Annotated in this window: 106 protein-coding genes, 1 tRNA gene and 1 other RNA gene (1 of these 108 only partly in view); 46 read left to right on the top strand and 62 right to left on the bottom strand. The window is 71.7% G+C overall.

Annotated features, from left to right (window positions below):
* The 7 genes from ACE3UN_RS07265 to queE form a co-directional block, all read left to right on the top strand.
* Positions 1-222 carry the final stretch of a carbamoyltransferase gene (locus tag ACE3UN_RS07265; protein ID WP_374674253.1) on the top strand. Its footprint begins 1578 nt before the window's first position, so the window shows 222 of its 1800 coding nt (coding positions 1579-1800); its start codon lies beyond the left edge, outside the window; it ends in the stop codon at positions 220-222.
* Positions 223-254: 32 nt separating this feature from the next.
* The gene (locus ACE3UN_RS07260) at positions 255-440 is read left to right on the top strand and encodes a hypothetical protein (protein WP_374674252.1); all 186 of its coding nucleotides are present in this window, start codon (positions 255-257) and stop codon (positions 438-440) included.
* Positions 441-460: 20 nt separating this feature from the next.
* Positions 461-1207, top strand: a complete 747-nt coding sequence (locus tag ACE3UN_RS07255) for a hypothetical protein (protein ID WP_374674251.1) — start codon at positions 461-463, stop codon at positions 1205-1207.
* 117 nt (positions 1208-1324) lie between these two features.
* Entirely contained in the window at positions 1325-1768 is a 444-nt protein-coding gene (locus ACE3UN_RS07250; protein WP_374674250.1) for a hypothetical protein, read from the top strand.
* Between the two features lie 59 nt (positions 1769-1827).
* Complete coding sequence (locus ACE3UN_RS07245) at positions 1828-3126, top strand: radical SAM protein (RefSeq protein WP_374674249.1); 1299 nt, start codon at positions 1828-1830, stop codon at positions 3124-3126.
* Between the two features lie 89 nt (positions 3127-3215).
* The gene (locus tag ACE3UN_RS07240; protein WP_374674248.1) at positions 3216-4304 is read left to right on the top strand and encodes a 6-pyruvoyl tetrahydropterin synthase family protein; all 1089 of its coding nucleotides are present in this window, start codon (positions 3216-3218) and stop codon (positions 4302-4304) included.
* A gap of 2 nt (positions 4305-4306) precedes the next feature.
* On the top strand, positions 4307-4948 hold the full coding sequence (gene queE, locus ACE3UN_RS07235) for a 7-carboxy-7-deazaguanine synthase (RefSeq protein ID WP_374674247.1): 642 nt from the start codon (positions 4307-4309) through the stop codon (positions 4946-4948).
* Between the two features lie 44 nt (positions 4949-4992).
* On the opposite strand, the gene ACE3UN_RS07230 is transcribed toward queE, so the two are convergent.
* Together ACE3UN_RS07230 and ACE3UN_RS07225 are read right to left on the bottom strand one after the other, a co-directional pair.
* Positions 4993-5328, bottom strand: coding sequence for an H-NS histone family protein (locus ACE3UN_RS07230; protein WP_374674246.1), 336 nt, complete (start codon positions 5326-5328; stop codon positions 4993-4995).
* 68 nt (positions 5329-5396) lie between these two features.
* Complete coding sequence (locus tag ACE3UN_RS07225) at positions 5397-5690, bottom strand: hypothetical protein (RefSeq protein ID WP_374674348.1); 294 nt, start codon at positions 5688-5690, stop codon at positions 5397-5399.
* Positions 5691-5976: 286 nt separating this feature from the next.
* Between ACE3UN_RS07225 and ACE3UN_RS07220 the strand changes: the two genes are divergently transcribed.
* The 4 genes from ACE3UN_RS07220 to ACE3UN_RS07205 are packed head-to-tail and all read left to right on the top strand — an operon-like array spanning position 5977 to position 10233.
* A complete protein-coding gene (locus ACE3UN_RS07220; RefSeq protein WP_374674245.1) occupies positions 5977-7029 on the top strand; it encodes a glycosyltransferase family 9 protein in 1053 nt (350 codons plus the stop codon).
* The gene (locus tag ACE3UN_RS07215) at positions 7026-8123 is read left to right on the top strand and encodes a glycosyltransferase (RefSeq protein ID WP_374674244.1); all 1098 of its coding nucleotides are present in this window, start codon (positions 7026-7028) and stop codon (positions 8121-8123) included. Before ACE3UN_RS07220 ends, ACE3UN_RS07215 begins: the two co-directional genes overlap by 4 nt.
* Positions 8120-9178, top strand: a complete 1059-nt coding sequence (locus ACE3UN_RS07210) for a polysialyltransferase family glycosyltransferase (RefSeq protein WP_374674243.1) — start codon at positions 8120-8122, stop codon at positions 9176-9178. The genes ACE3UN_RS07215 and ACE3UN_RS07210 overlap by 4 nt, the downstream gene beginning before the upstream one ends.
* The gene (locus tag ACE3UN_RS07205; protein ID WP_374674242.1) at positions 9175-10233 is read left to right on the top strand and encodes a glycosyltransferase family 9 protein; all 1059 of its coding nucleotides are present in this window, start codon (positions 9175-9177) and stop codon (positions 10231-10233) included. The genes ACE3UN_RS07210 and ACE3UN_RS07205 overlap by 4 nt, the downstream gene beginning before the upstream one ends.
* A 15-nt stretch (positions 10234-10248) precedes the next feature.
* Here ACE3UN_RS07205 and ACE3UN_RS07200 read toward each other — a convergent pair whose 3' ends face one another.
* Entirely contained in the window at positions 10249-11316 is a 1068-nt protein-coding gene (locus tag ACE3UN_RS07200; protein WP_374674241.1) for a polysaccharide pyruvyl transferase family protein, read from the bottom strand.
* 100 nt (positions 11317-11416) lie between these two features.
* Here ACE3UN_RS07200 and pseG point away from each other — a divergent pair, with 100 nt between their 5' ends.
* Entirely contained in the window at positions 11417-12550 is a 1134-nt protein-coding gene (gene pseG, locus ACE3UN_RS07195; RefSeq protein ID WP_374674240.1) for a UDP-2,4-diacetamido-2,4,6-trideoxy-beta-L-altropyranose hydrolase, read from the top strand.
* Here pseG and gmhB read toward each other — a convergent pair.
* The 13 genes from gmhB to gyrA form a co-directional block, all read right to left on the bottom strand.
* Entirely contained in the window at positions 12547-13128 is a 582-nt protein-coding gene (gene gmhB, locus ACE3UN_RS07190; RefSeq protein WP_374674239.1) for a D-glycero-beta-D-manno-heptose 1,7-bisphosphate 7-phosphatase, read from the bottom strand. The genes pseG and gmhB overlap by 4 nt on opposite strands.
* Positions 13125-14093, bottom strand: a complete 969-nt coding sequence (rfaE1, locus tag ACE3UN_RS07185) for a D-glycero-beta-D-manno-heptose-7-phosphate kinase (RefSeq protein WP_374674238.1) — start codon at positions 14091-14093, stop codon at positions 13125-13127. The genes gmhB and rfaE1 overlap by 4 nt, the downstream gene beginning before the upstream one ends.
* The gene (gene gmhA, locus ACE3UN_RS07180; RefSeq protein ID WP_374674237.1) at positions 14090-14662 is read right to left on the bottom strand and encodes a D-sedoheptulose 7-phosphate isomerase; all 573 of its coding nucleotides are present in this window, start codon (positions 14660-14662) and stop codon (positions 14090-14092) included. The genes rfaE1 and gmhA overlap by 4 nt, the downstream gene beginning before the upstream one ends.
* Positions 14659-15810 (bottom strand): lipopolysaccharide assembly protein LapB, encoded by a 1152-nt coding sequence (lapB, locus tag ACE3UN_RS07175; protein WP_374674236.1) that lies wholly within the window; start codon positions 15808-15810, stop codon positions 14659-14661. The genes gmhA and lapB overlap by 4 nt, the downstream gene beginning before the upstream one ends.
* A complete protein-coding gene (locus tag ACE3UN_RS07170) occupies positions 15800-16108 on the bottom strand; it encodes a lipopolysaccharide assembly protein LapA domain-containing protein (protein ID WP_374674235.1) in 309 nt (102 codons plus the stop codon). Before ACE3UN_RS07170 ends, lapB begins: the two co-directional genes overlap by 11 nt.
* Before the next feature lie 124 nt (positions 16109-16232).
* Positions 16233-16553: an integration host factor subunit beta gene (locus tag ACE3UN_RS07165; protein WP_374674234.1), complete on the bottom strand. Its 321-nt coding sequence runs from the start codon at positions 16551-16553 to the stop codon at positions 16233-16235.
* Between the two features lie 50 nt (positions 16554-16603).
* The gene (rpsA, locus tag ACE3UN_RS07160; RefSeq protein WP_374674233.1) at positions 16604-18322 is read right to left on the bottom strand and encodes a 30S ribosomal protein S1; all 1719 of its coding nucleotides are present in this window, start codon (positions 18320-18322) and stop codon (positions 16604-16606) included.
* Between the two features lie 197 nt (positions 18323-18519).
* Entirely contained in the window at positions 18520-20535 is a 2016-nt protein-coding gene (locus ACE3UN_RS07155; RefSeq protein ID WP_374674232.1) for a bifunctional 3-phosphoshikimate 1-carboxyvinyltransferase/cytidylate kinase, read from the bottom strand.
* Between the two features lie 24 nt (positions 20536-20559).
* Positions 20560-21441: a prephenate dehydrogenase gene (locus tag ACE3UN_RS07150; RefSeq protein ID WP_374674231.1), complete on the bottom strand. Its 882-nt coding sequence runs from the start codon at positions 21439-21441 to the stop codon at positions 20560-20562.
* Positions 21442-21451: 10 nt separating this feature from the next.
* Positions 21452-22600: a prephenate dehydratase gene (pheA, locus tag ACE3UN_RS07145; protein WP_374674230.1), complete on the bottom strand. Its 1149-nt coding sequence runs from the start codon at positions 22598-22600 to the stop codon at positions 21452-21454.
* On the bottom strand, positions 22593-23699 hold the full coding sequence (gene serC, locus ACE3UN_RS07140) for a 3-phosphoserine/phosphohydroxythreonine transaminase (RefSeq protein WP_374674229.1): 1107 nt from the start codon (positions 23697-23699) through the stop codon (positions 22593-22595). Before serC ends, pheA begins: the two co-directional genes overlap by 8 nt.
* A gap of 51 nt (positions 23700-23750) precedes the next feature.
* On the bottom strand, positions 23751-24326 hold the full coding sequence (locus tag ACE3UN_RS07135) for a hypothetical protein (protein ID WP_374674228.1): 576 nt from the start codon (positions 24324-24326) through the stop codon (positions 23751-23753).
* Positions 24323-26977, bottom strand: coding sequence for a DNA gyrase subunit A (gene gyrA, locus ACE3UN_RS07130; protein WP_374674227.1), 2655 nt, complete (start codon positions 26975-26977; stop codon positions 24323-24325). Before gyrA ends, ACE3UN_RS07135 begins: the two co-directional genes overlap by 4 nt.
* A 244-nt stretch (positions 26978-27221) precedes the next feature.
* Here gyrA and ompA point away from each other — a divergent pair, with 244 nt between their 5' ends.
* From ompA to ssrA, 4 genes are all read left to right on the top strand, one after another.
* Positions 27222-27881, top strand: a complete 660-nt coding sequence (ompA, locus tag ACE3UN_RS07125) for an outer membrane protein OmpA (RefSeq protein WP_374674226.1) — start codon at positions 27222-27224, stop codon at positions 27879-27881.
* A gap of 124 nt (positions 27882-28005) precedes the next feature.
* A complete protein-coding gene (gene ubiG / locus ACE3UN_RS07120) occupies positions 28006-28719 on the top strand; it encodes a bifunctional 2-polyprenyl-6-hydroxyphenol methylase/3-demethylubiquinol 3-O-methyltransferase UbiG (protein ID WP_374674225.1) in 714 nt (237 codons plus the stop codon).
* Positions 28716-29393: a phosphoglycolate phosphatase gene (gene gph / locus ACE3UN_RS07115; RefSeq protein WP_374674224.1), complete on the top strand. Its 678-nt coding sequence runs from the start codon at positions 28716-28718 to the stop codon at positions 29391-29393. The genes ubiG and gph overlap by 4 nt, the downstream gene beginning before the upstream one ends.
* An 18-nt stretch (positions 29394-29411) precedes the next feature.
* Positions 29412-29782: a transfer-messenger RNA gene (gene ssrA / locus ACE3UN_RS07110) on the top strand.
* Positions 29783-29864: 82 nt separating this feature from the next.
* Here ssrA and ACE3UN_RS07105 read toward each other — a convergent pair.
* Entirely contained in the window at positions 29865-30629 is a 765-nt protein-coding gene (locus tag ACE3UN_RS07105; protein ID WP_374674223.1) for an SDR family NAD(P)-dependent oxidoreductase, read from the bottom strand.
* An 82-nt stretch (positions 30630-30711) separates the two neighbouring features.
* Here ACE3UN_RS07105 and ACE3UN_RS07100 point away from each other — a divergent pair, with 82 nt between their 5' ends.
* A complete protein-coding gene (locus ACE3UN_RS07100) occupies positions 30712-31524 on the top strand; it encodes a hypothetical protein (RefSeq protein WP_374674222.1) in 813 nt (270 codons plus the stop codon).
* Between the two features lie 20 nt (positions 31525-31544).
* Here the strand turns inward: ACE3UN_RS07100 and ACE3UN_RS07095 are convergent, their stop codons facing one another.
* The 7 genes from ACE3UN_RS07095 to ACE3UN_RS07065 form a co-directional block, all read right to left on the bottom strand.
* Positions 31545-32111, bottom strand: a complete 567-nt coding sequence (locus ACE3UN_RS07095) for a flavin reductase family protein (RefSeq protein ID WP_374674221.1) — start codon at positions 32109-32111, stop codon at positions 31545-31547.
* A 13-nt stretch (positions 32112-32124) separates the two neighbouring features.
* Positions 32125-32751, bottom strand: coding sequence for a pseudouridine synthase (locus ACE3UN_RS07090; protein ID WP_374674220.1), 627 nt, complete (start codon positions 32749-32751; stop codon positions 32125-32127).
* A 103-nt stretch (positions 32752-32854) separates the two neighbouring features.
* Entirely contained in the window at positions 32855-34066 is a 1212-nt protein-coding gene (locus ACE3UN_RS07085; protein ID WP_374674219.1) for an ABC transporter permease, read from the bottom strand.
* A complete protein-coding gene (locus tag ACE3UN_RS07080; protein ID WP_374674218.1) occupies positions 34066-34818 on the bottom strand; it encodes an ABC transporter ATP-binding protein in 753 nt (250 codons plus the stop codon). The genes ACE3UN_RS07085 and ACE3UN_RS07080 overlap by 1 nt, the downstream gene beginning before the upstream one ends.
* Entirely contained in the window at positions 34815-36179 is a 1365-nt protein-coding gene (locus tag ACE3UN_RS07075; protein WP_374674217.1) for an efflux RND transporter periplasmic adaptor subunit, read from the bottom strand. Before ACE3UN_RS07075 ends, ACE3UN_RS07080 begins: the two co-directional genes overlap by 4 nt.
* A gap of 2 nt (positions 36180-36181) precedes the next feature.
* Positions 36182-37732, bottom strand: coding sequence for an efflux transporter outer membrane subunit (locus tag ACE3UN_RS07070; RefSeq protein ID WP_374674216.1), 1551 nt, complete (start codon positions 37730-37732; stop codon positions 36182-36184).
* Positions 37733-37850: 118 nt separating this feature from the next.
* Positions 37851-38624, bottom strand: a complete 774-nt coding sequence (locus ACE3UN_RS07065; protein ID WP_374674215.1) for a ferredoxin--NADP reductase — start codon at positions 38622-38624, stop codon at positions 37851-37853.
* A gap of 129 nt (positions 38625-38753) precedes the next feature.
* On the opposite strand from ACE3UN_RS07065, the gene ACE3UN_RS07060 reads away from it, so the two are divergent.
* Positions 38754-40070 carry a M20/M25/M40 family metallo-hydrolase gene (locus ACE3UN_RS07060; protein WP_374674214.1) on the top strand — a complete coding sequence of 439 codons (1317 nt, stop codon included), beginning with the start codon at positions 38754-38756 and terminating at the stop codon, positions 40068-40070.
* A 10-nt stretch (positions 40071-40080) separates the two neighbouring features.
* On the opposite strand, the gene ACE3UN_RS07055 is transcribed toward ACE3UN_RS07060, so the two are convergent.
* The 3 genes from ACE3UN_RS07055 to ACE3UN_RS07045 form a co-directional block, all read right to left on the bottom strand.
* Positions 40081-41622 (bottom strand): sulfatase, encoded by a 1542-nt coding sequence (locus ACE3UN_RS07055; RefSeq protein WP_374674213.1) that lies wholly within the window; start codon positions 41620-41622, stop codon positions 40081-40083.
* 97 nt (positions 41623-41719) lie between these two features.
* Complete coding sequence (locus tag ACE3UN_RS07050) at positions 41720-42943, bottom strand: CaiB/BaiF CoA transferase family protein (RefSeq protein WP_374674212.1); 1224 nt, start codon at positions 42941-42943, stop codon at positions 41720-41722.
* A gap of 121 nt (positions 42944-43064) precedes the next feature.
* Positions 43065-44240 (bottom strand): acyl-CoA dehydrogenase, encoded by a 1176-nt coding sequence (locus tag ACE3UN_RS07045; RefSeq protein WP_374674211.1) that lies wholly within the window; start codon positions 44238-44240, stop codon positions 43065-43067.
* A gap of 108 nt (positions 44241-44348) precedes the next feature.
* Here ACE3UN_RS07045 and ACE3UN_RS07040 point away from each other — a divergent pair, with 108 nt between their 5' ends.
* Positions 44349-45284, top strand: coding sequence for a LysR family transcriptional regulator (locus tag ACE3UN_RS07040; protein ID WP_374674210.1), 936 nt, complete (start codon positions 44349-44351; stop codon positions 45282-45284).
* On the opposite strand, the gene ACE3UN_RS07035 is transcribed toward ACE3UN_RS07040, so the two are convergent.
* Positions 45239-46276: a CDP-6-deoxy-delta-3,4-glucoseen reductase gene (locus ACE3UN_RS07035; protein WP_374674209.1), complete on the bottom strand. Its 1038-nt coding sequence runs from the start codon at positions 46274-46276 to the stop codon at positions 45239-45241. The two genes, ACE3UN_RS07040 and ACE3UN_RS07035, sit on opposite strands and share 46 nt — an antisense overlap.
* 120 nt (positions 46277-46396) lie before the next feature.
* Between ACE3UN_RS07035 and ACE3UN_RS07030 the strand changes: the two genes are divergently transcribed.
* Complete coding sequence (locus ACE3UN_RS07030) at positions 46397-47326, top strand: SDR family oxidoreductase (RefSeq protein WP_374674208.1); 930 nt, start codon at positions 46397-46399, stop codon at positions 47324-47326.
* On the opposite strand, the gene ACE3UN_RS07025 is transcribed toward ACE3UN_RS07030, so the two are convergent.
* The 3 genes from ACE3UN_RS07025 to ACE3UN_RS07015 all read right to left on the bottom strand — a co-directional run bounded on the left by ACE3UN_RS07025 (position 47293) and on the right by ACE3UN_RS07015 (position 49153).
* Positions 47293-48324, bottom strand: a complete 1032-nt coding sequence (locus tag ACE3UN_RS07025; protein WP_374674207.1) for a S1C family serine protease — start codon at positions 48322-48324, stop codon at positions 47293-47295. The genes ACE3UN_RS07030 and ACE3UN_RS07025 overlap by 34 nt on opposite strands.
* A 100-nt stretch (positions 48325-48424) precedes the next feature.
* The gene (locus tag ACE3UN_RS07020) at positions 48425-49030 is read right to left on the bottom strand and encodes a rhomboid family intramembrane serine protease (protein WP_374674206.1); all 606 of its coding nucleotides are present in this window, start codon (positions 49028-49030) and stop codon (positions 48425-48427) included.
* 38 nt (positions 49031-49068) lie between these two features.
* Positions 49069-49153 (bottom strand) — tRNA-Leu (locus tag ACE3UN_RS07015).
* Positions 49154-49289: 136 nt separating this feature from the next.
* On the opposite strand from ACE3UN_RS07015, the gene cysM reads away from it, so the two are divergent.
* Genes cysM through ACE3UN_RS07000 form a run of 3 tightly spaced genes read left to right on the top strand, consistent with a single transcriptional unit; the run spans position 49290 to position 51043 of the window.
* Positions 49290-50195 (top strand): cysteine synthase CysM, encoded by a 906-nt coding sequence (cysM, locus tag ACE3UN_RS07010; RefSeq protein WP_374674205.1) that lies wholly within the window; start codon positions 49290-49292, stop codon positions 50193-50195.
* A 5-nt stretch (positions 50196-50200) separates the two neighbouring features.
* Positions 50201-50764: an NUDIX domain-containing protein gene (locus ACE3UN_RS07005; RefSeq protein ID WP_374674204.1), complete on the top strand. Its 564-nt coding sequence runs from the start codon at positions 50201-50203 to the stop codon at positions 50762-50764.
* Positions 50765-50815: 51 nt separating this feature from the next.
* Positions 50816-51043, top strand: coding sequence for a sulfurtransferase TusA family protein (locus ACE3UN_RS07000; RefSeq protein ID WP_374674203.1), 228 nt, complete (start codon positions 50816-50818; stop codon positions 51041-51043).
* 18 nt (positions 51044-51061) lie between these two features.
* Here the strand turns inward: ACE3UN_RS07000 and galU are convergent, their stop codons facing one another.
* Both galU and ACE3UN_RS06990 read right to left on the bottom strand, forming a co-directional pair.
* Positions 51062-51928, bottom strand: a complete 867-nt coding sequence (galU, locus tag ACE3UN_RS06995; protein ID WP_374674202.1) for a UTP--glucose-1-phosphate uridylyltransferase GalU — start codon at positions 51926-51928, stop codon at positions 51062-51064.
* 87 nt (positions 51929-52015) lie between these two features.
* Positions 52016-54847, bottom strand: a complete 2832-nt coding sequence (locus ACE3UN_RS06990) for a valine--tRNA ligase (RefSeq protein WP_374674201.1) — start codon at positions 54845-54847, stop codon at positions 52016-52018.
* A 130-nt stretch (positions 54848-54977) separates the two neighbouring features.
* On the opposite strand from ACE3UN_RS06990, the gene ACE3UN_RS06985 reads away from it, so the two are divergent.
* Positions 54978-56435 (top strand): S41 family peptidase, encoded by a 1458-nt coding sequence (locus ACE3UN_RS06985; RefSeq protein ID WP_374674200.1) that lies wholly within the window; start codon positions 54978-54980, stop codon positions 56433-56435.
* A gap of 58 nt (positions 56436-56493) precedes the next feature.
* Here ACE3UN_RS06985 and ACE3UN_RS06980 read toward each other — a convergent pair whose 3' ends face one another.
* On the bottom strand, positions 56494-57471 hold the full coding sequence (locus ACE3UN_RS06980; RefSeq protein WP_374674199.1) for a GMP reductase: 978 nt from the start codon (positions 57469-57471) through the stop codon (positions 56494-56496).
* Positions 57472-57674: 203 nt separating this feature from the next.
* Between ACE3UN_RS06980 and ACE3UN_RS06975 the strand changes: the two genes are divergently transcribed.
* From ACE3UN_RS06975 to ACE3UN_RS06965, 3 genes are read left to right on the top strand one after another with little or no spacing between them, the layout of a single operon-like run.
* Entirely contained in the window at positions 57675-60110 is a 2436-nt protein-coding gene (locus tag ACE3UN_RS06975; protein ID WP_374674198.1) for a UvrD-helicase domain-containing protein, read from the top strand.
* Position 60111: 1 nt separating this feature from the next.
* Complete coding sequence (locus ACE3UN_RS06970; protein ID WP_374674197.1) at positions 60112-62175, top strand: diguanylate cyclase; 2064 nt, start codon at positions 60112-60114, stop codon at positions 62173-62175.
* Positions 62172-64388, top strand: a complete 2217-nt coding sequence (locus ACE3UN_RS06965) for a diguanylate cyclase (protein ID WP_374674196.1) — start codon at positions 62172-62174, stop codon at positions 64386-64388. The genes ACE3UN_RS06970 and ACE3UN_RS06965 overlap by 4 nt, the downstream gene beginning before the upstream one ends.
* Here ACE3UN_RS06965 and ACE3UN_RS06960 read toward each other — a convergent pair whose 3' ends face one another.
* Genes ACE3UN_RS06960 through ACE3UN_RS06950 form a run of 3 tightly spaced genes read right to left on the bottom strand, consistent with a single transcriptional unit; the run spans position 64389 to position 66568 of the window.
* Positions 64389-65186 carry a BPSS1780 family membrane protein gene (locus tag ACE3UN_RS06960; RefSeq protein WP_374674195.1) on the bottom strand — a complete coding sequence of 266 codons (798 nt, stop codon included), beginning with the start codon at positions 65184-65186 and terminating at the stop codon, positions 64389-64391.
* Positions 65187-65218: 32 nt separating this feature from the next.
* Positions 65219-66208, bottom strand: coding sequence for a homoserine kinase (locus ACE3UN_RS06955; protein ID WP_374674194.1), 990 nt, complete (start codon positions 66206-66208; stop codon positions 65219-65221).
* 45 nt (positions 66209-66253) lie between these two features.
* Positions 66254-66568 carry a hypothetical protein gene (locus tag ACE3UN_RS06950; protein ID WP_374674193.1) on the bottom strand — a complete coding sequence of 105 codons (315 nt, stop codon included), beginning with the start codon at positions 66566-66568 and terminating at the stop codon, positions 66254-66256.
* Between the two features lie 231 nt (positions 66569-66799).
* On the opposite strand from ACE3UN_RS06950, the gene ACE3UN_RS06945 reads away from it, so the two are divergent.
* The 3 genes from ACE3UN_RS06945 to ACE3UN_RS06935 all read left to right on the top strand — a co-directional run bounded on the left by ACE3UN_RS06945 (position 66800) and on the right by ACE3UN_RS06935 (position 72333).
* A complete protein-coding gene (locus tag ACE3UN_RS06945; protein ID WP_374674192.1) occupies positions 66800-68539 on the top strand; it encodes a CocE/NonD family hydrolase in 1740 nt (579 codons plus the stop codon).
* Positions 68540-68619: 80 nt separating this feature from the next.
* Positions 68620-71382 (top strand): DNA polymerase I, encoded by a 2763-nt coding sequence (gene polA / locus ACE3UN_RS06940; RefSeq protein WP_374674191.1) that lies wholly within the window; start codon positions 68620-68622, stop codon positions 71380-71382.
* Positions 71383-71439: 57 nt separating this feature from the next.
* Positions 71440-72333 carry a diguanylate cyclase domain-containing protein gene (locus ACE3UN_RS06935; protein ID WP_374674190.1) on the top strand — a complete coding sequence of 298 codons (894 nt, stop codon included), beginning with the start codon at positions 71440-71442 and terminating at the stop codon, positions 72331-72333.
* Between the two features lie 28 nt (positions 72334-72361).
* Here the strand turns inward: ACE3UN_RS06935 and ACE3UN_RS06930 are convergent, their stop codons facing one another.
* Together ACE3UN_RS06930 and gabT are read right to left on the bottom strand one after the other, a co-directional pair.
* On the bottom strand, positions 72362-73840 hold the full coding sequence (locus tag ACE3UN_RS06930; protein ID WP_374674189.1) for an NAD-dependent succinate-semialdehyde dehydrogenase: 1479 nt from the start codon (positions 73838-73840) through the stop codon (positions 72362-72364).
* Between the two features lie 33 nt (positions 73841-73873).
* On the bottom strand, positions 73874-75184 hold the full coding sequence (gene gabT / locus ACE3UN_RS06925) for a 4-aminobutyrate--2-oxoglutarate transaminase (protein WP_374674188.1): 1311 nt from the start codon (positions 75182-75184) through the stop codon (positions 73874-73876).
* A 151-nt stretch (positions 75185-75335) separates the two neighbouring features.
* Here gabT and ACE3UN_RS06920 point away from each other — a divergent pair, with 151 nt between their 5' ends.
* From ACE3UN_RS06920 to dut, 9 genes are all read left to right on the top strand, one after another.
* Entirely contained in the window at positions 75336-76739 is a 1404-nt protein-coding gene (locus ACE3UN_RS06920) for a PLP-dependent aminotransferase family protein (protein WP_374674187.1), read from the top strand.
* A 101-nt stretch (positions 76740-76840) separates the two neighbouring features.
* Positions 76841-79468, top strand: a complete 2628-nt coding sequence (alaS, locus tag ACE3UN_RS06915; RefSeq protein WP_374674186.1) for an alanine--tRNA ligase — start codon at positions 76841-76843, stop codon at positions 79466-79468.
* Complete coding sequence (locus ACE3UN_RS06910) at positions 79468-79929, top strand: GNAT family acetyltransferase (protein WP_374674185.1); 462 nt, start codon at positions 79468-79470, stop codon at positions 79927-79929. Before alaS ends, ACE3UN_RS06910 begins: the two co-directional genes overlap by 1 nt.
* 79 nt (positions 79930-80008) lie before the next feature.
* The gene (locus ACE3UN_RS06905; RefSeq protein WP_374674184.1) at positions 80009-81406 is read left to right on the top strand and encodes a TldD/PmbA family protein; all 1398 of its coding nucleotides are present in this window, start codon (positions 80009-80011) and stop codon (positions 81404-81406) included.
* A gap of 10 nt (positions 81407-81416) precedes the next feature.
* Positions 81417-82730, top strand: a complete 1314-nt coding sequence (locus ACE3UN_RS06900; protein ID WP_374674183.1) for a metallopeptidase TldD-related protein — start codon at positions 81417-81419, stop codon at positions 82728-82730.
* A gap of 10 nt (positions 82731-82740) precedes the next feature.
* Positions 82741-83298, top strand: coding sequence for a GNAT family N-acetyltransferase (locus tag ACE3UN_RS06895; RefSeq protein ID WP_374674182.1), 558 nt, complete (start codon positions 82741-82743; stop codon positions 83296-83298).
* A gap of 168 nt (positions 83299-83466) precedes the next feature.
* Entirely contained in the window at positions 83467-84240 is a 774-nt protein-coding gene (locus ACE3UN_RS06890) for a UPF0149 family protein (protein ID WP_374674181.1), read from the top strand.
* An 11-nt stretch (positions 84241-84251) separates the two neighbouring features.
* Entirely contained in the window at positions 84252-85457 is a 1206-nt protein-coding gene (gene coaBC, locus ACE3UN_RS06885; RefSeq protein ID WP_374674180.1) for a bifunctional phosphopantothenoylcysteine decarboxylase/phosphopantothenate--cysteine ligase CoaBC, read from the top strand.
* A complete protein-coding gene (gene dut / locus ACE3UN_RS06880) occupies positions 85454-85903 on the top strand; it encodes a dUTP diphosphatase (protein WP_374674179.1) in 450 nt (149 codons plus the stop codon). The genes coaBC and dut overlap by 4 nt, the downstream gene beginning before the upstream one ends.
* 190 nt (positions 85904-86093) lie before the next feature.
* Here dut and ACE3UN_RS06875 read toward each other — a convergent pair whose 3' ends face one another.
* Positions 86094-86618: a peptidylprolyl isomerase gene (locus ACE3UN_RS06875; RefSeq protein WP_374674178.1), complete on the bottom strand. Its 525-nt coding sequence runs from the start codon at positions 86616-86618 to the stop codon at positions 86094-86096.
* Between the two features lie 38 nt (positions 86619-86656).
* Between ACE3UN_RS06875 and ACE3UN_RS06870 the strand changes: the two genes are divergently transcribed.
* The 3 genes from ACE3UN_RS06870 to ACE3UN_RS06860 all read left to right on the top strand — a co-directional run bounded on the left by ACE3UN_RS06870 (position 86657) and on the right by ACE3UN_RS06860 (position 88739).
* Positions 86657-87817 (top strand): JmjC domain-containing protein, encoded by a 1161-nt coding sequence (locus tag ACE3UN_RS06870; RefSeq protein ID WP_374674177.1) that lies wholly within the window; start codon positions 86657-86659, stop codon positions 87815-87817.
* A 1-nt stretch (position 87818) separates the two neighbouring features.
* The gene (locus ACE3UN_RS06865; RefSeq protein WP_374674176.1) at positions 87819-88373 is read left to right on the top strand and encodes a hypothetical protein; all 555 of its coding nucleotides are present in this window, start codon (positions 87819-87821) and stop codon (positions 88371-88373) included.
* A gap of 162 nt (positions 88374-88535) precedes the next feature.
* A complete protein-coding gene (locus ACE3UN_RS06860; RefSeq protein WP_374674175.1) occupies positions 88536-88739 on the top strand; it encodes a hypothetical protein in 204 nt (67 codons plus the stop codon).
* A gap of 106 nt (positions 88740-88845) precedes the next feature.
* Here ACE3UN_RS06860 and bamC read toward each other — a convergent pair whose 3' ends face one another.
* From bamC to ACE3UN_RS06830, 6 genes are all read right to left on the bottom strand, one after another.
* Positions 88846-90045: an outer membrane protein assembly factor BamC gene (bamC, locus tag ACE3UN_RS06855; RefSeq protein WP_374674174.1), complete on the bottom strand. Its 1200-nt coding sequence runs from the start codon at positions 90043-90045 to the stop codon at positions 88846-88848.
* An 84-nt stretch (positions 90046-90129) separates the two neighbouring features.
* On the bottom strand, positions 90130-91011 hold the full coding sequence (gene dapA / locus ACE3UN_RS06850) for a 4-hydroxy-tetrahydrodipicolinate synthase (protein WP_374674173.1): 882 nt from the start codon (positions 91009-91011) through the stop codon (positions 90130-90132).
* Positions 91012-91081: 70 nt separating this feature from the next.
* Positions 91082-91636 (bottom strand): class I SAM-dependent methyltransferase, encoded by a 555-nt coding sequence (locus ACE3UN_RS06845; RefSeq protein ID WP_374674172.1) that lies wholly within the window; start codon positions 91634-91636, stop codon positions 91082-91084.
* 13 nt (positions 91637-91649) lie between these two features.
* On the bottom strand, positions 91650-91790 hold the full coding sequence (locus tag ACE3UN_RS06840; protein ID WP_374674171.1) for a hypothetical protein: 141 nt from the start codon (positions 91788-91790) through the stop codon (positions 91650-91652).
* Positions 91791-91795: 5 nt separating this feature from the next.
* Complete coding sequence (locus tag ACE3UN_RS06835; RefSeq protein WP_374674170.1) at positions 91796-93019, bottom strand: MFS transporter; 1224 nt, start codon at positions 93017-93019, stop codon at positions 91796-91798.
* A gap of 47 nt (positions 93020-93066) precedes the next feature.
* A complete protein-coding gene (locus ACE3UN_RS06830; protein ID WP_374674169.1) occupies positions 93067-94134 on the bottom strand; it encodes a hypothetical protein in 1068 nt (355 codons plus the stop codon).
* A gap of 96 nt (positions 94135-94230) precedes the next feature.
* Between ACE3UN_RS06830 and ACE3UN_RS06825 the strand changes: the two genes are divergently transcribed.
* The 4 genes from ACE3UN_RS06825 to parC are packed head-to-tail and all read left to right on the top strand — an operon-like array spanning position 94231 to position 99864.
* Positions 94231-96201: a DNA topoisomerase IV subunit B gene (locus ACE3UN_RS06825; protein ID WP_374674168.1), complete on the top strand. Its 1971-nt coding sequence runs from the start codon at positions 94231-94233 to the stop codon at positions 96199-96201.
* Positions 96202-96233: 32 nt separating this feature from the next.
* The gene (locus ACE3UN_RS06820) at positions 96234-96767 is read left to right on the top strand and encodes a GNAT family N-acetyltransferase (protein ID WP_374674167.1); all 534 of its coding nucleotides are present in this window, start codon (positions 96234-96236) and stop codon (positions 96765-96767) included.
* Positions 96767-97528, top strand: a complete 762-nt coding sequence (locus ACE3UN_RS06815; RefSeq protein ID WP_374674166.1) for a lytic transglycosylase domain-containing protein — start codon at positions 96767-96769, stop codon at positions 97526-97528. Before ACE3UN_RS06820 ends, ACE3UN_RS06815 begins: the two co-directional genes overlap by 1 nt.
* A gap of 2 nt (positions 97529-97530) precedes the next feature.
* Positions 97531-99864 (top strand): DNA topoisomerase IV subunit A, encoded by a 2334-nt coding sequence (gene parC, locus ACE3UN_RS06810; RefSeq protein ID WP_374674165.1) that lies wholly within the window; start codon positions 97531-97533, stop codon positions 99862-99864.
* Between the two features lie 40 nt (positions 99865-99904).
* On the opposite strand, the gene ACE3UN_RS06805 is transcribed toward parC, so the two are convergent.
* The 16 genes from ACE3UN_RS06805 to ACE3UN_RS06730 form a co-directional block, all read right to left on the bottom strand.
* Positions 99905-100420: a DUF1697 domain-containing protein gene (locus ACE3UN_RS06805; RefSeq protein WP_374674164.1), complete on the bottom strand. Its 516-nt coding sequence runs from the start codon at positions 100418-100420 to the stop codon at positions 99905-99907.
* The gene (arfB, locus tag ACE3UN_RS06800; protein ID WP_374674163.1) at positions 100417-100815 is read right to left on the bottom strand and encodes an alternative ribosome rescue aminoacyl-tRNA hydrolase ArfB; all 399 of its coding nucleotides are present in this window, start codon (positions 100813-100815) and stop codon (positions 100417-100419) included. The genes ACE3UN_RS06805 and arfB overlap by 4 nt, the downstream gene beginning before the upstream one ends.
* 52 nt (positions 100816-100867) lie before the next feature.
* The gene (locus tag ACE3UN_RS06795; protein ID WP_374674162.1) at positions 100868-101296 is read right to left on the bottom strand and encodes a VOC family protein; all 429 of its coding nucleotides are present in this window, start codon (positions 101294-101296) and stop codon (positions 100868-100870) included.
* Positions 101297-101501: 205 nt separating this feature from the next.
* Positions 101502-101897 (bottom strand): GFA family protein, encoded by a 396-nt coding sequence (locus ACE3UN_RS06790; protein WP_374674161.1) that lies wholly within the window; start codon positions 101895-101897, stop codon positions 101502-101504.
* An 83-nt stretch (positions 101898-101980) separates the two neighbouring features.
* Positions 101981-102364 (bottom strand): OsmC family protein, encoded by a 384-nt coding sequence (locus tag ACE3UN_RS06785; RefSeq protein ID WP_374674160.1) that lies wholly within the window; start codon positions 102362-102364, stop codon positions 101981-101983.
* Between the two features lie 237 nt (positions 102365-102601).
* Positions 102602-103042, bottom strand: coding sequence for a nuclear transport factor 2 family protein (locus ACE3UN_RS06780; protein ID WP_374674159.1), 441 nt, complete (start codon positions 103040-103042; stop codon positions 102602-102604).
* A 210-nt stretch (positions 103043-103252) separates the two neighbouring features.
* Entirely contained in the window at positions 103253-103939 is a 687-nt protein-coding gene (locus ACE3UN_RS06775; RefSeq protein ID WP_374674158.1) for a hypothetical protein, read from the bottom strand.
* 301 nt (positions 103940-104240) lie between these two features.
* Positions 104241-104615, bottom strand: a complete 375-nt coding sequence (locus tag ACE3UN_RS06770; RefSeq protein ID WP_374674347.1) for a Sir2 family NAD-dependent protein deacetylase — start codon at positions 104613-104615, stop codon at positions 104241-104243.
* Between the two features lie 210 nt (positions 104616-104825).
* A complete protein-coding gene (locus tag ACE3UN_RS06765) occupies positions 104826-105332 on the bottom strand; it encodes a YegJ family protein (protein WP_374674157.1) in 507 nt (168 codons plus the stop codon).
* A 586-nt stretch (positions 105333-105918) separates the two neighbouring features.
* Positions 105919-106467, bottom strand: coding sequence for a hypothetical protein (locus tag ACE3UN_RS06760; protein ID WP_374674156.1), 549 nt, complete (start codon positions 106465-106467; stop codon positions 105919-105921).
* 36 nt (positions 106468-106503) lie between these two features.
* Positions 106504-106794 carry a TonB family protein gene (locus tag ACE3UN_RS06755; RefSeq protein ID WP_374674346.1) on the bottom strand — a complete coding sequence of 97 codons (291 nt, stop codon included), beginning with the start codon at positions 106792-106794 and terminating at the stop codon, positions 106504-106506.
* 196 nt (positions 106795-106990) lie between these two features.
* Positions 106991-107428, bottom strand: a complete 438-nt coding sequence (locus ACE3UN_RS06750) for a hypothetical protein (RefSeq protein ID WP_374674155.1) — start codon at positions 107426-107428, stop codon at positions 106991-106993.
* Positions 107429-107524: 96 nt separating this feature from the next.
* A complete protein-coding gene (locus tag ACE3UN_RS06745; protein WP_374674154.1) occupies positions 107525-108070 on the bottom strand; it encodes a hypothetical protein in 546 nt (181 codons plus the stop codon).
* Positions 108071-108116: 46 nt separating this feature from the next.
* Complete coding sequence (locus tag ACE3UN_RS06740; RefSeq protein ID WP_374674153.1) at positions 108117-108638, bottom strand: peptidylprolyl isomerase; 522 nt, start codon at positions 108636-108638, stop codon at positions 108117-108119.
* A 38-nt stretch (positions 108639-108676) separates the two neighbouring features.
* On the bottom strand, positions 108677-108862 hold the full coding sequence (locus ACE3UN_RS06735; protein ID WP_374674152.1) for a hypothetical protein: 186 nt from the start codon (positions 108860-108862) through the stop codon (positions 108677-108679).
* Between the two features lie 382 nt (positions 108863-109244).
* Complete coding sequence (locus tag ACE3UN_RS06730; RefSeq protein ID WP_374674151.1) at positions 109245-109901, bottom strand: DUF6064 family protein; 657 nt, start codon at positions 109899-109901, stop codon at positions 109245-109247.
* Positions 109902-110124: the final 223 nt, after the last annotated feature.

Raw genomic sequence — 110124 nt, 5'->3', positions numbered from 1 at the left:
CGGCCCCAACTCGTGTGGCGCGACGACAACCCGCGCTACTGGATGCTGCTGCAGGCCTTCGAGCGGCAGTCTGGCCTGCCCGTGTTGCTGAACACCTCCTTCAACGAGCGGTCCATGCCCATGGCCGGCGGCGCACCCGTCGCCCTGACGACGTTTCTGCGCACCGGCATGGATGCGGTGGTCATCGGCGACACCGTGCTGCGCAAGACATGGAAGCGATAGGCCCACTCCGTCCCCCCTGCTGAGGAGATCCCATGTTTCACCTGCTCGACCGCGCTGCCAGTGCCTTGAAGACCCTGGCCGACCTGTTCCTCGTGCTGCGCCAGCGGCGCCACCGCCGATTCCTGCTGCTGTTCCCAGTGCTGGCGCTGATCGCCATGGTGATGGCCGCCATTTCTTCGTCCGGCGCGCTGGCGCCCTTCGTCTATCCGCTGTTCTAGCCCTGCAGGAGGCCTTCGCCATGCTGACATCCATTCGCAACTGCACCATCCGGTGGCTGCTTCCCCTGGCCTGGAGGCACCATCCCGGCCGCGCCGCGCTGGCGCTCAGGCGGTTCGGGGACACCGAGGCCGACAGTGGTTGGCAGTACCTGTGTGCACTGGGCCATGCCCAGGACCCGGCCTTGCAGCGCATGCTGTTCTCCAATGTGCTCGAGGAGTTGCGGCACGCCGACTACTTCCTCGCAGCGGCGCACCAACTGGCCACCCGTCGCCTTCACCTGCCCGCGGCTGCTCGGCAGCGCCTTGTCCGGTCCCCGGCCGACCTGCCGTATTTCCTCGCCTACGCGCACGAGTGCGAGCGCAGCATCCATGGCCAGTTCGACGCTTTCGCCGCCGCCTGCCACATGCCCGAGGTGGCGGAGGTCTTCCGGCGCATCAGCGAGGACGAACAGACGCACGAGTCCGAGGCGCTCGGCTTCCTGCACCGCAGCATGGGCGAGGAAGTCGCGGTCGTGCGTCGGTGGGTGCGTCGGGCGAAATGGGCCCGCCTGTACGAGGCCTGGATGCGCGGTTCCCAGCGCATGGGCGACGCCATGTTCGGGCTCGTCCTCTCAGCCGTGTTCTTTGCCTTCGGCCCCTGCGTGGCGTGGCCACTGGCCGGGACCTCACCGAATGCGACCCCGCAGCCCGCTCCCGGCGGCGGCGCCCGACGATGGCGGCCCCAGCGGCGCGACGCGGACGCGGTGGCGACGAGAGAGGAGGGCTGATGCGTACCCCATGACCTGACCGCCACCCCCCCGCCTTGCCGGCGCAGGGCGCACCCTCTCTCGCGGGAGGTCGCCCCACGTCGAGGTTCACCTGCCATCCTTTCAACAGGCTTCCCGATGAACACCTTGCGTCCTTGTTCCTCCTGTCACCGCCACGCGGCGGCGGACGACCGCCATTGCCCGTTCTGCGGCACCGCGCTGCGCCTCGGTGCCCATTCGCCGGCGGCACCGATCATTCCGCCGCGCCTGAAGCGGGCCGCCACCTTTGCCTTCTCCAGTGCCCTGGCGGCGAGCGCCGGTGCGTCATGGCCCCCCGTGGAAGCGGCGTCGCCGGACCGCGCCGCCTTGCTGGAACTCACGGCGCTCGGTTCACCTGGGGTGATCTATGGCGCCGACCCGCAGGGCCGGCGGGTGGGTCAGCCGCGCTCGGCCACCGAAGGCCCGCCGCACGAGCTGCCGCCGCGGCCAGCGCTGCAGGCTCCACGGGCCGCACCCGCTGAACAGTCGCCTGCCAGCGGGCCGCGCGCGGCGCCCCTGGGGGACCCCGGTTCACCCGCCTGACCAGACCCGCCATGGCACCCCGAGCACCAACGACCCGGCGGGTGTTCCCGCTTCGACCCATGGCGGCGCCGGCCGCCCCCGTCACGCTCGACGACACGACGCGGGAGATCGACCGGCATTGTCGGCCCGTGCTGGCGGTGTGGGAGCTCACCTTGCGCTGTGACCAGGCCTGCCGTCATTGCGGATCGCGCGCCGGGCGCGCCCGACCCGACGAGCTCAGCACGGCGCAGGCCTTGCAGCTGGTCGAACAGCTCGCTCAACTCGGCACCCAGGAGGTCACCTTGATCGGAGGGGAGGCGTACCTTCGCGACGATTGGCTGGACATCGCGCGGGCCATTCGCTTAGCCGGCATGGACTTGACGATGGTCACGGGTGGGCGCGGCCTGTCGGCCCAGCGGGCCGAGGCGCTGCGTGAACTGGACATCACCAACGTGTCCGTCTCCGTCGACGGCCACGAGCCCGTGCATGACGCGTTGCGCGGGGTACGCGGCAGCTGGCGGGCCGCACTGGACGCAATCGCCCACCTGCGCGCGGTGGGCATCGCCCCGTCCGCCAACACCCAGATCTGCCGCCCCAACCTGACCGGCCTGGAGGGCATGCTCGTCACCCTCCTGGATGCCGGCATCCAGTCGTGGCAGGTCATGCTGACGGTCCCCATGGGCCGCGCGGCGGACGATCCCACGCTGATCCTCGAGCCGTTCCAGATGATCGAGGTCATGCCCATGGTCGTTCGGGCCCAACGTGTGCTGCAGGCACGCGGAGGTCGGCTCTGGCCGGGAAACAACCTCGGCTACTTCGGTCCCCACGAGCACCTGCTGCGCGGCAGCATGCCGCGCGGCCACATGGCTCCGTGTGGCGCCGGCCGGACGGCCCTGGGCATCGAAGCCGACGGCACGGTCAAAGGCTGTCCGTCCTTGCCGACGCAGGCCTATGCCGGCGGCAACGTCAAGACGCACACCCTGCAGGACATCTGGGAACGGGCTCCCGCACTGCGCATCACGCGGGGCCACACCCGCCCGGACCTGTGGGGTTATTGCGCAGGCTGCTACTACGCCGACCACTGCCGCGCAGGCTGTACCTGGACCTCGCACGTGGTGCTGGGCCGGGCGGGGAACAACCCGTTCTGCCACCACCGCTCGCTGGAGTATCTCCAGCAGGGGGTGCGGGAGCGCCTGCGGCACGTCACGCCCGCCAGCGGCGTGCCCTTCGACCATGGGCGCTTCGAGAGCTTTCTGGAGCCTTGGCCGCCAGACGAACTGCAGCGGGCGCGTGAGCTGGTCGCCACAGGGGAGGGATGGCTGCTGCACACCCAGCGCGCCCACGATAGGGCGCCTGTGCCGGGCCCGTCCCAGCAATGACGGGGCTGCGTTGGTAAACTTCGGGTCTTCCCCTCCCGCCGCACGGGTTGGCCACGTCCCCATGGCCAACCCGTTTGTCTTTGCACGTGATGTCACGCGTTTCCACCACCGCCGAAGCCCGTTTCGAGTCGGCGCGCCAGCTGCCGGGCCTGCCGGCCAGCCACCCCGCCTCGCGTCTGCACGGGCATGGTTTCGTGGCGGGCGTCTGGGCCGGGCAGCGTCCGGGCGACACGGCATTTGCCGGCGACGAGGTGTCCGCCCTGCAACGCCGGCTGGGCCTTTCGGTGGCCGAGCTGGACCACCGCCTCCTCAACGAGCTGGTGTCCGAGCCGGGCGACGAGCAGCTGGCGCGCTGGCTGTCGGAGCGACTGTCCCTGTCGGGCTGGCAGCGCGTGGCCGTGGCCAGCCTGCCCTCGCGCGGCGTCGAGATCGGGGACGACGGGCAGGCGCGCGTCTGGCGGCGCTACCGCTTCGAGTCCGCGCACCGGCTGACCCACGTGCCGCTGGGCCACAAGTGCGGCCGGCTGCACGGCCACGGCTTCGAGGCGGTGGTGCTGGCGGCCGTGCAGCCCGGCGAGCCGTCGCACCTGGCCGCGGACCGGCTGGACGGGGCCTGGGCACCGCTGCATGGACAGCTCCACCACGCCTGCCTGAACGAGCTGCCCGGGCTCGAGAACCCGACCAGCGAGATGCTCAGTGTCTGGTTGTGGCAGCGCCTGGCCGCCACGCTGGACGGCCTGGCGGCCGTGCGCGTGTACGAGACGGCGTCCTGCGGTGCCCACTACGACGGTGCCGAGCACCGCATCTGGAAGGACTTCCACCTCGACAGCGCGGTGCGCCTGCGCCATGCGCCTGCCGGGCACCCGGCCGCCGCGGTGCATGGCCACACCTTCCTGCTGCGCCTGCACCTGCGTGCGCCGCTCGACACGGTGCGTGGCTGGGCGGTGGACTTCGGCGATGTGAAGGAACTGTTCAAGCCCGTGTTCAAGGCGCTCGACCACCATCCGTGGCACGAGAACCCCGCCCTGGCCGACGCGGACCTGGCCAGCGTGGCGACCTGGGCACTGGCGCAGGCCCGCGAGCGCCTGCCGCAGGTGGACCGCGTGGACCTGTTCCAGACGCCGGGATGCGGCGTCGCGGTGTGCCAGGGCGAGGCCCGTCCCGCCCTGGGGGCCTGAGCATGACCTACACCGTCAAGGAGATCTTCTACACGCTGCAGGGCGAAGGCGCCCAGGCGGGCCGGGCCGCGGTGTTCTGCCGCTTCGCTGGCTGCAACCTGTGGAGCGGCCGCGAGGCCGACCGCGCCACCTCGGTGTGCCGCTTCTGCGACACCGATTTCGTGGGCACCGACGGACCGGGTGGCGGGAAGTTTCCCCAGGCCGCCGACCTGGCCGAGGCGGTGGCGCGTTGCTGGGCCCAGGGCGCCGGCGCAGGCGGACGCCCGATGGTGGTGTGCACGGGTGGCGAGCCGTTGCTGCAGCTGGATGCGCCGCTGATCGAGGCGCTGCACGCGCGCGGCTTCGACGTCGCGGTGGAGACCAACGGCACCCAGCCCGCGCCCCCGGGGCTGGACTGGGTGTGCGTGAGCCCGAAATCCACCGCGCCGCTGGTGCTGACCGCCGGCGACGAACTGAAGCTGGTCTATCCGCAGGCCGACGCGCCGCCGGAGCGCTTTGCCGGCCTGGCGTTCCGCCACTTCGTGCTGCAGCCCATGGACGGCCCGGACCGGGTGGCCCACACGCAGGCGGCCGTGGCGTACTGCATGCAGCATCCGCAATGGCGGCTGGGCCTGCAGACGCACAAGGTGCTGGGCATCGCCTGATCGCCTGTTCGGCGGACCGTGCCGCGCCACGCGGCACGTGGGGGTCAGGCGGTGGCGTCCGGCTTCAGTTCATCCACCCGCAGGCCTTCCTTCAGCAGCGCGCGGCGCAGCCAGTCGGGGTGGGGCCCCTGGCCGTCCCAGGTCTCGCCGGTGACGGGATGGCGGTACTTCACCGGCAAGGGTGCCAGCGATGCGGTGGGCTCGGGGGCCGCGGTCGCGGGGGCGAGCAGGTCGTCCACCGTGATGCCCCAGTACTCCATCAGGGCCTCGATGCGCGCCAACACGGCAGCACGCTCACGGCGCGACAAGGGCACGGTGCCTGGCGAGGCGGGCTCGACGGGCTCGGCAGGCAGCGCGAAGGAGTCGTCGGGATCCGGCATGGGCCGCGGGGAAAAGTGGGCTCGAAAAGCGCAGCGGCCGCCCAGGAGGGCGGCCGCTGCGCAGGCCGTCAGGTGGCCGAGGGGGTGGAGTCGGCCGGTGGCGTGGCCGGCTTGGTCCCGGGTGGCGTACCGGCGGCCAGGGCGGCCTCCAGTTCCTTGCACGAGGGCGCACACACGGCCTGGGCCTTGCCCAGCAGCTTGCGCGACTTCAGCTGGGCCCGCGGGCGGTGCTTGCCGCAGAGAAAGCACGACATCGTGGCCGCGCCGAAGGCACCGGTTGCGGAGAACGGGGAACCCGCCACTTTCGAGCGGTAACGCAAACCTCCGGCGTCGATGGAGGTCTTGGGATCGTCCTTGGCCAGGATAAGCTCCTTTGACAGACTGAACGCGACAAGGGCAGAGCGCCGGACGCGGGACAAGGCAGTGCCTGGCCCCAGCGGGCAGCGTTGGCTCCGCCAACGCGACATTATCGCCCATCCAACAAGACCGCGCATTGCGTGGGCGCAGCCGCCGGGGCTGGCGCCCGGGCGGGTGGCGGCGCGCACGCGGCGGATAATCCCGGGCCGCACCGCTTGATCCACCGCGACCGCTGTCCATGACCTCCTGCTGCCTGTCTACCGCGTGCTGCCTCCGGGCGTGGGCCAAGGCGTGACCCCCCGCCTGCTCATCGTCCGCCTCAGCGCCATCGGCGACGTGGTCATGGCTTCGGGCCTCATCCCCGCCCTGCGTGCGCGCTGGCCCCAGGCGCAGATCAGCTGGCTCACCGAGGCGGCGACCGCACCGCTGCTGCGCCACCACCCGGACCTGGCCGAGGTCATCGTCTGGCCGCGTGCCGACTGGCAGGCCCTGTGGCGCCAGCGACGCTGGCGCGCGCTGTGGCAGGCGGTGCGCAGCTTCCGGCGCGGCCTGCGCGACCGGCACTTCGACATCGTCATCGATGCCCAGGGGCTGCTCAAGAGCGGCCTGCTGGCGCGCCTGAGTGGCGCGCCACGGCGCGTAGGCCTGCTCTCGCGCGAGGGCAGCCAGTGGCTGATGACCGAGCGCGTGGGCGCGCCGCCGGGCGACGACCCCCGCATGAGCCACGAGTACCGGGACCTGGCCGATCACCTGGGCGCCCCGGCCGGCAGCTTTCGCCTGTCGCTGGCCGTGGGCGACGCGCCCCGCGCCACGGCACGCCAGGCGCTGGCCGATGCCGGCGTGCGCGGCCGCGTCGCGGTGCTGGCGCCTTTCACCACCCGGCCGCAGAAGCACTGGTTCGAGGACCGCTGGTCCGCCCTGGCCGGCGCCCTGGCCGCCGAGGGCCTGGTGCCGGTGCTGCTGGGCGGGCCGGGCGACCGGGACGCGGCCGCGCGCATCGCCGCAGATGCGCCGACGCTGGTCGATCTCACCGGCCGCCTCCGGCTCGACGAGACGGTGGCGGCCATCGCCGAGGCGGCCGTGCTGGTGGGCGTGGACACCGGCCTGACCCACATGGGCACGGCCCTGCGCGTGCCCACCGTGGGGCTGTTCGGCTCCACCCGGCCCTACCTCGACGCCGGCACCCCCCGCACGGCCATCCTGTACGAGCCGCTCGACTGCTCTCCGTGCCGCCGGCACCCCACCTGCGGCGGGGCGTTCCACTGCATGCGCCAGTGGAGCGTGGACCGCGTGCTGCGCCAGGTGCGGCGACAGCTCGCCGTGGCCGAGGAGACGGCGGCATGAAGGTGCTGCATGTCGAGGCCGGCAAGCACCTGTACGGCGGCGCGCTGCAGGTGGTGTTCCTGATGCGTGGCCTGGCCGCCCGCGGCGTTCCCGTGGCGCTGGCCTGTCCCGCCGGCAGCGCCATCGCGGCGGCGGTGCGTGAACTCGGCCTGCCGGTGCACGAGATGCCCATGCACGGCGACGCCGACATCGGCCTGGTGGGCCGCCTCGGGCGGCTCATCCGCCAGGAGCGGCCCGACCTGCTGCACCTGCACAGCCGGCGTGGCTGCGACACCTGGGGCGCCGTGGCCGGGCGCCTGCAGCGCGTCCCGGTGGTGCTGAGCCGGCGGGTGGACAACCCCGAGTCGCGCGCCTGGGCGGCGCTCAAGTACCGCCTGCCCGACCATGTGGTGACCATCTCGCAGGGGATCCGGCAGGTGCTGCTGGCCGAGGGCCTGCCTGCCGCGCGCATCACCTGCGTGCCCAGTGCCGTGGACACGCAGCAGTACCGGCCCGACCGCGCGGCCCTGGCCGACTTCCGTGCCGAGTACGGCCTGGCGCCGGACGAGCCGGTCATTGGCATGGCCGCGCAGTTCATCGAGCGCAAGGGCCACGCCACGCTGCTGGATGCGATGCCGGCGGTGCTGGCACGGCACCCCCGCACCCGCGTGCTGCTGTTCGGCCAGGGCCCGCTGGTCGAGCCGGTGCGCGCGCGCATCGAGTCGGACGAGCGCCTGCGCGGCCGCGTGCAGCTGGCCGGCTTCCGACGGGACCTGGACCGCCTGCTGCCCTGCCTGGACCTGCTGGCCCACCCGGCGCACATGGAAGGGCTGGGCGTGGCGCTGCTGCAGGCCGCGGCCTGCGGGGTGCCCATCGTGGGGGGACGTGCGGGCGGCATCCCGGAGATCGTGCGCCCGGGCCTCAACGGCGAGCTTGTCGAGCCGGGGGACGCGCCGGGCCTGGCCGCGGCCCTCACTGGCCTGCTGGACGACCCGGCGCGGCGCGCCCGCTACGGCACCGCCGGCCGCGCCTGGGTGGAACGGCATTTCTCCATCGACGCCATGGTGGAGGGCAACCTGGCCGTCTACCGGCGCCTGCTGGAGGCCCGTCGATGAGCGCCGCCCGCGCCAGCCGCGTGGCCGTGTACTTCGTGGCTTCTCCGCTGCAGTACCTCGCTGCGCGCCAGATCGCGCAGACGCACGAGCGTGGCGCGCGCCAGGTGCTGGTCTGGTACCAGCCCGGGGTGGAGCCTGTGGTGCAGCGCGGCGAGTGGGACGCTGCCGCCTACATGCCCTGGCCCCGCCACCGGCCGTTGCCCGGGCCCTTCGGTCGGCATCGCCGGCTGCGCGCGAACGTGCGCGAGGTGGCCGCGCTGGTCGGCCCGGCCGAGGTGCTGCACCTGCACAGCGCGGTGTTCGACACCGAGGCCATCAACTACTTCCTGCACGCGCTGCCGCGGGGGTGCGGCGCGCGCGAGATGCACGCGCGCATCCTGCCCGACGGCATCATCGGCGTGCGGCGCTATCCGCTGTCCACGGCCAAGCGAGTGGCGCAGCAGCTGCGCCGCCTGCGGGCGCTGGCGGCGCCGGAGTTGCGCTACACGCCGTTCGCCGGCGACCGCATCGGCTCCGACGCGCCGTTCTGCGACCGCATCTACGTCCTGCCCGGCCTGCCGCACGAGTACCCTGCCCACAAGGTGGTCACGCTGGCCCCGCTGGTGCAGGCGGCTGCCGCCCCATCCGCGGCAGCGGGGCCTCGGCGCGCGCTGGTCATCGGGCAGCCGCTGGTGGGCGCGGGCCTCGCGGACGAGGCCGGGGCGCGCGCCGTCGCCGGGCGGCTGCGCGCCTGGCTGGCGGCGCGCGGCATCCAGCACGTGCTCTACAAGGGCCACCCGAAGGACCCGCACCAGGAGCTCAGCGCGCCGGGCGACGAGATCGTGCGCATCGACCAGCCCCTGGAGCTGTGGATGGCCACCCAGGCCTTCGACGCGGTGGTGGGCGCGCGCTCCAGCGCGCTGCTCTTCGCCCGCCAGGTGCACGGCCCCGGCACCGAGGTGGCGGCCTTCGGCTGGGACCACCTGCGCTTCAAGTCGCCGGCCGAGCGCGAGAGCATGCGACGCGCCTTCGAGGCGGCCGGCGTGCGCATCGACCCCCCCGCTGACGCGCCATGACGGGCATGACGAACGACCTCTTCGACGACCTCACCCACCACCCCAGCCGCCACCCGGACCGGCGGCCCACCACGGCGGTGCTCATCACCTACTCCGGCATCGGGGACCTGGTCTGGCACCTGCCGTACTTCGAGGCGGTGGCCGCCACCAGCCACGGCGGCCGCGTGACGCTGGTGACCGCCCCGTCCACGCTGGCCACCGCCTTGCTCGCCGACACACCCTGGCTGGAGCGGGTGGTGGAGATCGACCATCGTCCGCGCGCCGCCGAGGGCCGGCGCGGCCGCCATCAGGGGCCGCTGGGCCTGTGGCGCATGGCGCGCGAGCTGCGCGCGCTGCGCCTGGACCGCATGGTGCTGTTCTCGGGCCGCGCGAGCCGGGCCCTGCTGGCCTGGGGCGCCGGCGTGCCGCTGCGCGCGGGGTATGGCTTCGATGCGTGGGGCCGCCTGTTCCTCAACCAGCCGCCGTTCATCCGGCCCTACCGAGGCCCGGCCGTCGCCATCTACGAGCACGCCACCGCCTTCGCCATGGCGCATGGCTGGTGCAGCGGGCCGCTGGCGCCGCGTCTGGCCGTGTCGCCCCAGCGGGTGCAGGCCATGGCCGAGCGCCTGGCGGGCCTGCCGCAGCCGCGGGTGGCCTTCGGCATCGGCACGTCGGAGCCGCGCAAGCAATGGGGCGCGGCCGGTTTCGCCGCGGTGGCACAGGCGCTGGTGGCCCAGGGCCGCGGCGTGCTGCTGCTGGGCGGGCCGGGGGAGCAGGTGCTGGCCGACGACATTGTGGCCCGGCTGCCGGAGGCCCAGCGCCCGGCTGTGCGGGCGCTGTGCCGCGAGCGCATCCTGGACACCGCGGCGGCGCTGTGCCTGGCCGAGGCCGCGCTCAGCAACGACACCGGCGTGGCGCAGCTGGCGGCGGCCTGCGCGCGCCCCAGCCATGTGCTGCTGGGAGACCGTCCGCCGTTCACGCACGACCCGCTCATGCGCATGATCCGGGCCGACTCGCTGGCCGCCATCACGCCGGCGATGGCCTGCCAGGCGCTGGGGGTGCCGGCCCCGGCCTGAGCCGCGGCCGGCGCGTCAGCCGAGGGCCAGCGCCTCGCGGAGGGCAGCCACGTAGGTGGCCTCCACCTCGCGCTTGTGCACCATCAGCCGCTGGCCGCGCTCGGCCACCTCGGCGACCACGCGGTCGAAGGCCTGCAGTGCGGCGTCCACGCCGGCTTCCGGCGTCACCATCTCGGCCAGGAAGCCGCGCGCGGTCTCGCCGCGCTTGTCGTGCGCCACGCAGACGCCCGGAATGCCTTGCGAGGCCGACATGCCGACGCCGTGGATGCGGTGGCCCACCACCGCGTCGTAGCGGCCGTACAGGCCACGGTAGGCGATGGCGTCGTAGTGGTAGCGCACCGGCAGCCGCCCCGCCCAGTCCTGCTGCGCCAGCGGCAGCTCGTCGATGTAGTGGGCCACCAGCTCGAACTCGATCTGGCCGCCGTGCCGGGCGAGCAACTGCTCGTACAGCGCCTGCAGGTAGCGGGCCGTGGCGGGGGCAACCCGGTTGTGCGCCGAGGCACGGTCGGTGCCGTAGATGAGGCCCACCCGGCGCACCGCCCGGCGCGGCGCCTCGGCGTCCTCGTCGCAGCACAGCAGGGCGGGGCAGGTGACGTGGCGGGCGCCCACCGGGGCGAGCGCCGCGGTCGTGGTGGTGTCGCGGCAGGTCACCAGCCGGGCGGCACGCAGCACCGCCATCTCCGTCTCGCTGAAGTGCGCCGAGGAGAAATCGAACGGCCGGTTGGTGCCCAGGCCGAGGAACAGGGTGGGGGTGCCGTGCTCGGCGATGCGGCGGTACAGCGGCTCCAGGCGCCGGCCGCGCCACTCCGGCGAGCCCGCGAACACGACCATGTCGACGCAGCGGAAGTCCGTGTCGTCCTTCAGGGAGTTGTCCAGGAAGGGCGCCAGCCGCCCGCCCGCCAGGCCACGGTCCAGCGCCTGCAGCCAGCGGTTGATGCGCCGGGTGCGGCGCACCTGCGGGTTGCGGTTGAAGATGACGGGGTTGAAGTCCAGCCCGGCCAGGCGCAGCGCGCGCATGCAGCCCAGCAGGATGAACTCATCGCCGGGGTTCCATTGGCGCGTGGTGGAGAAGACGATATTCACCCCCGCATTGTCGCCGCGCCGGCGGCCCTTGGCCCGGCCGGGGCAGGGGGCTTGCAGTCAAGGGGTGGGGCGCCGGGCGCGCTGGTTCAACAATGGGCCGATGAAGCCTTCACGACCGACGCCCCGCGTGGCCTTCCGGGTCGATGCCGACGAGCGCCTCGGGGCGGGCTCGCTGGTGCGCTGCGTGGCCCTGGCCGAGGCGCTGCGTCGCCGCGGCGCCCAGCCGCATTTCATCGCCCGCCGGCTGCCCGATGCCTGGGCGCAGTGGCTGCACGCGCGCCAACTGGCCTACACCGACCTGGGGACGCCGCTGGCCACCTTCGAGCCGGCGGAGGGCGACGCACCCCACGCGCCCTGGCTGGGCACCAGCTGGGCGGAGGACGCGCGGCAGACGCGTGCTGCCCTGGGTGAGACAGGGTGGGACTGGCTGGTGGTGGACCACTGCGCGCTCGACGCGCGCTGGGAGCAGGCCATGCGTCCTGCCGCTGCCCGGCTCATGGCCATCGACGACCTGGGCGACCGGTTGCACGAGGCCGATGTGCTCCTGGAGCCGGGCCTGCGCGTGGCCACGCGGGTGCCGGGCCATGCGCGCCGCTGGGTGGGGCCGCGCCAGGCCCTGCTGCGCGAGCAGTTCGCCGTGGCGCACCGCCAGGCGCGCCTGCGCCAGGGGCCGGTGCAGCGGGTGCTGGTGTTCTTCGGCGGCGCGGACACCGGCAAGGCCACGGGCAAGGTGCTGCGTGCACTCGACGGCATGCGCCGCGACGGCCTCGGCGCCTTCATGGTGGACGCGGTGGTCTCGGCGCTGCACCCCGAGCGCGAGGCGCTGGTGGACTTCTGCGCCCGGCGGCCCGGCTGGGCCTGCCATGTGCAGACCGACCGCATGGCCGACCTGATGGCCGCCGCCGACCTGGCGGTCGGTGCGGGCGGCGGCACGCTGTGGGAACGCTGCGCCGTGGGGCTGCCGGCGGTGGTGGTGCCGAAGAACCCCGCGCAAGGCGTGCAGGTGGCCGCCGCCGCCGAAGCCGGCCTGGTGTGTGCGCCACGGGTGCATGGCGACGGGCCGGAGGGCTGGCGCGCCCACATCGAGGCGCTGTGGCTCGATGACGTGCGGCGCCGCCAGATGTCGGCCATGGCCCTGGCCAGCGTGGACGGGCGGGGCGCCGAGCGCGTGGCGCGCGCCATGCTGCAGGCGCCGCTGGGCCTGCGGCCGCAGGCGGAGCGCCCGACGGCCTAGCCGTGGCGCGGGACGGCCAGCACCGCGTCCACGCACGCGGCCAGGTCGTCGAACACGGCGTCGGCGGCCTCCGCCGCACCGGGCTCCAGGGCCTGTCCACAGCGCACCAGGTAGGCGTGGCCCGCGCCGGCTGCGCGTGCGGCCTGCACGTCGGCGAGCTTGTCGCCCACCATGAACGAATCGGCGAGCGACAGCCCGTGCTCGGCGGCCGCGCGCCTGAGCATGCCGGGTTGTGGCTTGCGGCAGTCGCACTCCCGGGCCAGCGCCTCCACCTGGCCGCGCGGGTGGTGAGGGCAGTGGTACACGGCCAGCGGCGGCGCGCCGGCGTCGGCCATGGCCTGCCGCATGTGCCCGGTGAGCGCCTGGTAGTCGGCCTCGGTGTAATAGCCGCGTGCGATGCCGGACTGGTTCGTCACCACCACCAGGGCCCAGCCGGCCGCCTGCAGTCGCTGCAACGCCGGCAGCACGCCGGGCAGGAACTCGAAATCCTCCCAGCGGTGCAGGTAGCCGGTGTCGCGGTTGATGACGCCGTCGCGGTCGAGGAAGGCTGCCCGTCGCGGCGCCGCGCCCGGGCTCATGCCGCCCACTCGTCGTAGCCCACGCTGGCGGTGCCGAACTTGGCCACCACCAGGCTGGCGGCGTGGTTGGCCCAGGGCACGGCCTGGGCCAGGGGCACACCGGCGGCCACCAGGGCGGCCAGGGCCGCGATCACGGTGTCGCCTGCGCCGGTGACGTCGAAGACCTCGCGTGCCTCGGCGGCCACGTGGTGGCTGCCGTCGGCGTCGAACAGCGTCATGCCCTCCTCCGAACGGGTGAGCAGCAGCGCGTCCAGGCCGAGCTCGCGGCGCATCGCCTGCGCCAGCGTGGCCAGCTGGGCCTCGCCCTTCCAGGGGCCCGTGATGAGCGCCAGCTCTCCGCGGTTGGGGGTGAGCGCGGTGGCGCCGGCATAACGCGCGTAGTCGGTGCCCTTGGGGTCGATGAGCACGGGCTTGCCGGCGGCACGGGCCAGCTCGATCATGCGCGGGATATGGGCCAGGCCACCCTTGCCGTAGTCGGAGAAGACCACCGCGTCGTGTGCCGGCAGCGCCGCCGCGAAGTCATTGACCATCTGCGCCAGCACCTCGTGGTCCGGCGTGTTCTCGAAGTCGATGCGGATCAGCTGCTGGGAGCGGCCGATCACACGCAGCTTGACGATGGTCTTGAGCTGCGGGTCCCGGCCCAGGGCGGTGGCCACCTGGCGCTCGGCCAGCAGCTGCTCCAGGCGACGGGCTGCCTCGTCCTCGCCCACCACCGTCAGCAGCGTGGCCTGGGCGCCGAGCGATTGCACGTTGACCGCCACGTTGGCGGCCCCGCCCAGCCGGTCTTCCTCGCGCGTGACACGCACCACGGGCACGGGCGCCTCGGGCGAGATGCGGTCCACCGCCCCGAACCAGTAGCGGTCGAGCATCACGTCGCCCACCACGAGCACGCGCGCACGGGCCAGGCGCTCGCGCGCGGGCAGGGGCAGGCGGGCGGCGGCGGTCGCGCGGGCAGGGGCCGTCATGCCAGCCCCAGGCGCTGCTCGACCAGCCCGCACAGCGTGTGGATGACGAGGATGTGCGCCTCCTGGATGCGCGCCGTCGTGGGGCTGGGCACCACGATGGCCACGTCGCACAACGGCGCGATCGCCCCGCCGTCGCGGCCCAGCAGGCCGACCACCTTGATCCCGGTGTCCCGGGCGGCCTGCACCGCGCGCAGCACGTTGGCGGACTGCCCCGAGGTGGAGATGGCCAGCAGGACGTCGCCCGGCCGGCCCAGGGCGCGCAGCGGGCGGGCGAAGACCTCGTCGAAGCTGTAGTCGTTGCCGATGCAGGTGAGCGCGGAGCTGTCGGTGGACAGGGCGATCGCGGCCAGCGGTGGCCGGTCCTTCAGGAAGCGGCCGGTGAGCTCGGAGGCCACGTGCTGCGCATCGGCGGCCGAGCCGCCGTTGCCGCAGGACAGCAGCTTGCCGCCGGCGGCCAGCGCCTCGGCGATCAGGCGGCCGGCGTCCTGCACGTCCGTGTCGAGCGCGCCGAGCTGCTGGAACAGGCGCAGGTGATCCGCCAGGTTGTCGGCGAACAGGGTGGTCGTCATAGTTCCTCCACGCGGCGTGGCGGGAAGCTGTCCCAGCTCAGGCAGCCAGGGCATTGCCAGAAATAGCGCTGCGCCTCGAAGCCGCAGGCCGCACAGCGGTAGCGCTGCTGCGGCCGGGCGGCGCGTGCCACCGCCTCGCCGACCGCCTGCGCCGTGCCGGTGGGCCAGTCGGCGAGCGGCCGCGCGAGCATGGCCTGCGCGGCGCTCAGCGTGGGCTGCTGGCGCAGGTGCGGCAGCAGCCGCGGTTCGGCCGACAGCTCATGGCCGTCCAGACGCGCCAGCGCGCGCAGCAGGTCCAGTCCCGGGGCCTGTTCGTAGGCCGCCTGCAGGCGCGCATGCGCCTCGGGCTGCTGGGCGCAGGCCACGGCGCTGTCGGCGTAGCCGGTGGCCACCAGTGCGAACGCGGCCGGGTGGTGCAGCCGCAGTTCGTCCCACGCCGCCAGCGCCTCGGCGTGCTGGCCGGCCGCCGCCAGGCGCTGGCCGGCCAGCAGCAGCGGGCGCGGCGCATGCGGCGCGGCGCGGCGCGCCTTGGCCAGGGCCTCCTGCGCCAGCGCCGCCTGGCCCTTGCCGTCGGCCTCCTGGGCGAGCTCGCACCAGTGGTGCGCAATGCGTGTGCCGAAGGACCCGGTGCCACTGCGCTCGAGCGCCGTGGCCGTCTCCGCGGCGGCGGACCAGTCGCGGGCCCGCTCGTACAGGTTGAGCAGGGCCAGGCGGGCCTCGGTGTCGAAGGCCGTGCCTTGCAGGGCACGGTAGGCCTGCTCGGCGCGGTCGAACAGCCCCGCCTTCATGAAATCCTGGGCCAGGGCGTGCTGTGCGCGGTCACGCTCGCTGGCGGCCAGGTCGGCCCGGCCGAGCAGGTGCTGGTGCACGCGCACCGCGCGTTCGAACTCGCCGCGCCGCCGGAACAGGTTGCCGAGCGCGAAGTGCAGCTCGGTGGTGTCCGGGTCGTGCTGCACGGCCTCGATGAAGGCGTCGATGGCCTTGTCCTGCTGCTCGTTGAGCAGCAGGTTCAGGCCCTTGAAGTAGGCCTTGGGCGACTCGCGGTTCTCGCGCTTGAGCTGGCGCAGGTCCAGGCGCGAGGCCAGCCAGCCCAGCGCGAACGCCGCAGGCAGCGCCAGCAGCCACCAGGTGGGCAGCTCAAACTCCATCGGGGATGACCGGTGGCGGCGGTTCGGGGGTGTCGGCGGGCGCGGCGGCCGGCTTGGCCGGGGGCGTCTCGGGGGCCAGCTGGCGGGCGAGACGGCGCTGCTTCCACCAGCTGGGGGCCATGGCGAGCACGCCGAAGGCCGTGCCCGCCGCAAAGGCCGCTAGCACCATGAACACCATGGGCGCGTTCCAGGCATAGCCGAAGGCCCAGTTCAGCGTCGCCGGGTGCTGGTTGTGCAGCGAGAACGCGAACAGCGAGAAGAAGATGAAGGCCCGGAAGAGCCAGACGAAAAAGCGCATCGCCGGCGATTCTACGGACGGGGCACGGCCCGCGCCCTGCATGCCCGGTCGCCGGACGGGCCGGACAAGAAAAAAGGGGCCCCGCGAGGGGCCCCTGTCGGGCAAGCCGGCGCGGTGCGCCACATCAGGACGTGCCAGGCTCCGCCGCGGGAGGATCCACCGGCAGGCTGGCATCCACGCCTTCGCGCAGCGCCTTGCCCGGCTTGAAGTGCGGCACCAGCTTCTCGGGAATCGTCACCTGCTCGCCGCTGCGGGGATTGCGCCCCACGCGCGGCGGCCGGCGGTTGATGGAGAAGCTGCCGAAGCCTCGGATCTCGATGCGGTGCCCGCGCGCCAGGGCGTCGGACATCGCGTCGAGGATCGTCTTGACGGCAAACTCGGTGTCACGTTGCGTGAGTTGAGCGAAGCGGTCCGCCAGCTTCGCCACGAGATCCGAGCGTGTCATGGGGCAGTGATGGTGTCAGCGCAAGCTTGCAGCAATCCAACGGCGATCGATCAGCCGTTGTTCTGGTTGTCCAGCTTGGCACGCAGCAGGGCGCCCAGGCTGGTGGTGCCGGCGGTCTCGCGCTCGTTGGCCTGCGACAGACGCTGCATGGCTTCCTGCTGGTCGGCCTGGTCCTTGGCCTTGATCGACAGCTGGATGTTGCGGGTCTTGCGGTCCACGTTGACGATCATCACCGAGACCTCGTCGCCTTCCTTCAGCACGTTGCGCGCGTCTTCCACGCGGTCCCGGCTGATTTCGGAGGCGCGCAGGTAGCCCATGACGTCGTCGGCCAGCTGCACTTCGGCGCCGCGCGGATCCACCGTCTTGACGGTGCCGGAGACGATCATGCCGCGGTCGTTCACCGAGGTGAACGTGGCGAAGGGGTCGCCATCGAGCTGCTTGATGCCCAGGGAGATGCGCTCGCGCTCGACGTCGATGCCCAGCACCACGGCCTCGACTTCCTGGCCCTTCTTGTAGTTGCGCACGGCGGTCTCGCCCGGCTCTTGCCAGGACAGGTCGGACAGGTGCACCAGGCCGTCGATGCCGGCAGCCAGGCCCACGAAGACGCCGAAATCGGTGATGGACTTGATCGGGCCCTTGACCTTGTCGCCGCGCTTGACCGTGGCGGAGAACTCCTCCCACGGGTTGGCCTTGCACTGCTTCATGCCCAGGCTGATGCGGCGCTTGTCCTCGTCGATCTCCAGGACCATGACCTCGACTTCCTCGCCGAGCGTGACCACCTTGGAGGGGGCGACGTTCTTGTTGGTCCAGTCCATCTCGGACACGTGCACCAGGCCCTCGATGCCCGGCTCGATCTCGACGAACGCGCCGTAGTCGGCGATGTTCGTGACCTTGCCGAACAGGCGGGTGCCAGCGGGGTAGCGGCGCGACACGCCCAGCCAGGGATCGTCGCCCAGCTGCTTCAGGCCCAGCGAGACGCGGTTCTTCTCGGCGTCGAACTTCAGGACCTTGGCGGTCAGCTCCTGGCCGACCTGCACCACCTCGCTCGGGTGGCGGACACGGCGCCAGGCCATGTCGGTGATGTGCAGCAGGCCGTCGATGCCGCCCAGGTCCACGAACGCACCGTACTCGGTGATGTTCTTGACCACGCCGTTGACGATGGCACCTTCGTGCAGCGTCTCGAGCAGCTTGGCGCGCTCTTCGCCCATGGAGGCCTCGACCACCGCACGGCGCGACAGCACGACGTTGTTGCGCTTGCGATCGAGCTTGATGACCTTGAATTCCATGGTCTTGCCCTCGAACGGCGACATGTCCTTGACAGGACGCGTGTCGAGCAGCGAGCCGGGCAGGAAGGCGCGGATGCCGTTGACCAGGACCGTCAGGCCGCCCTTGACCTTGCCGGACACGGTGCCGGTGACGAAGTCGCCGGACTCCAGCGCGTTCTCCAGGGCCAGCCAGGACGCCAGGCGCTTGGCCTTGTCACGCGACAGGATGGTGTCGCCGTAGCCGTTCTCGACGGCGTCGATGGCCACCGAGACGAAGTCGCCGACCTGGACCTCGATCTCGCCCTGGTCGTTCTTGAATTCGTCGATGGGCACATACGCTTCGCTCTTCAGGCCGGCGTTCACGACCACGAAGCTGTGCTCGATGCGCACCACCTCGGCGGTGATGACCTCGCCCGAGCGCATCTCGGCGCGTTGCAGGCTTTCCTCGAACAGGGCGGCGAAGGATTCACCACCGAAATCGGCGGCGACTTGGGTGTCGGACATGTGGTTTCCTAGGGCGGCCGGCTGCGCAACGGGAGGAGCCGGCCAACTTTGCGGCGGGGGGACGCCGCAGGGTTGGAGGTTGACGAGTTCACCGCCCTCGATCGGGCCCATTGCAGGCCTGGGAGGGTAGGGCGGTGGGCCCATGCCCGAAAGGCGCCCGCGAAGACGCCTTTCGTCTGTGCCCCTGCCGGTTGCGCTCAGAAGGGGCGGCGCTGCTGCCACCAGCCCAGCACCTGGTCGACCGAAGCTTCGACCGACAGATGCGAGTTGTCCAGCAGCATCGCGTCCTCGGCGGGCTGCAAGGGCGCAACGGAGCGGGTTCGATCCCGTTCGTCACGCTGCCGCAAGTCCGCGCGAAGGTCGTCCATGCTAGCCGGAATTCCCTTGGAAATCAACTGCTTATGCCGTCGCGCCGCGCGCGCGTCGGCGCTGGCGGTGAGGAAGACCTTGAGCGTGGCACCCGGGAACACCACCGTGCCCATGTCCCGCCCGTCGGCCACCAGGCCGGGGGCACGGCGGAAGCTCAGCTGCAGGGTGTGCAGGGCCTGGCGCACTTCGGGGTGCACCGACACGCGCGAGGCCATGCCGCCGGTGGATTCGAGGCGCAGCGGGTGGCTGATGTCGCGCCCCGCCAGCAGCACCTCGTCGCCGGTGAAGCGCAGGTCCAGGCCCGCGGCCAGGCGGGCCAGGGTGGGGCCGTCCTCCAGCGACACGCCGGCGTCCTGCGCGGCCAGCGCCGTGGCCCGGTACAGCGCGCCGGAGTCCAGCAGGTGGTAGCCCAGGCGCGCAGCCAGTTCGGCCGCCAGCGTGCCCTTGCCGGAGGCCGTGGGGCCGTCCACCGCCAGCACCGGCACGGCGTCGGGCGCCGGCGTGGCCACCGAGAACAGCGCCTCGAAGTAGTCGGGGAAGGTCTTGGCCACGCAGCGCGGGTCGAGGATGCGCACCGGCACCCCCGCCCCGGCGGCCGCCGACAGTGCATTGAAGGCGGCCAGCGAGCCGCACATGGCCATGCGGTGGTCGTCGTAGGTATGCAGCGCCGCGGGCTGCCAGCGCACGGGCGGGTGCACCTCGATGCTGTCGGCGGTGTCCACCACGCGCGCGCCCAGCTTGCGCAGCTCGGTGGCCATGGCGGCGATGCGGTCGGTTTCCTTCACCCGCCAGCTGGCGATGCCGGTGAGCCGGCTGGGCCCGTCAGCGTACAGCGCCATCACCGCCAGCGTCATGGCGGCGTCGGGGATGTGGTTGCAATCCAGCGTGATCGCCTTGAGCGGCCAGGCGCCCCGCCGCACGGCCAGCCAGCCCGGGCCGCCCTCGACGACCGCGCCCATGGCCCGCGCGGCGTCGACGAAGCGGATGTCGCCCTGGATGGCATCCAGGCCGACGCCCTCGATGTGCACCGGTGCGTCCGTGCCGGCGATGGCGCCGGCGGCGATGAAGTAGGACGCCGACGAGGCGTCGCCTTCGACATGGATGCTGTCCGGCGAGCGGTAGGCCGAGCCGGCCGGAATGACGAAGCGCGCGTAGCCTTCCCGCTCGACGGCGACGCCGAAACGCGCCAGCAGGCCGAGCGTGATGTCGATGTAGGGCTTGGAGATGAGCTCGCCCTGCACCTCGATGGTGACGGGCTGCTGCGCGGCCAGCAGCGGCAGCGCGAGCAGCAGTGCCGTCAGGAACTGGCTCGAGACGTCACCCCGCACCCGGATGGGCTGCGCGGTGTCCAGCCCGTGCGGGCTGCCGTCGCCCACCCGCAGCGGCGGGTAGCCGGCGCGCCCCAGCTCGGCCACGGGGCAGCCCAGCTGGCGCAGGGCGTCCACCAGGTCGCCGATGGGCCGCTCGTGCATGCGGGCCACGCCGGAGAGCTCGAAGGCCCCGCCCTGCGTCGCGGCCAGCACGGCCAGCGCCGCGGTGAGCGGCCGCATCGCCGTGCCGGCGTTGCCCAGGAACAGGGTGGACTCGCGGGTGGCCAGGCGCCCGCCCAGGCCGGTGACATGGCACACGGCCCCTTCGCGGCGCAGTCCGCAGCCCAGCGCCGCCAGCGCGTCGAGCATGACCCGGGTGTCGTCGGAGTCGAGCAGGTCGTGCACGGCCGTCGTGCCGGCGGCCAGGCCGGCCAGCAGCAGCACGCGGTTGGAGATGCTCTTGGAGCCGGGCAGGCGCACGCTGCCGGCGGCGCCCACCAGGGGCGGCAGATCGAGGAAGGCGGTGGAGTACATGGCGGTGGCGCGCGGACGGCGCCCTTACTTGCGGCCGTGGCGGCTGTGGCCCATGCGCCAGTGGCTGCGGGCGTGCGAGACCCCGGTGATCAGGGCTTCCAGGGCTTCGCCCTGGCAATCGCGCAGCACCTGCTCCAGCACGCCCAGGGCGCCGCGGAAGCGCTCGCTCTGGCGCAGGATCTCCTCGCGGTTGGCGATGAGGATGTCGCGCCAGATGGCCGGGTCGCTCGCCGCGATGCGGGTGAAGTCGCGGAAGCCCGGTCCGGCCAGCGAGAGGAACTGGTCGCTCTCCTTCTGCTGCAGGATGCCGGTGAAGTAGGCGAACGCCAGCAGGTGCGGCAGGTGACTCACGGCCGCGAACGCCGCGTCGTGCTCCTCGGGCGTCATCACCTGCACATGGCAGCCCAGCGCCGTCCACACGGCGCGCGCCTTGTCCACCAGCGCGGGCGCCGTCTGGGCAATCGGCGTCAGGATGACCTGCCGGTCCTTGTAGAGCTGCGCATCGGCGTGCTGCACGCCGGCCTGCTCCTTGCCGGCGATGGGGTGGGCCGGCACGAAGGCGGCCGCCCGCTCCTTGAGCACCCGGCGCGCCGCATCCACCACGTCACGCTTGGTGCTGCCCACGTCCATGAACAGCACCTCGGGGCTCACCAGGTGGCGGATGGCGCGGAAGGTGATGTCGGTGGCGGCCACGGGCACGGCCAGCAGCACGATGTCGGAGCCGGACACCGCCAGCAGGGCGGATTCGGCCGCCTGGTCGATGACGCCCATCTGCCGGGCGCGCTCGGTGGTGGAGGGCGACTTGCTGTAGCCGATCACCCGGTCCACCAGCCCGGCCTGCTTCATGGCCAGGGCAAAGGAGCCACCCATCAGCCCGCAGCCGATCAGGCCGAGTTGCTTGAACATGGCCATGGGCTCAGTGGACGTCCAGGGGGTAGGTGCCCAGCACCTTGAAGAAGGCGCAGGCTTCGCGCAGTTCCCTCAGCGCCGTGGCCACGTGCGGCTCGTCGGGGTGGCCCTGCAGGTCGATGTAGAAGTAGTACTCCCACTGGCCCGAGCGTGCGGGCCGCGACTCGAACCGCGTCATGGACACGCCGTGGCGCTTCAGCGGCACCAGCATGTCGTGCACGGCGCCCGGGCGGTTCATCACCGACACGATGAGGCTGGTGCAGTCATGCCCCGATGCCTTGGGCTGGGGGTGGCGGTGCGGGTCGGTGACGATGACGAAGCGGGTTCGGTTGTGCGGGTCGTCCTGGATGGCCGGGGCCACGACGTGCAGGCCGTACTCGCCACCGGCCCGCAGGCTGGCGATGGCCGCCAGGCGGGGATCGGAGGCGGCCTGGCGCGCGCCTTCGGCATTGCTGGCAACCGGCCGGCGCTCCGCCTGGGGCAGGTGGTTGGACAACCAGCCGTGGCACTGCGCCAGGGCCTGCGGATGCGCGCAGACCGCCTGGATGCCGTCCAGCGAGTTCTCCTTGCGCAGCAGGTTCTGCCGCACGTAGAGGCTGGTCTCGCCGATGATGAACAGCGGCGTGGTGAGCAGGATGTCCAGCGAACGGGCCACCATGCCCTCGGTGGAGTTCTCCACCGGCACCACGCCGAAGTCGGCGGCGCCGGAGGCGGTCATCGCGAAAACCTCGTCGATGCTGGCGCACAGCACGCGCACGATGGAAGCGCCGAAGTAGCCGAGTGCGGCCTCCTCGCTGAAGGTGCCGGCCGGGCCCAGGTAGGCCACCCGCGTGGGCGTTTCGAGCGCCCGGCAGGCCGACATGATCTCGCGCCAGATCGGCGCCACGCTGTCGGTGCGCAGCGGCCCGGGGTTGGCGGCCTTCAGGCCGTCGATCACCTGCGCCTCGCGCTCGGGGCGGAAGACCACCGAGCCTTCCTTCTTCTTCAGCTCCCCCACCGCCAGCGCCAGGCCGGCGCGGCGGTTGAGCAGCGCGAGCAGGTCGCGGTCGAGCGCGTCGATCTGGGTGCGCAGCGCCAGCAGCGCCGGCGGGGTGTCGCCAGCAGGCGGCGGTGCGGGGTCGGACGGGGGCACGGGCCCCGGGGGGGTGTCAGCCATGGCGGCGGGCGAAGTCGGCCATGTAGCTGACCAGGGCTTGCACCCCGGCCAGCGGCATGGCGTTGTAGAGGGAGGCCCGCATGCCGCCCACGGACTTGTGGCCCTTGAGCTGCAACAGGCCGGCTTCGCGTGCGCCGGCCAGGAAGGCGTCGTTGAGGGATTCGTCGGCGAGGAAGAACGGCACGTTCATGCGTGACCGGGCCTCCCGCGCGACGCGGTTGGCATAGAAGCCGCCCGATTCGTCCAGGCAGCGGTAGAGCAGGGCGGACTTCTCGGCGGCGCGGCGGTCCATCTCGGCCACGCCGCCTTCGCGCAGGATCCACTGGAACACCAGCCCGGCGATGTAGATCGCATAGGTGGGCGGCGTGTTGAACATCGACTGGTTGGCCGCCACCAGGGTGTAGTCGAAGGCGGACGGGCAGATGGGCAGGGCGCGGCCCAGCAGGTCGTCGCGCACGAACACCAGCGTCAGCCCGGCCGGACCGATGTTCTTCTGCGCGCCGGCGAACACCAGGCCCACGCGCGACCAGTCGATGGGACGCGAGAGGATGTGCGACGACGCATCGGCCACCAGCGGGGCGCGGCAGCCCAGCGCCCCCAGGTCGGGCAGCGTGTGCATCTCCACGCCGTGGATGGTCTCGTTGGAGCACACATGCACGTAGGCGGCGCCATCGCGCAGCGCCCAGGTGGCGGGGGCGGGCAGCGTGGTGTGGCCGCCGGCCTCGTTGCTCGCAGCCACGCGTGCGTCGGCATAGCGACTGGCTTCCTTCAGCGACTTCTGGCTCCAGGCCCCGGTGACCACCACGTCCACCGCGCCGCCCTGCGACAGGTTCATCGGCACGATGGCGTTCTCGCCCAGGCCGCCGCCCTGCATGAACAGGATGCGGAACGACGACGGCACGCCGAGCAGCACACGCAGGGTGGCCTCGGCCTCCTCGTAGATGCTGATGAACTCCTTACCGCGGTGGCTCATCTCCATCACGCCCATGCCGCTGCCGTGCCAGTCCAGCATCTCCTCGGCCGCCTGGCGCAGCACCGGTTCGGGCAGCACGGCCGGGCCGGCAGAGAAGTTGTAGGGGCGGTGGCGAAGGGTTGTCATGCCGGCGGACGTGCGGGGCGGGGGGAGGTAGGGCGCGTCAGGAACGACGCGTCACTTCTTCGGGGCAGGCTTCGCGGGGGCGGACGCGCCGGACGCCGGGGCGGCCGCGGCGAAACGCTTCTGCAGCGTCTGCTCCAGCGCCTTGAGCTTGGGCTCCATGGTCGCGCGGGTGTCCTCGGTGATCTTGCGCGCGATGGCCTGCTGCATGTCGATGCCGAGTTCCTGGTACTTGCGTGCCGCGGAGGATTCCAGCCAGGTGATGACCTGACGCAGTTCGTCCTCGGTGAGGCGCTCCTCCAGCATGGGGCCGAGGATGGCGGGTGATTGCCTGGCGGCGCTGTCCTTCAGGCGGGCGAGCATCTCGTCGTAGAAGGCCTTCACGTCGGCCTGCACCTGCTTGGCCAGCGGCTCCCGCTTGTCGGCCGGCACACGGGCCAGGGCGGGGCCGGCCGCGGACATCAGTCGCCCGGCAGTGTCGGCCGCCATGTCGCGGGCCAGGGATTCCACCGCCGGCTGCTGCAGCTGCACCACCTTGGCGGCCAGTTCCTTCTTGGTCTGGGCCAGGGCGGGCGACAGCGTGGCCGCGATGAGGACGGCGGCCGTGGCCGTGTTCCGGAGAAAGGTCATGCGGGGTCGCTTTCATGGTCGCCGGATGCCGGCGTGGCGGGGTGGTCGATGTCGCCCTCGACCTCGGCCTGCGCGTCGTTCTCCACGATGCGTTGCAGGCCGGACAGCTTGGCGCCATCGTCGAGCGCGATGAGGGTGACGCCTTGCGTGGCGCGGCCAAGCTCGCGGATCTCGGCGACGCGGGTGCGCACCAGCACGCCGCGGTCGGTGATGAGCATGATCTCGTCGTTCGCGCGCACCAGCGTGGCGGCCACCACCTTGCCGTTGCGCTCGCTCTGCTGGATGGCGATCATGCCCTTGGTGCCTCGGCCGTGGCGGGTGTACTCGACGATGGAGGTGCGCTTGCCGAAGCCGTTCTCGGTGGCGGTGAGCACGCTCTGCGTCTCGTCCTCGGCCACCAGCATGGCGATCACGTTCTGGCCGGGCTCCAGCGCCATGCCGCGCACGCCGCGGGCATTGCGGCCCATGGGGCGCACGTCGTCCTCGTCGAAGCGCACGGCCTTGCCGCCGTCGCTGAACAGCATGACGTCGTGCTTGCCGTCGGTGAGGGCGGCACCGATGAGGTAGTCGCCCTCGTCCAGGTCCACGGCGATGATGCCGGCCTTGCGCGGGTTGCTGAACTCGTCGAGCGCGGTCTTCTTCACCGTGCCGAGCGCGGTGCACATGAACACGTAGTGGTCGGCCGGGAAGCTGCGGAACTCGCCGGTGAGCGGCAGCACCACGGTGATCTTCTCGCCCGGCTGCAGCGGGAACATGTTGACGATGGGCTTGCCGCGGCTGGCCCGGCCGCCCTGCGGCACCTCCCACACCTTCAGCCAGTACACGCGGCCGCGGTCGCTGAAGCACAGGATCCAGTCGTGCGTGTTGGCGATGAAGAGCTGGTCGATCCAGTCGTCTTCCTTGGTCTGCGCGGCCTGCTTGCCGCGGCCGCCACGGCGCTGGGCGCGGTATTCGGCCAGCGGCTGGCTCTTGATGTAGCCGGTGTGGCTGAGCGTCACCACCATGTCGGTGGGCGTGATCAGGTCCTCGGTGCCGAGTTCCTGCACGTTGTGCTCGACGACCGACCGGCGCGCGCCCACCTTGGTCTGGCCGAACTCCTGCTTGAGCGCAGTGAGCTCCTCGCTGATGATGAAGGTGACGCGCTCGGGCTTGGCCAGGATGTCCAGCAGGTCGGCGATCTGGGCCATCACGTCCTTGTACTCGCCGACGATCTTGTCCTGCTCCAGGCCGGTCAGACGCTGCAGGCGCATCTGCAGGATCTCTCCCGCCTGGTCGTCGGACAGCCGGTACAGGCCGTCGGCCTGCATGCCGTAGTGCGACGGCAGGCCCTCGGGGCGGTAGGCCGCGGCGCCGCCGGGGTTCTCACCCTCGGCGCGCGCGAGCATCTCGCGCACCAGCGACGAATCCCAGCTCTGCGCCATGAGGGCCTGCTTGGCCATGGGCGGCGTGGGCGATTCCTTGATGATGCGGATGAACTCGTCGATGTTGGCCAGCGCCACCGCCAGGCCTTCCAGCACGTGGCCGCGTTCCCGCGCCTTGCGCAGCTCGAACACGGTGCGGCGCGTGACCACCTCGCGCCGGTGCTCGAGGAAGATCTCCAGCAGCTGCTTGAGATTGCACAGCTTGGGCTGGCCGTCGACCAGCGCCACCATGTTGATGCCGAAGGTGTCCTGCAGCTGGGTCTGCTTGTAGAGGTTGTTCAGCACGACCTCGGGGACCTCGCCGCGCTTGAGCTCGATTACCACCCGCATGCCCGACTTGTCGGACTCGTCCTGGATGTGGCTGATGCCCTCGAGCTTCTTCTCGTGCACCAGCTCGGCGATGCGCTCGAGGAGCGTCTTCTTGTTGACCTGGTAGGGGATCTCGTCGACGATGATCGCCTGCCGGGATCCCCGGTCGATGTCCTCGAAGTGCACCTTGGCGCGCATCACCACGCGCCCGCGGCCGGTGCGGTAGCCCTCGCGCACGCCGTTCAGGCCGTAGATGATCCCGGCGGTCGGGAAGTCCGGCGCGGGGATGATTTCCATCAGCTCGTCGAGCGTGGCTGCCGGGGCCTTCAACAGGTGCAAACACGCATCGACAACCTCGTTCAGGTTGTGAGGCGGGATGTTGGTGGCCATGCCCACGGCAATGCCCGCGGCGCCGTTGACCAGCAGGTTGGGCAGGCGGGTCGGCAGGACCAGCGGCTCCTTCTCGGAGCCGTCGTAGTTGGGCCCGAAGTCCACCGTCTCCTTGTCGATGTCGGCCAGCATCTCGTGGGCGATCTTCGACAGGCGGATCTCGGTGTACCGCATGGCGGCGGCGTTGTCGCCGTCCACCGACCCGAAGTTGCCCTGGCCGTCCACCAGCATGTGGCGCAGGGAGAAGTCCTGCGCCATGCGGACGATGGTGTCGTACACCGCCGTGTCGCCGTGGGGGTGGTACTTACCGATGACGTCACCGACGATGCGCGCGGACTTCTTGTACGGGCGGTTCCAGTCGTTGTTCAGCTCGTGCATCGCGAACAGCACCCGCCGGTGCACCGGCTTCAGGCCGTCACGTGCGTCAGGCAGGGCACGCCCGACGATGACGCTCATCGCGTAGTCGAGGTACGAACGCCGCATCTCCTCCTCGAGGCTGATGGGCAGGGTTTCCTTGGCAAATGAAGTCATCGAAGCGGGGGCTGTCGTCGCGGAACCGCGAAAGGACGGATTCTACGAGGCGCGCCTTGTGGTAGCGCCGCAACATGCGCGGGGGCGTCCTCGGGCGGGCGCACCAAAATGCGGTCCACCGGGGGCCCTATGGCACAATGAGCCGTCGGTGTAAGCACCCTCCAGGAGTGGTGTTTGCCCTGAAGTTGCGCTTCCGATTTGGACGTATCGCAGGCTATCTGCGGCTTTCCTTGAGAGGAGAATCATGAAGAAACTGAACAAGGTGGCGATGCTCTTCGCGTCGGCCGCGCTTGCCGCGCCGATGTCGAGCGCGTTTGCCCAGAAGTCTGTCGACAACTGGCGCGCCACCGACGGCACCGTCTGGAAGAACGGCACCAACGAACTCTGCTGGCGCGATGCCAGCTGGACGCCTGCCACGGCCGCCGAGAACTGCGACGGCGCCCTGAAGGCTGCCGCTCCGGCTCCCGCCCCGGCCCCGGCCCCGGCGCCCGCCCCGGCCCCGGTCGCTCCCCCGGCCCCGCCCGCCCCGCCGGCGGCCCCGACGAGCGAGAAGGTCACGTACGCCGCTGACGCCTTCTTCGACTTCGACAAGGCTGTGCTCAAGCCCGAAGCCAAGGCGAAGCTGGACGACCTGATCAGCAAGACCAAGGGTGTGAACCTGGAAGTCATCATCGCCGTCGGTCACACCGACGCCGTGGGCTCCGACACCTACAACCAGAAGCTGTCGGTCAAGCGCTCGGAAGCCGTCAAGGAGTACATCGTCTCCAAGGGCGTCGAGAAGAACCGCGTCTACACCGAAGGCAAGGGCGAGAAGCAGCCCGTCGCCGACAACAAGACGAAGGAAGGCCGCGCCAAGAACCGCCGCGTCGAAATCGAAGTGGTCGGTACCCGCGCCAAGCAGTAATCGCACGCAGCCGTCGCGTCTGCACGGCCTGCACAACCCCGCCTCGGCGGGGTTTTTCTTTTTTGGGCGGCCGGGATTCCCTGCGCCGGCGCCTGCCCGGGCCCGGCTTCATTACCATTGCGCCATGGCTGAAACCACTGTCAATGCCGACCCCCAGGAACTGGCGAAGTTCGGCGACCTGGCCCACCGCTGGTGGGACCCGGAGGGCGAGTTCCGCCCGCTGCACCAGATCAACCCCCTGCGCCTGGACTGGATCGCGGCCCAGGCCGAGCTGCCGGGCCACGATGTGCTCGACGTCGGTTGCGGCGGCGGCATCCTGGCCGAGTCCATGGCGCGGCGCGGCGCCCGTGTGCTGGGCATCGACCTGTCCACCAAGCCGCTGCGGGTGGCGCGCCTGCACGCGCTCGAGGCCGGCGTGGCCCAGCTGGACTACCGCGAGGTGGCCGTCGAGCAGCTGGCTGCCGAGCGGCCGGCCAGCTTCGACGTGGTCACCTGCATGGAAATGCTGGAGCACGTGCCCGAGCCGGCGTCCGTGGTGCGCGCCTGCGCCACGCTGGTCAAGCCGGGCGGCCGGGTGTTCTTCTCCACGCTCAACCGCAACCCCAAGTCCTTCCTCTTTGCCATCGTGGGCGCGGAACATGTGCTGCGTCTGTTGCCCAAGGGCACGCACGAATACGCCCGCTTCATCCGCCCGAGCGAACTGGCCCGGTTCGCGCGCGACGCCGGCCTGGAGCCCGACGGCCTCAAGGGCATGAGCTACAACCCGCTCACCCGGCGCTACTGGCTGGGCGAGGACACCGACGTGAACTACCTGATGGCATGCCGCCGGCCGGCATGAGCGCGCCGCTTGTCGGGCGCTGGTCGGCGGTGTTGTTCGATCTCGATGGCACGCTGATCGACAGCGCCCCCGATCTCGCCGGCGCGGCCAACGCGCTGCGTGCCGAGCACGGCCTGCCGCCGCTGCCCTACGAGGAACTGCGCCCGATGGTGGGCGCCGGTGCGCGCGGCATGGTGGGCAAGGCCTTCGGGGTGGCGCCGGGGGATGACCGATTCGAGTCGCTGCGCGACGGTTTCCTGTCGCTCTACGAGCGCATGCTGCTGGAGCGCACCCTGCCGTTTCCGGGCGTGCCGACGGTGCTCGACGCGCTGGAGGCCGCCGGCATCCCCTGGGGCATCGTGACCAACAAGGCCACGCGCTTCACGCTGCCTGTGGCCACTGGCCTGGGCATGGCCGCGCGCACGCCGGCCCTGGTCTGCGGGGACACGACGCCGCACGCCAAACCGCACCCGGAGCCGCTGTGGGAGGCCGCGCGCCGCCTGGCCGTCCCGCCCGAGGCCTGCATCTACGTGGGGGACGACCTGCGGGATGTGCAGGCGGGCCGCGCCGCTGGCATGGCCACCCTGGTGGCCGCCTGGGGCTACCTGGGTGAAGGCGAGCCGGTGCACGCCTGGGGCGCCGACGCGATCATCGAACAACCCCACGGGCTCTTGAAATGGCTCGGGTTGGCCTAAAATACAAGTTCTCTTCCTGGGGCCGACCTGGTTTCGACGTGGGTGCGGAGTTGGGATAGGGCATGCCGAGCACCAGTTCGCTCGTAAAACCACTGGAAACAAAGTAACTGCGAACGACGAACGTTTCGCCCTCGCCGCTTAACACCGGTGAGCCTCTCAACGGTTGGCCCATGGGCCGGGCGTGAGCCGCAAGGCAAGCGCTGAGAGGTCATTCACATGGGCTGGTTCCCCGGTTGGCCACGGGCCGGGGAACAAGATCAAGTGGCTGGCGAGTCCGGTAGCGTGCTGCTGCGCGACCGGGCGCGTGAGAACCAAATCAGTCAGCTAAGCATGTAGATCTACCTGGCAATGGCTTGCGGACGGGGGTTCAATTCCCCCCGGCTCCACCAAACACGCACACGCAAGGCCCCGGCTGCACCCGCAACCGGGGCCTTGCTTCTTTCACGGCCGTTCTCGGTCCACGCGCCGCCCTCAGGCGTCGCGCACGTCCGCCACCGGCGCCTGGCCGAAGTCCGGGCGGTCCAGGTAGGCCAGCACCTTGCGTGCGGCCTGGGCGGGGGAGTCGAGCTGGCCCAGGCGCTGCAGTTGCACGAAGCGCTCTCTTTCGGGGAAGCGCTGCGCGTCGGCGCTGCGCAGCTGGGTCTGCATGTCGGTGTCGATGACGCCGGGCGCCAGCGACACGAGCTTCGCCCCGTTCGGGCGGGCGGCCTGTTCGAGCGCGACGGCCCGGGTGAAGTGGTCCATGCCCGCCTTGGCGGCGCAGTACACCGCGCTGCCGGCCATCGCCCGCCGCCCCAGGCCCGACGAGATGTTGAGCACCTTGCGCGGCAGGGCCCAGGTGTCGGTGGCGTGCAGGAAGGCGGCGGTCAGCAGCATCGCGGCCTCCAGCCCCACGCGCAGCGCCGTGGACGCATCGCCCAGGGGTGTGGCGTCCAGCGGGCCGGGGGGCGTGACGACACCGGCGTTGTTGACCAGCGTGGCGCTGGCCCAGGCCGACCCGTCCTGTGCCACCAGCCGGCTGGCCAGCGCTTGTGCCGCGGCCACAGCGTCCGCCAGGTCGATACCCCATTGGTCCAGCGACGCGCCGCGTGCGGCGGCCAGCGCGGCGAGCTCGGGTGACGCGTGGCGCGCGATGCCGATGACGTGGTGGCCTTCGTGCAGGCGCTGCACGGCGAGCGCCGCGCCGAGGCCGCGCGACGCGCCGGTGATGATGGTGAGGTGGGACGGGGGGGGCATTGGGGGTAGCTTCGGGCTCGGTCCTGCGGCCGGCAGGCGCATGCGGGCGAGCATAACCGTGCGCCGGACCGACAATGCCGCCATGGATTCTCCTGACCCGACCCCCTCGACCGCCTCGACGCCCTCTTCTGCGGCCTCCGGACGCCACCGGCGCTGGTGGCAGCGGCCGTCCGTCATGTCGCTGGGCGCCACCGTGCTGCTGCTGGCACTGGCCGCCGGCTGGAGCGCCTGGGAACTGCGCGACGCGCCCGGTCGGGCAGGCGGCCCCGCGGCTGCCCAGGGGCCGGCCGGCATGCCGTGGCAGGTGCAGGCCCTGGGCGACGGCACGAGCGAGGTGTTCGGGCTGCGGCTGGGCCGCACGACGCTGGCCGAGGTGGGCCCGCGCTTCGAACGCGACCTGCGCGTGGCGCTGGTGGCGCCGCTCGGCCAGCCCGACGCGGTGCCGGCGCTCGAGGCCTACGTCGAGACCTTCCAGGCCGGGGCCATCCAGGGTCGGCTGGTGATGGCCTTCGACGCCGAACCGGGCTGGCTGCGCGCCGCCCTGGCGCGCTCGCCGCGTGACACGGTGGCCGGCAGTGGTGGCGCCCGCCAGCATGCCCTGTCGGAGGACGACCGCCTGCAGGCGCAGTCGCTGGTGCTGTCGGCCCTGGCCTTCGTGCCGGCCGCCCGGCTGGACGAGGCGACCGTGCAGGCGCGCTTCGGTGCGCCGGCCGAGCGCGTCACCGGGCCCGAGGGCGAATCGCAGTGGCTGTACCCGGATCGTGGCCTGGCCGTCGTGCTGCCCCCCGCCGAGGGTGACCTGGCGCGCGCCAAGGCGGTGCTGCAGTACGTGGCGCCGCGCGACTTCGACACCCGGCTGCGCGACCCGCTGCGCCGCGCGGCTTCCGGCGGCTGAGCCCGCCGCGGGGGCCGGGCTCAGTCGCCGCCCCCCTCCACGGCGTCCCCGATGGCGAGGAAGTGGCCGCCCGCCACGTGGTGCACGGTGCGCAGGCTGTCGGGTGCCTCGTCGAAGTGCCAGCGGCCGGCGCTGAACACGCGGGTGTCCGCCCAGGCCGCGCTCACCTGGCCCAGGAAGAGATCGAAGCGCCCCTCCTGCTCGGGCTGGGCCACACGTTCGCAGTCCAGCCAGGCCACGCAGCCGGCCACCAGCGGCGAGCGCGCGGCCGGCTCGGCCAGGGCCTGCACGCCGCCGGACGCGAACTTGTCCGTCTCGTGGCCGCTGTGGGTGCCCAGCCAATGCACCAACCGGGCTTGCGCGACGCAGGGCACGCTGAGCGCGAACCGCCCCGAGGCCTCGACCAGCGTACGCGTCCACGTGCTCTTGTCGAGCACCACCGCCACCTTGGGCGGGTCGAAGTCCAGCGGCATGGCCCATGCCGCCGCCATCACGTTGCGGCGGTTGCCGTCTGCCGCGCTCACGAGCACGGTGGGGCCGTGGTTCAGCAGGCGATAGGCCTTGTTCAGGTCGACGGCGTGGCGCATGGAGTCGAGCGAGTCAGAAGGAAGAGGGGCAGGGGGCTTGCAGCGTGAGCCATCGCCCGTCGGCCGGATGCCGCAGGCGCAGGCGGTGCGCGTGCAGCAGCAGGCGAGGCGCCAGCGCCTGCACGTCCGGCGGCGCATAGAGCTCGTCGCCGAGGATGGGGTGGCCGATCTCCTGCAGGTGCACTCGCAGCTGGTGGGACCGGCCCGTGAGCGGGCGCAGCGCCAGCCGGGCCGTGGGCACCGGGCCGGGCAGTGCCTGCAGCCGACGCCAGCCGGTGACCGACGGCTTGCCGTGCAGCGTGTCCACCTGCTGGCGCGGCCGGTTGGGCCAATCGCAGGACAAGGGCAGCGTGATGCGGCCGGAAGCGGCGGCGGGATGGCCGGCCACCCGCGCCAGGTACAGCTTGTGGACCTGGCGGCTGGCGAAGGCGACGCTCAGTGCGCGCTGCACCGCGGCGCCGCGGCCGAACACCAGCACGCCCGAGGTGCCCATGTCCAGGCGGTGCACCACCAGCGCATCCGGGTAGCGCGCCTGCACCCAGGCCGCGGCGCAGTGGGCCTTGTCCGGCCCGCGGCCGGGCACCGACAGCAGGCCCGACGGCTTGTCGATCGCCACCAGCCACGCGTCCGCGTGCAGCACGGCGGGCGCCGTGTCCGCACCCGCGGCGCAGAGGGCAAGGGAAGCACGGGGGGCAGGGCAGTGGCTCATGACGCCCGCGCACTCTATCCGGTAGGCGCGCGCCTCACTCGTGGCGCAGCGCGTCGATCGGGTCCAGGCGCGCCGCGCGGCGGGCAGGGAAGTAGCCGAACACCACGCCGATCGCGGCCGAGAAGGCGAAGGCCAGCAGGTTGATGCCCGGATCGACGGCGAAGGGCACCTGCATCAGCGACGCCAGGCCCAGCGACGCACCGAAGGCCAGCACCACACCCGCCAGCCCGCCGAGCGACGACAGCACCACCGCCTCGATGAGGAACTGCAGCAGCACCTCGCGCTCCAGTGCGCCGATGGCCAGGCGCACACCGATCTCGCGGGTGCGCTCGGTGACGCTGACGAGCATGATGTTCATGATGCCGATGCCGCCCACCAGCAGGCTCACCGCGGCCACGGCGCCCAGCAGCGAGGTCATGAGCCGCGTGGTGCCCGACAGCGTCTGCGCGATCTGGGCGGTGTCCAGCACGTTGAAGTTGTCGTCGGCGTCGGCGGCCAGCTTGCGCCGCTCGCGCAGCAAGCCCTTGAGGGCCGCCACCACGCGAGCGGTGTCCGTGCCGTCGCGCACCGACACCAGGATGGTGCCGACCCGGCTGGAGCCGGTGACGCGCCGCTGTGCGGTCTTCAAGGGCACGATGAGCGTGTCGTCCTGGTCCATGCCCATGGCCGACTGGCCCTTGGAGGCGAGCACGCCGATCACCTCGCACGAGAAGGACTTCACCCGCACCTGCTCACCCAGCGGCAGGCGGTCGGCGCCGAACAGCTCGCGCCGGACGGTGGCGCCGATCACGCACACGGCCGCGCCGCTGTCCTCTTCGTCGGCGGTGAAGCCGCGGCCGCTGGCGATCGTCCAGTTGGCCACGGTGAAGTAGTCGACGGTGCTGCCGGTGACGGTCGTGGACCAGTTGCGCCCGTTGGCCACCGCGGTGACCGACGCACGCACCTCCGGCGCCACGGCCCGCACGCCGCCGATCTGCGAGCGGATGGCGTCGAGGTCCGCCTGCTTGAAGGGCGGCGCCCCGGCGCTGCCGGTGCCTGGCCCCATGCGCTGGCCGGGGCGCACCATCAGCAGGTTGCTGCCCAGGGCGCTGATCTGGTCGCGCACGGCCTGCGTGGCCCCGTTGCCCAGCGTCACCATGGTGATGACCGCGGCCACGCCGATGACGATGCCCAGCACGGTCAGGAACGAGCGCAGCAGGTTGCGGCGGATCGCCCGCAGCGCCAGCACGAAGGTGTTCCCCCACATCAGGCGGCTCCTTCCGCGGCGGGCTCGGCCACCGGTTCCGGCGCCAGCCGCTCGTCGCGCGCGATGCGCCCGTCCACGAAATGCACGATGCGGCGCGCGAAGGCCGCCATGTCGGGCTCGTGGGTCACCATCAGCACGGTGATGCCCCGGTCGCGGTTCAGCCCGGCGATGAGCGCCATGATCTCGCGGCTGCGCTCGGAATCGAGGTTGCCGGTGGGTTCGTCGGCCAGCAGCACCGTGGGCTGGGTGACGATGGCCCGCGCGATGGCCACGCGCTGCTGCTGGCCGCCCGAGAGTTCACCTGGCGTGTGCGATTCCCAGCCTGCCAGCCCCACCTGCGCCAGCGCGTCGCGCGCAGCAGCCCGGCGCCGGGCCGCGGGCTCGCCGCGGTAGAGCAGCGGCAGCTCCACGTTCTCCAACGCGCTGGTGCGCGTGAGCAGGTTGAAGCCCTGGAACACGAAGCCGAAGTGCCGCCGGCGCAGCCGAGCGCGCGCGTCGCGGTCCAGGCCGTGCACGGGGATGCCCTCGAACTCGAACTCGCCCGAGGTCGGCGTGTCCAGGCAACCGAGCACGTTCATGGCGGTGGACTTGCCCGAGCCGCTGGGGCCCATGATGGCGACGAACTCGCCGCGCTGGACGTCGAGGTCGACGCCCTTGAGCGCCTGGAAGGCCACGGCCCCTTCGCCATAGACCTTGGTCACGCCACGCAGGCGGATGAGCGGCGCGGACGCCTCCGTCCGGGATGGGGTCACCGCCCGCCTCCTGCCTGCTGGTCCACGATCACCTGCTGGCCCTCGGCCACCTCGGGGCCGCTCACCTCCGTGAGCCGGCCGTTCGACAGGCCGGCCGTGACCTGGATGACGCGCGCTTGACCGCCATCGAGCACCCAGAGGCGGCGGGTGGCGCCGGCCGCGTCCTTGTTGGCCTCGGCGGGGCGCGCGCGTTTGACCGCCTGGCCGCCGGGCGGGCGGGGCATGAGCGACGACACGATGCCGCCGCCCGAGCCGCCGCCCGCCGGTGCGGCGGCAGCCGTGGGGTCGAAGCTGAACGCGGTGTTGGGCACCCGCAGCACGCCGCGCCGCTCGGTGGCGGCGATGGTGGCGGTGGCCGTCATGCCGGGGCGCAGGCTGAGATCGGGGTTGTCCACCCGCAACTGCGTGGGGTAGGTGACCACGTTGTCGGTCGTCGTGGAGCCGAAGTTCACGCGCGTCACCTGCGAGGGGTAGCGCCGGCCCGGCCAGGCACTGACGGCGAAGGTGGCGGCCTGGCCGGCTTGCAGCTGACCGACGTCGGCCTCGTCCACGTTGACCACGAGTTCCAGCTGCCGCAGGTCCTGCGCCATGGTGAACAGCGTCACCGCCTGCAGCGAGGCGGCCACGGCGTTGCCCGGCTCCACCGCGCGCGTGAGGATCACGCCGTCGAATGGCGCCCGGATCGAGGCCTTGGCGAGGTTTGTCTCGTCGGTGCGCAGGGTGGCCTTGGCCTGGCTGACGGCAGCGCGTGCGTTGGCCTCGGCCGCCTCCGCCTTGGCCACGGCGGCGCTCGCGGTGTCCAGCTCGGTGGCCGCGGGCAGGCGCCCGCCGGACAGCCGTTGCACTTCCTTCAGCCGGGCGAGCGCCACCCGCGTTTCCAGCGTGCTGGCCGATGCCTGGTCGGCCGCGGCCTCGGCGCTGCGCACGGCGGCGCGCGATTTCTCCACCTGGCCGGCGAACTTGGTGGTGTCCAGGCGCACCAGCACCTGGCCCTTGGCCACCCGGTCGTTCACGTCCACCAGCACCTCGGCCACGGTACCCGAAAGCTCGCTGCCGATGTTGGCCGAGCGGGTGGGCTTGAGCGTGCCGTCGGCGCTCACCGTCACCGCGATGTCGCCGCGTGTGACCGGCTCGGTGACGTACCGCGGCGCCGCATCGCGGCGTGCGGCCTGCTGCCAGGCCCAGGCGCCGGCCAGCACCGCCACCACCGCCGCCAGCATCAGCCAGGTGGCCGGGCGCTTCCAGCGGGGGCGGGTGTCGCCGAGCAGCCAGTCGGGCAGGGTGCGTGAGGCGGCGGAGGTGCCCGAGGCCGGCGTGGGGGCGGGGGATGGGGCGGGCGACGGGGTAGGGGAGGGGGCCATGGTCAGGCAGTGGGGCGGTCGGCGGCTGGGGCGGTGGGGTCGGTGGCGTCGTCGGTGGCGTCGTCGGTGGTGTCGTCGGTGGTGTCGCCGGCGGGGGCGGGCGCCGGCCAACCGCCGCCCAGCGCCTTGAACAGGCGGACGAGGTGCAGCGAGGTCTCGGTGCGCGTGGCCTGCAGCGCAAGCCGGGCCGCCAGCTCGTCGCGCTGGGCATTCAGCCAGGTGGCGGTGTCCACCACGCCCGCCTGGTGCCGGATGCGCTGGGCCAGCAGCGCCGCGGCGGCCGCCTGTTCGGCCCGCGCCAGGGCGTCGGCACGGTCGCGGCTGCCGCGCAGCGCCACCAGGCTGTCTTCCACGTCCTGCAGCGCGACGAGCACGCCGGCCTCGTAGGCGGCGCGCGATTGCGCCAGGGCGGCGCTGCGCCCGGCCACCTGGGCCTCGCGGGCACCGGCGTCGAACACCGTCCAGTCCACGCCCGCGGCGAGCGAGGCGATGGCCGCGCCGGGGCCGCCCAGCGCGCCCAGTGTGGCGGCCTGCCAGCCCAGGCTGCCCGTGAGGCTGAGGTTCGGCCAGGCGGCGCGGCGGCCTTGCGCCTCACGGGCCCAGGCGGCCTGCACGCGCGCCTCGGCGGCACGCAGGTCGGGCCGGCGCCGCAGCAGGTCGGCCGGCACCCCCACGGCCAGGCTACGCAGGGCGGCCGGCGCCTGCGGTACCGTGGGCCGGGTGTTGTCGGCGCCATCGCGGGTGGGCCGCCCTTGCGCGGGCGCGAGGCCCCGCAGCACGGCGATCTGGTGCTCGTACTGGGCGATCTCGGTGGCGAGCGCCGGCAGGCTGGCGCGGGTCTGCTCGGTGGCCAGCAGGGCCTGCTCCAGATCGAGCGCACTGGCCAGGCCGGCGCGGGTGCGCCACTCGGTGAGTTGCAGCGTGTCGTCGAGCGCGGCCAGGCTGGCGCGGGTGAGCTGCTCGCGCGCCAGGGCGCCGCGCCACTGCACGTAGGCCAGCGCCACTTCGGCGGCCAGCGCGATGCGTGTGCTGGCCACGTCGGCCCGCGCCGCCTCTTCGTCGGCTCGGGCGGCGGCCACGGCGGCGCTCAGGCTGCCGTTGAGGTCGGGCTCCCAGCTGGCGCTGAAGGCCAGGCGATGGGTGCTCACGCCCGCCGTGTCGGTGGCGCTGCGGCTGCTGGAGGCGCCCAGCCCCAGCGCGGGCCAGCGGGCCGCCTCCGCCAGCGCGCGTGCGGCGCGCGCCTGGGCCAGGGCGGCCTGGGCACTGCGCAGGTCGGGGTGGGCGGCGAGCGCATCGGCCACCATCTGGCCGAGCGTGGGGTCGTCGAACTGCCGCCACCACTGCGCCATCAGGGCGTCGTCCACGGCGGTGGTGGTGGCCAGGCCGTCGGCACGGGCCCAGGCGCTGCCCGCCACGGCAGCACCGGTGACGGAGGGGGCGGGGTCGGCCGGCGCGACGGCGGCGCAGCCCACCAGCTGGCTCGCCAGCAGGAGGCACGCGAGTGCGGCCCACAGGGGCCGGCGCGCGGGGGGCTCTGGAAGGGCAGGGGGCATACGGGTCCTCGCCGAATGACGGCGCCGGAGCATGTTGCCCACCGTGCCCGGACGCCGTGCGTCCGGTTTGTAAAGTTAACCGACGCCGACCGGCATGACCGGCGTCAGCCGCGCGGCGTCACTGGTCGACGAAGGCCCGCTCGATGACGAAGTCGCCGGGCGTGGTCGTGTTGCCTTCCTTCAGGCCGCGCGTTTCCATCATGGCCTTCAGGTCGCGCAGCATGGCCGGGCTGCCGCAGATCATCACGCGGTCTTCGGCAGCGTTCAGCGCCGGCAGGCCCAGGTCGCGCGCGAGCTGGCCGTTCTCGAGCACGGTGGTGACGCGCCCCTGGTGCTTGTACGGCTCGCGCGTGACGGTGGGGTAGTACAGCAGCTGGCGGCTGACCATCTCGCCGAGGAACTCGTGCTGCGGCAGCTCCTGCGTGATGTAGTCGTGGTAGGCCAGCTCCTTGACCTCGCGCACGCCGTGCACCAGCACGACCTGCTCGAACTTCTCGTAGGTCTCCGGGTCGCGGATGATGCTCATGAAGGGCGCCATGCCGGTGCCGGTGGACAGCAGGTACAGCCGCTTGCCGGGCGTGAGGTAGTCGATCAGCAGGGTGCCGGTGGGCTTGCGGCCGACGATGATGGTGTCACCCGGCTGGATGTGCTGCAGGCGCGAGGTGAGCGGCCCATCCTGCACCTTGATGCTCAGGAACTCCAGGTGTTCCTCGTAGTTGGCACTGACGATGGAATAGGCACGCAGCAGCGGCTTGCCGTCGACCCGCAGGCCGATCATCGTGAAGTGGCCGTTCGAGAAGCGCAGCGACGTGTCGCGGGTGGTGGTGAAACTGAACAGGCGGTCCGTCCAGTGGTGCACGCTCAACACGCGCTCTTCATTGAAGGCACTCATGCTCTTGGGGGCGAATAGTTGGGGATGGGCGGGGTCGGCGAACCGGCTATTGTCGCCGAGGCGGTGCTTACCCTGATGCGCTGCCGCAAAGTGGTCGTGCAAGCCCACAAGGCACACAAGGAGAACGGCATGGTGAGAGTCCCCTTTTCCCGTCCCCTCGCCCTTCGTCCCGCGGCGCGCGCCGCGGCCCTGGCCGCCGGCCTGCTGGCCAGCGCCGCCGCCTCGGCGGCACCGGCCGTGTGGGTGTCCGTGGGCAGCGACGCCTATCGCCTGCTGCGCATGGCCGGTGCGGGCCTCGAGCAGGTCGAGATGCACCGCGTGCCGGTGCAGGTGCCGGCCGAGGCCGGTGGCCTGAAGACGCAGCACGAGACGCTGTACCTGATGCGGGTGGACGAGGCCGCACTGCCGAGGCTGTCCAGCGAAGTGCACGAGCGGCTGAAGCGCTGCGGCGGCTACGTGGTGCACGCCTCGCGCGAGGACGGCCGCCAGGCGCTGGCGCGCTTCCGCCAGGCGCCCGTGCAGCCCGAGGCCGTGAGCTACAAGGTCGACGACGAGGCCGAGGTGAACGCACTGCTGCCGCAGCTACAGGAAAGCCAGATTCGCTCGACCATCCTGAACCTGTCCACCGCCTACAAGAACCGCTACTACACGACCACGGGTGGCGTGGGCGCCAGCGACGACCTGGTGCAAGCGTGGAAGGCCCTGGCCGCCGGCCGTGACGACGTCACCGTGAAGCGCTTCGACCACCCTGGCTGGCCGCAGAATTCGGTGGTCATGACCATCCGCGGCACCACCAAGCCCAAGGAGATCGTGGTGATCGGCGGCCACCTCGATTCCACCATCGGCTTCACCAACGAGAACAGCATCGCCCCGGGGGCCGACGACGACGCCTCGGGCGTGGCCAGCCTGCAGGAGGTGGCGCGTGTGCTGCTGCACAGCGGCTACCAGCCGCGCCGCACCATCCAGTTCATGGCGTATGCGGCGGAAGAGGTGGGCCTGCGCGGCTCGGCCGAGATCGCCGCCGACTACCAGGCGCGCGGCAAGAAGGTGGTGGGCGTGCTGCAGCTGGACATGACCAACTACCAGGGCAGCAGCAGCGACATCACGCTGATCACCGACTACACCCACGCGGCGCAGAACGACTTCCTGCAGAAGCTGGCGCGCCGCTACCTGCCGGAGCTCACCGTGAACCTCAGCGCCTGCGGCTACGCCTGCTCCGACCACGCCAGCTGGACCAACCGCGGTTTCGTGGCGTCGTTCCCCTTCGAGGCGCCCATGGGGCTGCACAACCCCTTCATCCACACCGCGCAGGACACGCTGGCGCAGTCGGGCGACACGGCCACCCACGCGCTGAAGTTCAGCCGCCTGGCGCTGGCCTACGCGGTGGAGCTGGGCAGCGACGGCCCCGAGCCGGCACCCGCGCCGGCCCGCCTGGCCCGGCGCTGAGCCGCCCGGCTCAGGGCGCGCGGGCTTCGGCCTGGCGCAGCGCCTCTCCGGAGGCGTTGCGCAGCGCGGCCAGCCAGGCGGCCAGCTGCGCGCGCTGGTCCGCCGGGGTGCGCGCCCAGGCGTTGTCCAGCTGCGCCGGGTCCACCGCGCGGTCGTAGAACTCCCGCTCGCCGGTGTCGTACTCGATGTAGGTGATGCCCGCGGCGGTGCGCAGGCCCGAGAACGAGGTGATGTCCATGCCGTCGCCTCCGGCGGCGACCCGGTCCATCGGGTCCGGTGGCTCGCGGCCGGAGGTGGCCACGAACTGGTTGACCCGCCGCGCCGCCTCGTCGTTCCTGTCCGGCTTGTGCTCCAGCAGCAGCACCTGCCGCCATTCGGCCGGTGCCTCGCCGTGCCACAGCGGCAGCAGCGAGCGGCCGTCCACGAACGACGGCGCCGCGATGCCGGCCAGCGCCGCCAGCGTGGGCGCATGGTCCACGTTGGCCGTGACGCGGGTGGCCCGGCTGCCCGGGGCGATGCCCGGGCCGCGCACCACGAAGGGCACGCGCAGGTCCTCCTCGTAGGCCGTCATCTTGCCGGAGTCCATGCGGTGCTGGCCCTGGTGGTAGCCGTTGTCCGAGGTGAACACGATGTAGGTGTGCGCCAGCTGGCCGGTGGCCTGCAGCGTGTTCACCAGGCGCTCCACCAGCTCGTCCACCGCCTGCAGCGCCTGCAGTTTGTGGCGGTAGAGCTTGTCCATCTCGGCGATCTGGTCGGCGGTGAGCGGCGGCAGGGCGCGCACCCACGCGGGCTTGTCGCCCACGTCCGCCTCGTTGAAGCTGGCCGTGCGCGGCGCCTGGGCGTCGGGGAACAGATCGGCATGCCGCGGTGCCGGGGTGGCGGGTGCATGCGGCGCGAAGGGCGCCACGTAGGCCAGGAAGGGCCGGTCGGGGTCGGCGGCCACGGTGCGGCGGATGAAGTCCTCGGCCTGGCGGGCGATGACGTCGGTGAGGTAGTCCTCGTCGGCGCTGCCGTAGTGCACGGTGGTGCCGTTCTCGTTCATGTCGTAGTCGAAGCCACGGTAGGGCGTGCCGGTGGTGCCGGCGTACCACTCGTCCCAGCCGGGTGGGAAGTAGCCGGCGGGGGCGCCCTCGGGGTAGCCGTTGAGGTACTTGCCGAAGAAGGCGGTGCGGTATCCCGCGCCCTGCAGCCAGGTGGCCAGGGTGGAGTGCTCCAGGCCCTTGGTGTAGGTGCCCTCGAAGCCGCCTTCGGGCGCGTTGTTGCCGTACACGCCGGTGTTGTGGGCGTACTGGCCCCGCAGGGTGGTCACGCGCGAGGGGCAGCACAGCGACAGGCTGACAAAGTGCTCGTCCAGCCGCATGCCCTGCTGCACCAGCAGCGCCTGCACCTTGGGCATGAAGGCCAGGCTGGGCAGGTCCTGGTCGTCGGTCAGCACGAACACGACGTTCGGCGGCCGGTCCACCGGCGGCGGGGGCGTGCCTTCGCTGCTGCCCCCGCAGGCGACATGAAGCGACAAGGTGACGACGGCAAGCACGGCGAGCCAGCGGCGCATGACAGACCTCCCGGAGATGACCGGGCGCGGCAAGCCCGGTGCCGGGTGCGATGCTGGCCCAAGGGGGCGGCGTCGCCTACCCCCTGGGCCGGTGACGTCAGTAACCGGTCTTGTCCGCGGCACCCGGCGGGGTGCCCAGCCAGTCGCGCAGCACCTCGGCCGTGTGCTCGCCCACGGTGGGCGGCGCATGGCGGTACTGCACCGGCGAGGCGGACAGCCGGATCGGGCTGCCCACCAGCGGCACGGGGCCGAACAGCGGGTGCGGCATCTCCACCCGCATGCCGCGCGCCTGCACCTGCGGGTCGGTGAACACCTGGTCCAGCCGGTTGATGGGCCCGCAGGGCACGGCCTGGGCCTCCAGCGCGGCGATCCATTCCGCCGTGGTGCGCATGACGGTGGCCTGGCGCAGCAGCGGAATGAGCACGCCGCGGTGCGCCACGCGCGCCGGGTTGGTGGCGAAGCGCTCGTCGGTGGCCCACTCGGGGTGCCCGGCGATCGTGCAGAAGCGGGCGAACTGGCCGTCGTTGCCGATGGCCAGGATCATGTCGCCGTCGGCCGTGGGAAAGTCCTGGTACGGCACGATGTTGGGGTGCGCGTTGCCCAGGCGGCGCGGTGCCACCCCGCTGGTCAGGTAGTTGGCGGCCTGGTTGGCCAGCGTGGCCACCTGCACGTCCAGCAGCGCCAGGTCGATGTGCTGGCCCTGGCCCGTGGCGTCGCGGTGGCGCAGGGCGGCCAGCACGGCGATGGTGGCGTACAGGCCGGTCATGATGTCCACCAGCGCCACGCCCACCTTCTGGGGGCCCGCGCCGTCTTCGCCGTCTGCCCGGCCGGTCAGGCTCATGAGGCCGCCCATGCCCTGGATGAGAAAGTCGTAGCCGGCGCGGGGCGCGTAGGGGCCGATCTGGCCGAAGCCGGTGATCGAGCAGTACACCAGCCGGGGGTTCACGGCGGCGAGGCTGTCGTAATCCAGCCCGTAGCCCTTCAGCCCGCCGACCTTGAAGTTCTCCAGCACCACGTCGGCCCGCTCGGCCAGGGCCCGCACCTGCGCCTGGCCCTCGGGCGTGGCCAGGTCGATGGCCACCGAGCGCTTGTTGCGGTTGGTGCACTGGAAGTAGGCGGCCTGGCGCGGCGCGTCCGTGCCCTCGGGCGCGGCCACCCACGGCGGGCCCCAGGCGCGGGTGTCGTCGCCCGCGCCAGGGCGCTCCACCTTCACCACATCCGCGCCCAGGTCGCCCAGGATCTGGCTGGCCCAGGGGCCGGCCAGCACCCGCGACAGGTCCAGCACCTTCAGGCCAGTCAACGCACCAGTGCTCATGCTCATGTGGAAGGGGTTGGAGGTGTCGATGGCAGTGCGGCCCCATCAAGCCGCATGCGCGGATCCGGCTCTGCCGGTCCGCTGCATGAGCCCCTTCGGGGGCAGCGACCGGACGGGAGCGTGGGGGTCAAAACGCCGCGATGCCCGTCATCGCGCGGCCGAGGATCAGCGCGTGGATGTCGTGCGTGCCCTCGTAGGTGTTCACCACCTCAAGGTTCACCAGATGGCGGGCGATGCCGAATTCGTCCGAGATGCCGTTGCCGCCCAGCATGTCGCGCGCGGTGCGGGCGATGTCCAGTGCCTTGCCGCAGGAATTGCGCTTCATGATGGAGGTGATCTCCACCGCGGCCGTGCCCTCGTCCTTCATGCGGCCCAGGCGCAGGCAGCCCTGCAGCCCCAGCGTGATCTCGGTCTGCATGTCGGCCAGCTTCTTCTGCACCAGCTGGTTGGCGGCCAGGGGCTTGCCGAACTGCTGGCGGTCCAGCGTGTACTGGCGGGCGGTGTGCCAGCAGAACTCGGCGGCACCCAGCGCGCCCCAGGCGATGCCGTAGCGCGCGCTGTTCAAGCAGGTGAAGGGGCCCTTCAGGCCGCGCACCTCGGGAAAGGCGTTCTCCTCGGGGCAGAAGACCTCGTCCATCACGATCTCGCCGGTGATCGACGCGCGCAGGCCCACCTTGCCGTGGATGGCCGGGGCGCTGAGGCCCTTCCAGCCCTTTTCCAGGACGAAGCCGCGGATCTGCCCGCCGTCGTCCTTGGCCCACACCACGAACACGTCGGCGATGGGGCTGTTGGTGATCCACATCTTGGCGCCGGTGAGCCGGTAGCCGCCGTCCACCTTCTTCGCGCGGGTGACCATGCTGCCCGGGTCGGAGCCGTGGTTGGGCTCGGTCAGGCCGAAGCAGCCGATCCATTCGCCGGTGGCCAGCTTGGGCAGGTACTTCTGCTTCTGCGCCTCGGTGCCGAACTCGTTGATGGGCACCATGACCAGCGAGCTCTGCACGCTCATCATCGAGCGGTAGCCGGAGTCCACCCGCTCCACCTCGCGCGCCACCAGGCCGTAGCAGACGTAGTTCAGGCCGGCACCGCCGTAGGCCTCGGGGATGGTGGGGCCCAGCAGGCCCAGCTCGCCCATCTCGCGGAAGATGGTGGCGTCGGTCTGCTCGTGGCGGAAGGCCTCCAGCACACGCGGCATCAGCCGGTCCTGGCAGTAGGCCCGCGCGGCATCACGCACCTGGCGCTCGTCGTCGGTGAGCTGCTGGTCCAGCAGCAGCGGGTCGTCCCATTGGAAGGTGGCGCGGGCCATGTGCAGTCTCCTTGCGGTGCCAGTTGTTCCAGGGTGGAATCATAGAATCGGGAGAGCTCGCGATCAAACGCCTTCTTTGCACTCCCGTGTGCGTTCTGGGAACTCCGAATGCGACGCAAGTTGCCCTCCACCGCCGCCCTGGCCGCCTTCGAGGCGGCCGCCCGTCACCAGAGCTTCACCCGCGCGGCCAGCGAACTGGCCGTCACGCAGAGTGCGGTGTGCCGGCAGATCGCCGGGCTGGAGGGTTTTCTAGGCGTGGCGCTGTTCCGCCGCGGCCAGCGCGGCGTGGTGCTCACCGAGGCGGGCGAGCGTTACGCGCGCAGCGTGGCCACCCGGCTCGACGAGGTGGAACGCGACACGCTGGACCTGATGGCGCAGGCCGGCCGACAAGGTGGCGGTTCGCTGGAGCTGGCGGTGGTGCCCACCTTCGCCACCCACTGGCTGCTGCCGCGCCTGGCGCGCTTCCACGCCGCGCACCCGGGCATCACCGTGCACCTCAGTGCCCGCAGCCGCCCCTTCCTCTTCGACGACACGGCGCTGGACGCGGCCATCCATGCGGGTGAAGGGCTGTGGCCCGGCACCGAGGGCCTGCGCCTGCTGGACGAGACGCTGGTCACGGTGGCCAGCCCCGGGCTGGCGGCCACGCGCGCGAGCTGGTCGCCGGCCGACCTGGCGGGCGTGACGCTGCTGCAGGCCAGCACCCGGCCGTACGCCTGGCGGCACTGGCTGGAATCGCAGGGCCTGCGCCTGGACCACGACATGTCCGGGCCACGCATGGAGCTGTTTTCGCTGCTGCTGGAGGCCGCCGCCCAGGGCCTGGGCGTGGCCCTGGTGCCGCGCCTGCTGGCGGCCGAGGCCCTCTCGGCCGGCCGCCTGGTGCAGCTGCTGCCGCACGAGGCGCCCAGCGACCGCGCCTACCACCTGCTGTGGCCCGAAGCCAAGGCCGGCTTGCCGGCGCTGCAGGCCTTCGCCGGCTGGCTGCAGGCCGAGGCGCGGGCTCAGGCGCCGTGCTTGTCGGCCTCGGACGTGAAGCTGTCGGCGTAGAACTCGTCGGCGGGCAGGTCGCAGGCGGCCACGAAGTCGCGCTGGGCGGATTCGACCATCACGGGCGCGCCGCACGCGTACACCTGGTGGCCGGACAGATCGGGCAGGTCGGCCATCACGGCCTGGTGGACGAAGCCGCCGCGGCCCGTCCAGGCGTCGTCCGCGGTGGCGTCGGACAGCACCGGCACATAACGCAGCCAAGGCAGGCGGGCGGCGGCCGCCTCCGCCCAGCCGTTCAGGTACAGGTCGCCCCGGCGTCGCGCGCCCCAGTACAGCACCGCCGATCGCGTGCTGCCCAGGTGCTCCAGCCGCTCCACCAGCGCCTTGATGGGTGCGAAGCCGGTGCCGGAGGCCAGCAGCACCATCGGCTTGTCGGACGACTCGCGCAGGAAGAAGCTGCCGAAGGGCCCCTCCATGCGGACGATGTCCTTTTCCTTCATGGCCCCGAAGACATGGTCGGTGAACTTGCCGCCGGGCATGTGGCGAATGTGCAGCTCGATGGCCGGCGGGGTGCCCAGCGCGTGCGGCGCGTTGGCCATGGAGTAGCTGCGCCGGGCGCCGTCGCGCAGGATGAACTCGATGTACTGGCCGGCGTGGAACTGGAAGTTCTGGTTGGCCGGCAGCTGCACCCGCACGATGGCCACGTCCGCGGCCGGGCGCTCGATGGACAGCACCCGGCCCGGCATCTTGAGGATCGGGAATTCGCCGGCGCCGGGCACCGTGCGGGCTTCCACCACGCAATCGCTCTGCGGCGTGGCGCAGCAGGTGAGGATGAGGCCGCCGGCCTCTTCGGCCTCCGACAGCGCCTTGGCCTGGTGCGTGCCGTGGGTGACCCGGCCTTCCAGCAGACGGCTCTTGCACGAGCCGCAGGCGCCGTCCTTGCAGCCATAGGGCAGGCCGATGCCCTCGCGGATGGCGGCGCTGAGGATCGGTTCGTCGGGCGCGACCTCGAAGGTGCGCAGGGAGGGCTGGAGGGTGACGGTGAAGGGCATGGTGGGTCGGGCGCGGGGCGCCGGCGCCTACACTGCCGGCGCCGCCTTGCCATTGTGCCCGGCGCCTTGGGGGGCGCCCGCCGTGGCGCCGCCTTCGCACCACCCGCCTTGCTGGAATCCATGCTGCCTTCCGCCCGCCGCCGCCGCCCCGTCCTGCTCATCGTCGGTTGCGGCGACGTGGGCCTGCGGGTGCTGCGGCTGCTGAGCGGGCGGTGGCGGGTGCTGGCGCTCGTGCGTGGGGCCGAGCGCGTGGCCGACCTGCGTGCCGCGGGCGCCGTGCCGCTCGTGGGCGACCTGGACGCCCCGGCCACCCTGCAGCGCCTGGCCGGGCTGGCCGACCGCGTGCTGCACCTGGCGCCGCCGCCGGGCGAGGGCGGCACCGACCCGCGCACGCGGGCGCTGCTGCAGGCGCTGGCCCGGCGCCCGGGCGGCCTGCGCCGGCTGGTCTATGCCAGCACCACCGGTGTGTACGGCGACTGCGGCGGTGCCTGGATCGACGAGACCCGCGCCCTGGCGCCTGCCACGGCGCGCGGCCGCCGCCGTGCGGACGCCGAGGCGCGCGTGCGCTGGGCGGGGCGGGCCTTCGGCTGGCGCTGCAGCCTGCTGCGCATCCCGGGCATCTATGCGCTGGACCGGGCCGGTGGCGACCCGCGCGAGCGCGTGCGGCGCGGTGCCCCCGTGCTCGCGGCGGCCGACGACGTGTTCACCAACCACATCCACGCCGACGACCTGGCCCGGGCCTGCGTGGCGGCACTCATGCGAGGCGCGCCGCAGCGGGCGTACCACGTGAACGACGACAGCCAGCTGAGCATGGGCGACCATTTCGACGCCGTGGCCGACGCCTGCGGGCTGCCGCGCCCGCCACGGCTCACACGGGCCGAGGCGCTGGCCACCTTGTCCCCGATGCAAATGAGCTTCCTGTCCGAGTCCCGGCGGCTGCACAACGGCCGGCTCACGCGCGAACTGCGCGTGCGGCTGCGCTATCCCAGCGTGGTGCAGGCGCTGCGCGGCGCGGATCAGGTGCCCTCGGGCTGCTTCAGCACGCTCTGACGGTCGACCGAACGCAGGGGAACGCGCAGCGGCCGGCCGTCGCGCTCGATGTCCAGCACCACGTCGCGCTCCACGGCCCCGCCCGACCAGAGCCGCCGCCACAGCGTGTCCAGGCGGTCCACCGCCTGGTCGTCGATGCGCACCACGCGGTCGCCCGGCAGCAGCCCGGCCGCCTCGGCCGGGCTGGCGCTGCTGGTGCGCAGCACGCGCAGCTCGCCGCCGATCTCCGCGCAGTGCAGGCCCAGCCAGGCGCGGCGGCTGCTGGCGGAGCGGCCGTGCGCGAGCAGCTCGGGCAGGATGGGCTTGAGCAGGTCCACCGGCACGAACATGTTGCCGTGCAGCGGCGGCTGGCCCGGGCCCAGCGCGTCGCCGACGAACAGGGCCCCCACGCCCACCAACTCGCCCTTCAGGTTGAACAGGGCGGCGCCACCGTGGTCCATGCGCGCAGGCGCCGTGAAGACGGCCTGGTCGAGGTGGTATTCCCAGTAGCCGGAGAAGGCACGCTGCGACACGCGTTGCGCCACGCTGATGCCGGCGTCCTCGCCCCCGGTGATCACGAGCAGCGGCTCATCGTCGGCCAGTGCCTTGGCGTCTCCCAGGGGCGCGGCGGGGATCTTCAACGGCACCAGCGACTGCAGCAGGCCGAAGCCGGTGGCGGCGTCATACGCCACCACCCGGGCGGGCACGCGGCGGCCATCGTCCGGCAGCAGCAGGACCTGGTCGGCCTCCAGCACCAGGTAGCCGATGGTGAGCACCAGGCCGTCCTCGCCGATCACGGTGCCCGAGCCGTGCCGCACGGCGCCCAGCAGGTCGCTGGAGGAGGCGTTCTTCACCGCGATGGTGGCCACGCCGACCACCGCGTCGCTGGCGCGCACCAGCTCGGCCGGAGCGGCTTCCCGGGCGGCGGCGGCCTGCCCGTGGGCGGCACCGGCTGCCAGCAGGCAGCCGAACAGGGCCCAGCGGCAGGCAGCGAGGAGGGACTGAAGCGGCTGACCCATGGCGCACCTCCGGACGGGTCGCCGGCACGGCAGCGTGCCGGTCTGGCCGGCACCAGCATGCGACGTGCCCGTGGCCGGGCAGGCGCCCGGGCGTGTCGCGTCAGCGCCGGCGGCGCGAGGGGAAGGGGGCCTGGCCGCGCCAGAAGCGGATCATCAGCCAGCCGCCCAGCATGCCACCGAGGTGGGCGAAGTGGGCGATGCCGCGGCCGCCAGTCAGCCCCATGAGCAGTTCCAGCACGCCGAACACTGCCACGAAGGTACGCGCCTTCATGGGGATCGGCGGAAACAGCGGCATGATCGTGCGGTTGGGAAAGAGCATGCCGTAGGCCAGCAGCAGGCCGTACAGCGCCCCGGAGGCACCGAGCGTGGGCGAGTAGGTGCGCGTGACGGCGGTGAACACCATCTGCGTGGCGGCGGCGGCCAGCACGCTGGCCAGCAGGAAGCCCAGCATGCGCCTGTGGCCCCACAGGCGCTCCAGCTCCGAGCCGAACATCCACAGGCCCAGCATGTTGAAGAACAGGTGCAGCATGTCCCCATGCAGGAACGCATAGGTGACGACCTGCCAGGGCATGAAGCGGCCGCTGTCCAGCGGCCACAGGGCGAACCACGCCGGCAGCGGAATGAACGAGCCGGCCAGCAGCTGGACACAGAAGACCGCCGTGCAGATGAGCATCAGCGCCTTGGTCACGGGGGGCATCGGCGGCATCGTCGTCGCTCAGGCAGTCTGCAGGGGAAGAGGAGGACTGGTGCCCGGGGCCGGACTCGAACCGGCACACCTTGCGGCGGGGGATTTTGAATCCCCTGCGTCTACCGATTTCGCCACCCGGGCCAGTGTGTGCGCATGCGTGCCTTGCAGGCCGCCGAGGCGGCACGACGGGGCGCATGTCGGGCGCGGATTATGGCACGCGCGCCGACGTGCTCCGGGCGGCTCGCCCATAATGGCCGGCCCTGCTGCCCCGCCTGCCATGCCCGACTACAAGACGCTCGAAGACGCGATCGGATCCACCCCCCTGGTGCGCCTGCAGCGCCTTCCCGGCGCCGACATCCAGGCCCGCGGCAACGTCATCCTGGGCAAGCTGGAAGGCAACAACCCGGCCGGTTCGGTGAAGGACCGGCCGGCCATCCACATGATCCGGCGGGCCGAGGCGCGCGGCGAGATCCGCCCGGGCGACACGCTGATCGAGGCCACCTCCGGGAACACCGGCATCGCGCTGGCCATGGCCGCCGCGATCAAGGGCTACCGCATGGTGCTGATCATGCCGGAGGATCTGTCCGTCGAGCGCGCCCAGACCATGAAGGCGTTCGGCGCCGAGCTCATCCTCACGCCCAAGTCCGGCGGCATGGAGCTGGCACGCGACCTGGCCGAGCAGATGCAGAAGGACGGCAAGGGCCGCGTGCTGGACCAGTTCGCCAACCCCGACAACCCCCGGGTGCACTACGAGACCACCGGCCCCGAGATCTGGGCCGACACGGGCGGGCGCATCACGCACTTCGTCAGCGCCATGGGCACCACCGGCACCATCACCGGCGTGTCGCGCTACCTGAAGGAGCGCAACCCGGCGGTGCGCATCGTCGGCGCCCAGCCCGCCGAGGGCTCGCGCATCCCGGGCATCCGCAAGTGGCCCGAGGCCTACCTGCCGCGCATCTACGACCCCGCCGCGGTGGACGAACTGGTGCTGGTGAGCCAGTCGGATGCCGAGGACATGGCCCGGCGCCTGGCGGCGGAGGAGGGCCTGTTCGGTGGCATCTCGGCAGCCGGCGCGTGCTGGGTGGCCCTGCAGATCGCCCGCACGGTGGAGAACGCCACCATCGTGTTCGTGGTCTGCGACCGCGGCGACCGCTACCTGTCCACCGGCGTCTTCCCCGCCTGACGGCCATGTCTGCCTCCGCGCCGGGCTACAGGTTCTGTCCGCAGTGTGCCCAGGCACTGGCCTGGATCGAGGCCGAGGAGGACGGCGGGCCGAAGAGCCGCCTGCGCTGCGCGGCCTGCGGTTTCACGCACTGGAACAACCCCACCCCCGTGCTGGCCGCGGTGGTGGAGTGCACCGACCGTGACGGCCGCTTGCTGCTGGCCCGCAACGCCGCCTGGAGCGGCCGCATGTTCGCGCTGATCACCGGCTTCATGGAGGCGGGCGAGACGCCCGAGGCGGGCATCGCGCGCGAAGTGCAGGAAGAAACCGCGCTGGTGGCCGACGCGGTGTCGCTGATCGGCGTGTACGACTTCCAGCGCATGAACCAGGTGATCATCGCCTACCACGTGCAGGCGCGCGGCGACATCCGCCTGTCGCCCGAACTCGCCGAGTACCGCCTGTTCGCCCCGGGCGACGTGCTGTGCTGGCCGGCCGGCACCGGCCATGCGCTGGCCGACTGGCTGCGCGGCCGCGGCGTGGTGCCGCGCTACATCGAATGGCCCCCTCGCGGCGAGGCCGCCGCGTCCTGAGGCCATCCCTTCTTAGAATCCCCCGATTCCCGCACTCTGGAACCCATGCCCATGCACGCCCACCAGGAACTGGACACCCGCGGCCTGAACTGCCCGCTGCCCATCCTCAAGGCGAAGAAGGCGCTGTCGGCCATGGCCAGCGGCGAGATCCTCAAGGTGGTGGCCACCGACCCTGGCTCGGTGCGCGACTTCCAGGCGTTCGCCCGGCAGACCGGCAACGAGCTGGTCGACCAGCAGAGCGCGGACGCCGAGTTCGTGCACTGGCTGCGCCGCCGCTGACAGCGGGCCCGCCAGGACTCAGAGCGTCAGGCCCTTCAGGTAGTCGCGGAAGCCCGCGCCCAGCTGGGGGTGCGCCAGCGCCAGCTCGACGTTGGCCTGCAGGAAGCCTTCCTTGCTGCCGCAGTCGTAGCGCTTGCCTTCGTAGCGGTAGGCGAACACCTTCTCGCGCCGCATCAGCGTGGCGATGCCGTCGGTGAGCTGGATTTCGCCGCCCACGCCGCGCGGCAGCTGGGTGATCTCGCGGAACACGCCGGGCGTGAGGATGTAGCGGCCGGCCACGCCCAGGTGGGACGGCGCCGCCTCGGGGGCCGGCTTCTCGACGATCTGGGTGAGGTCCAGCATGCGGTCGCTGACCGGCGTGCCCGCCACGATGCCGTAGCGGCGCGTGTGCTCGGGCGGCACCTCCTGCACGGCGATGATGGACGCGTGCCACTCCTCGAACTGCTGCACCATCTGCTTGAGGATGGGGGGCTCGCCGACCATCAGGTCGTCGGCGAGCAGCACGGCGAAGGGTTCGTTCACCACCACGCATTGCGCGCACAGCACGGCGTGGCCCAGGCCCAGGGCCTTGGGCTGGCGGATGTAGATGCACTCCATGTCGTCCGGCTTGATGCTGTGGACGAGATCGAGCAGCTCCTGCTTGCCTGCCGCCTCGAGCTCGTGCTCCAGCTCGTACGCGGTGTCGAAGTGATCGGGAATGGCGCGCTTGTTGCGGCCGTTCACGAAGATCATCTGGCGGATGCCGGCGGCGTACGCCTCCTCGACCGCGTACTGGATGAGCGGCTTGTCCACCACTGGCAGCATCTCCTTCGGCTGCGCCTTCGTGGCGGGCAGGAAGCGGGTGCCCAGCCCGGCGACCGGGAAGATGGCCTTGTTCACTTGCATGCGGTGCATTCCTCTGTGCGGCATGGGGGTTATGGTGGCAATCATCGTACCCCCTTGCCGCGACGAGGCGTCCGCGGGTCGTCGCCCTCAGGCGGCCGGAAGCCGCCCCAGCTGGTCGCGCAGGCTGGCCAGCGTGCGGCCGAAGTCCGCCAGGCGCTGGCGCTCCTGCGCCACCACCGCCTCGGGCGCGCGCGCCACGAAGCTGTCGTTGCCGAGCTTCGCCTCCGCCTTGGTGACCTCCGCCTCGATGCGCTTGATCTCCTTGCCCAGGCGTTCGCGCTCGGCGGCCACGTCGATCTCGACCTTGAGTCCCAGTCGGGCTGCGCCCGCCATGGCCACCGGCGCCATGGCCGTGGCCGCGGCGAACGCGGACTCGTCGCCCAGCACCTGCACCTCGCTCAGCTTGGCCAGGGCCTGCAGCGCCGGCGCGGCGACGCTGTAGAAGGCGGCGTCGCCCAGCACCACCAGCGGCACGCGCTGGGCGGGCGACAGCCCCATCTCGCCGCGCAGCCCGCGGCAGGCGCCCACGGCCTCCTTCAGGCGCGCCATCCACGCGTCGGCCGCGGCGTCGATCTTCTCCGGCTGGGCGGCCGGGTAGGGCGCCGTGGCGACCGTCGTCCCGTCGTCCGCGCGGCGGCGGCCGGCGGTCACCGCCACCGTGTCCCACAGCTCGGCGGTGATGAACGGCGTGATCGGGTGCAGCAGCCGCAGCACCGTCTCCAGCACGCGGATGAGCGTGCGGCGGGTGGCGCGCTGGTGGGCGGCGTCACCCTGCTGGATCTGCACCTTCGCGATCTCGATGTACCAGTCGCAGTACTCGTCCCACACGAACGAGTAGATCGCGTTGGCCACGGTGTCCAGGCGGTAGTCCGCGAAGCCCTGGGCCACCGCCTGCTCGACCCGCTGGAGCTCGCCCACGATCCAGCGGTCAGCCGGGGAGAACTCCAGGTAGCCGCCCGGCACGCACGCATCCGCCCCGTGCTCGGCCAGGCCGCAGTCCTGGCCTTCGCAGTTCATGAGCACGAACTTGGTGGCGTTCCAGAGCTTGTTGCAGAAGTTGCGGTACCCCTCGCAGCGCTTGCTGTCGAAGTTGACCGTGCGGCCCAGGCTGGCCATGGCGGCGAAGGTGAAGCGCAGCGCGTCGGCGCCGTAGGCCGGAATGCCCTCCGGGAACTCCTTCTCCGTGGCCTTGCGCACCTTGGGGGCGGTTTCCGGCTTGCGCAGCCCGGTGGTGCGCTTGACCAGCAGCTCGGGCAGGGCGATGCCGTCGATCAGGTCCACCGGGTCGAGCACGTTGCCCTCCGACTTGCTCATCTTCTTGCCGTGGGCATCGAGCACCAGGCCGTGGATGTACACGTCGCGGAAGGGCACGCGGCCGGTGAAGTGCTTGGTCATCATGATCATCCGGGCGACCCAGAAGAAGATGATGTCGTGGCCGGTGACCAGCACCGACGAGGGCAGGAACAGGTCGTACTCGGGCGTGCGCTCGGGCCAGCCGAGCGTGGAGAAGGGCACCAGGGCCGAGGAGTACCAGGTGTCCAGCACGTCCGGGTCGCGCGTGAGCTCGCCGGTGTAGCCGGCCGCCTGGGCCTTGGTGCGCGCCTCGGCTTCGCTGCGGGCCACGAACAGCTCGCCGCCGGTGCCGTACCAGGCCGGGATCTGGTGTCCCCACCAGAGCTGGCGCGAGATGCACCAGTCCTGGATGTTCTTCATCCACTGGTTGTAGGTGTTCACCCAGTTCTCGGGCACGAAGCGCACCTCGCCCGAGGCCACGGCGTCGATCGCCTTCTGGGCGATGCTGCTGCCGTCGGCGCCCGGCTGGGTCATCGCCACGTACCACTGGTCGGTGAGCATGGGCTCGATCACCTGGCCCGAACGCGCGCAGCGCGGCACGGTGAGCCGGTGCTTGCGCGTCTCCACCAGCAGGCCCTCGGCATCGAGCTGCTCGACGATCTGCTTGCGCGCGACGTAGCGGTCCAGGCCGCGGTAGGCCTCGGGCGCCGCGTCGTTCACCTTGGCCTCGAGCGTGAAGATGGTCAGCATCTCCAGGCCATGGCGCAGGCCGACCTGGTAGTCGTTGGGGTCGTGCGCGGGCGTGACCTTGACGACGCCCGTGCCGAACTCGCGGTCCACGTAGGCATCGGCGATCACCGGCACCAGCCGGCCGGTGATGGGCAGGCGCACCTGCTTGCCCACGAGGTGGGCGTAGCGTTCGTCCTCGGGGTGGACCATGACGGCGGTGTCGCCGAGCATGGTTTCGGGCCGCGTGGTGGCCACCACCAGCGACTCGTCCGTGCCCTCCACCGGGTAGCGGATGAGCCAGAGGAAGCCGTCCTCCTCCTCGCTTTCCACCTCCAGGTCGGACACGGCGGACATCAGGCCCGGGTCCCAGCTCACCAGGCGCTTGCCACGGTAGATGAGGCCCTCTTCGTACAGGCGGACGAAGGTCTCGGTCACCGTGGCCGAGAGCTTCTCGTCCATGGTGAAGTACTCGTGCGCCCAGCTCACCGAGTCGCCCATGCGGCACATCTGGCGGGTGATGGTGGCGCCGCTGTGCGCCTTCCACTCCCACACCTTGCCCACGAAGGCCGTGCGGCCCAGGTCGTGGCGGCTCATGCCCTGCTCCTGCAGCTGCCGCTCCACCACGATCTGCGTGGCGATGCCGGCATGATCCGTGCCAGGAACCCACAGCGTGTTGTGTCCCTGCATGCGGTGGTAGCGCGTCAACGAGTCCATGATGGTCTGGTTGAAGGCATGCCCCATGTGCAAGGTGCCGGTCACGTTGGGCGGCGGCAGCTGGATGCAGAAGGACGGGCGCGCCGGGTCGAGCGAGGGCTCGTAGATGCCGCTGGCTTCCCACCGGGGGGCCCAGCGGGCTTCGATGGCGGCGGGCTCGAACGATTTGGCGAGTTCGGTCATGATGGAAGGCGTTCAGGCCAACGCCGCAACACGTTGACACGCAAAACCTGTCAACCGATGCGACGCAAAGGGGGTTGCAGCCATTGTAGGTCGCCGCCCCTGTGCGGCCCGCCAAGCGAAGGAGACTCACATGAGCCAGGATCTTCAGGGCCGCCCGGCGGCCATCCCCCCGGGCCGCACGGCCCGCCGGTCGCGCTGGCGCATGGCGCTCGCGGCGGCGGCGGGCGCCGCCATGCTGGCCGCATGCGGCGGTGGCGGCGGCTACGACTACAACGACGGCCCGTATTCGTGCTCCACCCAGGACCGCCAGGTCTGGCTGCGCGACTACATGAACGACTGGTACTTCTGGTACGACATCAGCCCCAGCCCGTCGCCCGCGGGCTACACGTCAGTCGACACCTACTTCCAGGCCCTGCTCTACGAGGGCACCGACCCCGACTTCCCCGCAGACCGCTGGAGCTACCTCGCCGACCAGGACGACTACGACCGCTTCTACGGCGACGGCGAAACCCTGGGCTATGGGGTGATGGTGGCCGGCCTCGAGGTGCAGGGCCGCCCGGACCAGCCGCTGCTGGTGCGCTACGTGGAGCCCGGCTCGCCGGCGGCGACGGCCGGCGTCCAGCGCGGCGAGGAGATCCTCAGCATCAACGGCCGGCCTGCGTCGGAGTACATCGCGGACGACGACTACACGGTGCTGTCCGCGACGGCCACCAACCAGGTGCTCACGCTGCGCCTGGCCAATGACGACGGCGAGCGCACGGTGACCCTCACCTCGGCCATCTACGACCTCGCGCCGGTGCCCACCAGCACCGTGATCACCACGCCGTCCAACCGCAAGATGGGCTACATCATGGTCAAGGACATGATCGACCAGGCCGTGGTGCGGGTCGACCAGGCCTTCGGCCAGTTCAAGAGCCAGGGCGTGCAGGACGTCATCATCGACCTGCGCTACAACGGCGGCGGCCTGGTGTCGGTGGCCGACAAGATCGCGTCCTTCCCCAATGGCGACGACACCGCCGGCCAGGTGTTCACGAGCCTGCTGTACAACGACAAGAAGGACGACCGGCACAACGATAGCTTCCGGTTCTACAACTACGCCAACGCCACGGGCCTGAACCGGGTGTACGTGATCACCGGCGCCCGCACCTGCTCGGCGTCCGAGCTGGTGATCAACGGCCTGCGGCCCTTCGTGACGGTGGTCACCGTGGGCGATACCACCTGCGGCAAGCCGGTCGGCTTCCTGCCCCAGGCGGACGGCTGCGGCACGGTCGTCAACGCGGTGAACTTCGAGTCGGTCAACGCCAGCAACGAGGGGCGCTACTTCGATGGCTTCGACGCCACCTGCCCGGTCGCCGAGGACTTCAGCCAGCCCATCGGTGGCGTGAACGACCCGCTGCGCATCGCGGCCGAGGACCACGCCGATGGCTTCTCCTGCACGACCGTGGCGGGCGCCCGGGCGCGTCCGGAGCGCCTGGCGCAGGCGGCGCAATCCACCGGCCGCTCGCGTGTGCTGGGGCTGGTGCAGCCCGCGCAGCGCCAGGTGCGGCTGGTCGAGCCGGGCGACCGCGGGGGCATGCTGGCCAAGTGACGCCCGGCCACCGGGCCCTGCCAGGACGGCCGCCTCCGGGCGGCCGTTCTTTCTGTCGTCACATGAACAGGTGCTCGCCGGCGTTCTCGCCGCCCAGGATCACGTAGTTCACCTTCTTCAGGTCGGCCAGCTGCCGGCCGCCCGCATAGCTGATGGAGCTCTGCAGGTCCTCCTGCATCTCGCGCAGGGTGTCGGCCAGCTTGCCCTTGATGGGCTCCAGGATGCGCTTGCCCTCGACGTGCTTGTACTCGCCCTTGTTGAAATCGCTGGCCGAGCCGAAGTACTCCTTGTAGAGCTTGCCGTCCACCTCCACCGTCTGGCCCGGGGACTCCTCATGGCCGGCGAACAGCGAGCCGACCATCACCATCGCGGCGCCGAAGCGCACGCTCTTGGCGATGTCGCCGTGGTGGCGGATGCCGCCGTCCGCGATGATCGGCTTGGTGGCCACCCGCGCACACCACTTCAGGGCCGACAGCTGCCAGCCGCCGGTGCCGAAGCCGGTCTTCAGCCGGGTGATGCACACCTTGCCCGGCCCGATGCCCACCTTGGTGGCGTCGGCGCCCCAGTTCTCCAGGTCGATCACGCCCTCGGGCGTGCCCACGTTGCCGGCGATCACGAAGGCCTGCGGCAGGCGCAGCTTGATGTGCTCGATCATGCGCTGCACGCTCTCGGCGTGGCCGTGCGCGATGTCGATGGTGATGTAGTCGGCGCCCAGTCCCTCGGCGGCCAGGCGGTCGATGGTGTCGCGGTCGGCCATCTTCACGCCCGAGCTGATCGACACCATGAGCCCCTGCTCGCGCATGCGGCGGGCGAAGGCCACGTTGTCCAGGTCGAAGCGGTGCATCACGTAGAAGTAGCCGTGGCGGGCCAGCCATTCGGCGATCGGCTCGTCCAGCACGGTCTTCATGTTCGCCGGCACCACCGGCAGCTTGAAGCGGCGGCCACCGAACTCCACGCCGGGGTCGCACTCGGAACGGCTGTCCACGCGGCACTTGCGCGGCAGCAGCAGGATGTTGTCGTAGTCGAAGATTTCCATGAACGGGCTCCAGGGTGAGCCTGCGCGTTGGACGCAGTGCGCAGGCACGGGCTGCGAGCGCTTGACCTGGGAACCCGGCGGGCCGGGCGATGCCGTCGGCGAAGGACGGTGCGCGGCTGGAAGCCACCGGGCGCCAGAATTTGGGCCCGGTGGCGCATTCTACGCAGCGGGCGGGGGCCGGCTGGCTTTCCTAGAATGCCCCGATGAACGACCATGATGACGGCGCCGCCTTCGCGCCGGCCGGCGAGCGGCCGGCCCTGGCCCCCCCTGGCGCCGCCGACGCCCTGCTGCGCGGCCTGAACCCCGAGCAGCTGCAGGCGGTGACGCTGCCCCCGGAGCCCGCGCTCATCCTGGCGGGCGCCGGCTCCGGCAAGACCCGGGTGCTGACCACCCGCATCGCCTGGCTGCTGTCCACCGGCCAGGTCTCGCCCGGCGGGGTGATGGCCGTCACCTTCACCAACAAGGCGGCCAAGGAGATGCTCACGCGGCTGGGCGCCATGCTGCCGGTGAACGTGCGCGGGATGTGGATCGGCACCTTCCACGGCCTGTGCAACCGCTTCCTGCGCGCGCACTGGAAGCTCGCCGGGCTGCCGCAGGGCTTCCAGATCCTGGATTCGGGCGACCAGCTGTCGGCGGTCAAGCGGGTCATCAAGGCGATGAACCTGGACGAGGAGCGCTTCGTTCCGAAGCAGGTGACCTGGTTCATCGCCGGCAGCAAGGAAGACGGCCTGCGGCCCAAGGACATCGACATCCGCGACGGCCAGACGCAGAAGCTGGTGGAGGTGTACCAGGCCTACGAGGACCAGTGCCAGCGCGAGGGCGTGGTCGATTTCGCCGAGCTGCTGCTTCGCACCTACGAGCTGATGCGCGACAACGCGCCGCTGCGCGAGCACTACCAGCGGCGCTTCCGCCACCTGCTGGTCGACGAGTTCCAGGACACCAACCGGCTGCAGTACGCGTGGCTGAAGATGTTCGCGGGCCCGCCGCGCGAGGGCGGCAGCGCGGTGTTCGCGGTGGGCGACGACGACCAGAGCATCTACGCCTTCCGCGGGGCCCAGGTAGGCAACATGGCCGAGTTCGAGCGCGAGTTCCGCGTGCGCCACCTCATCAAGCTCGAGCGCAACTACCGCAGCCACGGCAACATCCTCGACACGGCCAACCACCTGATCGGCCACAACACCCGGCGCCTGGGCAAGAACCTGCGCACCGAAGCCGGGCCCGGCGAGCCGGTGCGCGTGCAGGAATCGCCCAGCGACTACGCCGAGGCGCAGTGGCTGCTCGAGGAGGCCCAGGCCCTGCACCGGGCCGGCTTGCCGCGGCGCGAGATCGCGGTGCTCTACCGCAGCAACGCGCAGTCCCGCGTGCTGGAGTCGGCGCTGTTCAATGCCGGCGTGCCGTACCGGGTGTACGGCGGCCTGCGCTTCTTCGAGCGGGCCGAGGTCAAGCATGCGCTGGCCTACCTGCGCCTCATCGAGAACCCGAACGACGACACCAGCTACCTGCGCGTGGTGAACTTCCCCACCCGGGGCATCGGCGCGCGCACGCTGGAGCAGCTGCAGGACGCCGCCCGCGCCACCGGCCGCAGCCTGTGGCAGTCCGCCGGGGCGGTGGGTGGCAAGGGTGGCGGCAACCTGGCCGCCTTTCAGGCGCTGGTCGACGGCATGCGCGCCGCCACCCATGGCATGACGCTGCGCGAGATCATCGAGCACATGCTGGACGCCAGCGGCCTGGTCACCTTCTACCGCACGGAGAAGGAGGGTGCCGAGCGCATCGAGAACCTGGAGGAGCTGGTCAATGCGGCCGAGGCCTTCGTCACCCAGGAGGGCTTCGGCAAGGACGCGGTGGCGCTGCCGGTGGACGAGCTGGGCCCCGGCGCGTTGTCCGCCGGCGATCCGCCGGCGCCGGCCGCGGTGGACCTGGCACCGGACGCCGAAACCGGTGAAATCGTGAGCCCTCTGGCGGCATTTCTGACGCACGCGGCCCTGGAGGCTGGTGACAATCAGGCGCAGGCAGGACAGGACGCACTGCAGTTGATGACCGTTCACTCCGCCAAGGGCCTGGAATTCGATGCCGTGTTCATCACCGGCCTCGAGGAGGGGCTCTTCCCGCACGAGAACGCGCTGTCCGATGCCGACGGGCTGGAGGAAGAGCGCCGCCTGATGTACGTGGCCATCACCCGGGCGCGGCAGCGTCTGTACCTGAGCTTCAGCCAGACCCGCATGCTGCACGGCCAGACCCGCTACCACGTGAAGAGCCGCTTCTTCGACGAGCTGCCAGAGGGCGCGTTGAAGTGGCTGGCCCCCCGCCAGCAGGGCTTCGGCTCGGGCTATGCGCGCGACTACCAGGCCGCCTGGCAGCGCGGCAGCGGGCTGGGCTCGGTGGTGGGCGTGGGCCGGCACGCGGGGTGGACGCCGCCTGAGTCCGCCCCCGTGCCGGCGCGCATGGCCGAGTCGGCGGCCCGCCAGGCGGGCCACGGCCTCAAGGTCGGGCAGGGCGTGTTCCACACCAAGTTCGGCGAAGGTGTCGTCGTCACGCTCGAGGGCACCGGGGCCGACGCCCGCGCCCAGGTGCATTTCGGACGCCATGGCACCAAGTGGCTGGCGCTCTCGGTGGCCAAGCTCACCCCGGTCGACAGCTGAGATGCCCTGGGCGCCCCGGCCTCGCGTGGTGCAGCGGCTGGCTGGGCGCCTGCTGTGGGCCGCCTGTCTGGCCGGCCTGCTGTCCGCCGGCCCGGTGGCGGCCGCCGCGCCGCTCGCGCCCGAGGCGATCGACCGGCTGGAGGACCGCTCGCGCGCCCATCCCGAGGCCGTGGCGGACGAGATCCAGGCGCTGCTGTCCGGCGGCCCGATCGAAGGCGCGACGCGGCTGGACCTGGAACACCTCCTGGGCATGGTGCGCGCCGCGGTCCGCCAGCCCGGGGCCGCGGAAGCGGTGGCCACCGCGCTGGCCGACCCGCAGGCCACCGTCTATCGGCAGGTGCCGCAGGCACAGCGGGCGGCTGCGGCCGCCTGCGTGCGCGCGCAGGTGGCCCAGATGGATGGGGGCTCGCTGGCGCGGGCGGAGGCGCAGCTCGATGCGGTGGAGGCGGACCTGCGCGCCATCGCCTCGCCGCGCGTGCGCCTGCGCTGCCTGGCCACCGCCGGTGCGATCAAGGACAGCCTGGGCCGCACCGACGAGGCCGTGCGGCTGTACCAGGAGGCCATCCGGCTGGCCGACGACGGCGGGCTGGCCTGGCGCCGCAGCGGCATGCGCTCGTCGCTGGCCTATGCGCTGTACCGCGGCGGCCAGACGGAACACGCCACCCGCCTGAACGAGGAGGCGCGCCGCATCGCCGCCGAGGCGTCCGACTGGATGTCGCTGTCCGGCGTGGCCACCACCGAGAGCATCCTGCTCACCCACACGGAGCGGCCCAAGGAGGAGCTGGCCGCGCTCAACGCCGCCATCGAATACGCCCGCCGCGCGGGCGCGGCGCGCGAGGAGGCGCTCGGCCTGGCCAACCTGTCGGATTTCTACCTGCAGTCCGGTGACTACCGCCGGGCGCTGGAGATCGCCCAGCGGGCCGTGCCGCTGGCCCATGCGCTGCGCGATGCCACCACCGAGAACCTGGCTCGCCTGAACAGCGGCCTGGCGCTCATCTCCCTGCGGCGCAAGGACGAGGGCATGGCGCTGATCCGTCCCGTGCTGGAGTTCGAGCGCGCGGCGAACGACCTGGCGAGCCTGGCCGAAAGCACGCGCGACATGGCCGAGTACCTGGAGCGTGCAGGCTACCTGGCCGAGGCCTATGCCGGCTATCAGGCCCTGCGCGGCCTGTCGGGCGAACTGGCCCGCCGCGACCAGCAGCAGGCCGTGCTTGAGCTGCAGGAGGCCTTCGATGCACAGCAGCGGCGGCGCGAGCTGGAGCTGCTGAAGGAGGACAGCGCCCTGAAGGAAGAGCAGCTGCGCCGGCAGGAGCTGGAGTTCAAGGTGTGGCTGCTGACGGCCGTGCTGGTGCTGTCGCTGCTGGCGCTGGCCGGCCGCATGTACCGCAGCCTGCGCGCCACCCAGCGCGCCCTGCGCCAGAGCACCGCCCAGCTCAAGCTGCACAGTCTGCAGGACCCGTTGACCGGCCTGGCCAACCGCCGGCGCTTCCACGAGCTGACCGACGGGGACCGCCCCTTCTCCCCCGCCCGCGGTGCGCTCTACCTGCTGGACCTGGACCATTTCAAGCGCATCAACGACCTGCACGGCCATGCCGCCGGCGACGAGGTGCTGGTGGAGATCGCACGCCGGTTGCGCGCCATCCTGCGCGAGGAGGACATGGTCGTGCGCTGGGGCGGCGAGGAGTTCATGGTGCTGGTGCCCGGCATGGGCAGCGACCAGGTGGTGCCGCTGGCGCGCCGGATGCTGCACGCCGTGGCCGGCACGCCGGTGGCGCTGCCCGGCGGGGGCGCGCTGCAGGTCACCACGTCGATCGGCTTCGCCGAGTTCCCGCTGGGCGAGGCGGTGCTCGAGATGCCCTGGGGCCTGGCCGTGGACGTGGTGGACAACGCGATGTACATGGCCAAGACACTCGGCCGCAACCGGGCGTGCGGCCTCGGCCGGGTGCCCGCCGCGTCGCTGGACGAACTGGACGCCGTGGTGCACGACCTGGAGCGGGCGGCGCGCGATGGTCGCGTGCAGCTCACGCTGGTCGAGGGGCCGCTGGTGGTGGGGGAGGGGCCATGAGCCTGCAGGGCCGCCCCAAGGGCGAACACGGGCGCGCGCAGCCCGACGGTGCTCCAGTGACACGCGGCACGCTGCCCGGTGAGATGCGCCGGCTGGCCGCGGGGACGCTGCTGGCGGTGTGGGCTGCGCTGCCGCTGCCGGCGGCGGCAGCGGTGCAGGCCACGGCCGCGCCGGCGGGCGCGGGCGCCGTGGCGGCCATCGATGCGGCGGCCACAGTCTGGCAGGCGCTGGAGAAGCTCGACGGCGCGCTGGCCCTGCGCCAGCTGGAGGACGAGGCGGCCCGCTGGGTGCGTGCGGGCTACGACGACCCCGATGGCGCCTTGCGCCGCCTGGACGAACTGCAGCAGGGGGTCGATGCGGGCCTGCCCCTGGCCTGGACGCGCGTGCTCGAACGCACCCGCGGGCTGGTGGCCGCCCGGGCCGGCCGCGAGGCCGTGGCCCAGGAGGCGGCGGGGCGGCTGCTGCAGATGGCCTCGCGTGACCCCGTGGCGGCGGCCGATGCGGCCATGGTGCGCGCCGAGCTGGACGACCAGCTCTGGCGCATCGAGTCGGCCGTGGGCCACGCCCTGGAGGCGGACGCCGCCTATGCCCGGGCCTGCACCCGCGACCCGCGCGGCTCGGCCTGCGACCACCGCGGGTGGTGGCATGCGATCCGCCTGCTCGCGGTGCGCGCCGACCGGCAGGGCAACCGGCTGGAGGCCGCGCGCATGCAGCAGCGCGCCAACGAGCTGGCCCAGCAGGCCGACGACGACACCCTGCTGGCCATCGGCCTGTCGGTGCAGGCGTCGTTCAGCGCGGCGCTGAACGAGCCGGAAAAGGCGCGGCGCGAGATGGCCCAGGCCGAGCGGCATGCCCGCAAGAGCCGCGATGGCGAGGCCATGGTGGTGGTGCTGCTGCACGAGAGCATGCTGGCCTCGCTGTGGCCGCACGGCAAGGGCGAGCGCCAGTCCCTGGAGCGGGCGCTGGCGCTGGCCCGTGCCATGCCCTCCGCCCGCTGGGAGGCCATGGTGCTGGCCGCGCTGAGCGACGAATACCTGCGTGCCGGCCGCCCGCGCGAGGCCCTGGCCGCGGTGGAGCGGGCCCTGCCGGTGGTGCGGCGCTTCGACGACCGCCGGCGCGTCCCGGTCCTGCTGCACAACGGTGGCCTGGCGCGGCTGCGCCTGGGCCAGGCGGCCCTGGGCAAGGCCGACCTCGAGGCCGCGGTCCGCCTGTGGGAACAGGCCCAGGCGCGCGCGCGCATCGAGCTGGCGCTCAATGAATCCGCCGACGCCCTGGCCGACATCGGCGACGCCGCGGCGGCCCTGGACCACTTCCACCGGGCCGACCGGCTGCGCCGCGAGATCGACGACCTGAACCGCGAGGCGGTGCTGGCCCAGCTCAAGGAGCGCTTCCGCACCGAGGCCAGCCAGCGCGACCTGGAGCTGGCCGAGCGCGAGAACAGCCTGAAGACGGCGCGGCTGGAGAACCAGACGCTGATCCAGCGGGTCTGGATGCTGGCCTCGCTGGTGCTTGCGCTGGCCGCCGGCGTGCTGGTGTTCCAGGTGCGGCGCACGCGCCAGGCCAACCGGCAGTTGCGGCACAGCGAAGCCCTGCTCAAGGTGCAGAGCGAGCGCGACCCGCTCACGGGCCTGGCCAATCGCCGCTACTTCCGCGAGGCGCTGGCCGCCCGCCAGCCGGGGCGCGGGGAGGGCTTCCACGGCGGCCTCGTGCTGCTCGACGTCGACCACTTCAAGCGCATCAACGACGACTACGGCCACGTGGCGGGCGACGCGGTGCTGGTGGAGGTGGCCCGCCGCCTGGAAGCCTGCGTGCGCTCGGGCGACGTGGCGTGCCGCTGGGGTGGCGAGGAGTTCCTGCTGCACACCCCCAGCCAGAGCCCGGAGGCCGTGGAGGCGCTGGCGCTGCGGGTGCTGGCCGGCATCGGCCAGCAGCCCGTGCGCCTGCCCGACGGGCGGGAGATCGCCGTCACCATGTCCATGGCCTATGCCGCCTTCCCCCTGGCGCCGCACGGTGTCACCCTGCCGTGGGAGCAGGCGGTGAACCTGGTGGACATGGGGCTGTACACCGCCAAGGCCATGGGCCGGGACCGGGCGGTCGGCATCCTGGCGGCCGAGGTGGCGGACAGTGCCGCCTTGCACGCCGCGGCGAGCGATTTCGAGCGGGCGATGCAGCAGGGCCGCATCACGGCCCGCATCACGGCCCGCGCCGGCTGATCAGGCGCTGGCGGGGTCGCCGAAGCAGTCGCGGAAGCTGAAGTACAGCGACACGTAGAACACGGCGGTGAGCATCAGCGCGAGCGGCAGCATCAGCATGGCCGCCAGCGAAGGCCCCGCCAGGGCGATGAGCACGCTGCCCAGCAGCATGCCGCCCAGGCCCAGCATGGTCCAGGCGAAGAAGTAGACGAGGAAGGCGCCGCGGGCACGCCACAGGGCGACGGTGCTGGAGAACAGCGCCTGCGCCGGGCCCTGGCCGGCCCAGTGCACCAGCGCCGGGGCGAACCAGAAGGGCACCGCGACGGCCGCCGTCAAGGCGATGCGCCAGATCGCGCCCGACGTGGCGCCGGGCGCCATGGCGAGCTTGGACACTTCATCCGCCGGGGCCGTGCCGCGGATGAAGGCCTCCAGCCAGGCGCTGAACGCACCGCCGTCCACCGTCTCGCTCACCCACAGCGCGGCCGTGCTGGCCACCGCGAAGGCCATCAGCAGCGCCAGCAGCGCTCGGCGGCGGTCGGCCGGGCGGCCCCGCCATGCGGCGGGGTACACCGCCGCGGCGGGTGGCACGCCGCGCTGGGCGGCCTCGGTGGCCATCATGAAGCCCAGCGTCAGCAGCGGCATGGACATCAGCAGCAGCAGGCCGCCCAGCAGCGGCAGCAGCATGGCCACGAAGACGGCGACGAGGAAGGCCAGGAACAGGCCGGTGTACCCGAAGGGGTAGCGGCCGTACTCGGCGAAGGCCTGCAGCACCCAGCGCCAGCCGGCGGCCGAGCTGACCTCTTGCAGTTTGAGTCCCATGCGTGGCGTGTCGCGTGTGGCGTGGATGGGCGTCAGTCGGTGGAACCGTCGGCGGCCGGGGCAGGGTGCCAGGGCGTGTCCACGGCGGCCCGCAGCACACGCTCGAAGTGGCGCGGGTCCTTGGGCGTGAGCAGGGCCGCGTCCCGGGGCGCATGCCAATCGGACAGGCGCGACAGCCAGAAGCGCAGCGCGGCGGCGCGGCGCATCGCCGGCAGCAAGCGCCATTCCACCCCGAGGGGTTCGCGCGCGGCCCGGTAGCCGGCGACCATGGCCTCGGCACGGGCCACGTCCAGCCGGCCGGAGGCATCGTCCACGCACCAGTCGTTCAGCGTGACGGCCAGGTCGTAGGCGAAGGTGTCGGTGCCGGCGAAATAGAAGTCGAACACCCCGCACAGCCGCTCCCGGCCCGGCAGGCCGTCGAACAGGGCGTTGTCGCGGAACAGGTCCGCGTGCACGGCGCCGCGGGGCAGCTGTGCGTAGGCCGCGGAGGCCGCCGCGTGCGCCTGGTAGGCCATCTCCTCGTCCAGCAGCGTCGCGGCCCCGGCGTCCAGGTGTGGCCGCACGGCGGGCGCCGTGTGCTGCCACCAGTCGCGCCCGCGCAGGTTGGGCTGGTCCAGCGGGAAATCCGCCACCGCCAGGTGCATGCGTGCCAGGGTGGCACCCACCTGCTCGGCATGGTGCACGTCGGGCGCCGCCACCGGGGCGCCCGGCAGCCGGTTGACCACGGCCGCCGGCTTGCCGGCCAGGGTGTGGCACAGCGCACCGGCTGCATCGGCGCGCGGCGCCGGCACCGGCAGGCCGTGCTGCGCGAGGTGCTGCATGAGCCGCAGGTAGAACGGCAGCTGGGCCGGCGTCAGGCGCTCGAACAGCGTGAGCACCCATTCCCCGGCGTCGGTGGTCAGGAAGTAGTTGGTGTTCTCGATGCCGCTGCCGATGGGCTGCAGCGACTGCACGGCCCCCAGGTGCAGCTGCGTGGCCAGGGCCTGGGCCTGGTCGGGGGTGACTTCCGTGTAAACCGCCATGACTCGCCGGGAGGGGGCCGCCCGTCACGCGGCGCGGCCACAGGATCAGAAGGTGAGGGACAGCCAGACCCGCTTGCCCGCCTTGGGGTCGTCGTCCGGCGCGCGGCCGGGCTCGGGCACGGCGATCTCGTAGGGCGCCACGCCGCGGATCTTGGGCTGCACGCTGAGCCGGCGTGTCTGGCCGCGCACCCGGAGTTCCTCGATGCGGACCTGGTCGTCCTCGGTGATCTGGTGGATCACCTGCGGCTCGGGGGCACGGCTGGCCGTGGGTGCCGGCGCCGCCTCCGGCGCCGGCTGGGCACGCAGGTCGCCGGCCAGGGCCAGGGCGAGCAGGGCGAGGACGGCGGCGGGGCGGCTCATGGCCGGGATTCTATGCGGCGGGCAAGCCCCCTGCGGCGTGACGCGCCGCAGGCGGCCGGCGGCGCGCTGCCGCGGCGGGCAGCCAGGTGACGCGGCGCCAGGCACGGTAACCCGTAACACCTGTGCGGGTCGCGCCGATTGACCGGCCCGGCGGCGCGTTTGAAGAATCGAACGAACGGTCGTGCGAAACCGGGCGCAGGCCGTCCACCACCCACCCGGAAGGAGACATCGATGGCAAGACATGCTGGCCTGGCGCACGCCCCGACGCTGCGCGCGGCCCTTCTGCTGTGCACCGCCCTCGCCACCGCCCCCAGCTGGGCCGTGAGCTGCCGCGAAGCGACGCCCGCCGAGCGGCCGCTGTACACCACGCCGCTGCTGTGGCCGGGCGTCATCTCTCCCCACGACGGCACCTGCTTCGTGAACAACGCCAGGGTGACCACCCGCGACGGCCTCAAGCTCACCGCCAACGTGTTCCTCCCCGCGGGCGCGCACGGCGGTCAGCGCTTCCCGGCGGTGGTGTACCCCAGCAGCTGGGCAGCGGCGGACTTCTTCGAGTACGTCGGCCAGCAGCACCGCATGGCGCGCGACGGCTACGTGGCCATGGCCTACACCGCCCGCGGTTTCTGGGGGTCCGAGGGCGTGGTCGGCGTGGCCGGCGAGCCCGACATCGCCGACGTCTCCAGCGCCATCGACTGGCTGCTCGCCGAGACACCCGCCGACAGCGGCCGCATCGGCCTGGCCGGCATCTCCTACGGGGCGGGGCTGTCCATGCTGGGCGCGGCGGCCGATGCGCGGGTGAAGGCGGTGGCCGCCATGTCCGGCTGGGGCCAGCTCATCGACCAGATGTACGGCCACTCGGTGCCCAACCCGACCTGGCTGTCGGTGCTCACGCTCTCGGGCAGCTTCACCGGCCGCCTGGACCCGATCGTCTACGAGTACGACGCGGCGATCCGCGACCCCGACACGACGCCCGCCAAGATCGCGGAGATCACCGCCTGGGGCGCGCCGCGCTCGCCGGCCAACGTGGTGGACACGCTCAACGCGCGCCGCGTGCCGGTGATCATCGCCAAGAACTGGCAGGACGACATGTTCTCGCCCAATTCCACCCTGGCCATGTTCAGCCGGCTCACCGGCCCCAAGAAGCTGCTGCTGCAGCCGGGCATCCACGCCTCGGCCGAGCTGCCCGGCGCCACGCTGGGGGTGGACAACCCCATCTTCGACCAGGTGCACCGCTGGATGGACCGCTGGCTCAAGGGCGTGGCCAACGGCATCGACACCGAGCCCAAGGTGAACCTGCAGCACAAGTTCGGCGGCACCCGCGAGACGCTGTCCACCTGGCCGGCACCGGAGCTGACCAGCCGCACCTGGCACCTGGGGCCGCGCGGGGCGCTGCGCTGGGACCTGGGCTGCCTGTGCTGGAAGGGTGTGCACGGCACGCTGTCGGCGTCGGCCAACAAGCAGTCGGCCAGCGACACGGTGAACAACCTGCTGGACACCACCGCCACCACCGGCCCCATCCCCATCCTGTCGCCGCTGATGGAGACGGTGGGCCTGCCGGTGGTGAACCACATGGCCACCATCCTGCCGGCGCATGGCGTGCGCTATGAATCGGGCTCGCTCGGCTCGCCAGTGAAGCTGCGCGGCTCGCCTCGGCTGCAGATCCAGGCCAAGCCGAGCCTGGCGCGCGGCATGCTCGTGGCCTACCTCTACGACGTCGACTGGGCGGGCTTCGGCACCCTGGTGACGCACGGCGCGCGGGCCGTCCACTGGGCCGCGCCGGGGGTGACCACCGACCTGTCGTTCGAGCTCAACGCCATGGCCCACGACGTGCCCGCCGGCCACAAGCTGGTGCTGGTGCTCGACACGGCGGACAGCCTCTACGGCGCCCCGGTGCACTGGGGGCAGCTGTTCAGCATGACGCTGCCGTTCTCGGCGTCCACGGCCATGACGCTGACCCTGCCGGTGCGCTGAGGCGGGCGGGCCCGGTCACCCCGGGCCGGGTGAACCCCGTGCCCGCGAGGGAGCCAGCCCCTCGCGCACAATGCCCGCCCATGAGCGACCCCAACCTCCTGCTGCTGGTCGACGGCAGCAGCTACCTCTACCGGGCCTACCACGCGCTGCCCGACCTGCGCGGCCCGGGCGGCGTGCCCACCGGCGCCATCCACGGCATGGTGGCGATGATGAAGCGCCTGCGCGAGCAGGTGGGCGCCGGCCACGCCGCCTGCGTGTTCGACGCCAGCGGGCCGACCTTCCGCGACGACTGGTATGCCGACTACAAGGCCAACCGGGCCCCCATGCCGGACGACCTGCGCCGGCAGATCGAGCCCATCCACGAGGTGGTCAAGCTCCTGGGGTGGCCGGTGCTGGTGGTGCCCGGAATCGAGGCGGACGATGCCATCGGCACGCTGGCGCGCATCGGCGCCGAGACGGGCCACCAGGTGATCGTCTCCACCGGCGACAAGGACATGGCCCAGCTGGTGAACGAGCGCGTCACGCTCATCAACACCATGACCAACGAACGGCTGGACACCGAGGGCGTGAAGGCCAAGTTCGGCGTGCCGCCGGACCGCATCATCGACTACCTCACCCTCATCGGCGACGCCGTGGACAACGTGCCCGGCGTGGACAAGGTGGGCCCCAAGACGGCGGCCAAGTGGATCGCGGAATACGGCTCGCTGGACGGCGTGATCGCCGCGGCCGCCCAGATCAAGGGCGTGGCCGGCGAAAACCTGCGCCGGGCGCTGGACTGGCTGCCGCAGGGGCGCCGCCTGATCACCGTGGTGACCGACTGCGACCTGGCCGAGCACATTCCCGGCTGGCCGGACCTGCGGGCACTGGCCTTCAGCCCGGTGGACCAGCAGGGCCTGCTGGGCTTCTATGAGCGTTTCGGCTTCCGCACCTTCCGCAAGGAGCTGGAAACCCAGCTGGGCGGTGGCGGCCCGGCCGAGCCGGCGGCCGGCGAGACGCCCGCAGGCGATGCGGCCCCGGCCCGCCCGGCCGTGGCGCTGGCGCGCGAGTACGAGACCGTGACCACGCGCGAGCGCCTGGACGCCTGGCTGGCCGCCCTGCGCACCGCCCCGATGGCCGCGCTGGACACCGAGACCGATTCGCTGGACCCGATGCGGGCGCGCATCGTCGGCCTGTCGTTCGCGGTGGAGCCGGGGAGGGCGGCCTACGTGCCCGTGGCGCACGACTACCCGGGCGCCCCGGACCAGCTGCCGCTCGACGAGGTGCTGGCCGCGCTGCGCCCCTGGCTGGAGGACGAGGCCGCGGCCAAGGTGGGCCAGAACATCAAGTACGACCTGCACGTGTTCGCCAACCACGGCGTGGCCGTGCGCGGCTACCGCCACGACACCCTGCTGCAGAGCTACGTGCTGGAGTGCCACAAGCCGCACAGCCTGGAAAGCCTGGCCGAGCGCCACCTGGACCGCCAGGGGCTGAGCTACGAGCAGGTCTGCGGCAAGGGGGCGGCGCAGATCCCGTTCTCGCAGGTGGACGTGGCGCAGGCCGCCACCTACAGCGGCGAGGACAGCGAGATGTGCCTGCAGGTGCACCAGACGCTGTGGCCCCAGGTCGAGCACGTGCCCGGCATGCGCCATGTGTACGCCCAGATCGAGATGCCCGTCACGCACCTGCTGGCGCGCATCGAGCGCCACGGCGTGCTGATCGACCCGGCCCGCCTGGCCGCGCAGAGCCGGGAGCTCGCCGAGCGCATGCTGGCGCTGGAGCGCGAGGCCTACGAGCTCGCCGGCCAGCCCTTCAACCTGGGCTCGCCCAAGCAGATCGGCGAGATCCTGTTCAACCGCCTGGGCCTGCCGGTGAAGAAGAAGACCGCCAGCGGCGCGCCCAGCACCGACGAGGAGGTGCTGCAGGAGCTGGCGGCCGACTACCCCCTGCCGGCCAAGCTGCTGGAGCACCGGTCCCTGAGCAAGCTCAAGGGCACCTACACCGACAAGCTGCCGCTGATGGTGAACCCCCACACGGGGCGGGTGCACACCAACTACGCGCAGGCGGTGGCCGTCACGGGGCGCCTGTCCAGCAACGAGCCCAACCTGCAGAACATTCCCATCCGCACGCCGGAAGGCCGCCGGGTGCGCGAGGCCTTCGTGGCGCCGCCCGGCCACCGCATCGTGAGCGCCGACTACTCGCAGATCGAGCTGCGCCTGATGGCCCACATCAGCGAGGACCCGGGCCTCACGCGCGCCTTCGCCGAGGGCATGGACGTGCACCGTGCCACCGCCGCGGAGGTGTTCGGCCTGGCGCCCGAGGCGGTGACGCCCGAGCAGCGCCGCTACGCCAAGACCATCAACTTCGGCCTCATCTACGGCATGGGCGCCTTCGGGCTGGCGCAGTCGCTGGGCATCGACCAGAAGGCGGCGCGCAACTACATCGACCGCTACTTCGACCGCTTCTCGGGCGTGAAGCGCTACATGGACGAGACCAAGGCCCGCGCCGCCGAGCAGGGCTACGTGGAGACGCTGTTCGGCCGGCGCATCTGGCTGCCCGAGATCCGCGGCGGCTCGGGCCCCCGGCGCTCGGGCGCCGAGCGCCAGGCCATCAACGCGCCCATGCAGGGCACGGCGGCCGATCTCATCAAGCTGGCCATGATCGCCGTGCAGCAGGCGCTGGACGACGAGGGCCGCGCCACCCGCATGGTGCTGCAGGTGCACGACGAGCTGGTGTTCGAGGTGCCCGAGGCCGAGCTGGACTGGGCGCGCGAGGCCGTGCCGCGCCTGATGGCCGGCGTGGCGGCGCTGAAGGTGCCGCTGGTGGCCGAGGTGGGCGTGGGCGCGAACTGGGACGAGGCGCACTGAGCAGCCTCGGTGTTAACGGTGTAGCCGCGGTCCTGTCCGCGGGTGCATCATGGCGGCATGTCCGCCCCCTTCCAGATCGTCTGCCTGGGCTCGCGCGCCCCCGATCTCGTCACCTCGGCGTTCGGCCCTTTCGTGGTCCAGGGCTGCCGCAGCCTGGACGAGCTGGACGCCTGCCTGCACAGCCAGCAGCGGGATGCCGTGCTGGTGGATCTGTCGGCCATGGGCGGGGCGGATCGCCTGCTGCAGTGGCCGGGCCTGGCGCGCGCCGTGCTCGAGTCCGCGCTGGTGGCGGTGGGCCCGGAGCCCACGCCGGCGGACTGCCTGAAGCTGCTGCATGCGGGCCTGCGCGACGTGCTGCCCGCGCGCGAGGCCCACGCCGAGACGCTCGGCCGGGTGCTGCGCCTGGCCATCGAGCGGCAACGCCTGGACGACGCCGCCCGCCGCGCCTACAGCATCGACCTGGCCACCGGCCTGCCCAACCGCCAGCAGCTGCTGGAGCACATGACCCACCTGCTCGCCCTGCGTGAGCGTGAGCCCGCGGCCATGGCGCTGGTGGTGCTGCAGCTGGATGGCTTCCGCGGCGCGGAGGGCACGCTCGGTGCCGAGAGCGCCAACGTGCTGCGCCGCAAGGCCGCCGTGCGGCTGCGCAGCTCGCTGCGTGCCAGCGACGTGGTGGCCTCGCTGGCACCCGACATGTTCGCGGTGCTGCTGGCCTGGCTGGACAGCGACGAGGACGCCACGCATGTGGCGCGCAAGCTGCTGTCTGCGGCCAACCAGCCGCTGCGCGTGGCGGGGCAGGACGTGCCCGTGGGCGCCCGGCTGGGCCTGGCGCGTTACCCGGCGGACGGCAAGGACGCCGCCGCGCTGCTGCGGCACGCCGTGGGGCAGGCGTCGGCCGGCGCCATGGGCCTGCTGCGCGGGCAGGCTGCGGCGGCGAACGACGAGGGCTGAGTCGTGCCCCCGTCCCCGGCCGCGGCGATCACTTCTGGATGTCGCCCAGGCAGAGGTACTTGACCTCGACGTAGTCGTCCATGCCCTGCCGGGCCCCTTCGCGGCCCAGGCCCGATTGCTTCACGCCACCGAACGGCACCTCGGCGGTCGAGATGAGGCCGGTGTTCACGCCCACCATGCCGTACTCGAGCGCCTCGCCCACGCGGAAGATGCGGCCGATGTCGCGGCTGTAAAAGTAGCTCGCCAGGCCGAACTCGGTGGCGTTGGCCAGCTCCACGACCTCCGATTCGCTCCGGAAGCGGAACACGGGCGCGACGGGGCCGAAGGTCTCCTCACGGGACACCCGCATCTCGGGCGTCACCTCCGCCAGCACGGTGGGGGTGTAGAAGCGCTCGCCGATGCGGGTGCCGCCCACCACCAGCTTGGCGCCCTTGGCGAGTGCGTCGGCCACGTGGGACTCCACCTTCTCGATGGCCTGGCCGTCGATCAGCGGGCCCACGTTGACGCCCGCCTCGAAGCCGTTGCCCACCTTGATGGCCTGCGCCTTCTCCGAGAGCCGGCGCACGAATTCGTCGTACACGCCGTCCTGCACGTAGAAGCGGTTGGCGCACACGCAGGTCTGGCCCGCGTTGCGGTACTTGCTGATCATGGCCCCTTCGACGGCGGAATCCAGGTCCGCGTCGTCGAAGACGATGAACGGGGCATTGCCGCCCAGCTCCAGCGACACCTTCTTGATCGTCGGCGCGCACTGGGCGGCCAGGATGCGGCCCACCTCGGTGGACCCGGTGAAGGACAGGTGGCGCACCACGTCGCTCGCGCACAGCACCTTGCCCACCTCGATGGACCGGGCCGCGTCGGCGGTGACGATGTTCAGCACGCCCGCCGGCATGCCGGCGCGCTGCGCCAGCTCGGCCGCGGCCAGGGCCGACAGCGGCGTGGCCTCGGCCGGCTTGATCACCACCGGGCAGCCGGCGGCCAGGGCCGGCGCCACCTTGCGGGTGATCATGGCGATGGGGAAGTTCCAGGGCGTGATGGCAGCGCACACGCCGATGGGCTGCTTGATGACGAGGTAGCGCTTGTTGGCGTCCGTCGTCGGGATGGTCTCGCCGTAGATGCGCTTGGCTTCCTCGGCGAACCACTCCAGGAAGCTGGCGCCGTAGGTGATCTCGCCCCTGGCTTCGGCCAGCGGCTTGCCCTGCTCGGCGGTCAGGATGCGCGCCAGGTCGTCGGCGTGGGCGTGCATCAGCTGGAACCACTTCATCAGGATCGCGGCGCGCTCCTTGGCGGTCTTGGCGCGCCAGGGGGCCCACGCCTTGTTCGCCGCGGCGATGGCCGCCTCGGCGCCGGCCGCACCCAGGTTGGCCACGTCGGCCAGCTTCAGGCCGGTGGCGGGGTCGGTGACGTCGAAGCGGCTGTCGCCGGCCACCCACTCGCCGCCGACGAGGGCGTCGGTCCTGAGCAGGCTGGGGTCGTTCAGCGTGGAAAGCGGGGAGGTCTTCATGTCCATGGCGTGCATCCTAAGCCGGTGAAGGGGTGCCGCTCAGGCGGCGGCCGCGTCGAAGGCCTGGGCGAGGATGGCCAGGCCTTCCTCGAGCTGCGCCTGGGGCACGGTCAGCGGCACCAGGATGCGCAGCACGTTGCCGTAGGTGCCGCAGGACAGCATGACCAGACCACGCTGGATGGATTCGGCGCACACGCGCTTGGTCAGCTCCGCATCCGGCTGGTGCAGGTCACCGTTCTTGAACAGCTCCACCGCCACCATGGCGCCCAGGCCGCGCACGTCGCCGATGGCCTTGTGCCTGGCGGCGATGGCCTTCAGGCCGGCCACCAGCGTCTCGCCCACCGCGCGGGAACGCTCGAGCAGTTTCTCCTGCTCGAACACGTCGAGCACCGCCAGCGCCGCGGCGCAGGCCAGCGGGTTGCCGGCGTAGGTGCCGCCCAGGCCGCCCGGCAGGGGCTTGTCCATCACGTCGGCGCGGCCGATCACGGCCGAGATCGGGAAGCCGCCTGCCATGGACTTGGCCATGGTGATCAGGTCGGGCACCGCCTTCGGGCCCCACTGCTCGCAGGCCAGCCAGGTGCCCGTGCGGCCGGCGCCCGTCTGCACCTCGTCGGCGATCAGCAGGATGCCGTGCTGGTCGCACAGGGCCCGCAGCGCCTGGGCGAAGGCGGGCGATGCGATGTAGAAGCCGCCCTCGCCCTGCACCGGCTCGAGGATGATGGCCGCCACGCGGTCCGGCTCCACGTCGTACTTGAAGATGTGCTGCAGCGACTTCAGCGCGTCGGCTTCCGACACGCCGTGCAGCGGGTTGGGGTACTCGGCGTGGTAGATCTCGGCCGGGAAGGGGCCGAAGCCGGCCTTGTACGGCGCCACCTTGCCAGTGAGCGCCATGCCCAGCAGGGTGCGGCCGTGGAAGCCGCCGCCGAAGGCGATGACCGCCTGGCGCCTGGTGGCGGCGCGGGCGATCTTCACCGCGTTCTCCACGGCCTCCGCGCCGGTGGACAGGAAGAAGGCCTTCTTGGCGAAATCGCCCGGGGCCTTGGCGATCAGGCGCTCGGCCAGCTCGATGTAGGGCTCGTAGGCGAGCACCTGGAAGCAGGTGTGGTGCACCTTGTCGAGCTGGGCCTTCACCGCCTCGACGATCTTCGGGTGGCGGTGGCCGGTATTGAGCACGGCGATGCCGCCGGCGAAATCCAGGTAGCGGCGGCCTTCCACGTCCCACACCTCGGCGTTCTCCGCGCGCTCGGCGACCACGTCGTAGGTCTGGCCCAGGCCCGAGGGCAGGGCGGCACGGCGGCGGGCCATCAGGGCGGCGTTCGTCTTGGCGGTGGCTTGCGGGTCGCGGTGCATGGCGGGGCTCCTGGAGGCTGTAAGGGTCAAGAGGGGGACTCTAGACCCATCCGGCCAGCCGCTACCATGTACAGCCCCCATGGCCCTGCACGCGCACTGTGCAGGTCGCCGACCCAGTACAGCGGCGGACCACGCCCCGCCTTCGCCCCGGATGCTCCAGCTCGACCCCCACGCCCCGCTGCCGCTCGTCACGCAGATCGTGCAGGGCGTGGGCCGCCAGATCGACGAGGGCCAGCTGCGCGAGGGGGCCAAGCTGCCGTCCATCCGCCAGTTCGCCCAGTCGCACCAGGTCAGCGTGTTCACCGTGGTCGAGGCCTACGACCGCCTGGTGGCGCTCGGCTACCTGGTGTCGCGCCCGCACGCCGGCTTCTTCGTCCGCCGGCGCGCCGCCGCCGACGAGCCGGCGGCGGCCACCGGCCCGGTGGCCGAGGGCTTCGATGCCGCCTGGTACCTGCGCCGCATCTTCGAGCACCGCCACCTGGCGGTGAAGGCCGGTTGCGGCTGGCTGCCCGGCGACTGGCTGTTCGAGGACGGGCTCAAGCGTGGCCTGCGTGCGCTGGCGGCCGACGAGGCCGACCTGGGTGGCTACGGCGAGCCCAAGGGCTACCCGCCGCTGCGCCAGGCCATCTGCGAGGCGCTGGCCGAGCACCAGGTGAGCGTGGCGCCCGCCCAGGTGCTGCTCACGCAAGGCTCCAGCCAGGCGCTGGACCTGGCGGTGCGGCGCCTGGTGCGCGCGGGCGACACCGTGCTGGTGGACGACCCGGGCTACGCCAACCTGCTGTTCTCGCTGCGATTCCAGGGCGCGCGGCTGGTGGGCGTGCCGCGCACGCCCCAGGGCTACGACCTGGCCGCGCTGGAGGCGCTGCTGCAGGCCGCGCCGCCCGAGCAGCGGCCGCGGGTGTTCTTCACCCAGCCCCGGCTGCAGAGCCCCACCGGCTCGGTGGCCACCCTGCCGCAGCTGCACCGGCTGCTGCAGCTGGCCGAGAAGCACGACCTCACGCTGGTGGAAAACGACATCTACGTCGAGCTCGACCCGGAGCCCCGGCCCAGCCTGGCCAGCCTGGACCAGCTGGCCCGGGTGATCCACATCGGCAGCTACTCCAAGACCCTGTCGCCGCACATCCGGGTGGGCTTCGCCGCCGCCCACCCCGACCTGCTGGAGGACCTGGCCCAGCTGAAGATGGTGTCCGGCCTCACCTCGGCCGAGTTCGGCGAGCGCCTGGCCCTGGCCGCGCTGCAGGACGGGCGGCGCCGCAAGCACCTGAAAGGCCTGCGCGAGCGCCTGGGCGAGGCCCACCAGCAGGTGGCCGGCCGCCTGCAGGCGCTGGGCTTCGAGCTGTTCGCCCAGCCGGGCGCCGGCATGTTCCTGTGGGCCCGCCATCCCGGCTGCGCCGACCCACCCGCGCTGGCCAACCGGGCGGCGGAGCACGGCATCATGCTGGGCCCCGGCCACCTCTTCCGGCCGGCGCTGGAGCCCACCGACTGGATGCGCTTCAACGTCGCCTTCTCGGGCGACGCGCGGCTGCACGACTTCCTCGCGCGCGAACTGGGATAATTTGCGGTTCGTCCGCCCCCGGCGGGGCGCCTGCGCGCCCCGCCCGGCCGGGCGCCCCGTCGTTCCTGCCCTCTTGCCTGCCCCTTGTGGAAAGCCCCCGGATGAAAGCCGCCGAGATCCGCCAGACCTTCCTGAAGTTCTTCGAATCGAAGGGCCACACCATCGTCGCCTCCAGCCCGGTGGTGCCCGGGGACGACCCGACCCTGCTGTTCACCAACGCGGGGATGAACCAGTTTAAGGATGTGTTCCTGGGCTTCGACAAGCGGCCCTACAGCCGTGCCACCACGGCCCAGAAGTGCATCCGCGCCGGCGGCAAGCACAACGACCTGGACAACGTGGGCTACACCGCGCGGCACCACACGTTCTTCGAGATGCTGGGCAACTTCAGCTTCGGGGACTACTTCAAGCACGATGCCATCCAGTACGCCTGGGAGCTGCTGACGAAGCACTTCGGCCTGCCGGCCGAGAAGCTGTGGGTCACCGTCTACGAAGAGGACGACGAGGCCTACGAGATCTGGAACAAGGTGGTGGGCGTGCCCGCCGAGCGCATCGTGCGCATCGGCGACAACAAGGGCGGCCGCTACGCCAGCGACAACTTCTGGATGATGGGCGACACGGGCCCCTGCGGCCCCTGCACCGAGATCTTCTACGACCACGGCCCCGATGTGGCCGGCGGCCCCCCGGGCAGCCCGGACGAGGACGGTGACCGCTACATCGAGATCTGGAACAACGTCTTCATGCAGTTCAACCGCACCGAAGACGGCGTGATGCACAAGCTGCCCAAGCCCAGCGTGGACACGGGCATGGGCCTGGAGCGCATCACGGCGGTGCTGCAGCACGTGCACTCCAACTACCAGATCGACCTGTTCGCGGCCCTGCTGGCGGCCGCCCAGGCCGCGGTGGAGGCGGCCGGCGGCACCGGCGTGGACCCGGACTCGCCCAGCCTGAAGGTCATCGCCGACCACATCCGCGCCTGCGCCTTCACGGTGGTGGACGGGGTCATCCCCGGCAACGCCGGCCGCGGCTACGTGCTGCGCCGCATCGCCCGCCGCGCCATCCGCCACGGCTACAAGCTGGGCGCGCGCAAGCCCTTCTTCCACGCCATCGTGCCTGCGCTGGTGGAGCAGATGGGCGAGGCCTACCCCGAGCTGCGCCAGGCCGCCGGCCGCGTCACCGAGGTGCTCAGGCAGGAGGAGGAGCGCTTCTTCCAGACCATCGAGCGCGGCATGGAGATCCTCGACACGGCGCTGGCCGCGAACCCGGCGGTGCTGGACGGCGACACCGCCTTCAAGCTGCACGACACCTACGGCTTCCCCGTGGACCTGACGGCCGACGTCTGCCGCGAGCGGGGCGTGAAGGTGGACGAGGCGCGCTTCCATGCGCTGCTGGACGAGCAGAAGCAGCGTGCCCGCGAGGCCGGCAAGTTCAAGATGGCCCAGGGCCTGGCCTACGAGGGCGCGCCCACCACCTTCCACGGCTACGAGCACCTGGTGCACGAGCAGGCCCGCGTGACGGCGGTGTACGTGGACGGCAGCCCGGTGGACGCCGCCCGCGCCGGCGACGACGCGGTGGTGGTGCTGGACCACACCCCCTTCTACGCCGAGAGCGGCGGCCAGGTAGGCGATGCGGGCGAGCTGCGCAACGCCACCACGCGCTTCGTGGTGGCCGACACCATGAAGATCCAGGCCGACGTGTACGGCCACCACGGCCACATCGCCGAGGGCGAGGTGCGCGTGGGCGACGTGTTCGCCGCCCGCGTGGACACCGAGCGCCGCGCGCGCACCGTGCGCAACCACAGCGCCACCCACCTGATGCACAAGGCCCTGCGCGAGGTGCTGGGCGGCCATGTGCAGCAGAAGGGCTCGCTGGTGACGCCCGAGCGCACCCGCTTCGACTTCGCCCACACCGGCCCGCTCACCGACGCGCAGATCGCCCAGGTGGAGGCGATCGTCAACGCCGAGATCCTGGCCAACCACGACACCGCCGCCGAGGTGATGGCGCTGGACGACGCGCAGAAGAGCGGCGCCATGATGCTGTTCGGCGAGAAGTACGGCGAGAAGGTGCGCGTGCTGTCCATCGGCAGCAGCAAGGAGCTGTGCGGCGGCACGCACGTGCGCCGCACCGGCGACATCGGCCTGTTCAAGATCGTCGCCGAGAGCGGCGTGGCCGCCGGCATCCGCCGCATCGAGGCCGTGACCGGCGAGAACGCGCTGGCCTACCTGCAGAGCCTGGAGCACACCGTCAACGGCCTGGCGGGCGCGCTGAAGGTGGCGCCCGCCGAGGTGCCCGGCCGCGTGCAGGGCGTGCTGGAGCAGCTGCGTGGCCTGGAGAAGGAAATCGCCGCGCTCAAGGGCAAGCTGGCCTCGGCCCAGGGCGACGAGCTGCTGGCGCAGGCGGTGGACGTCAAGGGCCTGAAGGTGCTGGCCGCCACGCTGCGGGGCGCCGACGCCAAGGCCCTGCGCGAGACCATGGACAAGCTCAAGGACAAGCTCAAGACGGCGGCCATCGTGCTGGCGGCGGTGGACGGCGGCAAGGTGCAGCTGGCCGCCGGCGTCACGGCCGATGCGACCGGCCGGCTGAAGGCCGGCGAGCTGGTGAACTTCGTCGCCCAGCAGGTGGGCGGCAAGGGCGGCGGCAAGCCCGACATGGCCATGGCCGGCGGCACCGATGCCACGCGCCTGCCCGAGGCCCTGGCCAGCGTGGCCGGCTGGGTGGGCGAGCGGGCCTGATGGCGGCGGCGCCACCACGGCCGGACGCCCTGGCGCCGGCCGTGCGCGCCTTCGAGGCGGCGGACGAAGCCGCCGTGGTGGCGCTCTGGCAGCGCTGCGGGCTCACCCGCCCGTGGAACGACCCGGGCAAGGACATCCGCCGCAAGCTCGCCGAGCGGCGCGAGCTGTTCGGCGTGCTCACCACCCCGGCCGGTGAAGTCATCGGCAGCGTGATGGCCGGCTACGACGGCCACCGCGGCTGGATCAACTGCCTGGCGGTGTGCCCCCATCACCAGGGGCAGGGCCATGGCCGGCGGCTCATGGCCTGGGCCGAGGCCCGCCTGCGTGAGGCGGGCTGCCCCAAGATCAACCTGCAGGTCCGGCAGGGCAACGAACAGGTGCTGGCGTTCTACGCCGCACTGGGGTACACCGTCGATCCGGTCGTGAGCCTCGGCAAGCGGCTGGAGCACGACGACCGCTGACGATCTCGGCGGCCCCGGGCCGCGGCCGACGCCGCGGCTGCCCCGGCGCCCACCCGGCGCCCAGCCAGGAGCACCGCCCTTGACGACCGCCCCTTCGGCCGCGGCCACCGCCGCGGCGCCAGCCCTCGCGGCCGGCCTGCAGTACAGCGAGCGCCGCGAGCACGAGCTGCGCAAGTCCCGCGTCGTCATGATCGACGGCGCCCTCACGCAGAACAGCCGCAGCAGCGATGCCGGCACCAGCGTGCGCGTCTACCGCGATGGCTACTGGGGCTTTGCGTCGCAGCCCGGCGCCGCCGTGCGGGTGGCCTCGGCGCTCGAGCACCAGGCCATCGCCAATGCCGCCGCCATGTCGCGCTTCGGCCCGCGCAGCGTGTTGACGCTGCCCGCCGGCGGCTACCGCGGCGAGCATGCGTGGCGCGGCCGCGCGCCGCTGTCGGCGGCCGAGGTGCAGGAGCGGCTGACCGCGCTGAACGCCTGGTGCCGGCAGTCCTTCCCGGGGCTCACGTCCGTGCGTTTCATCGTGTCGGACGAGCACCACAGCAAGCGCGTCGTGGCCAGCACCGGCGCCGACTCGCTGTCCACCATCCAGCGTGCCTCGCTGCATGTGGCGTTCGTGGCGCCGGGCGCCGACGGCGCGCCGGTCGAACTGGTGGAGCTGCTGTCCGGCAAGGGCCACCTGGGCGACCTGGACTGGTCGCTCGATGCGCTGGCCCCGCGCCTGCAGGCCCTGCACGTGCACCTGCGGGCCAAGTGCCAGGCGGTGGCAGCGCGCGGCGGCCTGCAGACGGTGGTGCTGGCCGCGCCGCTGGCGGGCATGCTGGCCCACGAGGCCATGGGCCACCCGTGCGAGGCGGACATCGTGCTGGGCGGCGCCGTCACGGGCGGCCTGCTCGGCCAGCCCGTGGCCAGCGAGCTGGTGGGCATGGTTGACTACGCGCACCACGTGGACGATGCGGAGGTGATGATCCCCGTGTACGCCGACGACGAGGGCACGCCGGCCGAGGACGCGGTGCTGATCCGCGACGGCCGGCTCACCGGCTTCATGCACAGCCGCGAGACGGCGGCCCGCATGGGCGCCCGCCCCACCGGCAGCGCCCGCGCCTATGCCCCCGCCGACGAGCCGCTGGTGCGCATGCGCAACACCGCCATCCTGCCGGGCACGACCTCGCTCGACGACATGATCGCCGGCGTGGAGGACGGCTACTTCCTCATGAAGACCGCCAACGGCCAGGCCGATTCCACCACCGAGTTCATGTTCGGCATCAGCCTGGCCTACGAGATCCGCCAGGGCCGCCTGGGGCGGGCGATCCGCGACACCACGGTCTCCGGCTCGGCGATCAAGGTGCTGCAGTCGGTGGACGCGGTGGGCAGCGAGATGGAGTGGAGCTGCGCCGGCTACTGCGGCAAGAAGCAGCCCATGGTCGTGTCCATGGGCGGCCCGGCGCTGCGGGCGCGTGTCCACCTGGGCGGGGAATGAGGAGCTGCACATGACCATGACCCTGACCGACCAGCCCGACGACTTCGACCGCTCCTTGCGCGACACCGCCGGGCGGGCGCTGCAGGCGCTGCAGGACGCGGGCTTCCAGCACGCCCAGGCCAGCGCGGGCTGGTACCGCCAGACCGAGCTGAACATCGCCCACGACGAGCCCAGCCTGCTGCGCAGCACAGTGCAGCAGCGCCTGTCGCTGCTGGGCCTGCTCGACGGCCGCCGGGCCAGCGTGGAGCTGTCGAGCGTCGACGACGAGGCGCTCGCGCAGGCGGTGCAGGAGCTGCAGGCCGCCGCCCGGGCGGCGCCGCAGGACGAGGCCAATGCGGTGTCCACCGGGCAGCAGGCCCGGCAGGTGCAGGGCCCGCTGGCGGCGGACCCGGCGCAGCTGGCCGACACCGTGGCGCAGCTGCTGGACTTCCGCGCCCGCGAGACGCCGCGGTTCCGCGTGGAGGAGGGCGCCGCGGCGCACCACCTGTCCGCCAGCGTCACGCTCACCACCGGCGGCAGCGACCTGGCCTCGCTGGCCGGCTGGTGCAGCCTGTCGGCGTTCGGCACCGCACGCGACGGCGAGCGCGCCAGCTCCTTCAACTACGCCGGCGGCAGCACCCATGCCCTGGGCAGCCAGCCAGCCCCGGTTTGGTTCGGCATCGGCGACATGATGCGCGACACCTCGCAGCAGGTGGACACGCGGCCCTTCGGCGAGCGCTTCGTCGGCTCGGTGGTGCTGACGCCCGCCGCCGTGTCCGATGTGCTGGGCTGGCTGCTGGGCCAGCTCGGCGATGCCCAGCTGATCGCGGGCAGCTCGCTCTACCGCAGCCGGGTCGGCGAGGCGATCGCCTCCCCGCTGCTGGCCTTGCGCAGCCGCTTCAGCGGCCCGGGCGTGCTGCCGGTGTCGGCCGACGCCTGCGTGGCGCCCGAGGTGGAGGTGCTGCGCGAAGGCCGGCTGCTGGCCCTGCTGCCCAGCCTCTACGGCAGCCGCAAGACCGGGCTGCCCCATGTGCCCACCACCTTCGGCTGGGAGATGCCGGGCGGCGACACGCCCCGGGGGGCACTGGTCGACGGCGTGGCGCGCGGCGCGCTGGTGGGGCGTCTGTCCATGGGCATGCCGGCGGCCAATGGCGACTTCTCCGCCGTCATCAAGAACAGCTTCCGCATCGAGGGCGGCGCCGTCGGCCCCGCGCTGTCGGAGGTGATGATCGCCGGCAACATGGCGCGCATGCTGCAGGCGGTCGAGGCGGTCAGCCGCGAGCGCCTGGACACCGGCAGCACGGTGCTGCCCTGGTTGCGCATCGGCGGCCTGCATTTCTCGTGAGGGGCTGAGGATGGAGACACACCGGGCGGCCTGGACACTGCGCCGCGCGCGGGTGGAGGACGCGCCGGCCTTCGTGCGGCTCATGCGCGAGCCCGCCGTGGCGCGCCAGCTCATGCAGCTGCCGTACCCCGACGAGGCCACCTGGCGCCAGCGCCTGGCGGCGCAGGTGTCCGCCAACGGGCAGGCACCCGAGCTGCACCTGGTGGCCGACATCGACGGCGAGGTGGTGGGCAGCGCCGGCCTGCACCCGTGCGGCACCTACCAGCGCCGCCGCCACGCCATGTCGCTGGGCATCGCAGTGGCGCTGCCCTGGCAGGGCCGCGGCGTCGGCTCGGCACTGCTGGCAGCCCTGTGCGACTACGCCGACCAGTGGCTGGGCGTGCTGCGCATCGAGCTGACCGTGTTCGCCGACAACGAGGCGGCGCAGGCCCTGTATCGCCGGCACGGCTTCGAGCTGGAAGGCCGACAGCGGGCCTATGCGCTGCGCGACGGTGTCTACGAGGACACCTTGATGATGGCCCGGCTGCACCCGCGGCCGCCGGGGCCGCGGGTGCAGCCGCTCAGTTGAAGGTGTCCGCCCCGAGGACCTGGAACCAGGTGTCCCCCTTGGCCTCCTGGGTGGCGATGTGGCCGGCATGGGATCGTGGGATATGGGTCACCGCGCGCGTCCGCGGGCCGCTGCGGCCATTGCCCGCCCCATGCGACACTGGCGCCATGGACCCACATGGAGAGACGCGTGGCTGAACCCCGCATGAGCAGCGAGCAGGAGATCGAGGCGCTGGACGCCCTGTGCCAGCGTCTGGCCGGCTTCGACGACCGCGTGTCGCTGGAGTGGCTGGACGGCTACATGACGGCGCTGCTCGCCGGCCCTCGGCGCATCACGATGGACGAGTGGTGGCCGGTGGTGGCCGAGGGCGTGTTCGAGCGCGCCTGCGCCGACCCGGCGTCCGCCGACGAGGCCCGCGAGGCCCTCCAGGCGCGCTGGGACGTCCTCGCGGACCAGCTCGACCCCGAGAAGATCCTCGACGACACGGACGTGCTGCGCCTCGCGCCGCTGATGGTGGAACTCACCGACGACGACAAGCAGCGCCTGGTGGCCGAGGGCCATGTGAAGACCGAGGAACTGCACCTGCTGGAACAGACGGGCGAGGTGTGGGCCGCCGGCTTCCTGGAGGCCACGCTGGATTTCCCGCAGGACTGGCCGGAGGCCGACCTGGAGACCGAGGACGGCCAGTTCTATGACGAGTCGCTCACGCGCATCGCCTCGCTCACCTACGACGAGGAAGAGCTCAAGGAGCTGTTCGAGGAGCTCTACGAGGGCGAGCAGCTCAGCCGCGACGAGCTGATCCACGAGGCGCTGTACGCCGCGCAGGACCTGCGCCTGTACTGGCTGGACCATGCCCCCAAGCCGCCGCCGCGGCGGGTGGACGCGCTGCCCGGTCGCAACGACCCGTGCCCCTGCGGCAGCGGCAAGAAGTTCAAGAAGTGCCACGGGGCACAGATGCAGTGAGGGCCGGCGGCATGGATCTCGCGGGCAAGCACATCGTCCTCGGGCTGTCGGGTGGCGTCGCCTGCTACAAGTCGGCAGAGCTGTCCCGGCAGCTCATCCAGGCAGGCGCCACGGTGCAGGTCGTCATGACCGAGGCCGCCGAGCGTTTCATCACGCCGGTCACCATGCAGGCGCTCACCGGGCGCCCGGTGGTGACCAGCCAGTGGGACGCCCGCGAGCCGAACCACATGCCGCACATCAACCTCTCGCGCGAGGCGGACGCGGTGCTCGTGGCGCCCGCCAGCGCCGACTTCATGGCCAAGCTGGCCCAGGGCCGGGCCGACGAGGTGCTGAGCCTGCTGTGCCTGGCGCGGCCCGCCGAGCGGGTGCCGCTGTTCGTGGCGCCTGCCATGAACCGGGAGATGTGGGCCCACCCCGCCACCCAGCGCAACGCGGCCCAGCTGCGCGCCGACGGTGCGGTGCTGCTGGGCCCCGATGCCGGCGACCAGGCCTGCGGCGAGGTGGGCGACGGCCGCATGCTCGAACCCGAGGCGCTGGTCGAGGAACTGGTGGCCCAGCTGCAGCCGCGCCCGCTGGCCGGCTGCCGCCTGCTGGTGACGGCCGGCCCCACCTTCGAGCCGCTGGACCCGGTGCGCGGGCTGACCAACCGCTCCAGCGGGAAGATGGGCTTCGCCGTGGCCCGCGCCGCGCGCGAGGCCGGTGCCGAGGTGACGCTGGTGGCCGGCCCGGTGGCCCTGCCCACGCCGCGCGGCGTGCGCCGCATCGACGTGGAGACGGCCCTGCAGATGCACGAGGCGGTGATGGCCGCCGTGGCGGGGCAGCATGTCTTCGTGGCCACGGCCGCGGTGGCCGACTGGCGGCCGGTGCGTGCCGCCGAACACAAGATGAAGAAGGACGGCAGTGGCCGGCCGCCGGCCATCGAGATGGCCGAGAACCCCGACATCCTGGCCGACGTGGCCAAGCGGCCCGACGCCCCGTACTGCGTGGGCTTCGCGGCGGAAAGCCACGACCTGCTGGGACACGCCACCGCCAAGCGCGAGCGCAAGGGCGTGCCGCTCATCGTGGCCAACCTCGGCCCGGCCACCTTCGGCCGCGACGACAACACGCTGCTGCTGGTGGACGCCCACGGCCACCGCGAGCTGCCCACCGCGGGCAAGCTCGACCTGGCCCGCGAACTGGTGCGCGAGATCGCGCGCCAACTCAGCCGCACGACATGACGACCATCGACATCAAGGTGCTGGACGCCCGCATGGCCGACCAGCTGCCCGCCTACGCCACGCCCGGCAGCGCCGGCCTGGACCTGCGTGCCTGCCTGGACGAGCCGCTGGTGCTGGCGCCCGGCCAGTCCGCCCTCATCCCCACCGGCCTGGCCATGCACATCGGCGACCCGGGCCTGGCGGCGATGATCCTGCCCCGCTCGGGTCTGGGCCACAAGCACGGCATCGTGCTGGGCAACCTGGTGGGGCTGATCGACAGCGACTACCAGGGCCCGCTGATGGTGAGCTGCTGGAACCGCGGCAGCGAGCCCTTCACCATCGCGCCGCTGGAGCGCATCGCCCAGATGGTGATCGTGCCGGTGGTGCAGGCGGCGTTCCGCCGCGTCGACAGCTTCGAGGCCACCCAGCGCGGCGAGGGCGGCTTTGGTTCCAGTGGCAGGCAGTAAGCCCCCACGGCCCCTGGCGGGGCCTGCCCCCCGAGGGGCTCGCGCAGCGGACCGGCTGGATGGTGGGCCCCCACGCCCCCTTCCGGGGGCTGCCCCCCGAGGGGGCTCGCGCAGCGGACCGGCGGAGCCGGATCCGCGCACGCCACTTGGGGTGCAGCGGCGCCTTGGGCGCGCTGCCAGCGACGCCCGGTCAGTGGAGCGTGGAATCGGGGGGAACGTTGCCGTCGACGACCGCGAAGGGGGCGTCACCCACGCTGCCGGCTTCCTTTTCCTCGTCGGTCGCCTCGCGCACGTCCAGCACCTTCAGCTGGATGCGCAGCGCGATGCCGGCCAGCGGGTGGTTGGCGTCGAGCACCACGTGCGAGGGGTACACCTCGGTCACGGTGTAGATGAGGTCCTCGGGCATGTCGGTGGTGATGGCGCCTTCGGGCAGGCCCTCGAACTGCATGCCGGGCTCCACGTTCTCCGGGAACAGCGCGCGCTCCTCGTAGCACACGAGGTCGGCGTCGTAGTCGCCGAAGGCGTGCTCGGGCTCCAGGTGCAACTGTGCCTCGAACCCGGGGGCCTGGTCGGCCAGGGCCTCCTCCACCTTGGGCAGCAGGTCGTCGCCGCCGTAGAAGAACTCGACCGGCTCGTCGAGCTCGTCGATGAGCTGGCCCTGTGCGTCGGTGAGCGTCCACACGAGCGTCACCACGCAGGGGGAAGTGATGTTCATCAGGGGATGATCGCACAACCCCCGGCGACAATCCGCGCATGGACATCGACCTTCCCCTGGGGCTGCTGGGCGGCCTGTCGCCGCGGCAGTTCATGCGCCGCCACTGGCAGAAAAAGCCGTACCTCATCCGCCAGGCCGTGCCCGGCGTGCAGCCGCCCATCGGCCGGGCCGAGCTCTTCGAGCTGGCCGGCCGCGACGAGGTGGAGTCGCGCCTGGTAGGCAGCCAGGCCGGCCGCTGGTCGCTGCGCCACGGCCCCTTCACGCGCCGGCAGATCCCGCCGCGCACGCGCGCCGGCTGGACGCTGCTGGTCCAGGGCCTGGACCTGCACGTGCCTGCGGCGCACGAGCTGCTCAGCCGCTTCCGCTTCGTGCCCGAGGCGCGGCTGGACGACCTGATGATCAGCTACGCCAGCGATGGCGGCGGCGTGGGCCCGCACACCGATTCCTACGATGTGTTCCTGCTGCAGGTCAGTGGCCGCCGCCGCTGGCGCTGCGGCCCGGTGAAGCACCCCGCGGCCCTGGTGCCGGGCATGCCGGTGAAGATCCTCGCCGATTTCCAGCCCACCGAGGAGTGGGTGCTGGAACCCGGCGACATGCTCTACCTGCCGCCACGCTGGGGCCACGACGGCGTGGCCGAAGGCCCCGACTGCATGACCTGTTCGGTGGGCTTCCGCACGCCCACGCCGACCGACCTCGCGCGCGAGGTGCTGCAGCGCATGGTCGATGCGCTGGATGCGCCCGCCGACGAGCCGCACTACCGCGACCCGGCAGGCAGCGCCACCGAGACGCCCGGCCTGATCCCCGCGGCACTGCAGCAGTTCACCCAGCGCGCCGTCATCGACGCGTTGAACGACGCGCGCAGCCTGGCGTGCGCGCTCGGCGAATCGCTCACCGAGCCCAAGTCCAACGTGTGGTTCGAGGGCGGCGGCGAGCTGCCGGCGGGCCAGGGCGTGCGGCTGGACGCTCGCAGCCGGATGATGTATGACACGCACCATGTGTTCCTCAACGGCGAGTCCTACCGGGCGGGCGGCCGGGACGCCGCCCTGATGCAGCGCCTGGCCGATCAACGGGCGCTCGGTGCGCGCGACGTCGCGCGGCTGGGCCCCGACGCCCAGGCCCTGCTGGCCGACTGGGTGGAAGCCGGCTGGCTGCACCCGCAGGCCGACGAGCCGTTGGCACGCGCCATAGAAAGGGCCTGAGATGCCTGCCGAATCCGCAGACCCGCACCCCACGCCATCCACCACCCCGTCCGCGGACGCGCTGCGCCTGGCCGTGCCCGCCCGCGCCCTGGGGACGCGCGCGGACTTCCAGGCAGCCGTGCGCGACACCCTGGTGCACGCCGCGCCGGCCGGGGTGCGTGAGCTGTGGTGGGTGGCGAACGACTGGACGCCATGGCCGCTCGACGAGCCCGCGGTGCTCGACGGCCTGACCGCCTGGGCCCGGCGCCCCGGTGCGCACCTGCACTGGCTGTCGCACGATTTCGAGGTACTTCGCCGGGCCATGCCGCGGCTGGTGCGCTGGCGTCAGACCTTCTCGCATGTGATCGACTGCCGCCAGCCCGACCACCTGCCGACCGCCGACATGCCGATCCTGCTGGTGGCCGACCGTCGGCTGGTGATCCGGGTGCTCGACGCCGAGCGCACGCGCGGCTGGGTGAGCCACGACCGCGTCGACATCCAGCGCGCGCACGAACAGATCGATGCGATTTCGCAACGCAGCAGCGGCGCCTTTGCTGCCGTCACACTGGGGCTCTAGGGATCTTCCCTAGACTCGGTATAATGTAAGGCTAGGCACAGGAATCGTTGACTTGGGTGTCTCGAGCGCCTGAGAGTTTCCTGGTCTTGTCGAGGAGGAGGCACGCACCAGCGGCTTCCAAAATTACCGGTAATTGTTCGACCCTAAGTTTCGAGGACATTCATGAACAAGTCGCTTCTGTTGGCTTCCCTGATCGCCGTCGCCGCCCTGGCCGCTTGCGGCAAGAAGGAAGAGGCCGCCCCGGCCCCCGCCCCGGCTGCCGCCCCGGCCGTGGAAGCCGCCTCGGCTGCGGTGCCTGCCGCCTCGGAAGCCGCTGCCCCGGCCGCCGACGCTGCGTCCCCCGCCGCCTCCGCCGCCAGCATGTAATGTGCTGCAGGCCTGCGGTGCCCTCGCGGCACGGCAGGCCGCCACGAAAAAGCCGCCCTCGGGCGGCTTTTTCGTGGGTGGGCTCAGGAGCCCGTTTCGGGGGTGCTCAGAGCTTCAGTTCGTCCACCAGCAGGCTGACGATCTTCTGCGCGCTGGCCGAGTTGTCCGGCTGCCCCTGGTAGTTCTGCACATGGACCAGCGTGCGCTGGCCATCGGCCTGCACCTGGATGCGGTAGCGGTTGAGCGCCTTGGCGGCACGGTCGTCGCTGCTGAACCAGCGGGTGAAGAAGTTCGGCTCGTCCTTCGCGGCTTCCTTGGTGTCGACGAAGCGCACGAAGTACAGGCCCTGGCTGCGGTCACGGTCTTCCACCGTGAAGCCGCCCCGGTCGAGCGCCAGGCCGATGCGGCGCCAGGTGCGGTCCAGCGTATCGTCCACCTGCAGCGCGGCGCCAGGCCGGCCGGACACCACCCGCGCACGGGCCTCGCCGGCGGCGGGGGCGGATGCCGGCGTTGCTGCGGGCGCGGCGCCTGCGCCTGCGGCGGCGGCCGTCGTCGTCGCGGTGTCCGCCACGCCGCCCAGGGCCACCATCAGGCGCGTGAGCATCTCGCGCTCGAGCTGGGGCTCGGACGGCCGGGCGACCCACGCCACCTGGCCTTCGTTGGCACGGCCGACGAGTTCCTCCTGCAGGCCGCGGTGGCTCACGTACACCTCGGTGCCGGCGCTGGTGCGCTCCACGCGCATCATGTAGCGGTCGCGTTCGCTGGTGTCGAACAGGTTCGGCAGCACGCTGCCCACCGTGCGGCGGATCAGGTCGTTCGGCAGCTTGGCGCGGTTCTGCGCCCATTCGGTCTCGAGCGTGCCGGCCTCGGCGCTTTCGCGGGCGATCTCGAAGCCCATGTCCAGCCAGAACTGGCGGGCCTTGGCCCACACCTGCTCGGGGGCCTGCGAGGTGACGATCCAGCGGCGCTCACCCGCCCGCTCGAGCCGCACGCTGCCGGCCTGCTCGATGGCCACGCTGGGCGTGCCCGGGGCGGCCGCCACCGCGGGGCGCTGCGTGCCGGCCGCCAGCGCGGTGGCGCTTACCGTGCCCGACTGCGGCTGGTAGCGCCCGTCGCGGCTGAGCGGCGTCAGGTCGGGCGGCACCTCGAGCGTGGGCGTGCGGTTGGCGCCGCTGCGGTAGTCGATGGCGTCGGCGGTGCCGCCGATGCCCAGGGCGGTGCAGCCGCCCAGGGCGGTCAGGCCGCCGAGGGCCAGCGTCAGGACGGCGGCGCGCGAGGCGGTGATCGGGAAGGCGGAAGAGGGCATGTGCATCGGTCTCGTCAGCCGCCGGGTCGGGCGGCCGGTGAAGGAATCAGGAAAGGGCCGCAGGCCGTCGCCGGCCCGCATGGCTCACAGCAGGCCGCACTCGCGCAGTGCGCCACCCACCAGCGTCTGTCCGGCCGGGGTGAGCTCCACCAGCGGCAGGCGCACACCCGGGCGGCAACGGCCCATCTGCGACAGCGCCCACTTGGCCGGCGCCGGGCTGGGCTCGCAGAACAGCTGGCGGTGCAGCGCCAGCAGCGACAGGTGGATCTCGCGGGCGCGCTTGACGTCGCCCGCCATGGCGGCCACGCACAGCTCGTGCATGGCCCGGGGCGCCACGTTGGCCGTGACGCTCACGTTGCCGTGCCCGCCCAGGAGCATCAGCGCCACGGCGGTGCCGTCGTCACCCGAGTACACGGAGAAGCCGGCAGGCACGTGCTTGATCAGCCAGGCCGCGCGCTCGATGTTGCCGGTGGCCTCCTTGATGCCGACGATGCCGGGCACCTGCGCCAGGCGCAGCACGGTGTCGTGCAGCATGTCCGCCACCGTGCGGCCGGGCACGTTGTACAGCACCACCGGCAGGTCCACCGCCTCGGCGATGGCCTTGAAGTGGCGGTAGATGCCTTCCTGCGACGGCTTGTTGTAGTAGGGAACGACCTGCAGCGTGCAGTCGGCGCCCACCTGCTTGGCGAAACGCGTGAGCTCGATGGCCTCGGCCGTGGAATTGGCGCCGGCGCCCGCCATGATGGGCACGCGGCCGGCGGCGTGCTCGACCGCCACGCGGATGATCTCGCAGTGTTCCTCCACCGACACCGTGGCCGACTCGCCCGTGGTGCCGACCACACCGATGCAGTCGGTGCCCTCGGCGATGTGCCAGTCGATCAGCGCGCGCAGCGCGGCGTAGTCCACGCTGCCGTCTTCGTGCATCGGCGTCACCAGCGCGACGATGCTGCCAACAATCGGTTTCATCGGAGTTCCTTGCAATCGGTCGATTCTAGCCACCCGCACACGGCCGCCCCCGAGGGACCGCCCGGCGAAGTCAGGCACCCACCAACGGCCGATCGTCCGCCGCGGACGACACGCCGGGCTGGCGGCGCCAGGCGGCCAGGCGTTGCACCAGCCGGGCAGGGGCGTCCAGACGGCCGGCCTCGTACGCCACGACGGCGAGTTCCGGGGCGGCCGCCCGCAGCAGCTCGCCCGGCTGCAGCAGGAAATCCGCCCGGCTGGGCCGCCCCAGGGCCTCGTGGCCGGTGGCGAAGGTTTCATACAGCAGGCAGCCGCCGGGCGCCACCGACTGCACGATGGCCGGCCACAACGGACGCCAGAGGTAGTGGGTGACGACGACGGCGTCGAAGGCGCGGCCGGCCAACGGCCACGGCCCCTGTTCGATGTCGGCCACGACCACCTCCGCCAGCGCCGCCAGCGGCTGCACGGCCTGGGCGTCGCGGTCGAGCGCCGTGACGCGGTGGCCGCGGCCGGCGAACCAGCGCGTGTGCCGGCCGCGCCCGCAGGCCAGGTCGAGCACGGTGCCGCCGGCCGGCACAAGGTGCGACCAGCGCACGATCCAGTCGCTGGGGGTGCCGTCGCCCTGCATCACACGCCGCGCCTCAGAAGCAGGCCCACACCCGGTTGGCCAGGTCGACCACCGTGTGGGGGTCGCGGTAGGCGGCGAAGACGGCGCCCAGCACCACCAGCGCGCCGACCCAGGCCGCCCCCCGGAGCCAGCGCGGACGCACGGGCGCTGCCATGGCGCTCAGGCCGCCGCCGGCGCGGCGCGCACGATAGGCGTCTCGCGCACCGGCAGGTTGGCCAGGGCGGCGAGCACGCCGAAGGCGACCGCGAGACCCCACACCACGTCGTAGCTACCCGTGCGGTCGTACAGCAGGCCGCCCAGCCACACGCCCATGAACGAGCCGACCTGGTGGCTGAAGAACACCAGCCCGCCCAGCATGGACATGTACTGCACGCCGAAGATCTGCGCGACCACCGCGTTGGTGGGCGGCACGGTGGACAGCCACAGGAAGCCCATCACGGCGGAGAACAGGTACACGCTCATGGGGCTGAGCGGCGCCAGCAGGAAGGCCACGATGGCCACCGACCGGGCGAAGTAGATGCCGGCCAGGATGTGGCGCTTGGCCCACTTCTGCCCCAGCACGCCCGCGGTGTAGGTGCCGAACACGTTGAACAGGCCGATCAGCGCCAGCGCCGTGGTGGCCACGTCCGGCGACAGGCCCTTGTCCTTCAGGTAGCTGGGCATGTGCACGCCGATGAACACCACCTGGAAGCCGCAGACGAAGTAGCCGGCCATCAGCCAGCGGAAGCTGGGGTAGGCCAGCGCCTCCTTCAGCGCGGCGCCCACGCTCTGGCGCACGCCCGAGGCGGCGGCCATGGCCGGCTCGCGCAGGCCCCAGGCCAGCGGGGCGATGGCCAGCGCCAGGCAGCCGAGCACGAACAGCGCGTTCTGCCAGCCCCAGGCGCCGACGAGCCAGTTCTCCACCGGCACCATGAGGAACTGGCCGAACGAGCCGGCCGCCGCGGCCACGCCCATCGCCCACGAGCGCTTCTCCGGCGCCACGTTGCGGCCGATCACCCCGTAGATCACGGCGTAGGTGGTGCCCGACTGCGCCATGCCCAGCAGCACGCCGGTGGCGCCCGTGAAGGCCAGCCCGGAGGTGGCGAGCGCCATGCCCACGAGGCCCATGGCATACAGCGCGGCCCCGCCCACCAGCACGCGGAAGGCACCGAAGCGGTCGGCCAGCATGCCCGCGAACGGCCCGGCGATGCCCCAGGCGATGTTCTGCACGGCGATGGCGAACGCGAAGGTCTCGCGCGTCCAGCCCCGTTCCATGGTGATGGGCTGCAGCCACAGGCCGAAGCCGTGGCGGATGCCCATGGAGAGCGTGACGATGAAGGCGCCGCACAGCAGCACCTGCGTCATGGACAGGCGCTGGGGCGCCGCGGCGGACGGATGGGACATCCGCGCACTCTAGCGCCGCCCGCCCACGGCTGCCTGACGCGGGGTGTTCAGTGCGCGGCGCGCGGGACGAGCAGGAAGCCCGCGGACTGGCCGTGCAGCAGGCCCCGGCCCACGATCTCGCCGCGGTCGTTGATGGCGCGCGCGTCGAGCAGTGTCCAGCCTGCGTGGCCGGCCGCCAGGCGGCGGTTCAGGTTCACCGCGGACTGGCCATCGGTGTCCACGGCAAAGGCGTGGCCCTCGCCATCGGGGCCGCGCGTCGACCCCACCGCCACGCCGGCTTCGTTGATGCCGCTCAGCCGGGCCTCGGCCCAGACGGCGTCCGAACCGAACAGGGAGGTGACGCCATCCTTCAGCACGAAGGCACGCACGGTGCGGCCGCTGCCGCGGTTCCAATACACCAGGCCGACCACGGTGCCGGCCCGGTTGATGGCCAGGCCGTTGGCGAAGTCGCCGCCCAGGGTGCCGTGGTCGGTCCACCCGGTGTCCTCGCGGTGCACCAGCACCCGGTAGCCGGGGGTGCCGTTCCAGGGGTGGCCATCCACCAGCACGTCGCCCCGCGCGTTGGCGGCCTTCGCGAAACCGTACGAGAACTCGGGGGGCAGGCCGGTCAGGTGGTACTGGCCCTGGCGCAGGCGGTAGATGGCCTGGAAGTCGAAGTCACCGACGACCGTGCCGTCGTTCGTGATGGCCATGGCAGTGGGCACATCGAGCCGTGTCACGCCATGGCGGTCCCAGATGAAGCCGCGCGGCTCGCCGTTGGCCACCTGCAGGCCCTCGTTGCCCACCACCACCCCGTGGTCGTTGATGCCGCGCCCTTCGCTGGCCTGGCCCGGCGCCGGCTGGTGCATGCGGGTGACCCGCTTGCCGCGCAGCACATAGGCCGTGCCCTCGCCGTCCATGTGCTTGCCCAGGCGGGCTTCGCCCGTGACCGCCCCGCGGTTGTTCATGGCGTTGGGCAGCGTGGCGCCATCGCCCACGTCCGGCAGGGCCACCACGTCGTACCAGGGCAGGGCGGCCCGCGCGCCGGGAACCGCCAGGCACAGGGCCGCGGCGAGCGCCAGGGCGGCTCGGGCGCGGCGTGCGGACACGACGCGGGACGGGGCAGGGCTGGGCATGGGCGGGGCCTCGGCAGGTGACATGCCGGCCACGCCGGCGAAGCCGGCGATTGAAGCATCCGGGGCCGCCGCGCCGGGATCCCTAGAATTCCGCCCATGGCTCAGACACCCGTCAACTACGGCGAAGCGTCGATCCGCGTGCTGAAAGGGCTGGAGCCCGTCAAGCAGCGGCCCGGCATGTACACGCGCACGGACAACCCGCTGCACATCGTGCAGGAAGTGATCGACAACGCGGCCGACGAGGCGCTGGCCGGCTTCGGCAAGCGCATCGCGGTCACCCTGCACACCGACGGCTCGGTGAGCGTGGACGACGACGGCCGCGGCATCCCCTTCGGCCTGCACCCGGAAGAGGGCGTGCCGGTGGTGGAGATCGTCTTCACCCGCCTGCACGCGGGCGGCAAGTTCGACAAGGGCGCGGGCGGCGCCTACAGCTTCTCCGGCGGCCTGCACGGCGTGGGCGTGAGCGTCACCAATGCCCTGGCGCGGCGCCTGCAGGTGGCCGTGTGGCGCGAGGGCCAGCAGGCCGCGCTCGCGTTCTCCGGCGGCGATGTGGTCGAGCCGCTGGTCACCCGCAAGGCGGCGGCTGGCGAGCGCAGGCACGGCACCTCGGTGCGCGTGTGGCCCGATGCCAAGTATTTCGAGAGCGCCGAGCTGCCGCGCCACGAGCTGACCCACCTGCTGCGCAGCAAGGCCGTGCTGATGCCGGGCGTCACCGTCACCCTCACGACGGAAAAGACGGGCGAGACGACGACCTGGCTGTTCAAGGGCGGCCTGCGCGACTACCTGCAGCAGTCGCTGCCGGCCGACCCCCTGATCCCGCTGTTCGAAGGCGAGCACTATGCCGGCGAGGGCGAGACCGAGAACTTCGCCGAGGGCGAGGGGGCGGCCTGGTGCGTGGCCTTCACCGAAGACGGCAACCTGCTGCGCGAGAGCTACGTCAACCTCATTCCCACGGTGGCCGGCGGCACGCACGAGGCCGGCCTGAAGGACGGCCTGTTCCAGGCCGTCAAGGGCTTCATCGAGATGCACTCGCTGAGCCCCAAGGGCGTGAAGCTCATGCCCGAGGACGTGTTCTCGCGCGCGAGCTTCGTGCTCTCGGCCAAGGTGCTCGACCCGCAGTTCCAGGGCCAGACGAAGGAGCGGCTGAACAGCCGTGACGCGCTGCGCTTGGTGTCGGCCTACGTGAAGCCGGCGCTGGAGCTGTGGCTCAGCCAGCACGTGGAGCATGGCCGCAAGCTCGCCGAGCTGGTGATCAAGCAGGCCCAGACCCGCCAGCGCGCCAGCCAGAAGGTGGAGAAGCGCAAGGGCTCGGGCGTGGCCGTGCTGCCCGGCAAGCTCACCGATTGCGAGAGCCGTGACCTCGGCATGAACGAGCTCTTCCTGGTGGAGGGCGATTCCGCCGGCGGCTCGGCCAAGATGGGCCGCGACAAGGAGACCCAGGCGATCCTGCCGCTGCGTGGCAAGGTGCTCAACGCCTGGGAGGTGGAGCGCGACCTGCTGTTCAAGAACAACGAGATCCACGACATCTCGGTGGCCATCGGCGTGGACCCGCATGGCCCCGCCGACACGCCGGATCTCTCCGGCCTGCGCTACGGCAAGGTCTGCATCCTCTCCGACGCCGACGTGGACGGCTCGCACATCCAGGTGCTGCTGCTCACGCTGTTCTACCGCCACTTCCCGCGGCTCATCGAGTCGGGCCACATCTTCATCGCCAAGCCGCCGCTGTTCCGCGTGGACGCGCCGGCGCGTGGCAAGAAGCCGGCGGCCAAGCTCTATGCGCTGGACGAAGGCGAGCTGGAGGCCACGCTGGACAAGCTGCGCAAGGAAGGCGCGCGCGAAGGCAGCTGGAGCATCAGCCGCTTCAAGGGCCTGGGGGAAATGAATGCCGAGCAGCTGTGGGAGACCACGCTCAACCCCGACACCCGACGGCTGCTGCAGGTGGGCCACGGCAGCGTGGACGCCGCGGCCACCACCGAATCGCTCGGCCGGCTGATGGGCAAGGGCGAGGCACAGGCGCGCCGCGAGCTCATGGAGCTGCACGGCGACAGCGTGGAGGTGGACGTCTGACCCCGCCCGACGCCCCCGTGCCGGCGGCGCGCGTGCTGTTGCGGCCCACCATGGTGTCCGACCTGGACGCCGTGGCGGCGATCGAGCGCGACCAGCACAACCTGCCGTTCATCACGCCGTGGGAGCGCACGCAGCACGAGGGCGCCATCCGTTTCCCTGACTTCCGCCACTTCATCGTGGAGGCGGGAGACAGCCACGAGCGGCTGGGCTTCGTGATCCTGCAGGGCTGCCGCAACCCGCACAAGAGCGTGGAGCTCAAGCGCATCGTGCTGCAGACCAAGGGGCAAGGGCTCGGGCGGGCGTGCGTGCGCCGGCTCAAGGCCATGGCCTTCGGCGACCTGGGCGCCCACCGGTTCTGGCTGGACGTGAAATCGCTCAACACCCGAGCGCTGGCGCTGTACGGCAGCGAAGGCTTCGTCGAGGAAGGGCGCCTGCGCGAGAGCGTGCGCCTCACGCTCGATGGCGCCGACGGCTACGACACCCTGGTGGTGATGGGCCTGCTGGACCGGGAGTACCAGGCGCGTCGTGCGATGGGGCTGGAGGCCCCGTTGCCGTGGGTGGCGTGATGCCCTGGCTGCGCACGCCGGCGCGGGCGCCCGCGCTGCTGCTCGCCGCGGCGGCCGCGGCGCTGGCCCCGGCTGCGCGCGCGCAAGGCGGGCTCGAGGTGTGGGCCTATGTCGACGCGCAGGGCACGGCCCACTTCGCCGACCGCGCGCTGGACGATCGCTACACGCCCGTGCTGCGCAACCAGGCGGTGCAGCCCGAGGACCGCATCCCGGGCAAGACGATGACGCGCTCGAGCCTGCTGACCTGGCTGGAGTTTGCCCCCGAGGTGAAGGCCATGCAGCCGCACCTGCGCGAGGCGGAAGCCGCCACGGGCATCGATGCCGAGCTGCTGAAGGCGCTGATCGCCGTGGAATCGGGCTTCCGGGCCGACAGCGTCTCGCCGCGCGGCGCCCTGGGCCTGATGCAGATCACGCCGGCCACCGCGCAGCGCTACCTGACACCGGCCGAAGCCGCCGCGGGCGCCGTGGACGAGCAGCTGCGCGACGGGCGCCGCAACATCCAGATCGGTGCGCGGCTGCTGGCCGACCTGTGGCGGCGCCACGGCGGCGTGGACCGCGCCCTGGCCGCGTGGAACGCCGGCGAAGGCGCCCTGCGGCGCGCTGGCGGTGCCTTGCCCGATATTCCCGAGACCCGGGCGCATGTGCACCTGGTGCTCGAGCTGTACTGGACGCTGCTGCAGCAGCGTCACCTTGGCCAGGCCCGGCAGATGCGCCTGATGGCGCCTGCGGCCGCACCCGGCCCCGAACCCCGTACCCCATGACCATGGAACAGACCTCCCTGGGCTTCCCCGGCCCCGACGACGGCCCGCGCGACGGCGCCGACGCCCACACCATCACCCTGGCCCACTACGCCGAGCGGGCGTACCTCGAGTACGCGCTCAGCGTGGTCAAGGGCCGGGCGCTGCCCGACGTGTGCGACGGCGCCAAGCCGGTGCAGCGGCGCATCCTGTACTCCATGCAGCGCATGGGCCTGGGTCACGGCAGCGGCCCGGCGCCCAAGCCCGTGAAGAGCGCCCGCGTGGTGGGCGACGTGCTGGGCAAGTTCCATCCGCACGGCGACACCGCGGCGTACGACGCGCTGGTGCGCATGGCGCAGGGCTTCTCCCAGCGCTACCCGCTCATCGACGGCCAGGGCAACTTCGGCAGCCGCGACGGCGACGGCGCCGCAGCCATGCGCTACACCGAGGCACGGCTGGCGCCCATCGCCCGCCTGCTGCTCGACGAGATCGACGAAGGCACGGTGGACTTCGTACCCAACTACGACGGCTCCGAGCAGGAGCCGCGGCTGCTGCCGGCCCGGCTGCCCTTTGCGCTGCTCAACGGCGCCTCGGGCATCGCCGTGGGCATGGCCACCGAGATCCCCAGCCACAACCTGCGCGAGGTGGCGGCCGCCGCGGTGGCACTGATCCGCAACGACAAGCTCGACAACGACGAGCTGTTCGGCCTGCTGCCCGGGCCGGATTTCCCCGGCGGTGGCCAGATCATCTCCAGTGCGGCCGACATCCGCGCCGCCTACGCCAGCGGCCGCGGAAGCCTGAAGGTGCGGGCGGTGTGGAAGATCGAGGACCTGGCGCGCGGCCAGTGGCAGCTGGTGGTCAACGAGCTGCCGCCGGGCGCGAGCTCGCAGAGGGTGCTGGAAGAGATCGAGGAGCTGACCAACCCCAAGGTGAAGGCCGGCAAGAAGGCCCTCACGGCGGAGCAGGCCCAGCTCAAGGCCGCGGTGCTGGCGGTGCTGGACACCGTGCGCGACGAGTCGAGCAAGGACGCGCCGGTGCGCCTGGTGTTCGAGCCCAAGAGCCGCACCGTGGGCCAGCAGGAGCTGGTGCACACGCTGCTGGCCCACACCAGCCTGGAGCTGAGCGTGTCCGTCAACCTCACCATGGTGGGGCTGGACGGCCGGCCCACGCCCAAGAGCCTGCGCGAGATGCTGGTGGAGTGGATCGCCTTCCGCCAGACGACGGTGCAGCGCCGCTCGCAGCACCGCCTGCGCAAGGTGCTGGACCGCATCCATGTGCTCGAGGGCCGGCAGCTGGTGCTGCTGAACATCGACGAGGTGATCCGCATCATCCGCCAGTCCGACGAGCCCAAGGCGGCGCTGATCGAGCGATTCGCCCTGAGCGACCGCCAGGCCGACGACATCCTGGAGATCCGCCTGCGTCAGCTGGCCCGGCTGGAGGCCATCAAGATCGAGCAGGAACTCAAGGGCCTGCGCGACGACCAGCAGAAGCTGGAAGAGATCCTGGGCAGCCCGGCGGCGCTCAAGCGCACGCTGATCAAGGAGATCGAGGCCGACGCGAAGCAGTTCGGCGACGAGCGCCGCACGCTGATCCAGGAAGACAAGCGCGCCGTGGCCGAGGTGAGGATCGTCGACGAGCCCGTCACCGTGGTGGTGAGCCTGAAGGGCTGGGTGCGTGCACTCAAGGGCCATGAGGTGGATGCCGCCAGCCTGGGCTTCAAGGCGGGGGATGCGCTCTACGGCGCCTTCCCCTGCCGCTCGGTGGACACGCTCTACGTCTTCGGCAGCAACGGCCGTGTGTACAGCGTGGCGGCGGCCACGCTGCCCGGTGGCCGTGGCGACGGCCAGCCCATCACTTCGCTGATCGAGCTGGAAAGCGGCACCCAGCCGGCCCACTACTTCGCCGGTGCCGCCACCACCACGCTGCTGCTGGCCAACACCGGCGGCTTCGGCCTGCTGGCCCGCTGCGCGGACCTGGCCACGCGCCAGCGCGGCGGCAAGGGCTTCCTGGCCCTGGAGGACAAGGAGCATGTGCTGCCCCCCATGCCGGTGGGCGCCTCGCACGGCCAGGTGGCGTGCCTGTCCCTCGGCGGCCGGCTGCTCGTGTACCCCTTGGGCGAGCTGAAGCTGCAGGCCAAGGGCGGCCGCGGGCTGACGCTGATGGACGTGGACGCGAAGGACCCGCTGCTGTCCGTGGCGCCCTTTGGCGACGTGCTGCGTGTGCTGGGCACCGGCCGGGGCGGCAAGCCCAAGGACGAGCTGATCAAGGGCGCTGCCCTGGCGCAGCACCAGGGCAAGCGCGCGCGCAAGGGCCACAAGCTGGAGGGCTTCCCCAAGCCCATGCGCGTCCTGGCCGGCTGAGGCGCGCCGGGCCCTGCGGCGCCGGCCGCCCGCGCCGCGGCTACGCCACCGCGCACTTGCGCACGGTGTCCCAGGTGCGCGTGGTGACGGCCTTGCCGAAGGTGCGCTCGATCAGTGCCATGAACACCGGGCCGTCGGCCGAGGGCAGGTAGGCGCTCAGCACCTCGGTGCCGCGCACGGCCAGGATGCGTGCGCCGGCCCGCTCGGGGGGCAGCGGCAGGCTGTCGGGGACGGCGTCGCCGAGGAAGGTGACGACACGCTTGGCGGCTGCCGGCAGCTCGAAGGCCGCGAAGGGATCGGCCGCGACCAGGTCCTGCAGGTGCTTCTGCGCGCGCACCTGGGTGGCGAACGTGCGGCCCATGGCGTCCTGCATGGCGGACTCGGCCCGGCGCGCCAGCGTGGCGGGCGGGGCAGCGCGCGTGCTGAAGGCCACGTTACCACTGGACAGCAGCGTGCGCACGTCCTGGAAACCGGCGGCCTCGAAGCTGGCCTTGAGCGCCGGCATTCGGGCGTTCAGGGGGCTCACCCCGCGCAGCAGGGCCACGTAGCGTGTCATTCCACCACCTTGCCGCGACCGGCCTTGACCTGGCCGCGCTGGGTCTTGGCCGACAGCCGGCGCTGCTGCGAGCCGTAGGTGGGCCGGGTGGCGCGGCGCGGCTTGGCCACATGGGCGGCCTGGTCCACCAGCGCCTGCAGGCGCGCCAGGGCGTCGGCCTTGTTGGCCTCCTGGCTGCGCTGCACCTGCGCCTTGATCACCACCACGCCGTCGGACGAGATGCGGCTGTCGGCCTGCGCGAGCAGGCGCTCCTGGATGGCCGCAGGCAGGCGCGAGGCGCGTACGTCGAAGCGCAGCTGCACGGCGGTGGACGTCTTGTTCACGTGCTGGCCGCCCGGCCCCTGGGCGCGGATGGCGGTGAACTCGACGTCGGATTCGGTGATCAGGGGGCGCATGGGGCAGCAGCGACCGTGCCGCGGCACACGGCGGGCGGCCGGACAGCGCCGTTCAGAAGGTGACGACCACGGACGCCGCGGAGCGCTTGGCCGCGCCGTGGAAGACGGCCTCGATGTTGTTGCCGTCCGGGTCCAGCACGAACGCGGCATAGTAGCCCGGGTGGTAGGGCCGGGGCCCCGGCCCGCCGTTGTCCTGGCCGCCGGCCGCCAGCGCTGCTTGGTGGAACGCGCGCACCATCGCCTCGTCCTCGGCCTGGAACGCCAGGTGGTGCCGGCCGGTGAGGTGGCCCTGCGCCGCGTCGCTGTCGGCCGTGGAGATGAACAGCTCGTCGGCCCAGAAGTAGTCATCGCCCGCACCGCCGAGCGGCACCTTGAGCACCTGGAACACCGCCTCGTAGAAGCGGCGGCTGGCGGCCAGGTCGCGCACCACCAGCTGGATGTGGTCGATCAGGCGGCCGCGGTGGATCTCGTTCGTCTCCATGGGGACTCCGTCAGGCAGTGGCCGCTTCCGGCCGGTGGCACGCTGCCCTCAGCCCGGCCGAGACGGCCAGGCGCCGCGGGCGGGTGGGCGCAACGAGTATGCAGCGGCGCCGTGGCGCCGAAAGCCAAGCGCCCCCAGTCAGTGGGGTCGTCGTCGCGCCCAGGCGCCGTGCACCGTGTCGCCCGGATGCGCCGCCTGCGCTGGCTCAGGCCATGTGCTCGATGCCGTCCGGCATCTGCACCCAGCGGTGCATCCGCTCCTCGTACACCGAGAAGGTGGGGGCGGGGAACCCGGGATCCGCGAAGGCGCCCACCGGGATGGCCACCGTGTCGTCCGCGCCGTCCATGGTGTAGTAGACCGTGGCGCCGCACCGGGGACAGAAGTGGAACACGGCCCGGGAGCCGCCGTCGCCCACCCGTGCGAACGCGGTGCTGTCCCCGCTGACCGTGACCGCCTGCCTGGGGAAGCGGGCCTGTGCACCGAAGACACTGCCCGTCCGGCGTTGGCAGGCCAGGCAGTGGCACACCGACACGCGCAGCGGCTGCGAGGCCACCTCGGCGCGCAGCTGACCACAACTGCAGGATGCGATTCGATAAGGCATACGAAGGGTCCGAGGGGTGGAATGGGGTGCGGGTGGGGTGCGGGTGGGCTGCGGGTGGGACGTCGACCGCCACCCGGCACGACCTAGCCAAGGTCTGGCATACCGGGCGGACGCCAGGCGGCCAGGACGACCGGGACACCGGCTCGGATGGTGTTGTGTACCTCGGCCACCGCGTCGGTGTGGCGAATGAGCTCGGCGATCTGCTCCGCAGAGGCCGGCGACTCGACGTGTGCCCGATACCGGATGTGGCTGGCCGCCAGCCCCACACCGGCGAACTCTGCCGTCGCTTCCACCTCGGCGCGGGACAGCGACAGTCCCATGCGTTGCGCTTCGCGATAGAGGTCGTTGCAGTAGCAAGTGGCCAGGGCCAGCATCAAGAACTCACCGCCATTGATCCCCGAACCTTGTCCAGTGGCTTTGGGCGGCATCGGCAAGGACTGGGACGAGCCATCGGTCGAAACGCTCACCTGATGGGAGCCTGCTGAACTTGTGACCAGCGCTGAAACTCGCATGGCATCTCCGATGAGTCGTCATGGAAGAGGGGACCGCAGCAGGCGCGAGGCGGTTCGCGCGGGGCACAGGCGCTTGACGCTCGGGAGTGCCGCTGGGGCCGACGAGGTTGAAGCGATGAATGCATCCAGTGCCCGGCGTCGGCGATTGCATTGCGCCGCTCGGCGCGCCGGTGGCAACGAGCGCCGACCGCCTCATGGCGAGGCCGTGCGGTTGAGCATCGCCTTCGTGTCATCGAAGGCCACCGGCGCGGAGGTGTGCTCGTGGATGACGCGCAGAACGTGCCCGCGTGACTTCAGCACCCAGGAGATGCGGTTGTGCATGGCTCGAATCTCGTGGCCCTGCGCCGAGAAGGCGGCGTACCTCGCGAACGCGCTCATCGATGCGAAGCTCGAATCCCCCGTGATCCTGACGTCTTCGAACGTCACGCGCACGGTCTCGCTGCGCAGGGACGCGAACCAACCTTCCACCGCGACTCTCCACGCCGCCGCACCTTCGTAGGACCAGGTTCCCCACGTGTCGAACACCCTGACCTCACGGTCATAGAGGTGCATGAGGGTGTCGACGTTCTTTGCCAGAACGGCTGACTTGTAGGTGTCGAGCGCTTGAAGAACCTGCTTCTCGGGGTCACTCATGGGGGTGTCTCCTTGCAAGGACGGGGCATCAATCGTTCCGTGGGGCGCAAGGCGTTGGGCGAGGGGCGCCTTGGCAGGGCCTTGGGTGACCGCGGCCCAGCTGGGGCCCATGGCGCACGAACCCGCCAATCCGTCCGTGCCGGCGGACGCCCTGCAGCCGGGCTGCCCCTGACGGCGAAGGCAGGCGCTTGCCTCACTCCCCGCGCCACGCTAGTGTCCGGCGCCGGCGGCGCACTTGCCGAACGCTTCTCCTTCTCGGCGTTCGCAGCGGACGTTCGGGTGTTTCACGCAGTCGCCTGTGCTGCGGCACAAGCTTCCGCCGCCATGTGTGCACGACAGGTCCACCCGTTGCGAAGCCTGTTCGGTGCTTGCACTCTCGATCACCAGCGAGCCGCGATACGGCGCAAGCGCCGGGTTGTGCTTCTGTGTGGCAGATATCTCGAACGCCTCACTGCCAGGTCGAATTCTGTAGTGCACACCGGGCAGAAAGTTGTGCTCGAAGGCGCAGACGTCGGTGGTTCCTCCGCCACCGAAGGCGAATGCCTGCATCTCAATCTCGATCCATTGGCGGCCAAGGGGGACGCTGGCGGTGAAGACACCGCTTTCCCACAGCCTGAGTGTCGGCCGCTGGCCGTTGACCGCGGTGATGTGGCACTCCTTCGAGTAGACGAAGTACTCACGCCAATAGCACTGAAGCGTTGCCGCTGCGCCGGCGCCGGGGACAGCTGAGTCATGGCAGGCCGCCCCGTTGACGGCGCACGAAGGGACATCCCCCGCCCCATGAGGGTAGAGAGGTACCCGGATGGAAGTGGGGACGTTCCATCCCAACGAAGAGGGAAAACTCGTGCCAGAGAGTACACGCCGCGCGCCGGCGCGGGTAGGGGTGGATCTGCTCAAGTGCTTGTTCCAGGTCCTTGGGGCGCAGTGAAGTGCCCGCGTGGTGGTGGGCCCGTCCATGGGGTTGAACGAATCGTCTGCACACGAGTGACCGGTTGCCCAGGAGAACGCAGAACGAACAAGGCCCGCAGAGCGGGCCTAGGTGTGAAGCTTCAATAGGTTGTTGCGGGTGTTCACCCGGAGAGGTTCTTGAGAGACTGGGAGTCGCCAAACGCCCCGTCAACGTCAAAGGCCGCTGTGCAGGCACGGCGTCAGCGCCGTGACGGCGCGCAAGTGGCACGCGCGCTACCTGGCCGGCGGCTCACAGGCGTGCCAGCAGCTGGGGCAGGATGTCCTCCGCCGGCCCGATGTGCTGCTCCTGGAACGCCGGGTTCGGCGGGTCCATCGGCTCCAGGTTGACGAGGATGGTTCTGGCGCCGGCGTACTCGGCGCTGCGCACGTAGCTGTCCGCCGGCGACACCCGTCCGGAGGTTCCCACGGCCATGAACAGGTCGCAGTCCCTGAGCGCACGCTTGACGGTCCAGCTGGCCAGCGCGGGCAGCGCTTCGCCAAAGAGCACCACGTCGGGCCGCAGTCCCGCAGCGCAATGGGGGCAGCGTGGCACCTCGCGCCCATGGCCATCCACGTCGCGGAAGGGCGTCAGGGCACAGTTGGGATCGCTGCAGCGGGTGGTCAGGAGATGGCCGTGCCCGGGCCCCGGTAGGTCCGCAGGCCCGAGCCGGCCGACACGCCGGCGCCGGTGAGTACCACGATGCGCGAATACTGGGAAAGTCGGGATACCGATGCAGGAAATCGGGCTGGCAGGTCATGCGGCCCGCGCCGCCGGCCTCGCCAGGCAGGGCTGTGGCCGCTGAAGCCGGATGCGCTTGGCACGGCCACGTCGGGTTCAGTCCTCACACGACAGGCCGTACTGCCGCTTGAACGCCGCCGCCTGCTCCGGCGGCTCCCTGGACAGCAAGGCACAGGCCGTGAAGTTGCCGACCGTCTGCTGGTTGGACACGTCGAAGTAGGTCCAATCCACGATGTGCGCACGTCGAAACGCGATGCGATCACCCATCCTGTGCTTGTTGACCAGGCGAGGCTCGTTGCTGAGCACGCCAGAGAAGGTGTCACCCTCCTGGGTGAAACTGCTCACCCAGAAGTACTCCGTGTTCGCCTTGTCGGAGACCGCCACCTTGAGCGCGTAGCCCGAGGTGCCTTCCCTCGGGCGCGCGGCCCGCTCAAGAAAGTCCGGCAGGGTGGCGGCGGCGCGTGCGAAGGCCTTTTGCATCGCGGGCTCTTCGCTTCTCATCAGCACGATCTCATCGTTGGCCGCCTGGTCGAGAATCGTCTGCCCCAGGGTGGGCGGGGCCGCGACAAGCGCAGCGATTGTCAGCCAACGGCTCAGGGGCATGGACGGTCCGGGTGAAGTGCACGTGTCAAGGGGCGGCTCACGGGGGACTGGCTCCAGGTGGGCCGGGTGTCGGCCGGGTGTCGGCCGGGTGTCGGCCGGGTGTCGGCCGGGTGTCGGCCGGGTGTCGCCCGGGGTGGAACGCCAGCTTCTCATTTTGGGGTCCGGGCCAGCCGCTGCGCGCGGGCGGCGGCCGGCTGGGACATCTACCCGGACGCGCCGTCGAGCGGACGAATCTCCACGCCGGCCATGGCGGCGGGGTCGAAGTTCCTTGCATTCACCCCCATCTTGCTGCCGGCCACTGGGACCACGCGTTTCCAATGGGTGACGCATCCGCAGTTCCGGCAGCGAACGAAGGCCAGCACCCGGCGGCCCCACACATAGTCCTCGGTCGCGCCGTCCAAGGCAGCGACATGGACCTCGTCGCTCGGATAGTAGGCCCACAGGGCACCATACCGGCGACAGATCGAACAGTTGCAGTCCGCCAGTGACTCGGGAGGCGTTGGTACCGACACTTCCACGGCGCCACAGTGGCAGCTGGCGACAAGCATGGGGGCTCCTTGGACGCGGGGTCGACCTTCGCGGGACATCACCTGGCAGCCCTGGCTTCGGCGAGCAGTTCACCGGCAGCCTGCTTCACTGCCGCCACCAGGTCCTCAGTGGCCAGACCCCGGGGGTAGCTCTCACGCACCAGTGCCCGGTACTCCTTGCCGTCCAGCACGACCTCGGCTTCGCAGACCACCAGTGCCGAGGCCCCCGGGTGCACAGGCAATGAGGCCGAGATGGCCTGAACCAGGGCCGAGACATTGGGCGGCCCGTCCGGGACGTTCAGGGCTCGGTAGACCTGTGCCGAGGTGGCGGCGGGCGGAATGCTGATCCGCAGCCCCAGCGACTTGAGCACCATCGGCGCGTGCAGGCCGTCTCCGCCGGCCTGGATGGCGTGTTCGAAGATGCGAACCGGAGGCGGCTCCATGGCGTCGTCGGCGAGGCTGACCTGCGTTCGGTACGATTCCAGGAGCCAGTGGGACCGGCGTTCATCGCCAGGGCGCCCGTCGACCAGCCGAGCCGGGGCGCCTTGCGCCTGTGCCAGCACCGGGACCGCGACCGTGAGCAGAGCGGCCATGACGATTGCCTTCACGGAACCTCCTGCGCGTGGTGCGTGGCGGGTCAGCCCTCAGCGTCCTTGACCAGCCGGGTGAAGGTCGTGGTGTAGCAGGCCCCTTGCCACGGCCACCGCGGCCTGATCCCGCTCGGGCGAGCGGGAGCTGGCGTGAAGCGAGACCTCGGTGGGCGAGCCGTCGGCGCCCAACCTGACGCGCAGTTCAATGGTGCCCTGGACACCCTTGGCCGACAACTCCGGCGGGTAGCCGGCGTCCGTTGGCCGAAGAGAGACCTCCCGGATCCGCTGAGGCAGGGAGGGGGCGGCCGCCGTCGGGGCGGATGCCGCCGGGGTGTCGGCCTGCACCAGGTGGGGCAGCGTCGCGAGCAAGCCGTTCTGATGGCGAGCCTGAGCATCGCGTGGCGTGGAGGTGTGACGTCAGGGCGCAGTGTACGAACCGGTGGCTGGACGCAGGAGCTGCCCACCTGCCCCTAAGAACCGAGCCGCTGGCGCCCGGCGATGCCGTGACGACAGCGCATGCGCCACCACCGCCCCCACGCCATCACTTCAGCTGGCGGCGCTGGGCTTCATCGCAGGCAAACTGCGTCTCTGAACCGATGATGGTTCCAGGGTAGTAGGACTTCAGCTGTGACGGCGAGAAGACATCCGCCGCCCCCAGCAGCTCCACCCGCACCTTGCCTTCGCAATCAGCGACGATCTCTCGCGTGAATCGGGCTTCGCTGCCGTCCGGATTCTTCTGCTCTAGGCCGACCAGAAACCGGATGTACTTTCCATCGCGGTGTATCGACGAGGTATTGACGTACCTGTCTTGATTGAAGAACGGCATCTTGCCCGTCCATACCCACGGGCTGGCCGGCACTGGAGCCGGCGCGGGTGCAGGTGCAGGTGCAGGTGCGGGTGCGGGTGCCGGCTGTTGAGGTGCGTGGGAGCAGGCGCACAGAAGCGCCGCCAAGGGAAGGACTCTGAGGAAGATGCTCATGGGACGGCGCCGCGACAAATGAACGGCCAATGGTGAGTCGGGACCGCTGGCGGCAGAGACTCTTCCGCGGCGACACGGGCCGAGGGCACCTTGCGGTCACCGGCCACAAAAGTCCTTGGCGGATCTCGCCTGGAAGTACTGCGCGTTTCGCACGGGATGCTTCTGGACGTCGCTGCCGGCCTGCGTCAGCTCCCACACGCGCACGCGGCACGAGGACCGCTCCTGCTCGTACGTGACCTCGTAGTGGTGCTCGGGTTGGAACGTGACCTTGACACCCACATGGCAGCTGTAGCCCGGGTTGTAGGCGGTCGATATTTCCTGTGAATAGACGAGCATATGGAACGGCTTCCCGGCAGTGACCGCCCGTTCATACACATAGCGACTGGGCTGCCCCGTGCTTCCCAGCATCCGGATCTCGGACAGCTGTTCGCCGAACGGCATCGCAAAGGCCGCCAGGCGATTGACCGTGGCTTCCGGGCACAGCGGCTCCGGGATGTGTCGAAAGAACGTCGGCTCGTCCCCCGTGGCGCGCAATCTCACATACGCCTTGGGTTCTCCCTCGCGCAGCGAGTAGGTTCCGGCACACCCGGCCAGCATCGCGGCGCCGATCAGCACAAGAACACGTCGATGAATGGAAATCATGGAATGGGAGTGACGAAGGCGGATCGGGCCACAGCAGCGGGATGGATCAGCGCGGCACGTTCGCCGGCGACCGTGCCTTCCCCTGCCGCAGTCTTTCCGCCAATCTGTCCTTCACCTCATCGAAGGGCGGTGGCGATGGGTTCCTGACACGGGTGACTTCAATGATGTGCCAACCGAACCGGGTGGGTACGGGCTCCGCCGTCATTCCACTCGGGTCAAGGGAAACCATCGCGCGGGAAAATTCTGGCACAAAGTGATCGGGAAGGATCCACCCCAGCTCGCCTCCATTCTGGTTGGATCCCGGGTCGGCCGACAGGTCCATGGCCACCTGCGCAAAGGGCTCGCCCGACTTGATTCTCCGCAAGCCTGCCTCGGCCTGCCCGCGTGTCTGGACGAGGATGTGCCGAACGTCGTACTCCTTGCCCGAATAGGCCTGCGCCACCACCCTGTCGTACTCTCGGCGCACCTCGTCGTCCGTCACCTGAGGCGAGGTGCTGGTGCAGGCGCACAGCAGCACGGCGGCGGTGCAGGCAGCGGCCGCGCGTGGGCATTGAATTCGATGGCGCATGGCGTGCGTTGGCAACGAAGTGGGTGGGCCGTGGCTTCCTATGGCGAGGCGACGGCCAGCAAGAACAGCAGGAGCGCAGCGTACCTGAGGTACTTCGACAGGGCGACCAGGCCCTCGCCGCCTGCCCGATGAGGGTAGCCAAGCAACGCCAGCCTGAGCTGCGCGACCATGAGCAGCAGTGCCGCACAGAGCAGGTAGGCGGGTGCGCCATGGAGCTCGAGCATCGAGTGCCTCCTGGGCAGATGCATCTCTCCCACGATCACACCGTACAGGGCGTAGGCGCCACATGCCCAGGCAACGAAAGCGTAGGACAGCCATTGCCACACGGGAACGGTCGGGGTTGGGCTCGAGCTCTGGATATCCGCTGCGGCGCAGAAGGCAGTCGTTGCCCTAAAAGCCCACCTCGAATCTGAATCCGGTTCCTGCAGGCGCCGAAAAGAGAAGTTCCCAGCCAGGCGCGCCGATAGCCAACACCGCCAACGCGACGCCGCCGATGGGTAAAGGGCTGCGCGCGAGCTCAGCTACGGGCTTCATCGACGCCTCACGTTGGGCCAAGGGGCGGCCCGCTTGCGGGACGCCCCCTTGACGAGGTGTCGGCCGTCTCCTTCATGATGCGCCATGCCGCTGAATGACCGAAGTGCTCGGCAGAGCAAGCAGGGTGACGCCAACGGCCGCAGCGGCCAACAGCCCAAGATCCTGTCGCACGCCCAGCAAGAACGCGGCTTGCGCGCCGATCAAACACCACAGCACCGGAACGGCGACGGCGCTGCGCGGATAAGGTGCGACCAGGAAGGAAAGTACGCCCACGGTGAAGATGGTGGTGGGGCAAGGAAGGCCGAACGTGGGCAGGTCGGGATAGCGATGGCCTGCATAGATGGACCAAGCCGGATACACGGCCAGCGCGAAGACCACCAGAGCAACCCCCGCTGTGCTGCGAACGCTACGAGACAAGCGGAAATCCAGCCTGCGCCGCACGACACCTTGCCACAAGAAGACCAGACCGCCTATGACGGAGACCGCTGCGAACGCATGGGCCAAAGGATTGATGGCAGCAAAGAAGGCCAGATGGTAGGCAAGACCCAGCCAGAGCCAGAGGATGCCAAGGATGGCTGATGTCGCGATGCCGGTCCAGCGGCGAGGACGGGCGACCAGTAGAGAAGCCACGCACGCCAAGGCAAGCAGGAACCACTGTGCCGGCCAAACCGCCTCGTTGTAGGCTCTGAACACGCCGTAGAACTGATCGACTGTAAACGGCAGATTCATGGTTCCCGATGGCCAACGTTCGACGTGAGAGGCAGGCACACGTGGGCGAAGCCTGCTTGTGCCTGTCCCCTTGACGGAGGGGTTAGGTGTGAAGCTTCAATAGGTTCTTGGTAAGCGTGGGCTGGAGGCCCTCTTGACGCCGTTCAGAGCTTGATCTCTGCCAAGCGGTCGTTGATCTCGATGCTGTCGAACGCAGTGGGGTCCCAGGTGTCGTCGCCGATCC

It is taken from the genome of Ideonella sp. (assembly GCF_041918995.1).
Taxonomy (GTDB): domain Bacteria; phylum Pseudomonadota; class Gammaproteobacteria; order Burkholderiales; family Burkholderiaceae_C; genus Ideonella.
Note: the sequence above shows the minus strand (reverse complement) of the source record. Positions and strands in the feature narration are given on the sequence as shown.

What these genes read in the sequence shown, in the direction of transcription:
- ACE3UN_RS06730 (WP_374674151.1), bottom strand. Translation starts at nt 109,901, where the DNA reads ATGAATCTGCCGTTTACAGTCGATCAGTTCTACGGCGTGTTCAGAGCC.
- ompA (WP_374674226.1), top strand. Translation starts at nt 27,222, where the DNA reads ATGAAGAAACTGAACAAGGTGGCGATGCTCTTCGCGTCGGCCGCGCTT.
- ACE3UN_RS07165 (WP_374674234.1), bottom strand. Translation starts at nt 16,553, where the DNA reads ATGACACGCTCGGATCTCGTGGCGAAGCTGGCGGACCGCTTCGCTCAA.
- ACE3UN_RS06795 (WP_374674162.1), bottom strand. Translation starts at nt 101,296, where the DNA reads ATGGAGACGAACGAGATCCACCGCGGCCGCCTGATCGACCACATCCAG.
- ACE3UN_RS06965 (WP_374674196.1), top strand. Translation starts at nt 62,172, where the DNA reads ATGAGCCTGCAGGGCCGCCCCAAGGGCGAACACGGGCGCGCGCAGCCC.
- ACE3UN_RS07075 (WP_374674217.1), bottom strand. Translation starts at nt 36,179, where the DNA reads ATGGCCCCCTCCCCTACCCCGTCGCCCGCCCCATCCCCCGCCCCCACG.
- lapB (WP_374674236.1), bottom strand. Translation starts at nt 15,810, where the DNA reads ATGGAGTTTGAGCTGCCCACCTGGTGGCTGCTGGCGCTGCCTGCGGCG.
- ACE3UN_RS07170 (WP_374674235.1), bottom strand. Translation starts at nt 16,108, where the DNA reads ATGCGCTTTTTCGTCTGGCTCTTCCGGGCCTTCATCTTCTTCTCGCTG.
- ACE3UN_RS06920 (WP_374674187.1), top strand. Translation starts at nt 75,336, where the DNA reads ATGCTCCAGCTCGACCCCCACGCCCCGCTGCCGCTCGTCACGCAGATC.
- ACE3UN_RS07000 (WP_374674203.1), top strand. Translation starts at nt 50,816, where the DNA reads ATGCACGCCCACCAGGAACTGGACACCCGCGGCCTGAACTGCCCGCTG.
- ACE3UN_RS07070 (WP_374674216.1), bottom strand. Translation starts at nt 37,732, where the DNA reads ATGCCCCCTGCCCTTCCAGAGCCCCCCGCGCGCCGGCCCCTGTGGGCC.
- ACE3UN_RS06865 (WP_374674176.1), top strand. Translation starts at nt 87,819, where the DNA reads ATGCCTGCCGAATCCGCAGACCCGCACCCCACGCCATCCACCACCCCG.
- ACE3UN_RS07035 (WP_374674209.1), bottom strand. Translation starts at nt 46,276, where the DNA reads ATGCCCTTCACCGTCACCCTCCAGCCCTCCCTGCGCACCTTCGAGGTC.
- ACE3UN_RS06805 (WP_374674164.1), bottom strand. Translation starts at nt 100,420, where the DNA reads ATGACACGCTACGTGGCCCTGCTGCGCGGGGTGAGCCCCCTGAACGCC.
- ACE3UN_RS07255 (WP_374674251.1), top strand. Translation starts at nt 461, where the DNA reads ATGCTGACATCCATTCGCAACTGCACCATCCGGTGGCTGCTTCCCCTG.
- ACE3UN_RS07045 (WP_374674211.1), bottom strand. Translation starts at nt 44,240, where the DNA reads ATGGCCCGCGCCACCTTCCAATGGGACGACCCGCTGCTGCTGGACCAG.
- ACE3UN_RS06950 (WP_374674193.1), bottom strand. Translation starts at nt 66,568, where the DNA reads ATGAGCCGCCCCGCCGCCGTCCTCGCCCTGCTCGCCCTGGCCCTGGCC.
- cysM (WP_374674205.1), top strand. Translation starts at nt 49,290, where the DNA reads ATGCCCGACTACAAGACGCTCGAAGACGCGATCGGATCCACCCCCCTG.
- polA (WP_374674191.1), top strand. Translation starts at nt 68,620, where the DNA reads ATGAGCGACCCCAACCTCCTGCTGCTGGTCGACGGCAGCAGCTACCTC.
- ACE3UN_RS07245 (WP_374674249.1), top strand. Translation starts at nt 1,828, where the DNA reads ATGGCGGCGCCGGCCGCCCCCGTCACGCTCGACGACACGACGCGGGAG.
- ACE3UN_RS06765 (WP_374674157.1), bottom strand. Translation starts at nt 105,332, where the DNA reads ATGCCCCTGAGCCGTTGGCTGACAATCGCTGCGCTTGTCGCGGCCCCG.
- ACE3UN_RS06900 (WP_374674183.1), top strand. Translation starts at nt 81,417, where the DNA reads ATGACCATGACCCTGACCGACCAGCCCGACGACTTCGACCGCTCCTTG.
- parC (WP_374674165.1), top strand. Translation starts at nt 97,531, where the DNA reads ATGGAACAGACCTCCCTGGGCTTCCCCGGCCCCGACGACGGCCCGCGC.
- ACE3UN_RS07030 (WP_374674208.1), top strand. Translation starts at nt 46,397, where the DNA reads ATGCTGCCTTCCGCCCGCCGCCGCCGCCCCGTCCTGCTCATCGTCGGT.
- ACE3UN_RS06895 (WP_374674182.1), top strand. Translation starts at nt 82,741, where the DNA reads ATGGAGACACACCGGGCGGCCTGGACACTGCGCCGCGCGCGGGTGGAG.
- gmhB (WP_374674239.1), bottom strand. Translation starts at nt 13,128, where the DNA reads ATGAGCCCGGGCGCGGCGCCGCGACGGGCAGCCTTCCTCGACCGCGAC.
- ACE3UN_RS07100 (WP_374674222.1), top strand. Translation starts at nt 30,712, where the DNA reads ATGGATTCTCCTGACCCGACCCCCTCGACCGCCTCGACGCCCTCTTCT.
- gmhA (WP_374674237.1), bottom strand. Translation starts at nt 14,662, where the DNA reads ATGACGACCACCCTGTTCGCCGACAACCTGGCGGATCACCTGCGCCTG.
- ACE3UN_RS06930 (WP_374674189.1), bottom strand. Translation starts at nt 73,840, where the DNA reads ATGGACATGAAGACCTCCCCGCTTTCCACGCTGAACGACCCCAGCCTG.
- dapA (WP_374674173.1), bottom strand. Translation starts at nt 91,011, where the DNA reads ATGAAACCGATTGTTGGCAGCATCGTCGCGCTGGTGACGCCGATGCAC.
- rpsA (WP_374674233.1), bottom strand. Translation starts at nt 18,322, where the DNA reads ATGTCCGACACCCAAGTCGCCGCCGATTTCGGTGGTGAATCCTTCGCC.
- arfB (WP_374674163.1), bottom strand. Translation starts at nt 100,815, where the DNA reads ATGCGCCCCCTGATCACCGAATCCGACGTCGAGTTCACCGCCATCCGC.
- ACE3UN_RS06860 (WP_374674175.1), top strand. Translation starts at nt 88,536, where the DNA reads ATGAACAAGTCGCTTCTGTTGGCTTCCCTGATCGCCGTCGCCGCCCTG.
- ACE3UN_RS06985 (WP_374674200.1), top strand. Translation starts at nt 54,978, where the DNA reads ATGAGCCAGGATCTTCAGGGCCGCCCGGCGGCCATCCCCCCGGGCCGC.
- galU (WP_374674202.1), bottom strand. Translation starts at nt 51,928, where the DNA reads ATGCAAGTGAACAAGGCCATCTTCCCGGTCGCCGGGCTGGGCACCCGC.
- serC (WP_374674229.1), bottom strand. Translation starts at nt 23,699, where the DNA reads ATGACAACCCTTCGCCACCGCCCCTACAACTTCTCTGCCGGCCCGGCC.
- ACE3UN_RS07005 (WP_374674204.1), top strand. Translation starts at nt 50,201, where the DNA reads ATGTCTGCCTCCGCGCCGGGCTACAGGTTCTGTCCGCAGTGTGCCCAG.
- ACE3UN_RS06945 (WP_374674192.1), top strand. Translation starts at nt 66,800, where the DNA reads ATGGCAAGACATGCTGGCCTGGCGCACGCCCCGACGCTGCGCGCGGCC.
- ACE3UN_RS07065 (WP_374674215.1), bottom strand. Translation starts at nt 38,624, where the DNA reads ATGAGTGCCTTCAATGAAGAGCGCGTGTTGAGCGTGCACCACTGGACG.
- ACE3UN_RS07105 (WP_374674223.1), bottom strand. Translation starts at nt 30,629, where the DNA reads ATGCCCCCCCCGTCCCACCTCACCATCATCACCGGCGCGTCGCGCGGC.
- ACE3UN_RS06935 (WP_374674190.1), top strand. Translation starts at nt 71,440, where the DNA reads ATGTCCGCCCCCTTCCAGATCGTCTGCCTGGGCTCGCGCGCCCCCGAT.
- pheA (WP_374674230.1), bottom strand. Translation starts at nt 22,600, where the DNA reads ATGGCTGACACCCCCCCGGGGCCCGTGCCCCCGTCCGACCCCGCACCG.
- ACE3UN_RS06825 (WP_374674168.1), top strand. Translation starts at nt 94,231, where the DNA reads ATGGCTCAGACACCCGTCAACTACGGCGAAGCGTCGATCCGCGTGCTG.
- ACE3UN_RS07060 (WP_374674214.1), top strand. Translation starts at nt 38,754, where the DNA reads ATGGTGAGAGTCCCCTTTTCCCGTCCCCTCGCCCTTCGTCCCGCGGCG.
- ACE3UN_RS06870 (WP_374674177.1), top strand. Translation starts at nt 86,657, where the DNA reads ATGGACATCGACCTTCCCCTGGGGCTGCTGGGCGGCCTGTCGCCGCGG.
- alaS (WP_374674186.1), top strand. Translation starts at nt 76,841, where the DNA reads ATGAAAGCCGCCGAGATCCGCCAGACCTTCCTGAAGTTCTTCGAATCG.
- ACE3UN_RS06960 (WP_374674195.1), bottom strand. Translation starts at nt 65,186, where the DNA reads ATGGGACTCAAACTGCAAGAGGTCAGCTCGGCCGCCGGCTGGCGCTGG.
- ACE3UN_RS07040 (WP_374674210.1), top strand. Translation starts at nt 44,349, where the DNA reads ATGCGACGCAAGTTGCCCTCCACCGCCGCCCTGGCCGCCTTCGAGGCG.
- ACE3UN_RS07095 (WP_374674221.1), bottom strand. Translation starts at nt 32,111, where the DNA reads ATGCGCCACGCCGTCGACCTGAACAAGGCCTATCGCCTGCTGAACCAC.
- ACE3UN_RS07210 (WP_374674243.1), top strand. Translation starts at nt 8,120, where the DNA reads ATGAGCGCCGCCCGCGCCAGCCGCGTGGCCGTGTACTTCGTGGCTTCT.
- ACE3UN_RS06845 (WP_374674172.1), bottom strand. Translation starts at nt 91,636, where the DNA reads ATGCAGGGCGACGGCACCCCCAGCGACTGGATCGTGCGCTGGTCGCAC.
- dut (WP_374674179.1), top strand. Translation starts at nt 85,454, where the DNA reads ATGACGACCATCGACATCAAGGTGCTGGACGCCCGCATGGCCGACCAG.
- ACE3UN_RS06745 (WP_374674154.1), bottom strand. Translation starts at nt 108,070, where the DNA reads ATGATTTCCATTCATCGACGTGTTCTTGTGCTGATCGGCGCCGCGATG.
- ACE3UN_RS07205 (WP_374674242.1), top strand. Translation starts at nt 9,175, where the DNA reads ATGACGGGCATGACGAACGACCTCTTCGACGACCTCACCCACCACCCC.
- gyrA (WP_374674227.1), bottom strand. Translation starts at nt 26,977, where the DNA reads ATGACTTCATTTGCCAAGGAAACCCTGCCCATCAGCCTCGAGGAGGAG.
- ACE3UN_RS06990 (WP_374674201.1), bottom strand. Translation starts at nt 54,847, where the DNA reads ATGACCGAACTCGCCAAATCGTTCGAGCCCGCCGCCATCGAAGCCCGC.
- gabT (WP_374674188.1), bottom strand. Translation starts at nt 75,184, where the DNA reads ATGCACCGCGACCCGCAAGCCACCGCCAAGACGAACGCCGCCCTGATG.
- ACE3UN_RS07240 (WP_374674248.1), top strand. Translation starts at nt 3,216, where the DNA reads ATGTCACGCGTTTCCACCACCGCCGAAGCCCGTTTCGAGTCGGCGCGC.
- ubiG (WP_374674225.1), top strand. Translation starts at nt 28,006, where the DNA reads ATGGCTGAAACCACTGTCAATGCCGACCCCCAGGAACTGGCGAAGTTC.
- pseG (WP_374674240.1), top strand. Translation starts at nt 11,417, where the DNA reads ATGAAGCCTTCACGACCGACGCCCCGCGTGGCCTTCCGGGTCGATGCC.
- ACE3UN_RS07050 (WP_374674212.1), bottom strand. Translation starts at nt 42,943, where the DNA reads ATGAGCATGAGCACTGGTGCGTTGACTGGCCTGAAGGTGCTGGACCTG.
- gph (WP_374674224.1), top strand. Translation starts at nt 28,716, where the DNA reads ATGAGCGCGCCGCTTGTCGGGCGCTGGTCGGCGGTGTTGTTCGATCTC.
- ACE3UN_RS06815 (WP_374674166.1), top strand. Translation starts at nt 96,767, where the DNA reads ATGCCCTGGCTGCGCACGCCGGCGCGGGCGCCCGCGCTGCTGCTCGCC.
- ACE3UN_RS06980 (WP_374674199.1), bottom strand. Translation starts at nt 57,471, where the DNA reads ATGGAAATCTTCGACTACGACAACATCCTGCTGCTGCCGCGCAAGTGC.
- ACE3UN_RS06955 (WP_374674194.1), bottom strand. Translation starts at nt 66,208, where the DNA reads ATGGCGGTTTACACGGAAGTCACCCCCGACCAGGCCCAGGCCCTGGCC.
- coaBC (WP_374674180.1), top strand. Translation starts at nt 84,252, where the DNA reads ATGGATCTCGCGGGCAAGCACATCGTCCTCGGGCTGTCGGGTGGCGTC.
- ACE3UN_RS06910 (WP_374674185.1), top strand. Translation starts at nt 79,468, where the DNA reads ATGGCGGCGGCGCCACCACGGCCGGACGCCCTGGCGCCGGCCGTGCGC.
- ACE3UN_RS06830 (WP_374674169.1), bottom strand. Translation starts at nt 94,134, where the DNA reads ATGCCCAGCCCTGCCCCGTCCCGCGTCGTGTCCGCACGCCGCGCCCGA.
- ACE3UN_RS06835 (WP_374674170.1), bottom strand. Translation starts at nt 93,019, where the DNA reads ATGTCCCATCCGTCCGCCGCGGCGCCCCAGCGCCTGTCCATGACGCAG.
- rfaE1 (WP_374674238.1), bottom strand. Translation starts at nt 14,093, where the DNA reads ATGACGGCCCCTGCCCGCGCGACCGCCGCCGCCCGCCTGCCCCTGCCC.
- ACE3UN_RS07250 (WP_374674250.1), top strand. Translation starts at nt 1,325, where the DNA reads ATGAACACCTTGCGTCCTTGTTCCTCCTGTCACCGCCACGCGGCGGCG.
- ACE3UN_RS06875 (WP_374674178.1), bottom strand. Translation starts at nt 86,618, where the DNA reads ATGAACATCACTTCCCCCTGCGTGGTGACGCTCGTGTGGACGCTCACC.
- ACE3UN_RS07025 (WP_374674207.1), bottom strand. Translation starts at nt 48,324, where the DNA reads ATGGGTCAGCCGCTTCAGTCCCTCCTCGCTGCCTGCCGCTGGGCCCTG.
- ACE3UN_RS06975 (WP_374674198.1), top strand. Translation starts at nt 57,675, where the DNA reads ATGAACGACCATGATGACGGCGCCGCCTTCGCGCCGGCCGGCGAGCGG.
- ACE3UN_RS06790 (WP_374674161.1), bottom strand. Translation starts at nt 101,897, where the DNA reads ATGCCTTATCGAATCGCATCCTGCAGTTGTGGTCAGCTGCGCGCCGAG.
- ACE3UN_RS06740 (WP_374674153.1), bottom strand. Translation starts at nt 108,638, where the DNA reads ATGCGCCATCGAATTCAATGCCCACGCGCGGCCGCTGCCTGCACCGCC.
- ACE3UN_RS07215 (WP_374674244.1), top strand. Translation starts at nt 7,026, where the DNA reads ATGAAGGTGCTGCATGTCGAGGCCGGCAAGCACCTGTACGGCGGCGCG.
- ACE3UN_RS07230 (WP_374674246.1), bottom strand. Translation starts at nt 5,328, where the DNA reads ATGCCGGATCCCGACGACTCCTTCGCGCTGCCTGCCGAGCCCGTCGAG.
- ACE3UN_RS07055 (WP_374674213.1), bottom strand. Translation starts at nt 41,622, where the DNA reads ATGCGCCGCTGGCTCGCCGTGCTTGCCGTCGTCACCTTGTCGCTTCAT.
- ACE3UN_RS07135 (WP_374674228.1), bottom strand. Translation starts at nt 24,326, where the DNA reads ATGACCTTTCTCCGGAACACGGCCACGGCCGCCGTCCTCATCGCGGCC.
- ACE3UN_RS06840 (WP_374674171.1), bottom strand. Translation starts at nt 91,790, where the DNA reads ATGGCAGCGCCCGTGCGTCCGCGCTGGCTCCGGGGGGCGGCCTGGGTC.
- ACE3UN_RS07155 (WP_374674232.1), bottom strand. Translation starts at nt 20,535, where the DNA reads ATGTACTCCACCGCCTTCCTCGATCTGCCGCCCCTGGTGGGCGCCGCC.
- ACE3UN_RS06780 (WP_374674159.1), bottom strand. Translation starts at nt 103,042, where the DNA reads ATGAGTGACCCCGAGAAGCAGGTTCTTCAAGCGCTCGACACCTACAAG.
- ACE3UN_RS07260 (WP_374674252.1), top strand. Translation starts at nt 255, where the DNA reads ATGTTTCACCTGCTCGACCGCGCTGCCAGTGCCTTGAAGACCCTGGCC.
- ACE3UN_RS07020 (WP_374674206.1), bottom strand. Translation starts at nt 49,030, where the DNA reads ATGCCGCCGATGCCCCCCGTGACCAAGGCGCTGATGCTCATCTGCACG.
- ACE3UN_RS06735 (WP_374674152.1), bottom strand. Translation starts at nt 108,862, where the DNA reads ATGCTCGAGCTCCATGGCGCACCCGCCTACCTGCTCTGTGCGGCACTG.
- bamC (WP_374674174.1), bottom strand. Translation starts at nt 90,045, where the DNA reads ATGCCCTCTTCCGCCTTCCCGATCACCGCCTCGCGCGCCGCCGTCCTG.
- ACE3UN_RS06970 (WP_374674197.1), top strand. Translation starts at nt 60,112, where the DNA reads ATGCCCTGGGCGCCCCGGCCTCGCGTGGTGCAGCGGCTGGCTGGGCGC.
- ACE3UN_RS07085 (WP_374674219.1), bottom strand. Translation starts at nt 34,066, where the DNA reads ATGTGGGGGAACACCTTCGTGCTGGCGCTGCGGGCGATCCGCCGCAAC.
- queE (WP_374674247.1), top strand. Translation starts at nt 4,307, where the DNA reads ATGACCTACACCGTCAAGGAGATCTTCTACACGCTGCAGGGCGAAGGC.
- ACE3UN_RS06750 (WP_374674155.1), bottom strand. Translation starts at nt 107,428, where the DNA reads ATGAGCATCTTCCTCAGAGTCCTTCCCTTGGCGGCGCTTCTGTGCGCC.
- ACE3UN_RS07150 (WP_374674231.1), bottom strand. Translation starts at nt 21,441, where the DNA reads ATGTTCAAGCAACTCGGCCTGATCGGCTGCGGGCTGATGGGTGGCTCC.